At 72.6% G+C, this 108,496-nt stretch carries 114 protein-coding genes (1 of these 114 cut by a window edge); 69 read left to right on the top strand and 45 right to left on the bottom strand.

All coding sequences use genetic code 11. The features are described 5' to 3' along the window. Positions 1 to 670, top strand: partial view of an enoyl-CoA hydratase/isomerase family protein gene (locus QWZ14_RS20815; protein WP_290318781.1) — the 3' portion only. 350 nt of this gene lie to the left of the window's left edge; the window shows 670 of its 1,020 coding nt (coding positions 351–1,020); its start codon lies beyond the left edge, outside the window; the stop codon is at positions 668 to 670. A gap of 16 nt (positions 671 to 686) precedes the next feature. Here the strand turns inward: QWZ14_RS20815 and QWZ14_RS20810 are convergent, their stop codons facing one another. Further along, positions 687 to 1,592: a DMT family transporter gene (locus tag QWZ14_RS20810; RefSeq protein WP_290318780.1), complete on the bottom strand. Its 906-nt coding sequence runs from the start codon at positions 1,590 to 1,592 to the stop codon at positions 687 to 689. A 51-nt stretch (positions 1,593 to 1,643) separates the two neighbouring features. Between QWZ14_RS20810 and QWZ14_RS20805 the strand changes: the two genes are divergently transcribed. Further along, complete coding sequence (locus QWZ14_RS20805; protein ID WP_290318779.1) at positions 1,644 to 3,011, top strand: hypothetical protein; 1,368 nt, start codon at positions 1,644 to 1,646, stop codon at positions 3,009 to 3,011. On the opposite strand, the gene QWZ14_RS20800 is transcribed toward QWZ14_RS20805, so the two are convergent. From QWZ14_RS20800 to QWZ14_RS20790, 3 genes are read right to left on the bottom strand one after another with little or no spacing between them, the layout of a single operon-like run. Then, positions 2,974 to 3,957 carry a Bug family tripartite tricarboxylate transporter substrate binding protein gene (locus QWZ14_RS20800; RefSeq protein WP_290318778.1) on the bottom strand — a complete coding sequence of 328 codons (984 nt, stop codon included), beginning with the start codon at positions 3,955 to 3,957 and terminating at the stop codon, positions 2,974 to 2,976. The two genes, QWZ14_RS20805 and QWZ14_RS20800, sit on opposite strands and share 38 nt — an antisense overlap. After that, on the bottom strand, positions 3,957 to 4,952 hold the full coding sequence (locus tag QWZ14_RS20795) for a Bug family tripartite tricarboxylate transporter substrate binding protein (protein WP_290318777.1): 996 nt from the start codon (positions 4,950 to 4,952) through the stop codon (positions 3,957 to 3,959). Before QWZ14_RS20795 ends, QWZ14_RS20800 begins: the two co-directional genes overlap by 1 nt. 50 nt (positions 4,953 to 5,002) lie before the next feature. After that, positions 5,003 to 6,073: a DUF6817 domain-containing protein gene (locus QWZ14_RS20790; protein WP_290318776.1), complete on the bottom strand. Its 1,071-nt coding sequence runs from the start codon at positions 6,071 to 6,073 to the stop codon at positions 5,003 to 5,005. A gap of 66 nt (positions 6,074 to 6,139) precedes the next feature. Between QWZ14_RS20790 and QWZ14_RS20785 the strand changes: the two genes are divergently transcribed. Next, a complete protein-coding gene (locus tag QWZ14_RS20785; protein WP_290318775.1) occupies positions 6,140 to 7,681 on the top strand; it encodes an amidohydrolase family protein in 1,542 nt (513 codons plus the stop codon). On the opposite strand, the gene QWZ14_RS20780 is transcribed toward QWZ14_RS20785, so the two are convergent. Continuing rightward, positions 7,678 to 8,139: an L-2-amino-thiazoline-4-carboxylic acid hydrolase gene (locus tag QWZ14_RS20780; RefSeq protein WP_290318774.1), complete on the bottom strand. Its 462-nt coding sequence runs from the start codon at positions 8,137 to 8,139 to the stop codon at positions 7,678 to 7,680. The two genes, QWZ14_RS20785 and QWZ14_RS20780, sit on opposite strands and share 4 nt — an antisense overlap. Positions 8,140 to 8,195: 56 nt before the next feature. Here QWZ14_RS20780 and QWZ14_RS20775 point away from each other — a divergent pair, with 56 nt between their 5' ends. The 13 genes from QWZ14_RS20775 (at position 8,196) to QWZ14_RS20715 (ending at position 18,249) form a co-directional block, all read left to right on the top strand. Further along, on the top strand, positions 8,196 to 9,110 hold the full coding sequence (locus QWZ14_RS20775; protein ID WP_290318773.1) for a 3-hydroxyacyl-CoA dehydrogenase family protein: 915 nt from the start codon (positions 8,196 to 8,198) through the stop codon (positions 9,108 to 9,110). Continuing rightward, positions 9,019 to 10,167 (top strand): TauD/TfdA dioxygenase family protein, encoded by a 1,149-nt coding sequence (locus QWZ14_RS20770; RefSeq protein WP_290318772.1) that lies wholly within the window; start codon positions 9,019 to 9,021, stop codon positions 10,165 to 10,167. The genes QWZ14_RS20775 and QWZ14_RS20770 overlap by 92 nt, the downstream gene beginning before the upstream one ends. A gap of 87 nt (positions 10,168 to 10,254) precedes the next feature. Continuing rightward, on the top strand, positions 10,255 to 11,184 hold the full coding sequence (sppA, locus tag QWZ14_RS20765) for a signal peptide peptidase SppA (protein WP_290318771.1): 930 nt from the start codon (positions 10,255 to 10,257) through the stop codon (positions 11,182 to 11,184). Positions 11,185 to 11,214: 30 nt separating this feature from the next. After that, the gene (gene ihfB, locus QWZ14_RS20760; RefSeq protein ID WP_290318770.1) at positions 11,215 to 11,541 is read left to right on the top strand and encodes an integration host factor subunit beta; all 327 of its coding nucleotides are present in this window, start codon (positions 11,215 to 11,217) and stop codon (positions 11,539 to 11,541) included. Positions 11,542 to 11,548: 7 nt separating this feature from the next. Continuing rightward, positions 11,549 to 11,893 carry a LapA family protein gene (locus tag QWZ14_RS20755; protein WP_290318769.1) on the top strand — a complete coding sequence of 115 codons (345 nt, stop codon included), beginning with the start codon at positions 11,549 to 11,551 and terminating at the stop codon, positions 11,891 to 11,893. Between the two features lie 3 nt (positions 11,894 to 11,896). Continuing rightward, complete coding sequence (gene pyrF, locus QWZ14_RS20750) at positions 11,897 to 12,610, top strand: orotidine-5'-phosphate decarboxylase (protein ID WP_290318768.1); 714 nt, start codon at positions 11,897 to 11,899, stop codon at positions 12,608 to 12,610. Then, positions 12,607 to 13,251 (top strand): phosphoribosylanthranilate isomerase, encoded by a 645-nt coding sequence (locus QWZ14_RS20745; protein WP_290318767.1) that lies wholly within the window; start codon positions 12,607 to 12,609, stop codon positions 13,249 to 13,251. Before pyrF ends, QWZ14_RS20745 begins: the two co-directional genes overlap by 4 nt. A 72-nt stretch (positions 13,252 to 13,323) precedes the next feature. Continuing rightward, positions 13,324 to 14,565 carry a tryptophan synthase subunit beta gene (gene trpB, locus QWZ14_RS20740; RefSeq protein WP_290318766.1) on the top strand — a complete coding sequence of 414 codons (1,242 nt, stop codon included), beginning with the start codon at positions 13,324 to 13,326 and terminating at the stop codon, positions 14,563 to 14,565. Next, entirely contained in the window at positions 14,562 to 15,380 is an 819-nt protein-coding gene (gene trpA / locus QWZ14_RS20735) for a tryptophan synthase subunit alpha (protein ID WP_290318765.1), read from the top strand. Before trpB ends, trpA begins: the two co-directional genes overlap by 4 nt. 59 nt (positions 15,381 to 15,439) lie before the next feature. After that, positions 15,440 to 15,706 (top strand): type II toxin-antitoxin system ParD family antitoxin, encoded by a 267-nt coding sequence (locus QWZ14_RS20730; protein WP_290318764.1) that lies wholly within the window; start codon positions 15,440 to 15,442, stop codon positions 15,704 to 15,706. After that, a complete protein-coding gene (locus tag QWZ14_RS20725) occupies positions 15,703 to 16,020 on the top strand; it encodes a type II toxin-antitoxin system RelE/ParE family toxin (RefSeq protein ID WP_290318763.1) in 318 nt (105 codons plus the stop codon). The genes QWZ14_RS20730 and QWZ14_RS20725 overlap by 4 nt, the downstream gene beginning before the upstream one ends. A gap of 28 nt (positions 16,021 to 16,048) precedes the next feature. Then, a complete protein-coding gene (gene accD, locus QWZ14_RS20720) occupies positions 16,049 to 16,975 on the top strand; it encodes an acetyl-CoA carboxylase, carboxyltransferase subunit beta (RefSeq protein WP_290318762.1) in 927 nt (308 codons plus the stop codon). Next, positions 16,972 to 18,249 (top strand): bifunctional folylpolyglutamate synthase/dihydrofolate synthase, encoded by a 1,278-nt coding sequence (locus QWZ14_RS20715; protein ID WP_290318761.1) that lies wholly within the window; start codon positions 16,972 to 16,974, stop codon positions 18,247 to 18,249. Before accD ends, QWZ14_RS20715 begins: the two co-directional genes overlap by 4 nt. On the opposite strand, the gene QWZ14_RS20710 is transcribed toward QWZ14_RS20715, so the two are convergent. The 6 genes from QWZ14_RS20710 to hisB are packed head-to-tail and all read right to left on the bottom strand — an operon-like array spanning position 18,207 to position 22,184. Beyond that, positions 18,207 to 19,049: a substrate-binding domain-containing protein gene (locus QWZ14_RS20710; RefSeq protein WP_290318760.1), complete on the bottom strand. Its 843-nt coding sequence runs from the start codon at positions 19,047 to 19,049 to the stop codon at positions 18,207 to 18,209. The genes QWZ14_RS20715 and QWZ14_RS20710 overlap by 43 nt on opposite strands. Positions 19,050 to 19,080: 31 nt before the next feature. Beyond that, positions 19,081 to 19,866: a 1-(5-phosphoribosyl)-5-[(5-phosphoribosylamino)methylideneamino]imidazole-4-carboxamide isomerase gene (gene hisA, locus QWZ14_RS20705; protein ID WP_290318759.1), complete on the bottom strand. Its 786-nt coding sequence runs from the start codon at positions 19,864 to 19,866 to the stop codon at positions 19,081 to 19,083. After that, positions 19,866 to 20,471 carry a GNAT family N-acetyltransferase gene (locus QWZ14_RS20700; RefSeq protein WP_290318758.1) on the bottom strand — a complete coding sequence of 202 codons (606 nt, stop codon included), beginning with the start codon at positions 20,469 to 20,471 and terminating at the stop codon, positions 19,866 to 19,868. Before QWZ14_RS20700 ends, hisA begins: the two co-directional genes overlap by 1 nt. Further along, positions 20,468 to 21,121 carry an imidazole glycerol phosphate synthase subunit HisH gene (hisH, locus tag QWZ14_RS20695; protein ID WP_290318757.1) on the bottom strand — a complete coding sequence of 218 codons (654 nt, stop codon included), beginning with the start codon at positions 21,119 to 21,121 and terminating at the stop codon, positions 20,468 to 20,470. The genes QWZ14_RS20700 and hisH overlap by 4 nt, the downstream gene beginning before the upstream one ends. Next, positions 21,118 to 21,582: a DUF2628 domain-containing protein gene (locus tag QWZ14_RS20690; RefSeq protein ID WP_290318756.1), complete on the bottom strand. Its 465-nt coding sequence runs from the start codon at positions 21,580 to 21,582 to the stop codon at positions 21,118 to 21,120. Before QWZ14_RS20690 ends, hisH begins: the two co-directional genes overlap by 4 nt. Then, positions 21,582 to 22,184: an imidazoleglycerol-phosphate dehydratase HisB gene (gene hisB, locus QWZ14_RS20685; protein ID WP_290318755.1), complete on the bottom strand. Its 603-nt coding sequence runs from the start codon at positions 22,182 to 22,184 to the stop codon at positions 21,582 to 21,584. The genes QWZ14_RS20690 and hisB overlap by 1 nt, the downstream gene beginning before the upstream one ends. 183 nt (positions 22,185 to 22,367) lie before the next feature. Between hisB and hslV the strand changes: the two genes are divergently transcribed. The 4 genes from hslV (at position 22,368) to QWZ14_RS20665 (ending at position 28,746) form a co-directional block, all read left to right on the top strand. After that, positions 22,368 to 22,928 (top strand): ATP-dependent protease subunit HslV, encoded by a 561-nt coding sequence (hslV, locus tag QWZ14_RS20680; RefSeq protein ID WP_290318754.1) that lies wholly within the window; start codon positions 22,368 to 22,370, stop codon positions 22,926 to 22,928. 3 nt (positions 22,929 to 22,931) lie between these two features. Then, positions 22,932 to 24,257 carry an ATP-dependent protease ATPase subunit HslU gene (hslU, locus tag QWZ14_RS20675; RefSeq protein WP_290318753.1) on the top strand — a complete coding sequence of 442 codons (1,326 nt, stop codon included), beginning with the start codon at positions 22,932 to 22,934 and terminating at the stop codon, positions 24,255 to 24,257. Next, positions 24,258 to 26,000, top strand: a complete 1,743-nt coding sequence (locus QWZ14_RS20670) for an ABC transporter transmembrane domain-containing protein (RefSeq protein WP_290318752.1) — start codon at positions 24,258 to 24,260, stop codon at positions 25,998 to 26,000. A gap of 202 nt (positions 26,001 to 26,202) precedes the next feature. After that, complete coding sequence (locus tag QWZ14_RS20665) at positions 26,203 to 28,746, top strand: PAS domain S-box protein (RefSeq protein ID WP_290318751.1); 2,544 nt, start codon at positions 26,203 to 26,205, stop codon at positions 28,744 to 28,746. 71 nt (positions 28,747 to 28,817) lie between these two features. Here the strand turns inward: QWZ14_RS20665 and QWZ14_RS20660 are convergent, their stop codons facing one another. Next, positions 28,818 to 29,519 (bottom strand): alpha/beta fold hydrolase, encoded by a 702-nt coding sequence (locus QWZ14_RS20660; RefSeq protein WP_290318750.1) that lies wholly within the window; start codon positions 29,517 to 29,519, stop codon positions 28,818 to 28,820. A 103-nt stretch (positions 29,520 to 29,622) separates the two neighbouring features. Here QWZ14_RS20660 and QWZ14_RS20655 point away from each other — a divergent pair, with 103 nt between their 5' ends. Then, entirely contained in the window at positions 29,623 to 31,323 is a 1,701-nt protein-coding gene (locus QWZ14_RS20655; RefSeq protein WP_290318749.1) for an N-acyl-D-amino-acid deacylase family protein, read from the top strand. Positions 31,324 to 31,329: 6 nt separating this feature from the next. On the opposite strand, the gene QWZ14_RS20650 is transcribed toward QWZ14_RS20655, so the two are convergent. Continuing rightward, entirely contained in the window at positions 31,330 to 31,470 is a 141-nt protein-coding gene (locus tag QWZ14_RS20650; RefSeq protein WP_290318748.1) for a hypothetical protein, read from the bottom strand. A gap of 193 nt (positions 31,471 to 31,663) precedes the next feature. Then, positions 31,664 to 32,011: a hypothetical protein gene (locus QWZ14_RS20645; protein WP_290318747.1), complete on the bottom strand. Its 348-nt coding sequence runs from the start codon at positions 32,009 to 32,011 to the stop codon at positions 31,664 to 31,666. Positions 32,012 to 32,183: 172 nt separating this feature from the next. On the opposite strand from QWZ14_RS20645, the gene QWZ14_RS20640 reads away from it, so the two are divergent. After that, positions 32,184 to 32,411 (top strand): hypothetical protein, encoded by a 228-nt coding sequence (locus QWZ14_RS20640; RefSeq protein ID WP_290318746.1) that lies wholly within the window; start codon positions 32,184 to 32,186, stop codon positions 32,409 to 32,411. 121 nt (positions 32,412 to 32,532) lie between these two features. Further along, a complete protein-coding gene (locus QWZ14_RS20635) occupies positions 32,533 to 33,048 on the top strand; it encodes a DUF4142 domain-containing protein (protein WP_290318744.1) in 516 nt (171 codons plus the stop codon). Between the two features lie 42 nt (positions 33,049 to 33,090). Here QWZ14_RS20635 and QWZ14_RS20630 read toward each other — a convergent pair whose 3' ends face one another. The 3 genes from QWZ14_RS20630 to QWZ14_RS20620 are packed head-to-tail and all read right to left on the bottom strand — an operon-like array spanning position 33,091 to position 35,945. After that, entirely contained in the window at positions 33,091 to 34,341 is a 1,251-nt protein-coding gene (locus tag QWZ14_RS20630) for a cytochrome P450 (RefSeq protein ID WP_290318743.1), read from the bottom strand. Between the two features lie 31 nt (positions 34,342 to 34,372). Continuing rightward, the gene (locus QWZ14_RS20625) at positions 34,373 to 34,693 is read right to left on the bottom strand and encodes a 2Fe-2S iron-sulfur cluster-binding protein (protein WP_290318742.1); all 321 of its coding nucleotides are present in this window, start codon (positions 34,691 to 34,693) and stop codon (positions 34,373 to 34,375) included. Between the two features lie 19 nt (positions 34,694 to 34,712). Then, positions 34,713 to 35,945, bottom strand: coding sequence for an NAD(P)/FAD-dependent oxidoreductase (locus tag QWZ14_RS20620; RefSeq protein ID WP_290318741.1), 1,233 nt, complete (start codon positions 35,943 to 35,945; stop codon positions 34,713 to 34,715). A 226-nt stretch (positions 35,946 to 36,171) separates the two neighbouring features. Between QWZ14_RS20620 and QWZ14_RS20615 the strand changes: the two genes are divergently transcribed. After that, positions 36,172 to 36,504 (top strand): response regulator, encoded by a 333-nt coding sequence (locus tag QWZ14_RS20615; RefSeq protein ID WP_290318740.1) that lies wholly within the window; start codon positions 36,172 to 36,174, stop codon positions 36,502 to 36,504. 9 nt (positions 36,505 to 36,513) lie between these two features. Continuing rightward, positions 36,514 to 38,466: a PAS domain-containing protein gene (locus tag QWZ14_RS20610; protein ID WP_290318739.1), complete on the top strand. Its 1,953-nt coding sequence runs from the start codon at positions 36,514 to 36,516 to the stop codon at positions 38,464 to 38,466. A 12-nt stretch (positions 38,467 to 38,478) separates the two neighbouring features. Here the strand turns inward: QWZ14_RS20610 and QWZ14_RS20605 are convergent, their stop codons facing one another. From QWZ14_RS20605 to QWZ14_RS20570, 8 genes are read right to left on the bottom strand one after another with little or no spacing between them, the layout of a single operon-like run. After that, positions 38,479 to 39,483, bottom strand: a complete 1,005-nt coding sequence (locus tag QWZ14_RS20605; RefSeq protein WP_290318738.1) for an alpha/beta fold hydrolase — start codon at positions 39,481 to 39,483, stop codon at positions 38,479 to 38,481. Beyond that, a complete protein-coding gene (locus QWZ14_RS20600; RefSeq protein WP_290318737.1) occupies positions 39,480 to 40,367 on the bottom strand; it encodes a fatty acid desaturase in 888 nt (295 codons plus the stop codon). Before QWZ14_RS20600 ends, QWZ14_RS20605 begins: the two co-directional genes overlap by 4 nt. Before the next feature lies 1 nt (position 40,368). Then, a complete protein-coding gene (allE, locus tag QWZ14_RS20595; protein ID WP_290318736.1) occupies positions 40,369 to 41,148 on the bottom strand; it encodes a (S)-ureidoglycine aminohydrolase in 780 nt (259 codons plus the stop codon). A 1-nt stretch (position 41,149) separates the two neighbouring features. After that, positions 41,150 to 42,766, bottom strand: coding sequence for an amidase (locus tag QWZ14_RS20590; protein WP_290318735.1), 1,617 nt, complete (start codon positions 42,764 to 42,766; stop codon positions 41,150 to 41,152). 5 nt (positions 42,767 to 42,771) lie between these two features. Beyond that, complete coding sequence (locus QWZ14_RS20585; RefSeq protein WP_290318734.1) at positions 42,772 to 44,397, bottom strand: amidase; 1,626 nt, start codon at positions 44,395 to 44,397, stop codon at positions 42,772 to 42,774. Next, positions 44,394 to 45,797, bottom strand: coding sequence for an amidase (locus tag QWZ14_RS20580; protein ID WP_290318733.1), 1,404 nt, complete (start codon positions 45,795 to 45,797; stop codon positions 44,394 to 44,396). Before QWZ14_RS20580 ends, QWZ14_RS20585 begins: the two co-directional genes overlap by 4 nt. Then, a complete protein-coding gene (locus QWZ14_RS20575; RefSeq protein ID WP_290318732.1) occupies positions 45,794 to 45,988 on the bottom strand; it encodes a hypothetical protein in 195 nt (64 codons plus the stop codon). The genes QWZ14_RS20580 and QWZ14_RS20575 overlap by 4 nt, the downstream gene beginning before the upstream one ends. A gap of 15 nt (positions 45,989 to 46,003) precedes the next feature. Beyond that, positions 46,004 to 47,620 (bottom strand): ABC transporter substrate-binding protein, encoded by a 1,617-nt coding sequence (locus QWZ14_RS20570; protein ID WP_290318731.1) that lies wholly within the window; start codon positions 47,618 to 47,620, stop codon positions 46,004 to 46,006. Positions 47,621 to 47,822: 202 nt separating this feature from the next. Here QWZ14_RS20570 and QWZ14_RS20565 point away from each other — a divergent pair, with 202 nt between their 5' ends. Both QWZ14_RS20565 and QWZ14_RS20560 read left to right on the top strand, forming a co-directional pair. Next, positions 47,823 to 49,493 (top strand): L-lactate permease, encoded by a 1,671-nt coding sequence (locus QWZ14_RS20565; RefSeq protein WP_290318729.1) that lies wholly within the window; start codon positions 47,823 to 47,825, stop codon positions 49,491 to 49,493. A gap of 73 nt (positions 49,494 to 49,566) precedes the next feature. Beyond that, the gene (locus tag QWZ14_RS20560) at positions 49,567 to 50,541 is read left to right on the top strand and encodes a Bug family tripartite tricarboxylate transporter substrate binding protein (protein ID WP_290318728.1); all 975 of its coding nucleotides are present in this window, start codon (positions 49,567 to 49,569) and stop codon (positions 50,539 to 50,541) included. 9 nt (positions 50,542 to 50,550) lie between these two features. On the opposite strand, the gene QWZ14_RS20555 is transcribed toward QWZ14_RS20560, so the two are convergent. After that, complete coding sequence (locus QWZ14_RS20555; protein WP_290318727.1) at positions 50,551 to 51,360, bottom strand: peptidoglycan-binding protein; 810 nt, start codon at positions 51,358 to 51,360, stop codon at positions 50,551 to 50,553. A gap of 143 nt (positions 51,361 to 51,503) precedes the next feature. Here QWZ14_RS20555 and QWZ14_RS20550 point away from each other — a divergent pair, with 143 nt between their 5' ends. The 9 genes from QWZ14_RS20550 to QWZ14_RS20510 all read left to right on the top strand — a co-directional run bounded on the left by QWZ14_RS20550 (position 51,504) and on the right by QWZ14_RS20510 (position 60,819). Continuing rightward, positions 51,504 to 53,135 carry a GMC family oxidoreductase gene (locus tag QWZ14_RS20550; protein WP_290318726.1) on the top strand — a complete coding sequence of 544 codons (1,632 nt, stop codon included), beginning with the start codon at positions 51,504 to 51,506 and terminating at the stop codon, positions 53,133 to 53,135. Positions 53,136 to 53,421: 286 nt separating this feature from the next. Beyond that, positions 53,422 to 55,062 carry a long-chain fatty acid--CoA ligase gene (locus tag QWZ14_RS20545; RefSeq protein ID WP_290318725.1) on the top strand — a complete coding sequence of 547 codons (1,641 nt, stop codon included), beginning with the start codon at positions 53,422 to 53,424 and terminating at the stop codon, positions 55,060 to 55,062. Next, positions 55,062 to 55,451 (top strand): VOC family protein, encoded by a 390-nt coding sequence (locus QWZ14_RS20540; RefSeq protein WP_290318724.1) that lies wholly within the window; start codon positions 55,062 to 55,064, stop codon positions 55,449 to 55,451. The genes QWZ14_RS20545 and QWZ14_RS20540 overlap by 1 nt, the downstream gene beginning before the upstream one ends. A gap of 29 nt (positions 55,452 to 55,480) precedes the next feature. Beyond that, the gene (locus QWZ14_RS20535; RefSeq protein WP_290318723.1) at positions 55,481 to 57,097 is read left to right on the top strand and encodes an ABC transporter substrate-binding protein; all 1,617 of its coding nucleotides are present in this window, start codon (positions 55,481 to 55,483) and stop codon (positions 57,095 to 57,097) included. A 48-nt stretch (positions 57,098 to 57,145) separates the two neighbouring features. Beyond that, on the top strand, positions 57,146 to 57,571 hold the full coding sequence (locus QWZ14_RS20530; protein ID WP_290318722.1) for a hypothetical protein: 426 nt from the start codon (positions 57,146 to 57,148) through the stop codon (positions 57,569 to 57,571). Between the two features lie 227 nt (positions 57,572 to 57,798). Beyond that, on the top strand, positions 57,799 to 59,373 hold the full coding sequence (locus QWZ14_RS20525; RefSeq protein ID WP_290318721.1) for an ABC transporter substrate-binding protein: 1,575 nt from the start codon (positions 57,799 to 57,801) through the stop codon (positions 59,371 to 59,373). Positions 59,374 to 59,412: 39 nt separating this feature from the next. Next, complete coding sequence (locus QWZ14_RS20520; protein WP_290318720.1) at positions 59,413 to 59,748, top strand: NIPSNAP family protein; 336 nt, start codon at positions 59,413 to 59,415, stop codon at positions 59,746 to 59,748. After that, on the top strand, positions 59,745 to 60,089 hold the full coding sequence (locus QWZ14_RS20515) for a CidA/LrgA family protein (protein ID WP_290318719.1): 345 nt from the start codon (positions 59,745 to 59,747) through the stop codon (positions 60,087 to 60,089). Before QWZ14_RS20520 ends, QWZ14_RS20515 begins: the two co-directional genes overlap by 4 nt. Before the next feature lie 10 nt (positions 60,090 to 60,099). Further along, a complete protein-coding gene (locus QWZ14_RS20510) occupies positions 60,100 to 60,819 on the top strand; it encodes an LrgB family protein (protein WP_290318718.1) in 720 nt (239 codons plus the stop codon). Here QWZ14_RS20510 and QWZ14_RS20505 read toward each other — a convergent pair. Then, positions 60,816 to 60,977 carry a hypothetical protein gene (locus QWZ14_RS20505; RefSeq protein WP_290318717.1) on the bottom strand — a complete coding sequence of 54 codons (162 nt, stop codon included), beginning with the start codon at positions 60,975 to 60,977 and terminating at the stop codon, positions 60,816 to 60,818. The genes QWZ14_RS20510 and QWZ14_RS20505 overlap by 4 nt on opposite strands. Before the next feature lie 65 nt (positions 60,978 to 61,042). On the opposite strand from QWZ14_RS20505, the gene QWZ14_RS20500 reads away from it, so the two are divergent. The 3 genes from QWZ14_RS20500 (at position 61,043) to QWZ14_RS20490 (ending at position 63,243) form a co-directional block, all read left to right on the top strand. Continuing rightward, the gene (locus QWZ14_RS20500) at positions 61,043 to 61,507 is read left to right on the top strand and encodes a GcrA family cell cycle regulator (RefSeq protein WP_290318716.1); all 465 of its coding nucleotides are present in this window, start codon (positions 61,043 to 61,045) and stop codon (positions 61,505 to 61,507) included. 83 nt (positions 61,508 to 61,590) lie between these two features. Further along, positions 61,591 to 62,469, top strand: coding sequence for a DMT family transporter (locus QWZ14_RS20495; protein WP_290318715.1), 879 nt, complete (start codon positions 61,591 to 61,593; stop codon positions 62,467 to 62,469). 81 nt (positions 62,470 to 62,550) lie between these two features. Next, entirely contained in the window at positions 62,551 to 63,243 is a 693-nt protein-coding gene (locus QWZ14_RS20490; protein ID WP_290318791.1) for a class I SAM-dependent methyltransferase, read from the top strand. A gap of 1 nt (position 63,244) precedes the next feature. Here QWZ14_RS20490 and QWZ14_RS20485 read toward each other — a convergent pair whose 3' ends face one another. Both QWZ14_RS20485 and QWZ14_RS20480 read right to left on the bottom strand, forming a co-directional pair. Beyond that, the gene (locus QWZ14_RS20485) at positions 63,245 to 64,012 is read right to left on the bottom strand and encodes a transglycosylase SLT domain-containing protein (RefSeq protein ID WP_290318714.1); all 768 of its coding nucleotides are present in this window, start codon (positions 64,010 to 64,012) and stop codon (positions 63,245 to 63,247) included. 67 nt (positions 64,013 to 64,079) lie between these two features. Next, positions 64,080 to 65,417, bottom strand: a complete 1,338-nt coding sequence (locus QWZ14_RS20480; RefSeq protein WP_290318713.1) for an Nramp family divalent metal transporter — start codon at positions 65,415 to 65,417, stop codon at positions 64,080 to 64,082. 136 nt (positions 65,418 to 65,553) lie between these two features. On the opposite strand from QWZ14_RS20480, the gene QWZ14_RS20475 reads away from it, so the two are divergent. The 13 genes from QWZ14_RS20475 (at position 65,554) to QWZ14_RS20415 (ending at position 77,195) form a co-directional block, all read left to right on the top strand. After that, positions 65,554 to 65,880 (top strand): ArsR/SmtB family transcription factor, encoded by a 327-nt coding sequence (locus QWZ14_RS20475; RefSeq protein WP_290318712.1) that lies wholly within the window; start codon positions 65,554 to 65,556, stop codon positions 65,878 to 65,880. 217 nt (positions 65,881 to 66,097) lie between these two features. Then, positions 66,098 to 67,012: a cytochrome c oxidase subunit II gene (coxB, locus tag QWZ14_RS20470; protein WP_290318710.1), complete on the top strand. Its 915-nt coding sequence runs from the start codon at positions 66,098 to 66,100 to the stop codon at positions 67,010 to 67,012. 45 nt (positions 67,013 to 67,057) lie between these two features. Beyond that, positions 67,058 to 68,668 (top strand): cytochrome c oxidase subunit I, encoded by a 1,611-nt coding sequence (gene ctaD / locus QWZ14_RS20465; RefSeq protein ID WP_290318709.1) that lies wholly within the window; start codon positions 67,058 to 67,060, stop codon positions 68,666 to 68,668. 82 nt (positions 68,669 to 68,750) lie between these two features. Then, positions 68,751 to 69,677, top strand: coding sequence for a heme o synthase (locus tag QWZ14_RS20460; RefSeq protein ID WP_290318708.1), 927 nt, complete (start codon positions 68,751 to 68,753; stop codon positions 69,675 to 69,677). Then, the gene (locus QWZ14_RS20455) at positions 69,674 to 69,817 is read left to right on the top strand and encodes a hypothetical protein (protein ID WP_290318707.1); all 144 of its coding nucleotides are present in this window, start codon (positions 69,674 to 69,676) and stop codon (positions 69,815 to 69,817) included. The genes QWZ14_RS20460 and QWZ14_RS20455 overlap by 4 nt, the downstream gene beginning before the upstream one ends. A 40-nt stretch (positions 69,818 to 69,857) precedes the next feature. Then, positions 69,858 to 70,484: a cytochrome c oxidase assembly protein gene (locus QWZ14_RS20450; protein ID WP_290318706.1), complete on the top strand. Its 627-nt coding sequence runs from the start codon at positions 69,858 to 69,860 to the stop codon at positions 70,482 to 70,484. Positions 70,485 to 70,582: 98 nt separating this feature from the next. Continuing rightward, the gene (locus QWZ14_RS20445) at positions 70,583 to 71,440 is read left to right on the top strand and encodes a cytochrome c oxidase subunit 3 (protein WP_290318705.1); all 858 of its coding nucleotides are present in this window, start codon (positions 70,583 to 70,585) and stop codon (positions 71,438 to 71,440) included. Between the two features lie 38 nt (positions 71,441 to 71,478). Beyond that, complete coding sequence (locus QWZ14_RS20440) at positions 71,479 to 71,835, top strand: DUF983 domain-containing protein (RefSeq protein ID WP_290318704.1); 357 nt, start codon at positions 71,479 to 71,481, stop codon at positions 71,833 to 71,835. Further along, positions 71,832 to 72,518 carry an SURF1 family protein gene (locus QWZ14_RS20435; RefSeq protein WP_290318703.1) on the top strand — a complete coding sequence of 229 codons (687 nt, stop codon included), beginning with the start codon at positions 71,832 to 71,834 and terminating at the stop codon, positions 72,516 to 72,518. The genes QWZ14_RS20440 and QWZ14_RS20435 overlap by 4 nt, the downstream gene beginning before the upstream one ends. Further along, complete coding sequence (locus QWZ14_RS20430) at positions 72,515 to 73,993, top strand: carboxypeptidase M32 (RefSeq protein WP_290318702.1); 1,479 nt, start codon at positions 72,515 to 72,517, stop codon at positions 73,991 to 73,993. Before QWZ14_RS20435 ends, QWZ14_RS20430 begins: the two co-directional genes overlap by 4 nt. Before the next feature lie 15 nt (positions 73,994 to 74,008). Further along, positions 74,009 to 74,812 (top strand): hotdog family protein, encoded by an 804-nt coding sequence (locus QWZ14_RS20425; RefSeq protein WP_290318701.1) that lies wholly within the window; start codon positions 74,009 to 74,011, stop codon positions 74,810 to 74,812. Between the two features lie 107 nt (positions 74,813 to 74,919). Beyond that, complete coding sequence (locus QWZ14_RS20420) at positions 74,920 to 75,936, top strand: acyltransferase family protein (RefSeq protein ID WP_290318700.1); 1,017 nt, start codon at positions 74,920 to 74,922, stop codon at positions 75,934 to 75,936. Positions 75,937 to 76,022: 86 nt separating this feature from the next. Further along, a complete protein-coding gene (locus QWZ14_RS20415) occupies positions 76,023 to 77,195 on the top strand; it encodes a hypothetical protein (RefSeq protein ID WP_290318699.1) in 1,173 nt (390 codons plus the stop codon). 10 nt (positions 77,196 to 77,205) lie between these two features. Here QWZ14_RS20415 and QWZ14_RS20410 read toward each other — a convergent pair whose 3' ends face one another. From QWZ14_RS20410 to QWZ14_RS20390, 5 genes are all read right to left on the bottom strand, one after another. Beyond that, positions 77,206 to 77,955, bottom strand: a complete 750-nt coding sequence (locus QWZ14_RS20410; protein WP_290318698.1) for an SIR2 family NAD-dependent protein deacylase — start codon at positions 77,953 to 77,955, stop codon at positions 77,206 to 77,208. Positions 77,956 to 78,042: 87 nt separating this feature from the next. Then, positions 78,043 to 79,629, bottom strand: a complete 1,587-nt coding sequence (locus tag QWZ14_RS20405; RefSeq protein WP_290318697.1) for a GMC family oxidoreductase — start codon at positions 79,627 to 79,629, stop codon at positions 78,043 to 78,045. Between the two features lie 32 nt (positions 79,630 to 79,661). Further along, positions 79,662 to 80,255 (bottom strand): DUF938 domain-containing protein, encoded by a 594-nt coding sequence (locus QWZ14_RS20400; protein WP_290318696.1) that lies wholly within the window; start codon positions 80,253 to 80,255, stop codon positions 79,662 to 79,664. Then, a complete protein-coding gene (locus QWZ14_RS20395) occupies positions 80,252 to 80,608 on the bottom strand; it encodes a type II toxin-antitoxin system PemK/MazF family toxin (protein WP_290318695.1) in 357 nt (118 codons plus the stop codon). Before QWZ14_RS20395 ends, QWZ14_RS20400 begins: the two co-directional genes overlap by 4 nt. Next, on the bottom strand, positions 80,605 to 80,853 hold the full coding sequence (locus QWZ14_RS20390; protein ID WP_290318694.1) for a type II toxin-antitoxin system TacA family antitoxin: 249 nt from the start codon (positions 80,851 to 80,853) through the stop codon (positions 80,605 to 80,607). The genes QWZ14_RS20395 and QWZ14_RS20390 overlap by 4 nt, the downstream gene beginning before the upstream one ends. Positions 80,854 to 80,978: 125 nt before the next feature. Here QWZ14_RS20390 and thrC point away from each other — a divergent pair, with 125 nt between their 5' ends. The 16 genes from thrC to QWZ14_RS20310 all read left to right on the top strand — a co-directional run bounded on the left by thrC (position 80,979) and on the right by QWZ14_RS20310 (position 96,832). Continuing rightward, entirely contained in the window at positions 80,979 to 82,382 is a 1,404-nt protein-coding gene (gene thrC, locus QWZ14_RS20385) for a threonine synthase (RefSeq protein WP_290318693.1), read from the top strand. Between the two features lie 93 nt (positions 82,383 to 82,475). After that, entirely contained in the window at positions 82,476 to 83,747 is a 1,272-nt protein-coding gene (locus tag QWZ14_RS20380) for a M16 family metallopeptidase (RefSeq protein WP_377752495.1), read from the top strand. Next, a complete protein-coding gene (locus tag QWZ14_RS20375) occupies positions 83,744 to 85,072 on the top strand; it encodes a TldD/PmbA family protein (protein ID WP_290318691.1) in 1,329 nt (442 codons plus the stop codon). Before QWZ14_RS20380 ends, QWZ14_RS20375 begins: the two co-directional genes overlap by 4 nt. A 131-nt stretch (positions 85,073 to 85,203) precedes the next feature. Next, positions 85,204 to 86,079, top strand: coding sequence for a hypothetical protein (locus QWZ14_RS20370; RefSeq protein ID WP_290318690.1), 876 nt, complete (start codon positions 85,204 to 85,206; stop codon positions 86,077 to 86,079). A gap of 136 nt (positions 86,080 to 86,215) precedes the next feature. Beyond that, positions 86,216 to 87,214 (top strand): Tim44 domain-containing protein, encoded by a 999-nt coding sequence (locus QWZ14_RS20365; protein WP_290318689.1) that lies wholly within the window; start codon positions 86,216 to 86,218, stop codon positions 87,212 to 87,214. Between the two features lie 163 nt (positions 87,215 to 87,377). Continuing rightward, on the top strand, positions 87,378 to 87,542 hold the full coding sequence (locus QWZ14_RS20360; protein WP_290318688.1) for a hypothetical protein: 165 nt from the start codon (positions 87,378 to 87,380) through the stop codon (positions 87,540 to 87,542). A 235-nt stretch (positions 87,543 to 87,777) separates the two neighbouring features. Then, a complete protein-coding gene (locus QWZ14_RS20355) occupies positions 87,778 to 88,467 on the top strand; it encodes a lysophospholipid acyltransferase family protein (protein WP_290318687.1) in 690 nt (229 codons plus the stop codon). Next, positions 88,464 to 89,777, top strand: coding sequence for a 3-deoxy-D-manno-octulosonic acid transferase (locus tag QWZ14_RS20350; RefSeq protein ID WP_290318686.1), 1,314 nt, complete (start codon positions 88,464 to 88,466; stop codon positions 89,775 to 89,777). The genes QWZ14_RS20355 and QWZ14_RS20350 overlap by 4 nt, the downstream gene beginning before the upstream one ends. 92 nt (positions 89,778 to 89,869) lie before the next feature. Continuing rightward, positions 89,870 to 90,859: a tetraacyldisaccharide 4'-kinase gene (gene lpxK / locus QWZ14_RS20345; RefSeq protein WP_290318685.1), complete on the top strand. Its 990-nt coding sequence runs from the start codon at positions 89,870 to 89,872 to the stop codon at positions 90,857 to 90,859. Positions 90,860 to 90,863: 4 nt separating this feature from the next. Then, on the top strand, positions 90,864 to 91,793 hold the full coding sequence (locus QWZ14_RS20340; protein ID WP_290318684.1) for a lysophospholipid acyltransferase family protein: 930 nt from the start codon (positions 90,864 to 90,866) through the stop codon (positions 91,791 to 91,793). A gap of 59 nt (positions 91,794 to 91,852) precedes the next feature. Beyond that, positions 91,853 to 92,422, top strand: coding sequence for a TetR/AcrR family transcriptional regulator (locus QWZ14_RS20335; RefSeq protein ID WP_290318683.1), 570 nt, complete (start codon positions 91,853 to 91,855; stop codon positions 92,420 to 92,422). 2 nt (positions 92,423 to 92,424) lie between these two features. Then, on the top strand, positions 92,425 to 92,703 hold the full coding sequence (locus tag QWZ14_RS20330; RefSeq protein WP_290318682.1) for a hypothetical protein: 279 nt from the start codon (positions 92,425 to 92,427) through the stop codon (positions 92,701 to 92,703). Next, entirely contained in the window at positions 92,700 to 93,764 is a 1,065-nt protein-coding gene (locus tag QWZ14_RS20325; protein ID WP_290318681.1) for an efflux RND transporter periplasmic adaptor subunit, read from the top strand. The genes QWZ14_RS20330 and QWZ14_RS20325 overlap by 4 nt, the downstream gene beginning before the upstream one ends. Next, positions 93,761 to 95,020 carry an ABC transporter permease DevC gene (gene devC, locus QWZ14_RS20320; protein WP_290318680.1) on the top strand — a complete coding sequence of 420 codons (1,260 nt, stop codon included), beginning with the start codon at positions 93,761 to 93,763 and terminating at the stop codon, positions 95,018 to 95,020. The genes QWZ14_RS20325 and devC overlap by 4 nt, the downstream gene beginning before the upstream one ends. Beyond that, a complete protein-coding gene (locus QWZ14_RS20315) occupies positions 95,020 to 95,724 on the top strand; it encodes an ATP-binding cassette domain-containing protein (protein WP_290318679.1) in 705 nt (234 codons plus the stop codon). The genes devC and QWZ14_RS20315 overlap by 1 nt, the downstream gene beginning before the upstream one ends. An 85-nt stretch (positions 95,725 to 95,809) precedes the next feature. Beyond that, complete coding sequence (locus QWZ14_RS20310) at positions 95,810 to 96,832, top strand: amino acid ABC transporter substrate-binding protein (RefSeq protein ID WP_290318678.1); 1,023 nt, start codon at positions 95,810 to 95,812, stop codon at positions 96,830 to 96,832. A 6-nt stretch (positions 96,833 to 96,838) separates the two neighbouring features. Here QWZ14_RS20310 and ispG read toward each other — a convergent pair whose 3' ends face one another. From ispG to QWZ14_RS20295, 3 genes are all read right to left on the bottom strand, one after another. After that, the gene (gene ispG / locus QWZ14_RS20305) at positions 96,839 to 97,981 is read right to left on the bottom strand and encodes a flavodoxin-dependent (E)-4-hydroxy-3-methylbut-2-enyl-diphosphate synthase (protein ID WP_290318677.1); all 1,143 of its coding nucleotides are present in this window, start codon (positions 97,979 to 97,981) and stop codon (positions 96,839 to 96,841) included. Between the two features lie 150 nt (positions 97,982 to 98,131). Then, positions 98,132 to 99,220, bottom strand: a complete 1,089-nt coding sequence (locus tag QWZ14_RS20300) for an NAD(P)H-dependent flavin oxidoreductase (protein ID WP_408903730.1) — start codon at positions 99,218 to 99,220, stop codon at positions 98,132 to 98,134. Continuing rightward, complete coding sequence (locus tag QWZ14_RS20295; protein WP_290318676.1) at positions 99,207 to 100,430, bottom strand: aspartate kinase; 1,224 nt, start codon at positions 100,428 to 100,430, stop codon at positions 99,207 to 99,209. Before QWZ14_RS20295 ends, QWZ14_RS20300 begins: the two co-directional genes overlap by 14 nt. A 146-nt stretch (positions 100,431 to 100,576) precedes the next feature. Here QWZ14_RS20295 and ubiG point away from each other — a divergent pair, with 146 nt between their 5' ends. Continuing rightward, a complete protein-coding gene (ubiG, locus tag QWZ14_RS20290) occupies positions 100,577 to 101,308 on the top strand; it encodes a bifunctional 2-polyprenyl-6-hydroxyphenol methylase/3-demethylubiquinol 3-O-methyltransferase UbiG (RefSeq protein ID WP_290318675.1) in 732 nt (243 codons plus the stop codon). A 6-nt stretch (positions 101,309 to 101,314) separates the two neighbouring features. On the opposite strand, the gene QWZ14_RS20285 is transcribed toward ubiG, so the two are convergent. The 8 genes from QWZ14_RS20285 to rpsT all read right to left on the bottom strand — a co-directional run bounded on the left by QWZ14_RS20285 (position 101,315) and on the right by rpsT (position 108,298). Next, the gene (locus tag QWZ14_RS20285) at positions 101,315 to 101,791 is read right to left on the bottom strand and encodes a DUF1178 family protein (RefSeq protein ID WP_290318674.1); all 477 of its coding nucleotides are present in this window, start codon (positions 101,789 to 101,791) and stop codon (positions 101,315 to 101,317) included. Positions 101,792 to 101,882: 91 nt separating this feature from the next. After that, positions 101,883 to 102,140 carry a glutaredoxin 3 gene (gene grxC / locus QWZ14_RS20280; protein ID WP_290318673.1) on the bottom strand — a complete coding sequence of 86 codons (258 nt, stop codon included), beginning with the start codon at positions 102,138 to 102,140 and terminating at the stop codon, positions 101,883 to 101,885. 72 nt (positions 102,141 to 102,212) lie between these two features. Continuing rightward, positions 102,213 to 102,437, bottom strand: coding sequence for a hypothetical protein (locus QWZ14_RS20275; RefSeq protein WP_290318672.1), 225 nt, complete (start codon positions 102,435 to 102,437; stop codon positions 102,213 to 102,215). An 81-nt stretch (positions 102,438 to 102,518) separates the two neighbouring features. Further along, the gene (locus tag QWZ14_RS20270) at positions 102,519 to 103,334 is read right to left on the bottom strand and encodes a ComF family protein (RefSeq protein ID WP_290318671.1); all 816 of its coding nucleotides are present in this window, start codon (positions 103,332 to 103,334) and stop codon (positions 102,519 to 102,521) included. Further along, positions 103,331 to 104,932 (bottom strand): rhodanese-like domain-containing protein, encoded by a 1,602-nt coding sequence (locus QWZ14_RS20265; RefSeq protein WP_290318670.1) that lies wholly within the window; start codon positions 104,930 to 104,932, stop codon positions 103,331 to 103,333. The genes QWZ14_RS20270 and QWZ14_RS20265 overlap by 4 nt, the downstream gene beginning before the upstream one ends. Positions 104,933 to 105,004: 72 nt before the next feature. Continuing rightward, entirely contained in the window at positions 105,005 to 106,132 is a 1,128-nt protein-coding gene (gene dnaN, locus QWZ14_RS20260) for a DNA polymerase III subunit beta (RefSeq protein WP_290318669.1), read from the bottom strand. Between the two features lie 128 nt (positions 106,133 to 106,260). Beyond that, entirely contained in the window at positions 106,261 to 107,703 is a 1,443-nt protein-coding gene (gene dnaA, locus QWZ14_RS20255; RefSeq protein WP_408903728.1) for a chromosomal replication initiator protein DnaA, read from the bottom strand. A 328-nt stretch (positions 107,704 to 108,031) separates the two neighbouring features. Next, the gene (rpsT, locus tag QWZ14_RS20250; RefSeq protein WP_290318668.1) at positions 108,032 to 108,298 is read right to left on the bottom strand and encodes a 30S ribosomal protein S20; all 267 of its coding nucleotides are present in this window, start codon (positions 108,296 to 108,298) and stop codon (positions 108,032 to 108,034) included. Positions 108,299 to 108,496 lie beyond the last annotated feature (198 nt).

Genomic DNA, 108,496 nt, shown 5'->3' with positions numbered 1-108,496 from the left:
CGGCGGCATCGGCGTCTCGGTGCATGGCCGCCCGGTGGTGGTGACCGAGGCCGCGCTGCTGGCCATGCCGGAGACCGCCATCGCGCTCTTCCCCGATGTCGGCACCAGCTACATCCTGCCGAAGCTCCCGGGGGCGATGGGCAACTGGCTGGCGCTCACCGGCGCCCGGCTGCGCGGCGGCGATGCCGTCCATGCCGGCCTCGCCAGCCACTTCGTCCCCAAGGCCAGGCTGCCCGCCCTGCGCGAGGCGCTGCTGGCCGGCGATGCCGGGGTGGTCGACCGCTTCGCCGAGGCCCCGCCCGAGGCCGGCTTCGCCCCGCACCGCGCGGCGATCGACCGCTGCTTCGGCCAGGACAGCCTGCCCGCCATCCTGGCGGCGCTGGCCGCCGAGGGCACCGACTGGGCCGCCGAGCAGACCAGGATCCTGCGCCAGATGTCGCCGACCAGCCTCTGCGCCTCGCTCGAGCTGTTGCGGCGCGGCGCCGGCGCCAGCCTCGACGACTGCCTCGAGATGGAGCTCGCCCTCGGCCGCAGCGTGGTCAACCGCCACCCGGACTTCCGCGAGGGCGTCCGCAGCGTGCTGGTCGACAAGGGCAGCACCCCGACCTGGACCCCGGCGACGATCGAGGAGGTCGATCCCGCCGCGATCCGGGCGCTGTTCGAGGGCTGATGGGGGGCGGGGTGCGTCAGCGCCCCGCCAGCACCAGCACCACGCCGACCACCACCGTCAGCGCGCCGAGCACCTCGGCCCGGGTCGGCGATTCCTTCAGGTAGAAGCGGCTGAACAGCAGGGTCATCAGGATCTCGACCTGCCCCACCGCCCGCACCAGCGCCACCGGCGCCAGGGCGAAGGCGCTGAACCAGCAGGCCGAGCCGCAGGCCGAAAGCGCCCCCACCTGGGCGCTGGTCCGCCAGGTGGTGAAGACGGCGCGGAGCTGCATCGGCTCGCGCGCCAGCAGCCAGCCGCCCTGCATCAGGGTCTGCAGGACATTGGCCACCACCAGCGTCACCAGCGCCCGGAGGATGGGGTCGTCGCCTGGCAGCGACAGGTTCGCCGCCTTCACCAGCACGCTGGTCAGGGCGAAGAAGAAGCCCGCCGCCAGCCCGCAGACCGCCGCCGGCTGCACCGTCGCCCGGGCCAGCTCGCGGAAGGAGGCGGCGCGCCCGGCCAGCGACAGCCAGAGCACGCCGCAGACCCCGATGGCGATGCCGACCCAGGCCAGCGCCGAGATCCGCTCGCCGAGCAGCACCAGCGCCAGGATGGCGCCCTGCACCGCCTCGGTCTTGGCATAGGCGGTGCCGACGGCGAAGCCGCGGTGGCCGAAGGCCATGATCAGCAGGTTGGTGCCGAGGATCTGCCCGAGGCCCCCCGCTGCGCAGAGCGCGAGGAACTGCCAGTTCAGCGCCGGCAGCGCCCCGCCGGTCGCCAGCATGTAGCCGCCGAGCAGCGCCGCCCCCACCGGCACGCCATAGAGGTAGCGCACCACCGCCGCCGCATTCACCGAAAGCTGGCCGCGCAGCTTCTGCTGCATGGCGGTGCGCCAGCATTGGAACAGCGCGGCGGTCAGCGTCACCAGCACCCAAAGTTGCATCGAGCCCGCCCGCCACCTATGAGCCGCGAGCCTAGGCGGAGTGCCGAGACCGTGCCAATCCCGCTGGACCGCCGCCCTGGGGTGCTGCTGCTGCTGGGCCTGCTGCTGCCGCTGCTGGCCTCCGTCGCGCTCAACGGCCAGTTCCGCAGCGCCGGGGTGCAGAGCGGCGACAGCCAGACCTACCTGACCGCCGCCTACAACCTCGCCCGTCACGGCAACTTCAGCGACCGGCCGGACGGCGCCCCGGCACTCGGCCGCGAGCCCGGCTACCCGCTGCTGCTCGCCGCGCTGATGCGGGCGGGCACGCCGCTCGCCGCCTTCACCCCGGCCTGCCTCGCCCCGGCCGGCGGCTGCCCGGATGCCATCTTCCAGCCGGCCCGCTGGGCCAACCTGGGGCTGGCGCTCGCCGCGGCGCTGCTGCTGGGCGGCCTGGCCTGGCGGCTGACCGGCTCGGCGCCGGCCGCCGGCATCGCCTGCGGCTACGTCGCGCTGAACCAGCAGATGCTGAAGGGGCGGTGGGAGGTGATCTCCGACTACCTCGCGCTGTTCCTGCTGGCGCTGCTGCTGGTGGCGCTGCTGCACTGGCTGCGGCGGCCAGGGCCTGGCCGCGCGACCGCCGCCGGGCTGGCGGCGGCGGCGCTGGTGCTGACCAAGGCGATCTTCTGGCCGGCGCTGCTGCTGGCCGCGGTGGGCTGCGCGCTGCGCTGGCGCCGGCTGCCGCGCCATGCGGCGCTGCTGCTGCTGGCCGCGCTGCTGCCGGTGCTGGCCTGGATGCTGCGCAACGACCTCGTCGCCGGCCACTTCGCCCTGACCGACGCGCGCTCGGGCATCGCCCTCTCGACGCGGGAGGTCTTCCTGCACCTCGATGCGCGGGGGATCGCGGCCGGCTTCGTCTTCTGGACCCGCGGCATGGGCGACGGCCTCGCCCGGCTGCTCTTCGCGCCCGAGGTCTGGCAGACCTTCCAGTACGAATTCCCCGGCGGCTACTACGACCTCGGGCAGAACCGCTACTGGCCCTGGGTCGCCCGCCTCGCCGCCGAGCAGGGGCTGGACGCGGAGGCGGCGCGCGCCGCGGTGGATGCGGCGCTGCGCGCCTCCTTCCTCGCCCATCCGCTCGGCTGGCTGGCCAGCACCCCGCCGCTGATCTGGCGCGGGCTCTGGATCGACGAATTCGTGGTGCTCGGCTTCCCCGCGCTGGTCGCGGCCAGCCTATGGGCGTGGCGGCGCGGCCATGGGGCCTGGCTGCTGCTGCTGGCGCCGGGCTGGTACAACCTGCTGGCCTATCCGGCGGTCAGCCTCAACGTGCCGCGCTACCAGATCACCGCCGTGCCGGCCCTGGCGCTGGGCGCGGCCTGGGTGGCGGCCCGGCTGGCGGCACGCCTCAGCTCGCGTCGAGCTGCAGGCCTTCCTTCTGGATGACGCCGCGCCACTTGGCGATCTCGCCGGCGACGAAGCGGTCGAACTCGGCCGGCGTCACCTTGAAGGGCAGGCCGCCGAGCTCGTCGAAGCGCTTGCGGGTCTCGGCCAGCTCGAGGTAGGCGCCGACCTCGGCATTCAGCGCGGCGGTGATCCCGGCCGGCAGCCCGGCCGGGCCGAACAGGCCGAACCAGGTGTTCACCTCGTAGGCCGCCAGCTCCGGCAGGGTCTCGCGCATCGCCGGCACGTCGGGCAGCTGGGCGTTGCGCTCGGCCCCGGTCACCGCCAGCGCCCGCACCCTTCCGCCGCGGATGTGCTCGATCACCCCGGTGAGGTTGTCGACCATGAAGCCGATGTTGCCCGAGAGCAGCTCGGTCTGCGCCGGGGCGCTGCCGCGGAAGGGCACGTGGATCGCCTCCACCTGCAGCAGCTGCAGCATCCAGACCGGCGAGAGGTGGGTCGATTGCCCGACCCCGGTGGAGCCGAAGCTGATCTTCCCCGGGCTGCCCCGCAGCCAGGCGGCGAATTCCGCCATGGTCTTCACCGGCGTCGCCGCATTGACCACCAGCACGTTCGGCCCGCGGATGGTGCCGGCGATGTTGGTGAGCTGCGCCGGCGTATAGGGCAGGTTGCGGAACAGCGAATAGGCGATCGCCTGCGGCCCGATGTTGCCCTTGAACAGCGTCAGCCCGTCCGGCTTGGCGCGCACCACCTCCATGGTGCCGATGGTGCCCCCGGCGCCGGTGCGGTTCTCGACCACGACCGGGGTGCCCCAGCGGGCCTGCAGGTGCTGCGCCACCAGCCGCGCCATGATGTCGGTGGTGCCGCCGGCGGCGGCGCCGACCACGATCCGCACCTGGCTGCGCGGCTGCCAGGCCGGCTGGGCGCGCGCCGCGGCCGGCAGGACCAGCGGCAGGCCGAGCGCCGCGCGGCGGCCGAGGGCGGCCATCAGCTGAGGTCCATCTGCAGGCCTTCCTGGCGGATGACGCGGCCCCATTTCTCGCCCTCGGCGGCGACGAAGGCGGCGAATTCCGCGAGCGTCCCGTGCAGCGAGGTGCCGCCCATCTGGCGCCAGCGGGCCTTGACGTCGTCCGTCTCCTGCCAGGTCTTCATGGCGCTGTTGATGGATTGCGCGATCGGCCGCGGCGTCGTCGCCGGCAGGAAGACGCCGAACCAGGTGTTGACGTCGAACTGCCCCAGCTCCGGCAGCGTCTCCCGCGCCGCGGGCACGTCCGGGAGCTGCGGGTTGCGCTCGGCGCTGCTGACCGCCAGCGCCCGCACGCTGCCGTCGCGGACCTGCTGGATGCCGCTGGTCAGGTTGTCCCACATGTAGTCGATGTTGCCGGCGACCAGCTCCATCATCGCCGGGCCGGCGCCGCGGAAGGGCACGTGGATCGCCTCGGTCTTCGTCGCCTGGTTGAACCAGACGCCGGTGAGATGCGGCGACTGCCCGACGCCCGGCGAGCCGAAGCTGAGCTTGCCCGGATTGGCCTTCAGATACGCGACCAGCTCCGCCACCGTCTGCGCCGGGATGCCCTTGCGGACCACCAGCACGTTCGGCCCCCGCACCGTGCCGGCGACCGGCAGCAGCGCATCCTTGCCGTAGGGCAGGCTGCGGTAGAGCGACAGGCCGATCGCCTGCGGCCCGATGTTGCCGAGCAGCATGGTCAGGCCGTCCGGCGCCGCCCGCACCGCCTCGGCGGTGCCGATGACGCCGCCGGCGCCGGAGCGGTTGTCCACCACGCAATTCTGCCCGAAGTGGCTCTGCAGGAAGGGCGCCAGCAGCCGGGCGCTGATGTCCGCGGTGCCGCCGGGGGCGGCCGGGACGATGAGGCGCAGCGGCTGGTTCGGCCGCCAGTCGGCGCCCTGGGCCCGCAGGCCGGATGCGAGCGCTGGCGTGGCGAGCAGGCCGGCGAGGGCCGCCCGCCGCGTGATCCTGGACATGCAAGTTTCCCCGGGTGGTTTGCTTGCCCCGGAGCATGCCCCGGAACGGCTCAGCCGACCAGCCCGAGCCCGTTCAAGCCGCCGAGCAATTCCGGCCAGCGCCGCGCCTCGGCCGACTGCCGCAGGATGCGCGCCCAGGCGACCCAGCCGGACCAGGCGATGCGCTTGTCCCAGGCGGTGCCCCAATCCGTCAGCAGCGCCAGCCCCGCCTCGGCATGGGACCGCGCCGCCTCCCAGTCGCCGGCGGCCAGCGCCAGCTGGGCCAGCAGCAGCCGGGGCTCGGCGACATGCGGGTTGTGCGCGACCGCCGCCTCCAGCGCCCGCCGCGTCGGGTCCGGGCTGCCGATCGGCAGCGCCCGGGTCACCGCCTGCCAGTACAGCGCGGCGGCCGCCATCTCATCCGCCGGCTCCAGCACCGCTGTGCAGCGGGCAAAGACCGGCGGCACCGGCAGATCCCATTCCGGCGGCATGTCGCCGAGCGGCTTGGCGAGGCGGGAGAGCATCGACAGCGCGCTGGCGGTCGGCTTCAGCGGCCCGGGCCAGAGGGCGGCGGCCCAGTGCTCGGCCACCCGCCGCGGCTTCTGCGGCCCGGGGAAGCCGGTGAAGATCTCGTCCTGCCAGGAATGCCATTGCTCCGCGATATCGGCCAGGGTGGCGATGGCGAACACCGCCACGTCCTTCATGCTGAGCAGCACGTCGGGCTTGCCCTCGCGCTCCAGCGCCATGCCCTCCTCCGGCAGGTCGCCTTCCTCCAGCAGCCGCCGCATGAAGAGGCTGCGCGGCATGATGCAGAAGGTGTGGATCAGCCGCTCGGCCTCCTCCCCGACGGCCGCCGCCAGCTCCGCCCGGTTGCCCGAGGCGTCGAACAGCTTCAGGTCGACGTATTCGTTGGAATAGACGCTGTGGAAGAGGCCCAGCAGCCGGACCTCGCGCGGCTGGTCCCACAAGGCGAGGGTCCGGTAGACACCCAGCAGGTGGTCCTTGAAGGTGCCGGCCTTGTGCCAGTCCTCGCCGGCGGCGCGGGAGAAGAGCAGCTCCAGCAGCTTCGGCAGCCCGGGGTCGATGGCGGCCCAGTCGTCGGCCAGCAGGGGTTTCAGCAGGGGATGCACGTGTTCGGGCATGGCGGGGCCTTCCGGCAGGATGCCCGCAGCTTGTAGCCTGCCTGCACCCGCAGGAAAGACCCGGCCATGGCGACCTCGCTCATCCGCAGCCGCGCCATGATCACCAGGACCCTCTCCGCCACCGAATGGGAGGAGATCGCCGATGGCGCCCTCATCCAGGAGGACGGCATCATCACCGCGACCGGCACCTACGACGACCTGCACCGCCGCCACCCGACCCTGGCGGTGGTGGGCACCGGGCGGGAGGTGATGCTGCCCGGCTTCGTCAACGGCCACCACCATGTCGGGCTGACGCCCTTGCAGCTCGGCTCCCCCGACATGCCGCTGGAGCTGTGGTTCGTCACGCGGATGGTGGCCCGCACCCTGAACGTCTACCTCGACACGCTGTATTCGGCCTTCGAGATGATCGGCTCCGGCATCACCACCGTGCAGCACCTGCACGGCTGGTCCCCCGGCCGGCTGCCGGAGGTCGAGGCCCGCTCCGCCGAGCTGATCCGCGCCTATGAGGACATCGGCATGCGGGTCTCCTATTGCCTGGCGCTGCGCGACCAGAACCGGCTGGTCTATGGCGCCGACCAGGAGCTGGTGGCCAGCCTGCCGCCCGCGCTGCGCGGCCCGATGCAACGCTGGTTCGACCGCTTCCAGCTCAGCCTGGAGGACAACCTCGACCTGTTCCGCAACCTGCACCGCAGCCACGGCGCCAGGCGCCGGGTGAAGGTGCAGCTCGCCCCGGCCAACCTCCACTGGTGCTCGGATCGGGCGCTGACGGCGATGGCCGGGCTGTCGCGCGAATACGACGCGCCGATGCACATGCACCTGGTCGAGACCGCCTACCAGAAGGAATACGCCCGCCGGCGCGGCGGCGGCACCGCGGTGGAGTACCTCGACCGCTTCGGCCTGCTCGGCCCCAACCTGACCATCGGCCACGGCACCTGGCTGACCGCGCGCGACATCGACCGGCTGGCCGAGACCGGGAGCTGCGTCTGCCACAACTGCTCCTCCAACTTCCGCCTGCGCTCCGGCGTCGCCCCGCTGAACCGGCTGGAGGCGGCCGGCATCAACACCGCCATCGGCCTGGACGAGGCCGGGATCAACGACGACCGCGACATGCTGCAGGAGATGCGGCTGGTGCTGCGGGCGCATCGGGTCCCGGGGATGGACCCGGCCGCGGTGCCGCAGATGGCCCAGGTGCTGCGCATGGCGACCATCGGCGGCGCCCGCACCACCGCCTGGCGGGACAGCCTCGGCACGCTGGAGGTGGGCAAGGGCTGCGACCTCTCGCTGGTCGATTGGGACGGCATCGCCTATCCCTACCTCGACCCGCTGACCCCGCTGCTCGATGCCGTCATCCAGCGGGCGAAATCCAGCGCGGTGCGGACCGTGGCCTGCGACGGCGAGGTGATCTACCAGGACGGGCGCTTCACCCGCGTCGACCGCGACGGCGCCCTGAAGCAGCTGCACGACGAGCTCTCGCACGCCCTCTCGGACGACGAGGTCGAGCGCCGCAAGCTGTCCAAGGCGCTGCTGCCGCATGTGCAGCGCTTCTACGCCGACTACATCGACCCGGCCCGGCACGAGCCCTTCTACCGGCCGAGCTCCCGCGTCTAGTCCTCGACCCTGTAGCGGAAGTCGCAATGCGTGGCCCCGCCCATGAGGGTTTGGGTGCGGGTCAGCTTCAGCTTGTCCGAGTAGCCCTCGCAGAAGGCGCCGTCGCGGTTGCAGGAGAGCACGCCGCCGAGCTCGGCCAGCCCCATCTCCCGGTACATCTCGGAATACTTGCACCGCGTCACGTTGAAGCCGTAGCCCGTGGGGCTCTGCTCCACCACCTCGATCCGCAACGCATCGCCGCGGGTCCAGCGCTCCTGCTGGCTGATGAAATGGTCCAGCGTCGGTCCCTCCGGCGACTCCGCCGCCATCTCCGCCGCCGCCTGCTTCGCCAGCTTCACCACGGCCCGTGTCAGGATCGCCTTGGCCCGCTCGGCGCCGAGTTCGGCCGCCATCTCCTCGTAGATCCCCTTGGCGAAGGCCGCCTCGATGCGGCGCTGTTCCAGGATGCCGATGCTCATGCTTGCCCCCATGCCGTTGCGGCCGGACTATCGCCGCATCGGGGAGGAAAGCACATATGGAGATCCGCAGCGTCTGCGTCGCCGGGGGCGGGGTCATGGGCCTCGGCATCCTCCGCGGCTTTGCCAGCCGGGGCGTCGAGTGCTGGCTGCTCAGCCGCGACCCCGCCACGCCGAAGCCCGGCCTGCCCGAGGGCACCCGCCGCATCGGCGCAGCCGAGGGCCCGCCGCCCGACCTGCTGATCGAGAGCATCCCGGAGGATATGGCCCTCAAGCAGGAATTCCTCGCCGGTATCGAGGCGGCCTGGGGCGGGCGGACGCTGATCGCCTCCAATACCTCGGTGCTGCCGCTGCAGGTGCTGGCGGATGGGCTGCGCCATCCGGAAGCCTTCTGCGGCCTGCACTACATGATGCCGGCGGAAACCTTCGCCTTCGTCGAGCTCATCGCGGTCCGGCAATCGGCGCCGGCCATGCTGGACGCCATCGCCGCCCTGCTGGCCCGCTGCGGCCGCACCGCGCTGCGGCTGGCCAAGCCCATCCCCGGGGCGCTCATCAACCGGCTGCAGCACGCCATGGCGAACGAGGCCTACCAGATGGTCGCCGAGGGCGCGGTCGACGTGGCGACGGTCGACCTCGTCATCCGCCGGCTGCTCGGCCCGCGCATGGCGGTCACCGGGCTGATCGAGCAGAAGGACCTCTCGGGCCTCGGCACCCATGCCGCCTCCCAGGCCGGGCTGGTGCCGGCGCTGCACCACGAGGGACGCGCCGCCGACTGGATGCTGGACCTGCCGCGCCGCGGCGAGGCGGGCGCCGAGGCCGGGCTCGGCTTCTACGACTGGCGCGGGACGGACCCGGCCGCCTACCGCGCCTTCGCCGCGCAGTATGTCGGCAAATTCCTCGCCCTCCAGGCGGAAGCCGAGGCGGCCCGCGCCCTGGTCGCGCCGCGGCCGCGGCAGCATCCCGTCACGGATTGACCCTGCGGCGAACGGCTCGATAGGCTCGCCGCTCCCGGCGGAGACCAGCGCGCATGAGCAGCAGCTTCGAGTTCCAGTCTCCCTGCCGGGCGCGAGTTTCGGCGGCATCGTCCGCCACGCCGGCGATGCCGCCGGCTTCGTCGCCGCTGCCGAGGCCGCGCCGGCGACCCTGCCGCGGCTGCTGGCCGAGGCGCATGGCCTGCTGCTGGTCCCCGGCATGGGCGCCATGGCCGGGGATGCCGGGCTGCTGCTCCGGCTCAGCCGGATCTTCGGCCCGGAGGTCGAGAACTACCGGGAGACCGGGATGGCCGCGAACATGGTCCACCCGGAGGTGCCGGAGATCTTTGTCGTCTCCAACACGCCCCCCGCGCTGCGCCAGCCGCCCGCCCTGCCCGACCCGCCACTGACCGCCGAGGGCCGGCTGCCGGTGCAATTCCCGCATCGCCGCGGCTGGCACACCGATCAGAGCTACCGCCGGCCGCCGCCGGATGTCTCGCTCTTCCTCGGCGTGCTGCCGGCGCCGCAGGGCCAGGGCCAGACCCTCTTCGCCGACGGGACCGCCGCCTACGACGCCCTCCCGCCCGCGATGCAGGCGCGGATCGAGGGTCTCGATGGCCTGCACGTCTCCTCCGGCCACGGCCGCAAGCGGGATGCGGTGCTGGCCGGGGAGGTGCCGAAGGTGCTGGCGCCGCACCAGGCGCCGCAGCGCCAGCCGCTGGTGCGCCTCCACCCGGTCACCGGCCGCCGCGCCCTCTACCTCTGCGAATACGGCCAGATGGACTGGCTGGAAGGGCCCATCGCCGGCCTGGAGCCCGGCCCGCACGGCGCCGGCGGCGCGCTGCTGACGGAGCTCATGGCCCACCTGACCCAGCCGCGCTTCGTCTATGTGCATGAATGGACCGAGGGCGACCTGGTCATCTGGGACAACCGCTGCACGATCCATGCCGCCACCTGGTTCGATGCCGACCGGGTGCGGCGGATCATGTGGCGCACCACGGTCAGCGGCAACCCCGGGCCGGCCTATGCCGGCGAGGCGAAGAGCTGGATCGCCGCCTAGGCCCGGGCGGGGGCAGGGGCGGCGGAAGCATTTCTTGACCCCGCCCCCCGCGGCCCACACATATCTGGCTCATTCCCCGGAGCCACCATGGGTCTCGAGACCGACCTGCTGATCGACCGCCGCCGCCTGAAGCGCCGGCTGGCGCTGTGGCGCGGCTTCGCGGTGCTGCTGGTGGCCGGCGCCGCCATGCTCTGGCTGGCGCGGTCCAGCGAGATCCCCGGCCTCGGCGCCGGCCATGTGACCCGGCTGACCGTCGACGGCTTCATCTCCGACGACCGCAAGCTGCACGAGGCGATCGACAAGCTGGGCAAGGACGGCAGCGTCCGCGCCGTGCTGGTCGCGATCGACAGCCCCGGCGGCAGCGTCGGCGGCGGCGAGGCGCTGCACGCGGCGCTGACCCGGCTGCGGGCGACCAAGCCGGTGGTCGCGGTCATGCGCGGCACCGCCGCCTCGGCCGGCTACATGACCGCCGTCGCGGCGGAGCGCATCTTCGCCCGGGAATCGACCATCACCGGCTCGATCGGCGTCATCCTGCAGACCGTCGACCCCTCCGAGCTGCTCGCCCGGCTCGGCGTGCGGGGGGAGGCGCTGGTCTCCGGCCCGCTGAAGGACCAGCCCAACCCCTTCCACCCGCTCTCGCCCGAGGGCCGCGCGGCGCTGCAGGGGGTGATTGGCGACATGTACGCGCAATTCGTCGGCAAGGTCGTCGCCGGCCGCCGCCTGCCGGAGGCCGAGGTCCGCGCCCTGGCCGACGGCCGGGTCTTCACCGGCCGGCAGGCGCTGGCCGCCGGGCTGGTCGATGCCATCGGCGGCGAGCCCGAGGCCCGTGCCTGGCAGGCGGCGGAGAAGCAGGTGCCGGAATCCCTGCCGGTCCAGGACCTCGACATCCGCGGCACGGCGCAACGGCTGCTCGGCGCCAGCCTGGGTGCTTTCGTAAAAACCCTGATTTCAGAATGGGTTGGCGTTGACGGTTTCAACCTGCTCTGGCAACTTCCACCCCAGGCCTCGGTGCGGTAATCACGTCACCGATACCCGGGAAGGGCAGCGATGACCAAAAGCGAGCTGATCGCGCATCTGGCGGCGGAGAACCCGCACCTGCGCCAACCGGATATCGAGCTGATCGTGGCGACGGTCTTCGAGGAGATCACCGCCGCCCTGGCCCGCGGCGACCGGGTGGAGCTGCGCGGCTTCGGCGCCTTCTCCGCCAAGCAGCGGGATGCCCGCACCGGCCGCAACCCCCGCACCGGTGCCGCCGTTCCGGTGGAGGGCAAGGCCGTGCCCTATTTCAAGCCGGGCAAGGAGTTGCGGGAGAGGGTGAACGGCGGCGCGCCGCAGCCCAGCCCCCGCGGCACCCGCTCCCCGGCCAATGCATGAGGCGATGATGCTCCGCTGGATCCTGCTTGCCCCCCTGCTGATCCTGTTGATCCTGTTCGGCCTCTCGAACCGGCAGGAGGTCTACCTCTACCTCTGGCCCTTCGACCTGGCCTGGGCGGCGCCGCTCTCGGTGGCCATCCTGATCTTCGGGGCCTTCTTCTTCCTGCTCGGCGCCGGCGTCACCTGGGCGGCCGGGCTGGTGCACCGCGGCCGCGCCCGCAAGGCCGAGGATGCCGCCCGCGTCCTCTCGGCCGAGCTGGCGGAATACCGCGCCGCGGCGGCGAAGCAGATCGGCCCGGTGCCGCAGCCGGCCGGCACCAACCTGGCGCGGTTGCAGCGACCGGCGGCCTAGCGGGTGCTGCAACGCCCGACGACCGCGGCCGCCCGGATCATCCCCGCGCTCGATACCCCGGATGCCGACCGCGCCGCCGCCCTGGCGGCAGCGCTGGCGCCGCATTGCGGCCCGCTGAAGCTGGGGCTCGAGCTGTTCGCCGCCGAGGGTCCCGCGGCGATGCGGCGGATCGCGCCGCTGGCGCCGGTCTTCCTCGACCTCAAGCTGCATGACATCCCGAATACCGTGGCCGGCGCGGTGCGGTCGCTGCTGCCGCTGCGCCCGGCGATGCTGACCCTGCATGCCGGCGGCGGCACCGCCATGCTGGCCGCCGCCCGCGCCGCGGCCGAGGCGGCGGGGGCCGATCGCCCCATCCTGCTGGCGGTGACGGTGCTGACCAGCATGGATGCCGCCGCCCTGGCCGCGACCGGCGTCGCCGGCGACCCGGCCGGGCAGGTGCTGCGCCTCGCCGGTCTGGCGCTGGCCGCCGGGGCCGACGGCCTGGTCTGCTCGCCGCAGGAGGTCGCCGCCATCCGCGCCGAATTCGGCCCCGCGCCCTACCTGGTGGTGCCCGGCGTCCGCCCCGCCGGCAGCGCCGCCGGCGACCAGGCCCGCACCGCCACCCCGGCCGAGGCGGTGGCCGCCGGCGCCGACTGGATCGTGGTCGGCCGCCCCATCACCGGCGCGGCGGATCCGGTCGCGGCGCTGCGCGCCATCGCCGGCAGCCTGCCGCGATGACCCTGGTGAAGATCTGCGGCATCAACGACGCCGCCGGCTTCGACGCCGTGGCCGAGGCCGGGGCCGACATGGTCGGGCTGGTCTTCTACCCGCCCTCGCCGCGGGCGGTGACCGCGGCCGAGGCGGCGGCCCTCTCCGCCCGGGTCCAGGGCGGGCCGATGCGGGTCGGGCTCTTCGTCGACCCGACCGATGCCGAGCTGGAGGCGGTGCTGGCCGCCCTGCCGCTCGGGATGATCCAGCTCCATGGGGCGGAAAGCCCGGCCCGCTGCGCCGCCATCCGCGCCCGCTTCGGCCTGCCGGTGATGAAGGCGGTCGGGGTCGGGGACCCGCGCGACCTGGAGGGGCTCGCCTTCTACACGCCGACGGTCGACCGCTTCCTGCTGGATGCCAAGCCGCCGCCGGACAGCGACCTGCCCGGCGGCAACGCCACGGCCTTCGACTGGAGCCTGACCGCCGGCCGGACCATCCCGCGCCCCTGGCTGCTGGCCGGCGGGCTGACGCCGGAGACGGTGGCCGAGGCCATCCGCCAGTCCGGCGCGCCGGGGGTCGATGTCTCCTCCGGCGTCGAGCGGTCGCGGGGGGTGAAGGACCCGGCGCGGATCGCCGCCTTCGTCGCCGCCGTCCGAGGCGCCGAGGCCTAGCCGCCTTTCCCCTCCCGGCCGGCTGCTCTATGACGGCGGCCAGATCAGGGGAAAGCCCCCAGGGGAAAGCTCGTGAACAAGCCGCTGCCCAACTCCTTCCGTCAGGGCCCGGACAGTCGTGGCCGCTTCGGTCAATTCGGCGGCCGTTTCGTCGCCGAGACGCTGATGCCGCTGATCCTCGAGGTCGAGCAGGCCTATGACAGCGCCAAGGCGGACCCGGCCTTCGACGCCGAATGGCGCCGGCTGCTGAAGGACTACGTCGGCCGCCCCAGCCCGCTCTGGTACGCCGGGCGGCTGACCGAGCACCTGCGCGCGGAGGCCAAGGACCCCAACCTCGGCGCCAAGGTCTATTTCAAGCGCGACGAGCTGAACCACACCGGCGCCCACAAGATCAACGCCGTGCTCGGCCAGATCCTGCTGGCCCGGCGCATGGGCAAGACCCGCATCATCGCCGAGACCGGCGCCGGCCAGCACGGCGTGGCGACGGCGACCGCCTGCGCCCTGTTCAACCTGCCCTGCACCGTCTTCATGGGCGCGACCGACGTCGAGCGGCAGCAGCCCAACGTCTTCCGCATGAAGCTGCTCGGCGCCGAGGTGATCCCGGTGACCTCCGGCGCCGCGACGCTGAAGGATGCGATGAACGAGGCGCTGCGCTACTGGGTCGCCAATATCGAGGACACCTACTACTGCATCGGCACCGTCGCCGGCCCGCACCCCTATCCGGTGATGGTCCGCGACTTCCAGTCGGTGATCGGCGAGGAAGCCCGGGTGCAGATGCAGGAGGCCGAGGGCCGGCTGCCGGATGCGCTGGTCGCGGCGATCGGCGGCGGCTCCAATGCCATGGGCCTGTTCTACCCCTTCCTCGACGATCCCTCGGTGGCGATGTACGGCGTCGAGGCCGCCGGCCATGGCGTCGACACCGAGCAGCACGCGGCCTCCCTGACCAAGGGCCGCCCCGGCGTGCTGCACGGCAACCGCACCTACCTGCTGCAGGATGGCGACGGCCAGATCACCGAGGCGCATTCGATCAGCGCCGGCCTCGACTACCCCGGCGTCGGGCCCGAGCATTCCTGGCTGCATGAGCTGGGCCGGGTGCAATACGTCCATGCGACCGACGACGACGCGCTGGCCGCCTTCCAGCTCTGCTCGAAGCTCGAGGGCATCATCCCGGCGCTGGAGCCGGCGCATGCCCTGGCCCATGTCATCCGCCAGGCCCCGACCCTGCCGCGCGACAGCATCATCCTGATGAATCTCTGCGGCCGGGGCGACAAGGACATCTTCACCGTGGCCCGCCATCTGGGAGTCGAGATGTGAGCCGCATCGCTTCGAAGTTCGCGGCGCTGAAGGCGGCGGGCCGCGGCGCGCTGGTCACCTACCTGCAGGGCTACGACCCGGACGGCGCCACCTCGCTCGCCATCCTCCGCGGCCTGCCCGGGGCCGGCGCCGACCTGATCGAGGTCGGCGTCCCCTTCACCGACCCGATGGCCGATGGCCCCTCCATCCAGCGCGCGGCCCAGCGGGCGCTGAAGGCCGGCGCGTCGCTCCCCGGCGTGCTGGCCCTGGTGCGGGACTTCCGCCGCGACGACGACACCACGCCGATCATCCTGATGGGCTACTACAACCCCATCCTCGCCTTCGGCGTCGACAGCTTCTGCACCGAGGCGGCGGCCTCCGGCGTCGACGGCCTCATCGTCGTCGATGTCCCGCCGGAGGAGGCCGACGAGATCGAGCCCCAGGCCAAGGCCGCCGGCCTCGACCTGATCCGGCTGGTGGCGCCGACCACCGACGACGAACGCCTGCCCCGCGTGCTGGCCGCCACCAGCGGCTTCGTCTACTACGTCTCGATCACCGGCATCACCGGCACCCGCAGCGCCTCCGCCGCCTCGCTGGAAGCCGCCATCCCCCGCATCCGCCAGCACACCGGGCTGCCGATCGCCATCGGCTTCGGCATCCGCACCCCGATGCAGGCCGCCGAGGCGGCGAAGCTGGCCGATGGCGCCGTGGTCGGCACCGCCCTGGTCGATACCCTGGCCGCCAGCCTGAACGAGGACGGCACCGCCCGGTCGGAGACGGTGCGGCTGGTGCTGGACCAGGTGCGGGCGCTGGCCGAGGCGGTCCACGCGGGATAGGGCTGGATTCGGTGCGGCTGCCGTCCTATGTCAGGCTTTGACACTGAGGAGGGTGCCCGGTGCCGAATGTCAGCCTGACCCCCGAGCTGAACCGCTTCGCCGAGGGCTGCGTCGCGGCAGGCCGGTACAACAACGTCTCCGAGGTGGTCCGCGCCGCGCTGCGCCTGCTGCAGGAGCGGGAGGAGCAGCGGGCGGCCTTCACATCCATGCTGGACGAGGCGGAGGCCGATGTCGCCGCCGGCCGGGTCTATGAGCTGGACGAGGTCATGGCCGAGATGGACGAGGTGATCGCCGCTGCGGAGGCCGCCCAAGCCCGCAAGGCATGACCCGCCCGGCCCGCATCGCCGCGGCCGCCCGACGTGACCTGCGCTCCGCCCTGGCCTGGATCACCCGCGACAACCCGGCCGCCGCGCTCAGGCTGAGGGAGGCCGTGATCCGGGCCGCGGACCGCATCGGAGAGCATCCCGGCATCGGCGTCCCGCGTCCCGACATGCTGCCGCCCAGCCGCCGCCTGCTCGCCCTGCCCGGATGGCCCTATGTGATCGTCACCGCGGATGATATCGACCCGCCGATCATCCTCCGCATCCTGCACGGCGCGCACGACCTGCCGCCGCTGCTGCGCGACGCCGCCGAACCCTGACCCGCGCCACCAAGTCCCGGAGACCCGCATGAACTGGATCAGCGAATGGGCGCTGCCGAAGATCAAGACGCTCTTCGGCGCCCCGCGCGAGGTGCCGGAGAACCTCTGGCACACATGCCCGGCCTGCGAGCAGATGATCTTCCACCGCGACCTCGAGCGGAACCTGCACGTCTGCACCCATTGCGGCCACCACATGCGGGTCGGCGCCCGGCAGCGGCTGGACTACACGCTGGACGCCGGCTGGTCGCGGATCGAGCTGCCGAAGGCGCCGCAGGACCCGCTGCGCTTCCGTGACCAGCGCCGCTACGTCGACCGGCTGCGGGAGACCCAGACCCGGACGGCGCAGGAGGATGCGGTGGTGGTCGCCCACGGCATGATCGAGGGCAGCAAGGTCGTCGCCGCCGCCTTCGAATTCAGCTTCATGGGGGGGTCCATGGGCGCCGGGGTGGGGGAGGCGCTGGTCACCGCCGCCCGGCTCGCGGTGCTGCAGGACGCGCCGCTGATCGTCTTCACCGCCTCGGGCGGCGCCCGCATGCAGGAAGGCGCCATCAGCCTGATGCAGATGCCGCGCACCGTCATCGCCACGCGCATGGTGAAGGAGGCCGGCCTCCCCTATATCGTCGTGCTCTGCGACCCCACGACCGGCGGCGTCACCGCCAGCTTCGCCATGCTGGGCGACATCCAGATCGCCGAACCGGGTGCGCTGATCGGCTTCGCCGGCGCCCGGGTGATCGAGCAGACGGTGCGGGAGAAGCTGCCGGAAGGCTTCCAGCGGGCCGAGTACCTGCTGGAGCATGGCATCCTCGACATGGTGGTGAAGCGGCCCGAGATGCGGGCGACGCTCGCCCGGCTGATCGGCCTGCTGCGGGTGCCGGAGCGGCTGGCGGTGCCGGCCGAGGCCTTCGTCGCCCTGCCGGCCCCGGCCGAGGCGGACGACGCGCCCACCCCCGCATGAGCCGGTCCGAGGCGATCCTCGACCGCCTGCACGCGCTCCACCCCGTGCTGATCGACCTGAGCCTGGACCGCCTCCAGGTCCTGCTGGCGAAGCTCGGCCACCCGGAGCGCCGGCTGCCGCCGGTGATCCATGTCGCCGGCACCAACGGCAAGGGCTCCACCTGCGCCTTCCTCCGCGCCATCGCCGAGGCCGCCGGGCAGCGGGTGCATGTCTTCACCTCGCCGCACCTGGTCCGCTTCCACGAACGCATCCGCCTGGCCGGGACGCTGGTCGAGGAAGCGGTGCTGGCCGCGGCGCTGGCGGAGGTGGAGGCGGTGAACGACGCCGCCCCCATCACCGTCTTCGAGGTCATCGCCGCCGTCGCCTTCCTGCTGTTCGGCCGCACCCCGGCCGACCTCCTGGTGCTCGAGGTCGGGCTCGGCGGCCGGTTCGACGCGACCAACGTCATCCCCCCGCCGGTGGCCACCGCCATCACCAGCATCTCCATGGACCACATGGAATTCCTCGGCGACACCTTGGCGAAGATCGCCTTCGAGAAGGCCGGCATCATCAAGCCGGGGGTGCCCTGCGCCACCGGGGCGCAGGACCCCGCCGCCCTGGCCGTCGTGGCCGGATGCGCCGCCGCGGCGGGTGCTCCGCTGCTGGCGCGCGACCGGGACTGGAGCATCGCCCCGCGCCCGGGCGGCGGCCTCTGCTACGCCGATGCCGCCGGCGGGCTCGACCTGCCGCCGCCCGGGCTGCTCGGGCCGCACCAGGCCGACAACGCCGGCATCGCCGTCGCCGCGCTGCGCGCCTGGGGCCCGGCCTGGCTCAACGGGGCGGCCATCGCCGGGGGCATCGCCGCCGCCGAATGGCCCGGCCGGCTGCAACGCCTGCAGGGCCGGCTGGCGGCGCTGCTGCCGCCGGGCTGGGAGCTCTGGCTGGACGGCGGCCACAATGCCGGCGGCGGCGCGGCGCTCGCCGTCCAGGCCGCCGCCTGGGCCGGGCGGCCGCTGCACCTCGTCGTCGGCATGAAGGGCACCAAGGTGGTGGCCGATTTCCTGCGCCCGCTGCTGCCGCATGCCGCCAGCCTCTGGGCGGTGGCCGAGCCCGGGCAGCACCTGGCGACCCCGGTGGAGCGGATCGTCGCGGCCAGCGGCGGCCTCGCCCGGCCCGGCCCGACCGTCGCCGCGGCGCTGGCGGCGCTGCCGCGTGGCGGGGCGCCGGCCCGGGTGCTGGTCTGCGGCAGCCTCTACCTCGCCGGCGAGGTGCTCAAGGGCGACGCCGGCGACTGAGCGCCCATCGGCTCCACGCCGGTCTTGCGCAGCGCCTCCCGCGCCTCGGGCGAGGCGAGGAAGGCGATGAGCGCCCGCGCCGCCGCCGGCTGGGCCGCGTTCGCGGCGATGCCGGCGGAGAAGACGGTCACCTGCTGCACCTCGCGCGGGATCGGGCCGATGGTGTCGATGCCCTGGATCGGCAGCAGCTCGCTCATCTGCTGGAAGCCGATCTCGGCCTCGCCGCGCGCCACCACGCTGCCGACCCGCTCGCTGAGGATCTTGCGGCTCTTCGGCGCCAGCTCGGCCTCGAGGCCCATGCGGCGGTACATCTCGGCCTCGATGTAGACGCCGCTGGCGCTGGCAGAATAGGCGATCGACTTCGCCGCCAGCAGCGCCCGGCGGAAGCCTTCCATGGTGGAAATGTCGGGCCGCGGGGCGCCGCTGCGGACCGCCAGGCCGATCAGCGATTCGGCGATGTCGACCCGGCTGCCCGGCACCGCCTTGCCGCCGGCGATCAGCGCGTCCAGCCCGCCCGCCGCCAGCAGCAGCACGTCGGCCGGCTCGCCGCGGGCCAGCCGCTGCGGGATGGCGTCCGGCGCCTGGCCCATGGAGGCGCCCTGGGCGGTGATCAGCCGGTGGCCGGTGGCGCGTTCGAATTCCGGGCCGAGGATGCGGTAGGCGGCGGTCAGCCCGCCCGAGGTCAGCACATGGACATCGGCGGCGGCGGCCCCGCCCGGGGCCAGCCCCGGGGCCAGCCCCGACGCCAGCACCACCACCAGCCCGGCCACCGCCCGGCGCCCGATCGACAAAACCCGCATGACTCCATTCCCCCCGGTATGGTGGGGAAGGCTAGCCGACCGCCGGGCCCTCCGCCACCGCCCCGGCCGCCGGCCGGCCGGCGACCGCGCTGACCAGCGCCAGGGCCTTGGCCGGGTCGATCCGGCCGTCGTAGAGCGCCCGGCCGATGATCACGCCCTCGATCCCCTCGGAGGCCACCGCCGCCAGCGAGGCCAGGTCGTCCAGCGAGGCGACGCCGCCCGAGGCGATCACCGGCAGCCGCACCGCCCGCGCCAGGGCCAGGGTCTGCTCCAGGTTCACCCCGCCCAGCATGCCGTCGCGGTCGATGTCGGTGTAGATGATGGCCGCCGCCCCGGCATCCTCGAAGCGCAGCGCCAGCTCGGGCGCCGGCATGGTGCTGATGTCGGCCCAGCCCTCGGTCGCCACCATGCCGCCGCGGGCATCGATGCCGACCGCGACTTGGCCGGGGAAGGCCTTGCAGGCCTCGAGCGCGAAGGCCGGGTCCTTCAGCGCGGCCGAGCCGAGGATGACCCGCCGCACCCCGTGGTCGAGCCAGGATTCGACCGTCGCCATGCTGCGGATGCCGCCCCCCAGCTGCACCGGCACGCCGGGGGTGGCGGCCAGGATGCTCTGCACCGCCGCCGCATTGGCCGGCTTGCCGGCGAAGGCGCCGTCGAGGTCCACGACATGCAGCCAGGCGAAGCCGGCGGCGGCGAATTTCCGCGCCTGGGAGGCCGGTTCGGCCGAATAGACCGTCGCCTGGGCCATGTCGCCCCGCTTCAGCCGGACCACCTGCCCGCCCTTGAGATCGATCGCCGGATACAATGTGAGTGTCATCAGGATACCACTTGGCCCGAGACCATCTGGCCGGTACGGCGGCCGCGGCCAGGCTCGATCAATTTGTAGTAGTAGGCGCCGGCCACCGTCTGGCCGCGCACCCGGGCATAGGCCGGATGCTCGCCCCAACGGACATAGCCCAGCGTCTCGAAGAGCGCGATGGCGGTCGCCTGGGTTTCCCGCACGTCGAGATTGAGCACCCGGTGCCCGAGCGCCGCGGCGCGTTCCTCCACCCGCTGGATCATCAACCGGGCCAGCCCGTGCCCCCGGCCGTAGGGAGCGATGTAGGCATGGGTGAGCTGGGCGGCGAAGGCCTGCGCCTCGTTGTTGCGGTGCGGCCGCACCAGCTGGGCGCTGCCCACCACCATGCCGTCCAGCCGGGCGACGAAGAGCTCCCGCTCCGGCACCAGCATGACGCCGCGGAAGTGGCGCTCCAGCGCGGCGCGGCCCTGCGGCTCGACCCAGCCGAAGCCACCGCCCTCGATGATGGCGGCATCGGTCGCCTCGCAGAGCTCGGCGATGTCGTGGTCGTCGAGCTCGGCGACCCGCTCGACCGACAGGTGCGCGGGGATGACGTGCGGCAGTTCGGTGGCCGGGCCGCTCATGGCGCCCACCGCAGGAAATTGGCGAGGAGCCGGAGGCCCAGCGTGGCGCTCTTCTCGACGTGGAACTGGGTGCCGGCGACATTGCCGCGGGCGACGATGGCGACCACCGGCCCGCCGTAGTCGGTGGTCGCCGCCACCTCGGCCGGCGCGGCGCCGCGGAGCGCGTAGGAATGGACGAAATAGGCATGCTCGCCGGGGCGCAGCCCCTCCAGCAGCGGATGCGTGCCTGGGGCGAAATCGAGCGTGTTCCATCCCATCTGCGGTAGCGGCAGCGGCGCGCCGGCCGCATCGCGCGGGTCCATCGGCGCCATCTCCCCGGCGATCCAGCCGAGGCCGGGGGTGACGCCATGCTCCAGCCCGCGCTCGGCCAGGACCTGCATGCCGACGCAGATGCCGAGCAGCGGCACGCCGCGGCCGCGCACCCGGTCCTCCAGGGTTTCGATCATGCCGGGCAGCACCTGCAGGCCGCGCATGCAGGCGGCGAAGGCGCCCTGTCCCGGCAGGATGATGCGGTCGGCCGCGGCGACCTCGGCGGCCTCGCGGGTGACGGCGGCCTCGACCGGGACGCCGGCGATCTCCGCGGCGCGGCCGAGGGCGCGCAGGACCGAGGCGAGGTTGCCCGAGCCGGGATCGACGACCGCGACCCTCATGCCGCGCGCATCCGCACGGGGATGCCGGGCATCGGGCCGGGTGCCGGGGGCGCCGGCCGTGCGTCCAGCAGCCGGGCGTCCAGCACCCGGGCCAGGGCGCGGTCGACGTCGCGCTCGGCGACCACCTGCGTCGCGGCGAAGCGGCGCCGGGCCAGCGCGGCGCGGCGGAGGTCCTGGGCATGGAAGCCGAGCAGCAGCTGCCAGGTCAGCACCGCGACCGGGGCGGCCGCCGCCGGCAGCCCGGCCAGCGGCAGCCCCGCCGCCAGCGTCGCCGCGCCGGCCAGGTAGATCACCGCCGCCAGCCACAGCCGGTGCCACAGCAGCCAGGGCAGGCCGAACAGGAAGGCGGTCCAGGAGAAGCCCTCGGGCACCAGCACCGGCAGCCCGAGCCGGGCCTCGACACCGGCTGACCGCCCGCGGCCTGCGGCCTCGGGCGGGGTATGGACGGTCCAGACGCGCATCAGGCCTCCAACACCCCCTTGGTGGAGGGAATCGCATCGGGCGAGCGCGGGTCGGTCTCCACGGCCATCCGCAGCGACCGGGCCAGCGCCTTGAAGCAAGCCTCAGCGACATGGTGCGCGTTGGTGCCCGCCTTCAAGGTCATGTGCAGGGTAACGCCGGCGTTGAAGGCGAAGGCGCGGAAGAACTCCTCGAACAATTCGGTGTCCATCTCGCCGATCTTGTCGCGGGCGAAGGGCACCGACCAGGCGAGGAAGGGCCGGCCGGAGATATCGACCGCCGCCTCCGCCAGGGCCTCGTCCATCGGCAGCAGGGCCTGGCCGTAGCGGCGGATGCCGCGCTTGTCGCCCAGCGCCGCGCGCAGCGCCTGGCCGAGCACGATGCCGACATCCTCGGTGGTGTGGTGGAAGTCGATGTGCAGGTCGCCCCGGGCCGCGACCTCGAGGTCGAACAGCGCGTGCCGGCCGAGCGCGGTCAGCATGTGGTCGAGGAAGCCGATGCCGGTCGCGGCCTGCACCTGCCCGGTGCCGTCGAGCGACAGGCGGAGGGTGATGGCCGTCTCGGCCGTGGTGCGGGAGATCTCGGCGGTGCGGGGGGCGGACATGCGCCGGGGAATAGCGGATGCGGGACCGAGGGGGAATGGGGGCGTGCCGATCGGGGCGGCCATGGCCGGCTTTTCATGTTCGTGAAACGTTCTGGCCGGGGGCCGAAGGCCGCCTCCGCCATTCGGCCAGGAGCCGCCGCCGCTGCTTGCTTCGCGGCCCCGGCAGCGCCATCTGGCGCCATCATGACAACGCAACACGACCCCCTCGGCTGGCACGGCACCACCATCCTCTCGGTCCGCAAGGACGGCCTCGTCGCCATGGCCGGCGACGGGCAGGTCTCGCTCGGCCAGACGGTGGTGAAGGGCAATGCCCGCAAGGTCCGCCGGATCGCCAATGGCCGGGTCCTCGCCGGCTTCGCCGGGGCGACCGCCGATGCCTTCACCCTGCTCGAGCGGCTGGAGGCGAAGCTGGAACGCTTCCCCGACCAGCTCGAGCGCGCCTGCGTGGAACTCGCCAAGGACTGGCGCTCGGACCGCTACCTGCGCCGGCTGGAGGCGCTGCTCTCGGTCGCCGACGGCAAGCGCAGCCTGCTGCTGACCGGCCAGGGCGACGTGCTGGAGCCCGAGGATGCGGTCATCGGCATCGGCTCGGGCGGCAATTTCGCCCTCGCCGCCGCCCGCGCCCTGCTGCCGGTCGAGGGCCTGACCGCCGAGGACATCGTCCGCCGCGCCATGAAGATAGCGGGCGACATCTGCGTCTATACCAACGGCAACATCATCGTCGAAACCCTGGAAGCGGCCTGAGACATGACCACGGAAACCGTCAACCTCTCGCCGCGTGAGATCGTCTCCGAGCTCGACCGCTACATCATCGGCCAGAACGACGCCAAGCGCGCCGTCGCCATCGCGCTCCGCAACCGCTGGCGCCGCCAGCAGCTGCCCGAGGGCATCCGCGAGGAGGTGGTGCCGAAGAACATCCTGATGATCGGCCCGACCGGCTGCGGCAAGACCGAGATCGCCCGCCGCCTCGCCAGGCTGGCGAACGCGCCCTTCCTGAAGGTCGAGGCGACCAAGTTCACCGAGGTCGGCTACGTCGGCCGCGACGTCGACAGCATCATCCGCGACCTGGTCGAGGTGAGCATCACCCAGACCCGCGAGGCCTCCCGCAAGGGGGTCCAGGCCAAGGCCGAGCTCGCCGCCGAGGAGAAGCTGGTGACCGCGCTGGTCGGCGAGGGCGCCTCCGGCGAGACCCGGCTCAAGTTCCGCCGCATGCTGCGCGAGGGCCAGCTCGAGACCCGCGAGGTCGAGGTCCAGGTGACCGATGCCGGGGGTGGCATGCCGCTCGGCATGATGGACCTGCCGGGCGCCCAGGGCATGCAGATGCAGGGCATGCAGGACATGCTCGGCAAGATGTTCGGCGGCCGCACCAAGCCGCGCAAGATGACCGTCGGCGAGGCCCGCATCACCCTCGTCAAGGAGGAGGCCGACAAGCTGGTGGACCAGGAGGCGCTGACCCGCGCCGCCATCGCCAACGTCGAGAACAACGGCATCGTCTTCCTCGACGAGATCGACAAGGTCGCCCGCAGCAGCGAGGGCGGGGTCAAGGGCGGCGACGTCTCCCGCGAGGGGGTGCAGCGCGACCTGCTGCCGCTGATCGAGGGCACCACCGTCACCACCAAGCACGGGCCGGTGAAGACCGACCACATCCTCTTCATCGCCTCCGGCGCCTTCCACCTCTCGAAGCCCTCCGACCTGCTGCCCGAGCTGCAGGGCCGGCTGCCGATCCGCGTCGAGCTGACGGCGCTGACCCGCGACGACATGCGCCGCATCCTGACCGAGCCGGAGCACTCCCTCATCAAGCAGTACACCGCGCTGCTGGGGACCGAGGGGCTGACGCTCGACATCACCGCCGATGCGGTGGATGCGATCGCCGACCTCGCGACGGACATCAACGCCAAGGTCGAGAACATCGGCGCCCGGCGGCTGGCGACGGTGCTGGAGCGGCTGCTGGAGGAGATCTCCTTCACCGCCTCCGACCGCGGCGGCGAGAGCGTGGCGGTGGATGCCGGCTACGTCCGGGAGAAGGTGGCGCCGCTGGCCGGCAGCGCCGACCTCAGCCGCTACATCCTCTAGGTGGCGGCCAGCCGGAAGGTCGCCTCGCTCGGCCTGCTGCTGCCCTACCTGAAGCCCTACCGCGGGCGGGTGGCGCTGGCCGCGGTGGCGCTGGTCGCCGCCTCCGGCCTGGTGCTCGGCCTCGGCCAGGGGGTGCGGCATCTGGTCGACGAGGGCTTCGGCGGCGGCAGCGCCGCGGCGCTCGACCGCACCGCGCTGGCGATGTTCGGCCTGGTCGCGGCGCTGGCCGCGGCCACCTGCGGCCGCTTCTTCCTGATGGCCTGGCTGGGCGAGCGCGTCGCCGCCGACCTGCGGCGCGACGTCTTCGACCACCTGCTGACCCTCTCGCCGGCCTATTACGAGACCACCCGCACCGGCGACATCCTCTCCCGCCTCACCGCCGATGTCGCGCTGCTGCAGGCGCTGACCGGCTCCGCCATCTCCATGGGGCTGCGCAACATCCTCACCGGCGGCGGCGCCTTCGCCATGCTGCTGTTCACCAGCCCCAAATTGGCGGGCATCATTGCCGTGGTGGTGCCGCTGGTGGTGGTGCCGATGATCGCCTTCGGCCGGCGGGAGAAGCGCCTCTCGCGCACCGCGCAGGAACGCGTCGCCGACCTCAGCGACACCGCGGAGGAGACCATCAACGGCCTCCGCGCCGTGCAGGCCTTCACCCACGAGGCGGTGGACCGGGCGCGCTACAGCGTCCAGATCGAAAGCTCGGTCGCCGCCGCGCTGCGGCGGATCGGCACCAGGGCACTGCTGATCCTGGCGGTGATCCTGCTCGGCTTCGGCGCCGTCACCTTCAGCCTCTGGGTCGGCGGGCGGGACGTGATCGAGGGGCGGATGACCGGCGGCGAGCTCTCGGCCTTCGTGCTCTACGCCGTCATGCTGGCCACCTCCGGCGCCAGCCTCTCCGAGGTCTGGGGCGAGGTGCAGCGCGCCGCCGGCGCCGCCGAGCGGCTGCTGGAGCTGCTGGCCCAGCGCCCGGCCATCGCCGCCCCCGCCGCGCCGCTGGCCCTGCCCAGCCCGACCCGCGGCCGCATCGCCTTCGAGGCGGTCACCTTCCGCTACCCGACCCGGCCGGACCACCCCGCGCTCGATCGCTTCTCCCTGGTGGTGGAACCCGGCGAGACGGTGGCGCTGGTCGGGCCCTCGGGCGCCGGCAAGACCACCGTGCTGCAGCTGCTGCTGCGCTTCTACGACCCGCAGTCGGGCCGGGTGCGGCTCGACGGGGTGGACATCGCCCAGGTGGACCCGACCGCGCTGCGAAGGCGCCTCGGCCTGGTGCCGCAGGACCCCGTCATCTTCAGCGCCACCGCGCGGGAGAACATCCGCTTCGGCCGGCCGGATGCGACCGATGCCGAGATCGACGCCGCCGTCCGCGCCGCCGCGGCGGATTTCCTGGGCGCGCTGCCGCAGGGCCTCGACACCCATCTCGGCACCAAGGGGGTGATGCTCTCGGGCGGGCAGCGCCAGCGCGTCGCCATCGCCCGGGCCATCCTGCGCGACCCGGCGGTGCTGCTGCTGGACGAGGCGACCAGCGCGCTGGACGCGGAATCGGAGCAGGCGGTGCAGCATGCGCTGACGGTGCTGGCCCGCGACCGCACCACGCTGGTGGTGGCGCACCGGCTGGCGACGGTGCGGCGGGCCGACCGGATCATCGTGCTGGAGGCCGGGCGGATCGTGGCGACCGGGACGCATGAGGCGCTGGTCCGGGAAGGCGGCCTGTACGGGCGGCTGGCGGCGCTGCAATTCGGCTGAGGGAGGGCAGGTCACGCCGGCAGCCTGTCCGGCCCGCCTCCGGACCGTCCGCCCGGTTGCAACGATCGTCCCTGCTTCGCGTTTTCGGGTGGTCATTCCACAGCACTCCGTCACCTGATCGGCTGCCCTCCCGTGTCGCCACGGAGCCGGACGGCTGCCGCAGGAGGCTGCGCCAGCGTAGGGGGGGCGGCTCTTGGCCGACATGAACGAAACCGACCACGCGGAATTGCTGCGCCAGCAGACGGTCCTGGCCCGCTTCGGCGAATTCGCCATCAAGTCCGATGACCTGGACGGGATCCTGACCGAGGCCTGCAGCCTGATCGGGGGTGCCCTCGGCACCGACCTCGCCAAGGTCATGGAGCTGCGCGAGGACGGCGAGACCCTGTTCGTCCGCGCCGGCGTGGGCTGGAAGCCGGGCGTGGTCGGCGAAGCGACGGTCAAGGCCTCGGACCACACCTCGGAAGGCCATGCGCTGAAGACGGGCAGGCCGATGATCTCCCCCGACATCGCCGAGGAGAGGCGCTTCAGCTATCCGCCCTTCCTGACCGAGAACGGGGTCAAGGCGGTGGCCAATGTCCCGATCATCGGCAAGGAGGGAGAGCCTCCCTTCGGCATCCTGCAGATCGACAGCCGCGAGCCGCGCCGCTTCACCGATGCCGACACCGCCTTCCTCCGCACCTATGCCAACCTCATCTCGGCCGCGATGGACCGCCTGCGCGCGACCGAGGACCTCCGCGACCGCGAGGCGCGGCTGCGCCGGAGCGAGGAGCGGTTCCGCCGCGTCAGCGAGATCGAGACGGTCGGGGTGATCTTCTTCGACACCGAGGGCCGGATCACCGACGGCAACGCCGCCTTCCTGCGGATGTCCGGCTTCACCCGCGAGGACGTCGAGGCGCGCCGGCTGCGATGGGACAGGCTCACCCCGCCGGAGTGGATGGCGCAGACCCTGGCCTGCCTGGAGGAGCTGAAGGCGACCGGCCAGGGCACCCCCTTCGAGAAGGAATACTTCCGCAAGGACGGCTCGCGTTGGTGGGGGCTCTTTGCCGGGCGGATGCTGGACGACGGCACCGCGGTCGAGCTCGTGCTCGACATCACCACCCGCAAGGCGGCCGAGCAGGCGACCCGCGACAGCGAGGCGCGGCTGCGCTCCCTGGTGGAGGGCATCCCGCAGCTCGTCTTCCGCTCGCGCAGTTCGGGGGAGCGGATCTGGGGCAGCCCGCAGTGGCTCGACTATGCCGGGCAGTCGGAGACGGAGAGCGTCGGCCTGGGCTGGCTCGATGCCATCCACCCCGGCGACCGGGCGGCGACCCTGGCGGCCTGGGGCGCGGCGGAGGCGCGCGGCCTGTTCGCGGTCGAGCACCGCACCTTCCGTGCCGCCGACCGGAGCTGGCGCTGGTTCCAGAGCCGCGCCACGCCGGTGCGGGACGCCGGCGGCCGCATCCTCGAATGGTTCGGCACCTCGACCGACATCGACGACCAGGTGCGCGCCCGCGAGCTGCTGGCCCGTGGCCACGAGCAGCTGGAGGCGCAGGTCGCCGCGCGCACCGCCGAGCTGGAGGAGGCCCTGGCCACCCTGCAGACGGAGATGGCGCAGCGCGAGCGGGCCGAGGCGGCGCTCCGCCAGGCCCAGAAGATGGACGCGGTGGGCCAACTCACGGGCGGGATCGCGCATGACTTCAACAACATGCTCCAGGGCATCGGGGGCAGCCTCGACATGGTGCGGCGGCGGATCGCCGACGGCCGGATCGACGAGGTGCAGCGCTACCTCGATCCCGCGCGCCAGGCGGTGGAGCGGGCCGCCGGCCTGACCCGGCGGCTCCTCGCCTTCGCCCGGCGGCAGCGGCTGGACCCGAAGCCGCTGGACTCGGACGCGCTGGTGGCGGGGCTGGCGGATCTGATCCGGCGGACGGTGGGGCCCGCGGTCCGGCTGGAGCTGCACCTGCGCGACGGCAAGGCGCGGGTGCTCTGCGATCCCGGCGAACTCGAGAGCGCGCTGCTGAACCTCTGCATCAACGCCCGCGACGCCATGACGGAGGGCGGCAGGCTGGTCATCGACACCGCCGATGTCCGCCTGCAGGCCACGGAGGCCGGCGGGCCGGAGGACGCGGCGCCGGGCGACTACGTGGCGATCACGGTCACCGACACCGGCCGGGGCATGCCCGCGGGGGTGCTGGAACGGGCCTTCGAGCCCTTCTTCACCACCAAGCCCCTGGGCCAGGGGACGGGGCTCGGGCTGAGCCAGGTCTACGGCTTCGTGCGGCAGTCGGGCGGGGTCGTCCAGCTCGAGAGCACGCCGGGGAAGGGGACGTCGGTGCGGCTCTGCCTGCCGCAGCACCAGCAGCGGGGGCCCGTCGACAGCCCTGCCGCCGCCGAGGCGCCGAGGACGGCGGGGATCGACCAGACCGTCCTGCTGGTGGACGACGACGACACCGGGCGGCAGGCCTCGGCCGAGCGCCTGCGCGAGCTCGGCTACCGGGTGCTGGAGGCGGTGGACGGGCCCGCGGCCATGCATCTGCTGGAGGGCGGCGTGCGCGTCGACATGCTGGTTACCGACGTGGGCCTGCCGAACGGAATGAACGGGCGGCAGGTCGCCGAGGCGGTGCAGGAGCGGCGGCCCGGGATACCGCTGCTGTTCATCACCGGCTACGCGGGAACCGAGCTCCCGCCGGGCAGCGAGGTGATCGACAAGCCCTTCGCCCTCGATACCCTGGCGCGGCGGGTCCAGGCGGCCCTGGCGCGGCGCTGAGGCCCGGGGCACCGGCAGGCCCGCCTGCCGCGGCGCGGCGATGCCGATGGCGTCGATCGGGCGGCCGGCCGTCAGCCCGGGATGATCGCCGCCAGCTCGGCAGCCGCCGTCAGCATCGGGTAGTGGCCGGTGTCCAGCTCGTGCCAGCTCGCCCCCAGCGCCTCCCGCGCCCGCTGCTGATGCGCCAGCGGCGGGTTCTGGCTGCGGCGGCACCAGATGACCGCGGCGCGCCCCGGCTCCCGCCACGCGGGCATGGACCAGAAGCGCGGCAGATCCACCCTGGCCACCATGGTGGCGATCGGCTGCTGGGTGATCCGCGCCAGGGTCCAGGCGCGCAGTTCGGGGTCGAGGTCGGCAAACAGCCGCCCCTCCGCATCCGCCCTGGAGGGCCCGCTGGTCAGCGCGGTATTCACCGCCGTCGGCCGGTCGACGATATCCGGCAGCGCCTCCCCGTCCCGCAGCGCCAGCGCATCGGCGAAGACCACACGGGCGATGCGCTCGGGCGCCAGCTCGGCCAGCCGTGCCATGACCATCCCCCCGGTCGAGGTCCCGGCCACCACCACGCCGGCCAGGTCCTCATGGAACAGCAGCCCGGCCAGCTCCGCCGCTTGGCTCTCCGTGGTGATGCCCGGCCGGACCAGGGGCGCCCGCTCGCCGCAGCCGTCGAGGCTGGGGGCCAGCACCACATGCCCCGCCGCGCGCAGCCGGGCGGCGACGCGGGTCCAGATCCAGCCGCCCTGATAGGCGCCGTGGATCAGCAGGATATTGGCCATGTCCGTCCTCCCTTTTCCCGGCATCATGGACCGGGTGCAGAAAGGTTGACAGGGCCGGTCGCCCGACCAACCCTGCCGCCAAAGCCATCAGGGAAACGCACCGATGCCCAGCCTCGTGATCCGCAACGGCACCATCGTCGACGGCAGCGGCGGCACGCCCTTCAAGGGCGATATCGCGATCGAGGACGGCCGCATCACCCAGGTCGGGGTGGTGACGGCCCGCGGCGCGGAGGAGATCGATGCCAAGGGCATGATCGTCACCCCCGGCTTCGTCGACATCCACACCCACTACGATGCCCAGGCGACCTGGAGCAGCCATCTCGACAGCTCCTCGCTGAATGGCGTCACCACCGTGCTGATCGGCAATTGCGGCGTCGGCTTCGCCCCCTGCCGCCCCGGCGCCCGCGATGCGCTGGTCAAGCTGATGGAAGGCGTCGAGGACCTGCCCGAGGTGGTGCTCACCGAGGGCCTGCCCTGGAACTGGGAGAGCTTCCCGCAATTCCTCGACGTGCTCGGCGCCCGCCAATACGACATGGACATCGCCACGCAGGTCACCCACGCCCCGCTGCGGGTGCATGTGATGGGCGACCGCGCCGCCGCCTATGCCGAGGCGACGCCGGCCGAATGCGAGGAGATGGCGCGCCTGGCCGCCGAGGGCATCCGCGCCGGGGCGCTCGGCTTCTCCACCTCGCGCGCCATCGCCCACAAGACCCTGGCCGGGGTGCATACCCCGACGCTGGGCACCCCCGAGGCCGAGCTCGAGACCATCGGCCGCGCGGTGGGCGAGGCCGGGGCGAGCTGGCTGCAGGTCATCTCCGACTTCGACGAGCCGGAGGACGAATTCGCCCGCCTCCAGCGCATCGCCGCCGCCTCCGGCAAGCCGATGACCTTCAGCCTGTTGCAGCGGGAAAGCCGCCCCTGGCTCTGGCGCTTCCTGCTGGAGAAGGTGGAGGCGGCGAATGCCGCCGGCATCCCGATGACCGGCCAGGTGATGGGCCGGCCGGTCGGGCTGATGTTCGGCTTCGAGCTGTCGCAGCACCCCTTCGTCGCCCGCCCCGCCTGGAAGGAGGTGGCGCACCTGCCCTTCGCCGAGAAGATGGCGGCGATCCGTGCCCCCGGCTTCAAGGAGCGGATCCTGGCCGAGGACGTGCCCGACCCGGCGCTGCGCGCCCGGATGAACACCTGGTCCATGATCTTCAAGCTCGGCGATCCGCCGGACTACGAGCCGCCGGCCGAGACCAGCGTCGGCGCCGTCGCCGCCGCCACCGGCCGCGACCCGGCCGAGCTCTGCTGGGAATGGATGATGGAGCGGGACGGCCACGCCATCCTGAACCGCCCGATCATCAACTACGCCGACCACGACCTGGAGGCGGTGCGGGAGATGGTGGTGCATCCGCAGACCCTGCTGGGCCTCGGCGACGGCGGCGCGCATGTTGGCATCATCTGCGACAGCTCCTCGACCACCCACATGCTGTCCTACTGGACCCGGGACCGCACCCGCGGCGCCAGGCTGCCGCTGGAATTCGCGGTCAAGCGCCTGACGCGGGACAACGCGCTCGCGCTCGGCCTCGCCGACCGCGGCCTGATCGCCGAGGGCAAGAAGGCCGACCTCAACATCATCGACTACGACCGGCTGCAGATCCGCGTGCCGGAGATGCGCTATGACCTGCCGGCGGGCGGCAAGCGGCTGATCCAGGAGGCCGACGGCTACGTGGCCACCATCGTCGCCGGCGAGGTCGTCACCCGCGAGGGCAAGCCGACCGGGGCGCTGCCCGGCCGGCTGGTGCGCGGCGCCCAGGCCTGAGGCGGGTCAGGACACCAGGCGGCTGAGGGCGAATTCGAGGGCCAGGACCAGGCCGGTGACATAGGCGGCGGCCAGGGCGAAGCCGGCGGTGTCGCTCTGCGCGGCCATGGCGCGGGCCTTGGTCCGGTTCGGGGCGATGAAGGTCATGCGGCGATCTCCTTGGGGGAAGGGCGGTCCGCGGTAGGCGCGGCCGTTGGGCGGTAGATGGGCCCGGGGCGGCCCCGGCGCCAACGCACAAGATGAATAGTGCCCATCCATCCGATGGATGCATCCGGGCCGGAACGACGAAAGGGCGCCCGAAGGCGCCCTGCCGTGTCCGGGGCGGGACCCGCGGCGGGGATCAGCCGCGCGGCTGGGTCGCCCGCTGGCTGGCCAGGGCCGCGCCATAGGTCGGCGCCGGCACGTAGACCAGCTTCTGCTCATTGGCGCCGCCGACCAGCACGCCGATCAGGCCGGAGGACGCCTGCGCCGTGGTGCGGCCGGCATAGGCGAGGCTGCGGCTGCTGGCGTCGCCGGTCAGCCGGGCATAGCCGCCGCCGACCACGTTCTCGCTCGGCACCGGATACTCGACGCGGGGGCCGCCGTCGCCGCCGCCGCCGACAAGGCGGGGGCCGTTGTCCTGGGCAAAGGCCGGGGCGCCGGCGGCGCCGAGGGCGATCAGGGTAGCAAGGGCTGCAGTGCGGAACATCATCGTATCTCCATCGGGTGGCGGGGTCTGCCCCCGCCTTCGAGACGGAAGATGTGCCCGTACCCCGCCCCGGGCCAATGCGAAGCCCGGATGGCGGGTATCCACGGGATGGATGCATGGCCGGGCAACCACTCGGCTATGGCTGGGGCTCCCGATCCCCGAGGAGGACGCCATGCCACGCCCGCTGCCGCCGGAGACCACGCTCGAGGCCGCCGCCGCCCGCTATGGCGCCGCCTTCGGCGCGGATGCGCTGCCCTGCCTCTGCGGGGTCAGCGGCGACGCCGTGCCGACCGCGGTCGCCATGCTGACCCATGCCGTGGCCGCCCGGCGGCCGCTGCGCTACGCCGCCATCGCCGAGGCGACCGGCCTGCCGCCGCCGCCGCTGCATGGCGCGCTGTGAGCGTGAAGGCGCCGGCGGCAGGGCCATGCGAAGATTCGCCGCTTCGTTCGGCCCGCTGACTGAACCCCCGCCCGGCCGAACCCGTTTCCAGGTAAGTACACCTCAGGAACACGGAGCGACCATGCTGAACCGCCGCATCGCCCTGCTCGGCCTCGCCGCCGGCGCCGCCCTGACCCCCGTCGCCCTCGTCCCGGCCGCCTCGGCCCGCACCTTCTCCCCCAGCGAGCACACCGCCATGACCCTGATGGGCGGCACCCTGGCGAAGCAGACCAGCGAGCTCGCGCAGGAACGCGCCCGCCATGCCGCGGTGAAGCAATTCGCCACCTTCGAGATCGCCGAGCAGACCGCCATCGCCCAGGTGCTGACCGACCTGCCGAACCCGCCGCCGGCGCCGCTCGACGCCGACCATGCCGCGGTGCTCAAGACCCTGCAGGACACCCCGGCCGGCCCGGCCTTCGACCGGGCCTATGTCCAGGCCCAGATCCAGGGCCACGAGGAGCTGCTGATGGTCCAGCAGGGCTACCTCGACGACACCAACCGCCGGACCGATGGCCAGCACATCGCCGTCCTCGCCCGGGTCTCGATCCAGCAGCACCTCTCGATGCTGCGCGAGCTCCAGCGGCTGCTCGCCGCCTGATGGCCGGCGCGCCGCCGGCCCCGCCGGCGGCGTGCCCCCCCTTCAGCCGGGGATGCGGACCGGCAGGTCGGTGATCCCATGGACGAAGGCGGAGTAGACCCGCTGCGGCTTCCCCACCACCTCGATGGTGGGGAAGCGCTGCAGGATCTCCTCCCACAGGATCTTCAGCTGCATCTCGGCCAGCCGGTTGCCGACGCAGCGGTGGATGCCGAAGCCGAAGGAGAGGTGCTGGCGCGGCCGCTTGCGGTCGATGAGGAAGCGGTCGGGCTCCTCGATCGCCGCCGGGTCGCGGTTGCCCGAGATGTACCACATGACCACCTTCTCGCCGGCGCGGATGGTCCGGCCGCCGACCTCGAAATCCGCGGTCGCGGTGCGCCGCATGTGGGCGAGCGGCGTCTGGTAGCGGATGATCTCCGGCACCATGGTCTCGACCAGCGCCGGGTTGGCGCGCAGCTTGGCGTATTCCGCCGGGTTCTCGTTCAGGAACAGCACGCCGCCGCTGATCGAATTGCGCGTGGTGTCGTTGCCGCCGACGATCAGCAGCACCAGGTTGCCCATGAACTCCCGCGGGGTCATGTTCCGCGTCGCCGCGCCATGCGCCAGCATCGAGATCAGGTCGGGCCGCGGCGCCGCATTCACCCGCTCGTTCCACAGCCCGGTGAAGACGCCGAGCATCTCGGCCAGCGCCGCCTCGCGCTGGTCCTCGGTCTCGATCAGCCCGCCCGGCATCGGCAGCGCCGTGGCGCAGTCCGACCAGTGCGACAGCCGCCGCCGCTGCTCCTGCGGGAAGTCGAACAGCGTCGCCAGCATCGAGACCGTCAGCTCGATCGAGACCCGGTCCACCCAGTTGAAGGTCTCGTTGCGCGGCAGGCCCTCCAGGATCTCGATCGCCCGGGCCCGGATGATGCCCTCCATCTTGGCCAGGTTGTCGGGGGCCACGATGGGCTGCACCACCTTGCGCTGGTCGTCGTGCTGCGGCGGGTCCATGGCGATGAACATCGGCAGCCGCAGCGCCTTGTCGCGGTCGCGGATGGAGATGCCGCCATGCAGGCTGTCGCTGGACAGCACCTTGTGCGCCAGTTCGCACTGCATGATGTCCTTGTAGGTCGTGATGGACCAGTAGGGGCCGAACATGCTCTCGGGGCAGTGGTGCACCGGCGCCTCCGCCCGCAGCCGGGCGAAATAGGGCTGCCAGGCATCGTCCCGGAAGATCGCGGGGTTGCTCGGGTCGAGCCGGTCCAGCGGCGTGGTGGCGGCGATGCGGGCATGGTCCATATCGACGGGGGCATTCATGGCCTTCTCCTCCCTATGGGTCGGCGTTGTTCTAGTGCTGGGCCTCCGGCATGTGCACCACCAGCCCGTCCAGCGCCTCGGACATGGTGATCTGGCAGGCCAGCCGCGAATTCGGCTGCGCCGTGGCGGCGAAGCCCAGCATGCTCGCCTCCTGCTCGCCCGGCGTGCCGGTCTTGGCCAGCCATTCCTCCGGCACGAAGACATGGCAGGTGGCGCAGGCGCATTCGCCGCCGCAATCGGCGTCGATGCCGGGAATATTGTTCTCGATCGCCCCCTGCATCACCGACAGCCCGGCCTCCAGCTCGATGCCGTGCTCGCGGCCGTTATACTCGACATAGGTCACCCGCGGCATCCGTTCCCCCTTCGTTGGTTCAGGCGCAGAGGTCCTTCAGCGACTGCGCGGGATCGCGCAGCGCCGCGGGCGCCACCTGCATCTGCTTCGCCACCATGACGCGCCCGGCCATGAAATCCGCCGGCGCGTTCACCGCCTCCACCGCCAGCACCCGCTGCGCGGCGTCCAGGTGGAAGACCGCGAAGCTGGCGCTATCGGGGTCGCCGCGCAGCACCGCCTCGGCCGGGTCGAAGGCGAGGCCGGCCATCTGCAGCCGCAGCTCGTACTGGTCGGACCAGAACCACGGCACCTCCGGCAGCGGCGGCGGGCGGCCGCAGATGTCGGCCGCCGCCTGCTTCGCCTGCTCGATCGCATTGGGCACGGATTCCAGCCGCACCTCCCGGCCATAGAGCGGCAACGGCCGGCGGGTGCAGTCGCCGATGGCATAGATCAGCGGGTCGCTGGTCCTGGCCGCCAAGTCCACCGCCACCCCGCCGCCGGCATCGAGCCCCGCGGCCAGCGCCATCGCCTCGTTCGGCGCCGCGCCGACGCCGACCAGCACCGCGTCGCAGCCCAGCCGGCGGCCGTCCTGCAGCAGCAGGCCGGTGGCCAGCCCGTCCCGGCCCTCGATCGCCTCGACGCCGGCCCCGGTCAGGATCTCGACGCCGCGGGCGCGGTGCTGCGCGGCGAGGAAGCCGGACAGCGCCAGCCCGGCGACCCGCGCCAGCACCCGTGCCTCGCGCTCGATGACCACCGCCGCGCCGCCCAGCGCCCGGGCCGAGGCGGCGACCTCCAGCCCGATGTAGCCGGCCCCGATGATCGCCAGCCGGCGGCCGGGCCCGAGCACCCGGGCCAGCGCATCGGCATCCGCCGCGTGGCGCAGCGTCAGCACGTTGGCGAAGGCCTCGCCCGCCAGCCCGAGCCGGCGCGGCGCCGCGCCGGTCGCCAGGATCAGCCGGGCATAGGGCAGGGCGGTGCCGTCGCCGAGGCGGACCACTTGCGCCGCGCGGTCGATGGCGACGGCCGTGGTGCCGAGCCGGGTCTCGATGGCGTATTGGGCGTAGAAGCGGGCCGGGCGCAGCAGCAGGCTCTCGGCGGTGGCCTCGCCCTTCAGCCAGGCCTTGGACAGCGGCGGCCGCTGGTAGGGCAGGCCGGGTTCCTCGCCCAGCAGGGTGATGCCGCCCTTCCAGCCGTATTGCCGCAGGAAGGCCGCGGCGGCGCCGCCCGCGTGGCCGGCGCCGATGATGACGAGTCCTGGCTCGGCCGGATCCACCTGGGCATGGCCCTCCCGTTCGGTCGAGCATCCCACACAAGCCCGCGGGCGGCGTCAAGCGAAGCCGCCCGCGGGCCACGGCTCCCGCGGCCCGGGGGAGGGGTACCGTCACATAACCGTCAGGCGGTGCGGCCTTCGCGTTGCATCGCGTTAAGCCCCTAGGACGCGCCCGGCGAACCGGGACGCGAAATCGGGACCCGCCATGCATATGCGCCGGATATTGATCGTGGAGGACGACCCTCTGGTGGCGCTGGACCTCGAGGGCATCGTCCGCGCCTCCGGCGACGAGACCCAGGTGGCCGTGGCCAATACCCTGGTCGAGGCCCGCAACGCCCTGGCGGCCCTGGCCTTCGACGCCGCCTTCCTCGACATCGACATGGCGGATGGCAAGACCTTCGAGGTCGCCGCCCTGCTGCACGCGCGCGGCACGCCCTTCGCCTTCGTCTCGGGGTCCCGGCCCGAGGAGGTGCCGGCGCCGCTGCGGCATGTCCCCTTCGTACCGAAACCCTATCATCCCGAGGACATCGAACGTACCTTGCGCGTGCGCCTGTCGCGCTAGGTTGCAAGGATGTCCGGCCTGAAACTATCGCCCGCCGCCGATGCCGCCGCCGGCCCCGCCCTCCTCTGGGCGGCCTGCGACGCATCCCTTCCCCCCGCCTGGGACGAGGCACGCCGCCTCGCCGCCCTCGACACCTATGCCATCCTCGATACGCCGGCCGAACGTGCCTTCGACGACGTCGTGAAGCTGGTGGCCTCGCTCTGCGACGCGCCGGTCGCGGTGGTGAGCCTGGTCGGCGGCGACCGGCAGTTCTTCAAGGCCGAGGTCGGGCTCGGGGTCCGCGGCACGCCGGTCGACATGTCGATCTGCGCCCATGCCATCCTGCAGTCCGGGCTCTTCGTGGTGCCGGACACCAGGCTCGACCCGCGCTTCGTCAACAACCCGCTGGTCACCGGCGAGCCCTTCCTGCGCTTCTATGCCGGCGCCCCGCTGGAGACCCCGGACGGGGTGCCGCTCGGCACCCTCTGCGTGCTGGACTACCAGCCGCGCCCGGCCGGGCTGACCCCGGCGCAGGAATTCGCCCTGACCGTGCTGGCCCGGCAGGTGATGACCCAGCTCGAGCTGCGCCGCGCCCTGCTGCAGCGCGAGGCCAGCGAGCGGCGCTTCCGCCAGCTCGCCGATGCCATGCCGCAGATGGTCTGGTCCGCCCGGCCGGACGGCTTCCACGACTACTACAACGCCCGCTGGTACGCCCACACCGGCATGGCCCCGGGCTCCACCGACGGCGAGGGCTGGGACGAGATGTTCCACCCCGAGGACCGGGCCGAGGCCTGGGGGCGCTGGCGCCATTCGCTCGCCACCGGCGAGCCCTACGAGGTCGAGTACCGGCTGCGGCGGGCCGACGGCGCCTACCGCTGGACCCTGGGCCGCGCCATGCCCAGCCGCGACGACGCCGGCCGGATCGAGCGCTGGTTCGGCACCTGCACCGACATCGAGGACATCAAGCGCACCGAGGCCGCCCTGCGGCTGAGCGAGGAGCGGCTGCGCCTCGCCCTCAGCGCCGCCGAGATGGTCGGCACCTTCGTCTGGGACGTGGCGGCGGACCGCATCACCGCCGATGCCGGCTATGCCCGGCTGTTCTCGGTGGACCCCGCGCGGATGGCCGGCGGCGTGCCGCTCGGCGAGCTGCTGCCCGCCATCCACCCCGAGGACCTGCCGGCGGTGACGGCGGCGATCGCCGGCAGCGTCGAGAGCGGCGGCAGCTACGAGGCCGAGTACCGCCTGACCCAGGCCGACGGCAGCCTGCGCTGGGTGGTGGCGCGCGGCCGCTGCGAGCACGACGCCGAGGGCCGGCCGCAGCGCTTCCCCGGCGTGGTGGTCGACATCACCGAGCGGAAGCTGGCCGAGGAAGGCCAGGAGCTGCTGGCGCGCGAGCTGTCGCACCGGATCAAGAACATCTTCACCGTGGTCGGCGGCATGGTCTCGCTCTCGGCCATGGGCGCCTCGGGCGAGGTGCGCGGCTTCGCCGGCGTGCTGCGCAAGCGGCTGAACGCGCTGGCGGCGGCGCATGAATACGTCCGTCCGCACGGCCCGGACAACCGCCCGGCCGAGGTGGAGACCACGCTGCGCGGCCTGCTGGCGGCGCTGCTGGCGCCCTATGGCGCGGCCGAGGCGGGGCGGCTGCAGCTCGAGGGCGACGACGTGCCGATCGGGGTGAAGGCCGCCACCTCGCTGGCGCTGATCCTGCACGAGCTGGCGACCAATGCCGCCAAGTACGGCGCGCTCTCCTCCAGCGAGGGCCGCGTCGCCATCAACGGCACCCGGACCGGCGAGCGCTTCGCCCTGGTCTGGCAGGAACGCGGCGGCCCCGGGATCGAGGGCCCGCCGGAGCGCCGCGGCTTCGGCACCATCCTGGCCGAACGCGGCGCCATCACCCAGCTGGGCGGCAGCATCCACCACGACTGGGCGCCGGAAGGGCTGACCCTGCGGCTGGACGTGCCGCTGGGCCGCCTGGCGCACTGACCCCCGCCCGGTTCAGCTGTCGAGCAGCCGCCGCACCGCCGCCCCGATGAAGGCGGCATCCGGCGGGTTCGGCTGCGGGTTGCCGGCGCGGTGGCCCCAGATGCTGGGGATGGGCAGCAGCTCCGCGTCCCGCAGGTGCGGCAGCTCCGCCTCGTTGTCCGCCACCCGGAAGTAGAGGTCGGTCGCCGAGGGCAGCAGCAGCACCCGGGCGCGAATCGCCCCGAGCGCCCGGGCCAGGTCGCCGCCGTAGCGCGGGTCGTCGCCGATGTCCCCGGCGTCCCAGGTGCGGAGCTGCGCCAGCAGGTCGGCCGCCGCCCGCCGGGCAAAGCGCTCCTCCCAGTCGGTGCGGAGGAAGGTCTCGAGGTCGGGGGCGCCGAGCGCGGTCAGGTGCAGGTTGGCGCGGTAGAAATCCTGGCTCAGCGCCCAGCTCGCATAGACCCGGCCGAAGGCCCGCAGCGCCTTCAGGGGTTGGGCGGAGAACCGGCCGCGGCCGTCGTACTCCGGCGCCGCCTCCAGCACCGCCATCTGGCTCTGCAGAAAGACGCGGTTGTGCACGGCGGTGCGGGCGCTGCCGCAATTGACGACGATGCGCTCCACCGCCTCGGGGAAGGCCGCGGCCCAGTGGTAGGCCTGCTGCGCGCCCATGGACCAGCCATAGACGGCATGCAGCCGGGTGACGCCGAAGACCTCCGCCAGCAGCCGCCGCTGCGCCCGGACATTGTCCCAGGCGGTGACCAGCGCCGGCCAGTCCGCGCAGTTCGAGGGCGAGGTCGAGAGCCCGTTGCCGAACATGTCGGGGATGACGATGAACCAGCGCCCCGGGTCCAGCACCCCCTCCGGCCCGATCAGCCATTCGAGGTCCGGGTGCTGCGCGCCGTAGCTGGTCGGGTAGAGCACCACGTTGTCCCGCGCGGCATTCAGCGTGCCATGGGTCTTCCAGACCAGCTTCGCGCCCGGCAGCACGCCGCCCCGGTGCAGCGGCAGGTCGCCGAGCGCGAAGATGCCTTCGTCGGTCATGCCCGCATGCCCTTCAGGTGCCCGGCGTGCCAGCTTGCATAGCCGGGGTGCACATGCGCCAGCCGGTCGCGCAGCACCGCATGCGCCTCGCCCAGCCGGTGGAAGGGGATGAAGGGATAGAGGTGATGCTCGGCGTGGAAGGGCATGTTCCACATCAGCAGCCGCATCGCCCGTGTCGTCAGCATGGTGCGGGTATTGGTCAGCCCGTTGCGGTCCTCCGAGCAGCCGGTATGCTCGGTGAAGAGGTACAGCCGCAGCGCCGCCTGCCCGATAAGCTGCGGCAGCACCCAGAACAGCAGCAGCGCCCGCCCGCCGAAGACGAGGCCGACCAGCAGCAGGAGCGCCACCGTCACCGCCAGCTGCGCCCGCATGGAGCGCACGACGCGCGGTGCCGCCGCCGGATGGATGTAGGGATAGGCGGAGAAATCCCCCCGCAGCGCATCCCGCATGAAGCGGGCCCGCGAGGCCCAGTATCCCACCCCCAGCATCCGCTTGAGGTAGCCCTTGAAGTCCTGCGGGATCGGCGCCGCCAGCAGCTCCGGGTCCTTCGCCGGGTCCTGGGTATGGCGGTGATGCGCCAGGTGGAACTGCTGGTAGAAGTGCCAGTTGAACAGCGAGGGCAGCCCCGCCAGCCAGCCCACCACCGCGTTCAGCCGGCGATTGGCGAAGGCGGTCTGGTGCATGGTCTCGTGGAAGGGCGCGAAGAGCGCCGCCTGCACCAGGCCCAGCAGTACGACGGCCGGCACCAGCCAGATCCCCTCCGCCCAGGTCACCAGCGCCCCGCTGCCGAGCAGCAGCGCGAGGTGGATGCCGAGCTGCGCGAGACCCCGCCGGTCGGAGCGGCCGGCCAGGTGCATCATGGTCGAGGGAGCGGGTGCCTGCATGTCAGAAGGTGACCTCGCGGTTGACGTCCTTGTAGAGCAGGTAGGCGGCGCCGCCCCAGCCGGTGCAGTAGAACTGCTGCGGCACGAAGGGGCCCATCCAGGCGAAGTCGCCGGTCCAGAGCTCGTGCCAGTCGCGGTCCAGCAGCTGCAGCCCCTGGCCTTCCAGCATCAGCAGCCCATGCTCCATCACATGCGTCTCGACGCAGTGGAAATGGGTGCCGCGGTCGAAGCCCATGATGTTCATCTCGAAATCCATGGCCATGTCGAGATTGCCCAGCAGGTACTGCCGCCAGCGGCCGCTGTCGTCGACGCGGGTCACCGGCGTGTCCTCCCGCGTGCCGAAGCGGGGCAGGGGCGCATCGATCCCCGCGGCCGGGACATAGGGCCGGCTGATCCAGACCGCCTTGGCCAGCGCCGCGCCCGGGTTGCGCAGGCTGTAGCTGGCGCCGGCCGGGACATAGGCGAAGCCGCCCGCATCCAGCGAGGCGCTGGCATCGTCGGCGGCGACGTCCAGCGTGCCTTCCAGCACGTAGAGGAAATGCTCCAGCCCATCCATCCGCGGCGCGGTGGTGCCGCCGCCCGGTGCCGCCTCCAGCCGCCCCTGGGCGAAGCCGGCGCCCATCTTCGGTGTCGCCTGGTAGAAGACCGAGGCCTGGTGCAGCCAGGGCACGAAGCTCGGGAACATGCCGTCCGGCGGCAGGACGGCATAGTTGCGCGTGACCAGGCTGCGGTTGTGGCCGATGACACCGGGAGGCACCGGGGCCGAGATTGGGGCGGGCATATCAGGCTCCGAAGGTGAAGACGCTCGCCGGCTCCTCGGTGAAGCGGCGTGCCCTCCGCAGCCGGCCGGCCATCTGTTCCACATAGGGCGCGGCCGCGCAAAGCAGTTCGAACTGCCGGGCATTCAGGGTCAGCCCCGCCCGCCGGGCGATCAGCGCGATGGCGTCCCGCTCGGCCGGGGTGACCTCGGCCGGCGTCGGGTCCGGCACCGGGGGGAGGGGAGGCGCCGCGGCCCCCGCCACCAGCGCCGGCCGCCGCTCCCGCCAGGGCGTCGCCCGCTCATAGGCATCGGCCAGGCGCAGCACCACGGCATCGTCGAAGGGCCGTCCCGCCACCTGCATGGACAATGGCAGCCCCTCCGGCGTGAAGCCGATGCACTGGCTCATCGCCGGCCCGCCGCTGACGTTGAAGGGCGTGGTGAGCGAGCCCTTCTGCCAGAAGTGGATGGTCCGCCAGGCCTCGAGGCGCGGCGCCGGGCCGGGCGCCGCCGTCACCAGCGCGTCGTACTTCGCGTAGAGCGGCTCGAACTCCGCCAGCATCACCCGGCGTTCCCGCTGCGCCTGCATGTAGTCCTCGGCGCGGATCAGGATGGCGGCGAGCGAGCGGCCGAGGAAATCCTCCCCGAATTTCTCCGGGTTCTCCCGCAGCCCCTTCTCGTGCACGGCATAGAGCTCGGATTCCGCCGTCAGCACCTTCACCGCGTAGTAGTCGGCGGCGGGGCGGATGCGCACATCCTCCAGCACCGCGCCGAGGCCGCGCAGGACCTCCAGCGCCGCCTCCATCGCCGCGCGGGCCACGGCCGGCACCGGCACGTCCGTTTCGTACAGCTCCCGCAGGACGCCGATCCGCATGCCGCGGATATCGCCGGTCAGCGCCGCCTGGTAGGGCACCTTCGGCCGGTCGGCACTGGCCGGGTCGCCCGGGTCATGCCCCGCCAGGGCATCGAGCATGATGGCGCAGTCCTCGGCGGTCCAGGCCATCGGCCCGGCATGGTCGTAGCTGAAGGAATTGGTCCAGACCCCGCGGCGCGAGAGCAGCCCATAGGTCGGCTTCAGCCCGGCGATGCCGCAGAGCGCCGCCGGGTTGCGGATGGACCCGCCGGTATCCGAGCCCATCGCCCCCAGCACCAGCCCCGCCGCGACCGCCGCGCCCGAGCCGGAGGACGACCCCCCGGTGACATGCGCGGTGTTCCAGGGGTTGCGCGCCGGCGGCCAGGGCAGGTCGAAGCTCGGCCCGCCATGGGCGAATTCATGCGTCGCCAGCTTGCCCATCAGCACGCCGCCGGCCTCGTAGAGCTTGGCGACGGTGACCGCATCCTCGGCCGGCACGTGGCCCTCGGCGCTGCGCGAATGCCCCGTCGTCGGGATGCCCCTGGTGCCGAAGATGTCCTTCAGCCCGAAGGGGATGCCATGCAGCGGCCCGCGCGGGCCGGAGGCGGCGATCTCCGCCTCCGCCGCCCTGGCCTGCTGCATCGCCAGCTCCGGCGTCGGCCGGATGAAGGCGTTGAGCTGCGGCTCGAGGGCCTCGACCTTGCCGAGCAATTCCGTCGTCAGCTCGACCGGCGAGAGCTGCCGCGCGGCGATCCGGCGGGCGGCCTCGGCGATGGTCCAGTCCGTCATCGCCGTCACTCCGCCCGCAGATGGGTTGTATTGGCCGGCTCTGCCCCGAAGGGCAGGTCGCGCGGCAGGGCGGCCAGCATCGCATCCAGATGCGGCAGCGCCTCCGCCATCTGGGCGAACTGCGCCGCGTCCAGCCCGAGGGCCGCATGCCTGGCCAGCGCCGAGACCTCGGCGCCCCAACCCGCGGCGGGGGCCGGCGCCGCTTGGCTCACCGGATATTCCGGCGGGCCCTCGGCCGGCACCACCGGCCGCTTGCCGCGCCAGGGCGTCGCCGCCTCATAGGCCTGGCCGATCCGCAGCAGGGTCGCCTCGTCGAAGGGCCGCGTGGCGAATTGCAGCGACAGCGGCAGCCCGTTCGGGCCGAAGCCGTTGCAGAGCGAGAGGCAGGGCAGCTGCGCCACGTTCCACGGATTGGTCAGCGGCGGCGCGGCGAAATTCGCCTCCGCCCGCATCTCCGCCATGACCGGCGCCTCGCCCCAGGTGGTGGCGGTCAGCAGCGCATCCACGTCGCGCAGCGCGGCCCGCATTTCGTCGCACAGGAGCCGCTGGAAGCGCTGCGCCTGGACGTATTCGGGGCCGGTGATCATGGCGCCGGGGAAGATGCGGTAGCGGAAGACCTCGCCGTAATCCTGGGGCCGGCTGCGGAGCCAGTCCGCATGGATGGCGAAGCTCTCCGCCGCGCCGGTGACGCGCATGGTCGCCTGGTAGGCGGCCAGCGGATGCAGGGTCACCTCCCGCACCTCGGCGCCCAGGCCGCGCAGCACCGCGACGGCGGCGTCCATGGCGGCGATCACCGGGTCGCTGGCGCGGCGGTCCGTCTCGTACCAGTGCCGCACCAGGCCGATCTTCAGGCCCTTGATGCCGGCGTGCAGCGACGCGCCGTAATCCGGCACGGGCACATCGGCGCTGGCCGGGTCGCGCGGGTCGTGCCCGGCGATCGCCTGCAGCAACAGGGAACAGTCCTCGACCGTCCAGGCCAGCGGCCCGGCATTGTCGAGCGTGTAGCTCAGCGGCAGCACGCCGCGCTTGCTGACCCGGCCATAGGTCGGCTTCAGCCCCGCCGTGCCGCAGAAGGCCGCCGGCAGCCGGATCGACCCACCCGTGTCCGAGCCCATCGCCCCCGGCACCAGCCCCGCCGCCACCGCGACCCCCGAGCCGGAGGAGGAGCCGCCCGGAAACCGCGTCAGATCCCAGGGATTGCGCGCCGGCGGGAAGGGCAGGTCCCAGGACGGCCCGCCGGTGGCGAATTCATGCGTCGCCAGCTTGCCCAGCAGCACGCCGCCGGCGGCCTTCAGGCTGGCGGTGGTCGCCGCATCCTCCTCCGCGATGTTGCCCACGCAGCGCTGCGAATGCCCCGTCGTCGGCAGGCCCGCACTCGCAAAGATGTCCTTCAGCGCGAAGGGCACGCCATGCAGCGGGGAGCGGGGCCCGCCCGCCATGATCTCCGCCTCGGCGAGTTTGGCCGCCGCCATGGCCTCCTCCGCGGCGACGCGGACGAAGCTGCGCAGCACCCCGTCCATCGCCTCGATCCGGGCCAGATAGGCCGCGGTCAGCTCCACCGGCGACAGCCTGCGCGCGGCGATCCGCCGGCCGGCCTCGGCGATGCCGAGGAAGCAGAGTTCCTCGCTCATGCCCAGGCCTCCGGCGGTCGGCGCGTGTGCCACTCCGTCGCCTGCTCATAGGCCTGGCCGATCCGCAGCACCGTCGCCTCGTCGAAGTTGCGGCCGACGATCTGCAGGGACAGCGGCAGCCCATTCGCCGCGAAACCCGCCGGCAGGCAGAGCGCGGGATGCCCGGTCACGTTGAAGGCGGCGGTGATCGGCTGCGCCCGCCGCCAGGGCCCGTCGTCGGATTCCGCCGCCAGCGGCGCCGCCCCATGCGCGGGGGCGCAGAGGATGGCATCCACCTCCCCGAACAGCGCATCGACCTCCCGCATCAGGCTCAGCCGCAGCCGCTGCGCCTGGACATACTGCGGCCCGGTGACGAAGGCGCCGAGCATGATCCGCTCCCGCGTCGTCCGCCCATAGGCCTCCGGCCGCTGCCGCAGGTCCTGCTGGTGGATGGCGAAGGATTCCGCATGGATGATGGTCCAGACCGCCGCCTCGAAGCGCTTCAGCGAGGGCATCGCCACCTCGACGATCCCGGCGCCGAGCTTCGCCAGCACTTCCACCGCCGCGTCATTGGCGGCCAGCGCCTCGGCATCGACCCCCGCCTCGATGTTGTAGGCCCGGGCATAGCCGAGGCGCAGGCCGGCCACGCCATCGCGCAGTCCGGACATGTAGTCGCCGACCGGCACCGGCGCCGAGCCCGGGTCCTCCGGGTCGTGCCCGGCCAGCACCTGCATCGCCAGGGCGCAATCCTCGACCGTGCGGGTCAGCGGCCCGGTATGGTCCATGCCGAAGGAGAGCGGCACCACGCCCCGCCGGCTCAGCCGCCCATAGGTCGGCTTCAGCCCGACGCAGCCGGAGAAGGCCGCCGGCAGCCGGATGGAGCCGCCGGTATCCGAGCCCATCGCCAGCGCCATCATGCCCGAGGACACGCCCGCGCCCGAGCCGGAGGAGGAGCCGCCGGCGAAATGCAGCGGGTTCCACGGATTCTTGGCGCGGGGGAAGGGCAGGTCGTCGTCGCGCACGCCGCCGCGGGCGAATTCATGCGTCGCCAGCTTGCCGAGCAGCACCATGCCAGCCGCCTCCAGCCGCGCCGCCGCATCGCTGTCGGCGACCGGCGTGTTCCGCCCGATCAGCACGCGGGAATGCGCCGTCGTCGGCAGGCCGGCGACGTCGTAGATGTCCTTCAGCGCATAGGGGATGCCGTGCAGCGGGCCGCGGCTGCGGCCGGCCTTGATCTCCGCCTCGGCGGTGGCCGCGGCGGCCCGCGCCCGGTCGGCGGTCAGCAGGATGAAGGCGTTGAGCGCCGGCTCCAGCGCCGCGATCCGCGCCAGGGCCTGCTCGCAGAGCGCGACCGGCGAGAGCGTGCCATCGGCGATGCCGGCGGAGGCTTCCGCCAGGCTCGGAACCGGGGGCGCGCTCATCGAACCGGGCTCGCGGCCAGGTGCGGCGCCGCCGCCGGTTCATCGGCGTAGGGCGTCGGCTCGTCCAGCACCGCCACCAGCTTGCGGTACTGGTGATAGGCATCGAGCATGATGGCGTAGCGATCCTCCGGGATGCTGATCCCGGCGACGCGCAGCGCCGATTGGAAATCCAGTTCCATCTCGTCCGGCATGTCTCTTTTCCTCCCTCAAGCCAGGCTGATCGGCGTCAGGTCCTGCGACCAATTCCGTGCCTGCACGAAGCCGCGGACCTTCTTGCTCATGGCGCGGGGATTGAGGTCGTGCGCCACGAAGAGGAACAGCGCCTCATCCACCACCCGGGTGTGGATCTTCGCCAGGATGGCATCCTGCGCCGCCGGCTCCATCGCCTTGTAGGCCGCATCGAACATCGGCTCGAGCACGGGGTCGTCGAGATTGCCCCAGTTGCCCCCGGCCGGCGCCGCCATGTCGGCCTTCATGATGCGCATGAAGCCGCTGAACGGGTCGCCCGCGCCATAGGAGACGTTGATGGCGGTGACGCCGCGCGCCTGCGCCTTGGCCGCCCCCTCCCGCCGCATCACCAGCAGGGCGTTCCATTCCAGCACCTCGAAATCGACCTCGATCCCGATGTCCTTCAGGTTCTGCTGCACCACCTCGTTCATGGTCAGCGGCTGCATCTGCCCGGACCCGCCGGCCGAGATCGCCACCTTGGTCTTCAGCGGGCGGCCCGGCCCGAAGCCGGCCTCGGCCAGCAGGGCGCGGGCCTTGTCCGGGGCGAATTCCAGCTTGAAGCTGGGGGTGCCGTACCATTGGCTGTCCGGCGTGACGATGCCGGCGCCCTCCAGCATGGTCCCGCCCAGCATCGCCTTCATCCCCGACCGGTCGATCGCCAGGTTGGCCGCGCGGCGCACCCGCACGTCGCGCCAGGGCGAGCCTTCCAGCATGGAGAAATGCCAGGTCCAGTTGTGCGGATAGCGGTTGGTCACCGTGGTGAAACCCGCGGCCTGCAGGCTGGCCAGCGCATCCGGCGGCGGCGCCTCGATGAAATCCACCTGGCCGCTGCGCAGCGCGGCGACGCGGGTATTGGCATCCGGCAGCGGCAGCAGCAGCAGCCGGGCGCATTTCGGGATGCGCGCGGCCTCCCAGTGGTCGGGGTTGCGGACCAGCACCGCGCGCTCCCGGATGGCGAAGCTCTCGAGCTTCCAGGGCCCGGTGCCGACCGGCTTGTTCAGATAGGCGTCCCAGGACTTCCCCGCCGCCTCCCAGGCGCCGCGATGGGTGATGCCGACATAGACCGTGCCGAAGGGCGCGGTGCTGTCGGGGTAGATGGTGTCGATCCAGAAGCGGTTCTCGCCCTCGGCGCCCCAGTCGGCGATGGTCGGCATCCTGAGCGCGACGGCGGCATTGGCGCGGTTGTCGAACCAGGGCGCGGTGCGGCGGAAGGCGCGGTCGAAGCTGAAGGCGACGTCCTCGGCGACCAGCGCCTTGCCGTCGTGGAAGCGCACGCCCTGGCGCAGGGTGAACCACCAGCGCTTGGGGTTCGTCGGGTCGATCTCCCACTTGGTCGCCAGCCCCGGCTTCAGCGCGGAGGGCCGGTCGGCCTGGGTCAGGTCCCATTCGACCAGGAAGTTATAGAGCGTGATGCCCATGAAGCGCTGGCCCTCGCCGCCCTGGTCCGGGCAGCCGTTGGACAGCGGGATGGCGGCCAGCGTCATCCCGACGCGGAGCGTGCCACTGGCGGTCTGGGCCTGGGCCAGGTCCCAGGGGACCGCCGCGGCGGACAGGGCGCCCAGCAGGCCACGGCGGGTCAGGGTGGTCTCGGACATGCGCAAGCCTCCGGCATCTGGCCGTTTGCCCTGCGATCAGCGCCTTCTCCCGGAATTGCGGCATGCTGGCCCCGGGCCCGCGCCGCCGTCAACCCGCTCCGAAAGATGTACTCCTGGTAATCCCGTACGGTGAACGATTACCTCTGCCCGAATTTTGCGCTAGCCCCGCCCGGAGACTGAACATCCTGCATGGAAGCGCCGCATGACCTGGACCCAGGTATACGACCCCATGGGCAATATCGCCCTTTCGACCGTCTTCGCCGCCCTGCCCGTCGTCGTCATGCTGGTCGCGCTGGCCTTCTTCCGCATCGCCGCGCATTGGGCCGCCATCGCCGCGCTTGTGGTCGCCGTCATCTGCGCCAGCGTCGTCTTCGGCATGCCCGGCGGCATGGCGGTGCGGGCCGCCGGCCTCGGCGTCCTCTCCGGCCTCTTCCCGATCGGCTGGATCGTGCTGAACATCATCTTCCTCTATCGCCTGACGGTGGCCAACGGCAGCTTCACCACCCTGCAGCAGGCGATCGCCGGGGTGACGCCGGACCGCCGGCTGCAGCTGCTGCTGATCGCCTTCGCCTTCGGCGCCTTCTTCGAGGGCGCCGCCGGCTTCGGCACCCCGGTCGCGGTGACGGCGGCCATCCTGATGGGCCTCGGCTTCTCCCCGCTCGCCGCCTCGGGCCTGTCGCTGATCGCCAATACCGCGCCGGTGGCCTTCGGCGCGCTGGGCTCGCCGGTCATCGCGCTGTCGGCGGTCACCGGCATCGACCTCAACCTGCTCTCGGCGATGATCGGCCGGCAGCTGCCCTTCTTCAGCCTGATCGTGCCCTTCTGGCTGATCTGGGCCTTCGCCGGCTTCCGCGCGATGCGCGATGTCTGGCCCGCCATCCTGGTCACCGGCGTCAGCTTCGCCATCCCGCAGTTCCTGGTCAGCAATTACATCGGCCCCATGCTGGTCGACGTCATCTCCGCCCTGGTCTGCATGGCCTGCCTGGTCGGCTTCCTCCGGGTCTGGCAGCCGCGCGAGATCTGGACCAACGCCGGCCTCCGCAGCAAGGACCCGAGCGCCGGGCTGGTGCAGGCCAAGCCGGTGGTGGGCGGCGAGGCGATGGACCGCGCGACGCTGGTCCGCGCCTGGATGCCCTGGCTCATCCTGACGGTCTTCGTCTTCGCCTGGGGCCTGCCCAGCGTGCGCGCGGCGCTGAACGGCATCTTCACCACCAGCCTGCCGATCGACGGGCTGCACAACGCCATCATCAAGGCGCCGCCGGTGGTCGAGCGGCCGATCCCCGAGCCCGCCGTCTGGGCCTTCAACATCCTGTCGATGACCGGCACCGGCATCCTCTTCGCCGCCATCGTCTCCGGCCTGCTGATGAAGTTCTCGCCCTTCGCGCTCATCGCCGAGTACGGCCGGACCATCTGGAAGGTGCGGCTCAGCCTGGTGACCATCGGCGCCATGCTCGGCCTCGGCACGCTGACCCGCTACTCCGGGCTGGATGCGACCATGGGCCTCGCCTTCGCCTCGACCGGGTTCCTGTTCCCGCTGTTCGGCACCATGCTCGGCTGGCTCGGCGTGGCGCTGACGGGGTCCGACACCGCCTCCAACGTGCTGTTCGGCGGGCTGCAGAAGATCACGGCGCAGCAGCTCGGCCTCTCGCCGGTGCTGATGGCGGCGGCCAATTCCTCGGGCGGCGTCATGGGCAAGATGATCGACGCGCAGTCCATCGTCGTCGCCTCCACCGCGACCAACTGGTTCGGCCAGGAAGGCACCATCCTGCGCTTCGTCTTCTTCCACTCCGTCGCCCTGGCCATCCTGGTCGGGATGCTGGTGATGCTGCAGGCCTATGTCTGGCCCTTCACCGCCATGGTTGTCGCGGGCTGACGATACCGCGGGCGGGGCTTGCCCCCGCCCGCCGCAGCGGCCAGCTTCCGGGAAAATCCCGGAGGTCCCGCCCATGCCGACACGCCGCGCCGCCCTGACCCTCCCTTGGGCGCTCCCGCTGCTCGCCCCCACCCTGGCCGGGGCGCAGGAGGCCTACCCCAGCCGCGCCATCAGCGTCGTCTCCGGCTATGCCCCGGGCGGGGTCACCGACGTCACCTCCCGCGCCGTCGCCGAGCGCATGGGGCGCGAGCTGGCGGTGCCGATGGTGGTGGAGAACCGGGTCGGCGCCGCGACCGCCGTGGCCAATACCGCCGTCGCCCAGGCCCGGCCGGATGGCTACACCCTGCTGATGGGCACCTCGACGCTGGCCATCAACCCCGGCCTGCAGCCGAGCCTGACCCCGAAGGAGCCGCTGCGCGACCTTGCCCCGATCGGCATGGTCTTCCGCACCGCCTTCGTCCTGCACGTCCACCCGGACGTGCCCGCCCGCAGCACCGCCGAGCTGATCGCCTGGTGCAAGGCCAACCCCGGCAAGCTGAATTTCGGCAGCAGCGGCACCGGCGCGGTCAACCACCTGGCGCTGGCGCTCTTCGCCCAGGCGGCCGGGATCGAGGTGACCCACATCCCCTACCGCGGCGGCGCCCCGGCGCTGCTCGACCTCCGCGCCGGCCGCATCCAGGCGATGTTCCAGGCGGTGCTCGAGGCGCTGCCGACCCTGGCGGACAACGCCACGCGCGGCCTCGCCATCTCCTCGGCCGAGCGATCCGCGCTGCTGCCGGACATCCCCCCGGTGGCCGAGACCCTGCCCGGCTTCGACGTGGTCTTCTGGCAGGGGCTTTTTGCCCCGGCCGGCACGCCCGCGCCCGTCCTCGCCCGGGCCGGCGCGGCGCTGCGCGCGGCGACCGAGGATGCGGCGCTGCGCGCCCGCCTGGCCGAGCAGGGCGTGGTCCTCACCACCGGCGACGCCGCCATGCTCCACCGCACCCTGGCCGAGGAGACCGCGCGCTGGGGCAAGCTGATCCAGGAGGCCGGGATCCGGCCGGAGTAGCGGCCGGGATCAGGCGGCCGCCGCCGCCGGCGCCTCCAGCGCCGCCCAGGTGAGCCGCCCGACCACGCCATCGGCCGGAATGCCGCGGGCGGCCTGGAGGCTGGTCACCGCCAGCTCGGTGGCCGGGCCGAAATCGGCATCCACCGCGAGGCGGTAGCCGAGCTGGCGCAGCCGCCGCTGCAGCTCGGCCACCGCCGCGCCGGTCGAGCCGCGGTGCAGCACCGGCCGGGCCGCCTCCGGCTGCGCCCCGCCGAGCCGCACCCCCTCCAGCCGGGCCAGGACCAGCTTGGCCCGGGCGGTCAGGCCGCGCCGTTCCTCCAGCCCGACCAGGCCGCCGTTGACCCGCCGCGTCACCTCGACGACGTCGTCCGCGTCGCAGGCGGCGTTGATGCCGAGCCGGGTCCAGTATTCGCCGGCGATGCGCAGCGAGAGCTCGGGCTCGGCGGCCCGCTCCGGCCGGGCCAGCAGGTCCACCCCGAGCGCCTGGCCATAGGTGCGGTAGTTCGCCCGCCCGGTCAGCTGCAGCAGGCCGCGGCCCTTGAAGCGCGGCCCGTCGCCGGGGCTGGTATTGCCGAGATCGCCGCGGCCCTCGTAGGCGGCGCCGGAGGCGAATTCCTCGGTCGCGCGGAAGCCCGCCGATTCATGGCAGGCCTGGGCCAGGAAATGCGCGAGGCGCAGCCGGGTCCCGATCCCGTAGCCGGCCAGCACCGGCCGCAGCACCGGGCCGAGGGCGGCGACGATCCGGGCCTGCCGCTGCCCCGCCGCGCCGCCGAAGCGCGGGGCGATCTCCAGCAGGCATTGGGCGTCGATGGGCAACATGGCCGGCTCCCGCAACATGGTGCCGTACCGTAACATTAGGTATATGTTCCTGTAAACGGGAATCGCGCGCCCGCCCTTCGCCCCCACCCTTCGCCCCCGCCCTGGCGCATGCCAGACTTCGGCAAAATCACCGGAGGAAACCCATGCCCGACGGCGCCCAACAGGCCGCGGCCACGGCCAGCGTCCACACCACCGACGTGCTGGTGCTCGGCGCCGGCTCCGCCGGCTGCGTCATCGCCGCCCGGCTGTCGGAGGACAGCAGCACCCAGGTCGCCCTCATCGAGGCCGGGCCCGCCGCCTGGCGCGACCCCTGGATCCGCATCCCCGCCGGCTTCGCCCGGCTCTATGCCTCCGGCAGGTACGACTGGCGCTACCACACCGAGGCCGAGCCCGGCCTCGACGGGCGCAGCATCCACTGGCCGCGCGGCAAGGTGGTCGGCGGCTCGGGCGCGGTGAACGGGCTGGTCTTCCTGCGGGGGTCACCGCGCGACTACGACCGCTGGGCGCAGTCCGGCGCCCGCGGCTGGGCCTATGACGACGTGCTGCCCTATTTCAAGCGGATGGAGACCTGGTCGGGCGAGCCCTCGGAGGAGCGCGGCACCGACGGGCCGATCCATGCCTCCGAGGCCCGCCATTCCTCCCCCGGCGCCCAGGCCTTCGTCGCGGCGGCGCTGGCCATGGGCCAGCAACGGGTGAAGGACTTCAACGGCGCCTGGCACGAGGGCGCCGGGCCGATGCAGATGAACGTCAAGGGCGGCTTCCGCAGCCATTCCGGCGACATGTTCCTCAAGCCCGCGCGCGGCCGGGCGAACCTCCGCATCATGCCGGAGCGCACCATCCAGCGCCTGCTCTTCGACGGCAACCGCTGCACCGGCGCCCTGGTCCGCGGCCCGGCGGGCCTCGAGCGCTGGGAAGCCCGCCGCCAGGTGGTGCTTTCGGCCGGGGCCATCGGCACGCCGCAGATCCTGATGCTGTCCGGCATCGGCGACGGCGCGCAGCTGGCCGAGCACGGGATCGAGACCCGCCTCCACAGCCCCGGCGTCGGCCAGAACCTGCAGGATCATTTCCTCCAGCGCATGCGCTACCGGGTGAAGCCCTGCGGCACGGTGAATGAGCTGGTCCGCGGCCCCTTCGGCAAGCTGCGCATGGCCGCCCGCTACGCCTTCGACCGCCGCGGCCCGATGTCCATCGGCGCGGCGGAGGCCAACCTCTTCGCCCGCGTCCTGCCCGGCGCCGAGGAGCCGGACATGCAGTACCTGTTCGTCAATTTCACCGTCACCACCTACGAGGATGGCCCGGACCCCTGGCCCGGCTTCATGTTCAGCGCCTGCCAGTGCCGCCCCGACAGCCGCGGCACCATCTCCCTCCGCAGCGCCGACCCGGACGACAAGCCGGTGATCCGCGCCAATTACCTGGAGGCCGCGCACGACCAGCGGCTGATGGTCGAGGGCGTGAAATATGCCCGCCGCCTGGCGCAGCAGGGCCCGCTGGCGGCGCTGATCGAGGAAGAACTCACCCCCGGCCCGCAGGCCCATACGGACGAGGAGATCCTTGCCCATATCCGCCGCGACGGCGGCACCGTCTACCACCCCTGCGGCACCGCCCGGATGGGCGACGACGCCATGGCGCCGGTCGACCCGCGCCTGCGGCTGAAGGGGATCGAGGGGCTGATGGTGGCGGATGCCAGCGTCATGCCGCTGGTGCCCTCCTCCAACATCCAGCCGGCGGCGCTGATGATCGGCGAGCGGGCGGCGGCCTTCCTGCGGGCGGGGTGACGGCGACAGATAGGACGATATTCTTTACATCCGGCCCCCCCGGCTGCTATGCCTGCGGCATCGCGGCCGCAGGCGGGCGAGGCGGGCCGGGTCCCCGCCCTCAACCGCTCAATTCTAAAATTTCCGGCATTTTTATCAATGAAATCAGACGCGTAGGCCCCACCATTTGAGAGGAATTGAGCGGAATTGAGCCGAATTGAGTGGAATTGAGCCACCCCAGCGCGCCCTTGCCGCCACCCCCGCGCCCCCGCAAACTCCGGCCAACACCAACGGGGAGACAACCGAGATGCTGGGCCTGATGCAGGACCGACCGCTGCTAATCTCCAGCCTCCTGGATCACGCCGCCCGCAACCACGCCGGCTCCAGGATCGTCTCCGCCCGCCCCGACGGCAGCCTGGTGCGCCACAGCTGGCCCGAGATCGCCGCCCGCGCCGCCCAGCTCGCCCATGCCTTGGCGGCGCGCGGCGTGCAACGCGGCGAGCGCATCGCGACCCTCGCCTGGAACGAGCACCACCACCTGGAAGCCTACTACGGCATCTCCGCCATGGGCGCGGTGCTGCACACCGTGAATCCGCGCCTCTTCCCCGGCCAGATCGCCTTCATCCTGGCGGACGCCGAGGACACCCACCTGCTGGTCGACCCGACCCTGCTGGCCGGCGCCGCGGCCCTGGCGGACCAGCTGCCGCCCAGCCTCCGCGCCATCATCGTCATGGGCAGCGAGGCCGATATCCCCGCCGACTGCCCGCTGCGCGGCCGCTTCGAGCTGCTGGCCCAGGAAAGCCTCATCGCCGGCCAGCCCACGCAGTTCGACTGGCCGGAGCTGGACGAGCGCAGCGCCTCCTCGCTCTGCTACACCTCCGGCACCACCGGCGAGCCGAAGGGCGTGCTCTACAGCCACCGCAGCACCGTCATCCACGCCATCAGCACCTTGCAGAAGGACTGCTTCGCGATCGGCGCCGCCGATGTGGTGATGCCGGTCGTGCCGATGTTCCATGTGAATGCCTGGGGCATCCCCTACTCGGCCGCCGCCGCCGGGGCCTCGCTCGTCCTGCCCGGCGCGAAGCTCGACCCCGCCAGCCTCCACCGGCTGATCGAGGAGGAGGGCGTCACCTTCTCCGCCGGGGTGCCGACCATCTGGACCGCGCTGCTGAACTGGCTGCGGGCCGAGCCCGGCCGCCGCTTCGCCGCCCCGCCGCGGCTGGTGGTCGGCGGCACCGCCCTGCCGACCGCGATCAATGCCGGCTTCCTCAAGGAATACGGCGTCTCCATCCTGCATGCCTGGGGCATGACCGAGATCAGCCCGCTCGGCACCACCAATGCCCGCAAGCCGGAGAACGCGGGCTGGGACGAGGACCGCTTCCTCGATTACGCCCGCAAGCAGGGCCGCCCGCTGTTCGGGGTGGAACTCCGCATCCGCGACGGCGCCGGGGCGGAGATCCCCCACGACGGCACCGCCTTCGGCGAGCTGGAAGTCCGCGGCCCCTGGGCGGCCGCGGCCTATTTCAACCGCCCCGGCGATGCCGCCTTCACCGCGGACGGCTGGTTCCGCACCGGCGACGTCGTCACCATGGACGAGCTCGGCTGCATCGAGATCGTCGACCGCGCCAAGGATGTCATCAAATCGGGGGGCGAGTGGATCAGCTCCATCACCCTCGAGAACCTGATCATGGGCCACCCCGCGGTGCAGGAGGCGGCGGTCATCGCCATGGCCCATCCGAAGTGGGACGAGCGCCCCCTGCTGCTGGTCCAGCCGAAGCCCGGCATGGCGCCGACCGCCGAGGAGATCCTCGCCTACTACGAGGGCAAGGTGGCCAAGTGGTGGATCCCCGATGCGGTGGAGTTCGTCGAGAGCCTGCCGCATACCGCGACCGGCAAGCTGTGGAAGGCCGACCTCAAGACCCGCTACAAGGGCCGCGTCGCCGGCTGATGTTCCGCTTCGACCACATCCACCTCCGCGCCGCCGACCCCGGCGCGATGGCGGCGTTCTTCACCCGGCTGTTCGGCGCCGAGGCGACGCCGGAGGGCCGGCCCGGCCGCCATATCCTGCGCCTCGACGGCCAGCTGCTGCTGATCGCCCCGTCCAACCCGGATTTCCCGGCCGCGCCCGGCCCGGCCTTCCCGCATCTCGGCCTCGAGCACATCGGCCTCGGCGTCGAGGACCTGGACGCCGCCTGCGCCGCGCTGCGGGCCAAGGGGGCGGAGATCACGGTCGGGCCGATGCAGGCCGGGCCCGGCTTCCGCCTCGCCTTCGTGCGGGGCCCGGAGGGGGTGATGGTCGAATTGCTCGAACGAAGGCCGCAGCACGATCCTTGCTAGGCCCGGCCGCCTAACCAGGGAGCCTCGCCTTGCACCTTCGCACCGGAACCACCTTCAGACGCCTGGCCCTCGCCGCCAGCCTGATCGTCCCACTCACCGCCCAAGCCCAGGCCCCCAAGGTCCTGCGCGTCGCGATGACCGCCTCGGACGTGCCGACCACCACCGGCATGCCGAACAACGGCTCCGAGGGCATGCGCTTCCTCGGCTTCCCCGTCTTCGAGCCGCTGGTGAACTGGGACCTCTCGCGCGCCGACCGGCCGGCGGATATCATGCCCGGCCTCGCCACCGCCTGGACCCAGGACCCGGCCGACGGCAGGAAATGGCGCTTCGACCTGCGCCAAGGGGTGAAATTCCACGACGGCTCGGACTTCGGCGCCGATAGCGTCATCTGGAACTTCGACCGCTTCTACAAGAACGACAGTCCGCAATTCGATGCCGCCGGCGCCGCGCTGGCCCGCGGCCGGGTCTCGATCCTGACCGGGTATCGGAAGATCGACGCCCATACCGTCGAGCTCGAGACCGCCCGGCCGATCTCCTACCTGCCCTACCTGCTGACCTGGATCCTCTTCACCTCGCCGCAGTCCTGGGAGAGCAACGGCCGGGACTGGTCCAAGGTGGCGACCGCCGGCGCCGCCGGCACCGGGCCCTTCCGCATCACCCGCTTCGTGCCGCGGCAATCCGCCGAGATCTCGCGCAATGACAACTACTGGGACCCGAACCGCCGCGCCAAGCTCGACCGCATCCTGCTGCTGCCGATGCCGGAGGCGAATACGCGGCTTGCCGCCCTGCGCTCCGGCCAGGTGGACTGGATCGAGGTGCCGCCGCCGGACGGGCTGCCGAGCCTGCGCGCCGGCGGCTTCCAGGTGGTGACCAACAGCTATCCGCATGTCTGGCCCTGGGTCTTCGCCGCCGGCCGCGCCTCCAGCCCGACCTCCGACGTCCGGGTGCGCCAGGCGCTGAACTACTGCTTCGACCGCGACGGCATGGTCACGCTGCTGAACGGCACGGCGGAGCCCTCGGTCGGCTTCTACAAGCCGAACGACCCGCTGTTCGGCAGCCCGCAGAACCGCTACCGGCTGGATGCGGCCAAGGGCCGCGCCCTGCTGGCCGAGGCCGGCTATGCCGCGCAGCGGCCGCTGAAGCTGACCATCGGCATCTCCACCAGCGGCTCCGGCCAGATGCTGCCGCTGCCGATGAACGAGTACCTCCAGCAATCGCTGAAGGAGAATTGCGGCGTCGACATCGCCTTCCAGGTGGTCGAGTGGAACACCCTGCTGGCCGGGCTCCGGGCCACGCCGGATGCGCCGCAATGGCTCGGCGCCGATGCGCTGAACATCAGCCTGGTTTCCTCCGATGCCTCGCAGATGGCGCGCTGGTTCCTCTCCTCCAATGCGACGCCGGTCGGCTCCAACGCCGGGCATTGGCGGGACGCGGCCTTCGATGCCGCCTTCGCCGCGGTCGAGACCAGCACCGACCCGACGGCCATCGCCGCGGCGCTGACACGGGCGCATGAGCGGCTGGTCGATGGCGCGCCCTGGCTCTACATCGTGCACGACCTCAATCCCCGCGCGATGACCCGGCGGGTGCGCGGCTTCGTCTCGGCGCAGTCCTGGTACCAGGACCTGACGCGGGTCGATCTGCAATAGGGCAGGGGCACGCCTTCACCATGATCGGCGTGGCATGATGCGCCGATCATGGTCCGGCCGGCCGCTCCGATGACCGCGGCATTGCTGCCGGGGCTGCTGTATTTCCTGGCGGTATTCGCCGTGGCCTTCGCCATGGGGGTTGCCCGGGTGCTGGTCGTGGCACCCCGCATCGGGCCGACGGCCGCGGTCCTGCTGGAAGTGCCCATGATCCTCGTGGTGAGCTGGGCCGTCGCCCGCCGGATCCTGCGCCATCGTGTCCTCACGCTCCCGCAGCGCGCCACGATGGGCGCGACCGCCTTCGCCCTGACGATGGCCAGCGAAATAGCGCTGGCCGGGGTGCTGCGCGGCCAAGGCGTCATGGACTGGGCGGCGGCCACGGCCACCCCGCTGGGGTTAGTCGGGCTGGCCGGGCAGGTCGCTTTCGCCGCGCTGCCGATGGTCCTGGGGCGGAGGGCGACCCCGCCGACAGCCTGACACACGGCTGTCCTGCCCGCCGATGAAGCCCCGAGGCTGCGATGGGCCACGCCCTGAGCCGCTGCTGCGGCCGCAGGCAGCCTTGCGCAAGCTTTGTGCAGGCAATCCCCGCCACTGCATCGGCAAGGGGACGTGCCAGCTTGCACGCTGCTTGCATCGCGGCGGCGCCACCGAGACAGGGGACGGACACGCCGATGAACCGCACCGGATTATTCAGGGGCCTCGCCATGGCCGCCCTGCTGGCCCTGGCGCCACCCGCCCTGGCGCAGCAGAAAACGCTCCGCATCGCCATGACCGCGGCCGACGTGCCGACCACCACGGGCATGCCGAACAACGGCTTCGAGGGCATGCGCTTCCTCGGCTACCCCAGCTTCGAGGGGCTGGTGCTCTGGGACCTCAGCCGCGCCGACCAGCCGGCGGCGCTTCGCCCGGGCCTGGCGGAAAGCTGGTCGCAGGACCCGGCCGATCCGAAGACCTGGATCTTCCGGCTGCGCGAAGGCGTCAAATTCCACGACGGCACGCCCTTCAGCGCCGACAGCGTGATCTGGAACCTCGACCGCTTCTTCAAGACCGACAGCCCGCAGTTCGAGCCGGCCGGCAGCGGCATCACCCGCTCGCGCATCCCGATCATGGCGAGCTACCGCAAGATCGACGACCGGACGGTGGCGATGACCACCACCCGCGTCGCCAGCTACTTCCCCTACATGGCGGTCTATATCCTGTTCATCAGCCCGAACAGCTTCGAGCAGGGCGGCCGCGACTGGTCCAGGGTGGCGATGCTCCCCCCCGCCGGCACCGGGCCGTTCCGCCTCTCGCGCTTCACCGCGCGGGTCTCGGCCGAGCTCACGAAGAACGAGGGCTACTGGGACCCGGCGCGGGTGCCGAAGCTCGACCGCGTGCTGCTGCTGCCGATCCCGGAGGCGAACAGCCGGCTCGCCGCGCTGCGCTCGGGCCAGGTGGACTGGATCGAGGTGCCGCCGCCGGATGCCATCCCCTCGCTGCGCCAGGCGAACTTCAACGTGGTGACCAACAGCTACCCGCATGTCTGGCCCTGGTTCTTCCAGATGGGCGGCGCCGCCACGCCCTTCCGCGACCCCCGGGTGCGGCAGGCGCTGAACTACTGCGTCGACCGCGCCGGGCTGGTGCAATTGCTGAACGGCACGGCGGAGCCCTCGGTCGGCTGGCTGAAGCCCTCCGACCCGCATTTCGGCAGTCCGCAGAACCGCTACGGCTTCGACCCCGCGAAGGGGAAGGCGCTGCTGGCCGAGGCCGGCTTCACCGCGCAGCGCCCGCTGTCCTTCAAGGTGCTGATCTCGGCCAGCGGCTCCGGCCAGATGCTGCCGCTGCCGATGAACGAGTACATGCAGCAGAACCTGAAGGAGGCCTGCGGCGTCAACGTCGCCTTCGAGGTGACGGAGTGGAACACCCTGCTGACCGCGATGCGCAGCGGGCCGGATGCCGGCATCCTGAACGGCGCGGCCTCGGTGAACCCCTCCTCGCCCTCCTCCGATCCGGCGGTGGCGGCGCGCTACTTCCTGCAGGCCTTCGTGCCGCCCAACGGCTTCAACTGGGGCCAGTGGAACGACCCGGAATTCGAGGCCGCCTTCGGCGCGCTCGAGAACGCGACGACGCCGGCCGCCTACGACGCCGCCTATGCCCGCGCGCATGAGCGGCTGGTGGACAACCCGCCCTGGCTCTTCATCGTGCACGACCTCAATCCGCGCGCCATGTCGTGCCGGGTGCGCGGCTTCGTCTCGGCGCAGTCCTGGTTCCAGGACCTGGTGACGGTGGACCTGCAGTAGCCGCTCATGGATCATGGCGGCGGAGAGGGAGCCGCCGCCATGATCGTCGACCTGCGCATCTACACCACCCTGCCGAACCGGATGGCCGAGTTCGTCGCGCTCTACGAGGAGCAGGGCTGGCCGCTGCAGCTGAAGCACCTCGGCCACTGCGTCGGCTGGTACACCACGTTGGAGGGCGCGCTGAACACCGTGGTCCACATGTGGGGCTATGCCGACCAGGGCGACCGCGAGCGGCGCCGCGCCGCCATGGCCGCCGACCCCGCCTGGGCCGCCTACCTCAAGGCCGCGGCGCAGCAGGGGGCGCTGGTGAAGATGCAGAACCGCATCATCCGCCCGACCGGCTTCTTCGAGGCCTACCGGGCCGGCACGGCATGATCGGCGCGCTCGCCGCCCTGCTCGCCTGCCAGCTGGCCGGCGAGGTCGTGGCGCGGGCGCTGCACCTGCCGGTGCCGGGCCCGGTGATCGGCATGGTGCTGCTGTTCCTGGCGCTGCTGCTGCGCGGGCGGGAGGCGCCGCCGGCGCTGGATGCGACGGCGGATGGGCTGCTCGGCAGCCTCGGGCTGCTCTTCGTGCCGGCCGGGGTCGGGGTGGTGCTCTACCTGCCGCTGCTGGCGCGGGACTGGGCGCCGCTGTCGCTGGCGGTGGTGGTCGGCACCCTCTCGGCCATCGCCTTCACCGGGCGGCTGGCGCAATGGCTGCTGCGGCGGCTCGGATGAGCGACCCGCGATGAGCGAACTGGGCGAGATCTGGGTCTATTTGGCGCGGGAGCCGCTGGCGGCGCTGACCGCGACCCTGCTCGCCTGGCTCGGCGCGCTGCGGCTGCAGCGGGCCTGCGGGCGGCATGCGCTGGCCAATCCGGTGCTGTTCGCGGTGGCGCTGCTGGCGGCCGGGCTGCTGCTGACGGGCATCGACTACCGCAGCTACTTCGAGGGTGCGCAATTCGTGCATTTCCTGCTCGGCCCGGCGACCGTGGCGCTGGCGGTGCCGCTCTACCGGCAATGGGCGGTGGTGCGGCGGGCGGCGGGGGTGGCGGCGGTCTCGGTCATCGCCGGCGGGGTCTTCGCGGCCGGGGTCGGCGTCGCCATCGCCCTGGCGCTGCGGGCGGCGCCGGAGGTGGTCGCCTCGCTGGCGCCGCGCTCGGTCACCACCCCGGTCGCCATGGGCATCGCCGAGCGGATCGGCGGGCTGCCGTCGCTGACCGCGGCGCTGGTGATCTGCAGCGGCATCACCGGGGCGGCGCTCGGGCCGCTGGTGCTGGACTGGGCGCGGGTGCGGGACATGCGGGCGCGGGGGCTGGCGATCGGCACCGCGGCGCATGGCATCGGCACCGCCCGGGCGCTGTCGGTCAGCGCCGCGGCGGGGGCCTTCAGCGGGCTGGCGATGGGGCTGAACGCCCTGGCCACGGCGCTGCTGCTGCCGCTGCTCTGGCGGCTGGCCTTCGGCTAGCCGGCCGCCCGCTCGATTCGCATTCGTTTCGACATGTCGTGACGCTCCGCGAGGGTTAATTTGCATGCCGGGGCTTGCCAAAATTCGCCAATCCGATGCATGTGCAGGCTTGTCCACAGCTTTTTGGTGAACTCGACGCGCCAGAACTTGTGGTCCACCCACGCGATATCCTACCGTATCTAGTAGGCGCTACATCTGGTGGGCCGTTGATCGGGAGAACCACATGGACTGGACGGCAGAGGCTATCGACCAGCTCCGTGCGTTTTGGGCAGAGGGTCATTCGACGGCCGAGATCGGCCGCCGCATGGGCATCTCGAAGAACGCCGTTGTCGGCAAGGCGCACCGGCTGAACCTCGACGCGAGGCCCAGTCCCATCCGCCGCGATGCCGAGGCCGCCAGCCGGCCCGCCCAGGTCCAGCCGCGCCGCACCCCCGCCGCCCCGGGCACGCCGCGCGAGGCCGCCGCCACCATCCGCCGGCCGGAGAAGCCGGCCGGCCAGCCCGCCACCGCCGTGGTCCGCGCCTTCCCCCGCGCCTCCCTGCGGAATTGCTGCTGGCCGCTGGGCGAGCCGGGCACCGCGGACTTCCGCTTCTGCGTGGCCGAGGCGCTGGGCGGCAAGCCCTATTGCCAGGAGCATGCGGCGGTCGCCTACGTGAAGGCCCGCGACCGGCGCGAAGACGCCGCCTGACCGCAGCGGCGCTCACCACCATGGGTTGCCCCCGGCCGGCGCCGGGGCGATCCTGTCGGGATGGTTAGATTGCTCGCCAGCCGATGAAGGGTTGGCTCGCCGGCGTCGCGCTGCAGGTGGCGGCGCTCGCGGTCTTCGTCTGCATGGACACGCTGCTGAAGCTGCTCACGGCCTACTACGCCGTGCCGCAGCTCATGTGGGCGCGCTTCGTCTTCAGCCTGCTGGCCGTGGCCCTGCTGTTCCGGCTGACCATGGGGCGGCTGCCCTGGCGGTCCCGGGCGCCCTGGCTGCAGGCCTGGCGCAGCCTGATGCTGGCCGGCGCCAACCTGATGTTCTCCACCGCCCTGCCGCACCTGCCGCTGACCGATGCGACGGCGATCGGCTTCGCCTCGCCGCTGTTCACCGTGGCCCTGGCCGCGACTTGGCTGCGGGAGCGGGTGGGCTGGCGGCGCTGGCTGGGGGTCTGCGTCGGTCTGGCCGGGGTGCTGGTGGCGATCCGGCCGCCCTTCCTGACCGGCGGGGCGCCGATGCACTGGGCGGTGCTGCTGCCGCTCGGCACCGCGGCGATGTTCGCGGTCTACCAGATCCTGACCCGCAAGCTGGCGGCGATCGACGACCCGCGCACCACCATCCTGCACACCGGCTTCGCCGGGGCGGTGGTGACGACGCTGGTGCAGCCCCTGGTCTGGACCTGGCCGGGGACGCTGGACTGGGGGCTGCTGGTGCTGCTCGGCCTGCTGGGCGCGCTGGGGCACGGGCTGCTGGTGCTGGCCTATGCGCGGGCGCCGGTCAGCCTGCTCGCGCCGCTGTCCTATACCCAGCTGGTCTGGGCAACCCTGGCGGGCGTGCTGGTCTTCGGCGACTGGCCGGATGGCTGGACCCTGGCCGGCGCGGCGGTCATCGCCACCGGCGGAATTCTGGTTGCGCTGCCGGAAAAGGCGCGCGGATCACCGGCCTCCTAGGCAACCGGAGGAGGTCGCCCACGCTTGCGTCCTCGGCAGCATTGGTCTAGCGCAGGGCCTACGCCGGAGGAGAGCCGCGTCATTTCCCACGCAAGGCTGCAGCAGCCCCCAAGCAAGCAGGTCGATCGGCTGGCGCATCCACGGGCTGCGCTGGATGTGGAGTCCGTGCGCGATGCCTATCGCCGCTGGGCCGGTGTCTATGACGGCGTCTTCGGCGGCGTCTCCGGCGCCGGGCGCAAGCGTGCGGTCGCGATGGCGAACAAGCTGCCCGGCACCCGCGTGCTGGAAGTCGGCGTCGGCACCGGCCTCGCCCTGCCGCTGTACCATCCGCAGAAGCGCGTGGTCGGCATCGACCTGTCGCGCGACATGTTGAGGCACGCCCGCGAGCGGGTGGAGAGCCGCGGCCTGCGCAACGTCGTCGGCCTGGTCGAGATGGACGCCGAGGCCATGGCCTTCGAGGACGATAGCTTCGACATCGCGGTGGCGATGTTCACCGCGACGGTGGTGCCCGATGCCAGGCGGCTCTACCGCGAGATGCGCCGGGTGGTGCGGCCGGGCGGCGAGCTGCTTTTCGTCAATCACTTCGCCGCCGAGGGCGGCCTGCGCTGGTGGGCCGAGCGCACGCTGGCGCCGCTGTCCCGCGTGCTCGGCTGGCATCCGGATTTCGCCCTGACGGATCTGCTCGATGATCCGCGGCAGGCGGTCGAGATCACCGAATGCCCGCCCTTCGGCCTGTTCACTTTGGTGCGGGTGCCGAACCTGGCCCTGGCCTAGGCTAGGGCGAAGCCCGGCCGGGCCGGCGGCAGCCGAGCCGCGGCTGGGCCCCGCCGCCGCCGCGGCGGATGAGCAGCACCGGCCGCAGCCCCGCCGCGCAGAGCCCGGCGAGCGCCCCGCCCGAACCGGCACCGGCCGGCAGCGTCAGGGCGACCGGCCCGGGCCCGCCCGCCGCCCAGGCCGTTCCCAGCCGCGCCAGCACCACCCGCCGGTGATAGGCGCCGCCACGCTCCGCCTCCGCCGAGTGGTACTGCGCGATGGCCTCGGCCCAATTGCCCGTGCGGGCGCGCAATTCCTTCAGGAAGCGGATGGCGTAGCGGATGTTGGCGGCCGGGTTGAAGCCCTCGGCCGGGCTGGCGAAGGCATCCGGGTGGTGCAGCAGGTTCACCTGCATGCAGCCGACGTCGACCGAGCGGCGGCCGCTGGCGAGGAAGCCCTCCACCCGGGCGATGGCGGCCTCCCGGCTGGGCTCGGCCTGGCCTTCGCCCCCGGCGTTCCAGCTCCAGGGCCAGGGCTCGATCCGGCCGCTGCGGCCCTCGGCCCGGCCGGTCTCGACCAGGGCGATGGCCAGCAGCAGGCCGGGTGGCAGGCCGGAGGCGGGCTCCGCCGCCGCGATGGCGCGGCGGCAGGCGCCCCAGGCGGCATCCCGGGCCGGGTCTGCGGCCGGCTGCGCCGCCGCGGGGGCGGCCAGCAGCAGCGCCGCCAGGGCGCCGATGGCCCGCCAGGGGAGGGCCGCCCGGGACGTCGCCGCCCCCTGGCGCGGGATCAAGCCGGGTTCCGCCATGCCAGGGGTGTAGCGGCCCGGCCGCGGCGGGGCTGCATCACGTCTCCGCCGCCTAGCCCGTCAGCAGCCCCCAGAACAGCTTCAGGTTCAGCACCACGATCAGCACCGTGCTGGCCCAGCCCAGCACCAGCTGCCAGCCCGGGGCGGTATGCTCGCCCAGCCGCCCGCGGTCGGAGGCAAAGAGCATCAGCGGCACCACGGCGAAGGGCAGCTGCAGGCAGAGCACCACCTGCGACAGGATCAGCAGCTGGGCGGTGCCGCTGGTGCCGTAGTACCAGGTGACGATCACCGCCGGGACGATGGCGACCAGCCGGGTGACCAGCCGGCGCAGCACCGGCGGCAGCCGGAGGCCGAGGAAGCCCTCCATCACCACCTGCCCGGCGAGCGTCGCCGTCACCGTCGCGTTCAGGCCGCAGGCCAGCAGCGCCACGGCGAAGAGGGTGGCGGCGGCGGCGGTGCCGACCATGGGGGTGAGGAGCTCGTAGGCCTCCTGGATCTCCGCCACCTCGGTGCGGCCGCCGGCATGGAAGACGGCGGCGGCGGTGATGAGGATGGCGGAGTTGATGAACAGCGCCAGGGTCAGCGCCAGGCTGCTGTCGATGGTGGCGAAGCGGATCGCCTCCCGCTTGGCCGGGGCGCCGGGGCCATAGGCGCGGGACTGCACCACGGCGGTGTGCAGGTAGAGGTTATGCGGCATGACCGTGGCGCCGAGGATGCCGATGGCGATGTAGAGCTGGGTCTCGTCGGTCAGGATGGAGGGGTTCGGGATGTAGCCGTTCAGCACCGCCGCCCAGTCCGGCTGGGCCCAGGCGAGCTGCACCGCGAAGCAGCCGAAGACCAGGAAGATCAGCCCGGCGACCAGGGCCTCGAGCCAGCGCACCCCGCGGTGCTGCAGCCAGAGGATCAGCAGCGCATCGGCCGCGGTCAGCAGCACCCCGATGATGAGCGGGATGCCGAAGAGCAATTGCAGGGCGATGGCGGTGCCGATCAGCTCGGCCAGGTCGGTGGCGCAGATCGCCACCTCGGCCAGGGCCCAGAGCACGAGGTTGACCGGGCGGGGGAAGCGGTCGCGGCAGAGCTGGGCCAGGTCGCGGCCCGAGGCGATGCCGATCCGGGTGCAGAGCGCCTGCAGCAGCATGGCCATAAGCGAGGAGACCAGGGCGACGCTGAGCAGCGTGTAGCCGAAGGCCGATCCGCCCGCGAGGGCGGTCGCCCAGTTGCCGGGGTCCATGTAGCCGACCGCGATGAGGTAGCCCGGGCCGATGAAGGCCGAGAGCCGGCGCAGCCAGCCGCCGGCATTCGGGATCCGGACGCTGCCGTGCATCTCGGCCAGGCTGAGATCGCTGGGGTTGGGGGCGGATGCCGGCGCCGGATCCCGGCGGCTCAGCATCGGGGCGTCCGGGAAGGGACGGGTGAACAGGTCTTCAACTGTTCAGAGGTTCCTTGTTTTTCAGTGGGTTATACTGGTATCGAGTTGCGCCCGGGAGGCTTTCCTGTCAAGGGCATCGGGCTGAAGGCGAGGGTGCATGCGCGGACGGATCCGGATCGGCGACGACCAGGTGGTTGAATTGGCGGAAATGTTCCGCCTGATGAGCGACCCGACGCGGCTGAAGATCATCCTGGCCTGCCTCGATGCCGCCGCGGCGGTCGGGGAAATGGCGGAACGGCTGGGGATCTCGGCCTCCCTGGTCTCGCACCACCTGCGGCTGCTGCGGGCGGCCCGGCTGCTCCAGGCCGACCGCCGCGGCCGACAGGTCTTCTACGCGGTGCAGGACGAGCACGTCCGGTCCATGCTGTCCGACATGGTCGACCACGTGGCCGAGGTGGATGCCGAGGCCGAGGCCGCCGGCTGAGCCCGACCACCGCCGGGCGGATTTTCAGACCCGGACTTGCGTATCCCGGGGTTGGGCTCACTTGTGCGGTGTGGTGCAGCGCGACTATGGTCCGGCCGCGCCTCCGGACCCCCGGCATCCGGGGAGGGGGCGCGTCATTCGGCCAGTCGGGGCGGCCATACGGGCCGGCGGGACAGGCATCAGGCGGCGCGCGCATGGCGCGCGGACGGGGCACGGGATGCGGCGTTTGATCGGGCGTTCACTCAAGATTTCAGCTCCGGTGCTGACCGGGCTGCTCGGCATGGCGGCGCTGTGCCTGGCCTTCTGGGCCGGGCCGGCGGCGGCGGAAGACGTGGTCGGCGCGCCGCATGCCTGGGGCATGGGCCTGCAGGAGGCCTTCGGGCCGGTGAAGGAGGCGATCCACGACTTCAACAACCTGGTGTTGTGGATCATCATCATCATCTCCGTCTTCGTGACGGCGCTGCTGGCCTATTGCGTCTGGCGCTACCGCGAATCGGCCAATCCGACGCCGTCGCGCACCAGCCACCACACCATGCTGGAAGTGGCCTGGACGGTGCTGCCGGTGCTGATCCTGCTGATCATCGCCATCCCCTCCTTCCGCCTCATCTACTATGAGGACCGGGCCCGGGACGCGGACATCACCATCAACGTCCAGGGCCGGCAGTGGTACTGGCACTATGCCTATCCCGACAGCGGCGAGCTGGCCTTCGACAGCCGGCCGATCCCGACCGAGGACCTCAAGCCGGGCGACCTGCGGAACCTGACCGTGGACGAGCCTCTGGTCATTCCGGTGGGCGCCAATGTCCGTGTGCTGACCACCGGCCAGGACGTGATCCACAGCTTCTTCGTCCCCTCGCTCGGCGTGCAGAAGTACACCATCCCCGGCCGGACGCTGGAGACCTGGTTCCGCGCCGACCACGAGGGCACCTTCTACGGCCAGTGCAACCAGATCTGCGGGACCAACCATTGGTTCATGCCGATCGTGGTGAAGGCCATCCCGCAGGCCCAGTTCCAGGCCTGGTTGGACGAGGCCAAGAAGAAATACGCCACGAACGAGACCGCCCCTCCGGCGGCGATCGCCGCCCAGCCGGCGGCCGTGGCCACCACGCAGCTTGCCGAGGCCGGCCGGTAATCCCGGCGGCATCGGTTGACACACCATAACGAGGCGGACGGACCCATGGCGACCGCGGACCACAGTCACTCCCACGCAGCAGGCCACGACGACCACCACGACCATACGCCAGGGTTCGTCGGGCGCTGGCTGTTCAGCACCAACCACAAGGACATCGGCACCCTCTACCTGATCTTCTCGGTCATCGCCGCGCTGGTCGGGGTCGGGCTGTCGGTGCTGATGCGGCTGGAGCTGCAGCAGCCGGGCATGCAGATCTTCGCCGACGGCCAGGGCTGGAACACGGTGGTCAGCGCCCATGGCCTGATCATGGTCTTCTTCGTGGTCATGCCGGCCATGATCGGCGGCTTCGGCAACTGGTTCGTGCCGCTGATGATCGGCGCGCCGGACATGGCCTTCCCGCGCATGAACAACATCAGCTTCTGGCTGCTGGTGCCGGCCTTCCTGCTGCTGGGCGCCTCGATGTTCGTCGGCCAGGGCGCCGGCGCGGGCTGGACCATCTACACCCCGCTGTCGGACAGCCAGTACCACCCGGGTCCTTCGATGGACATGGCGCTGTTCTCGCTCCACCTCGCGGGTGCCAGCTCGATCATGGGCGCGGCCAACTTCATCACGACCATCTTCAACATGCGGGCGCCGGGCATGACCCTGCACAAGATGCCGCTGTTCGTCTGGTCGATGCTGGTCACCGCCTTCCTGCTGCTGCTGGCCGTGCCGGTGCTGGCGGGCGCGATCACCATGCTGATCACCGACCGCAACTTCGGCACCGCCTTCTTCAACCCGGCCGGCGGCGGCGACCCGGTGCTGTTCCAGCACCTGTTCTGGTTCTTCGGCCACCCCGAAGTCTACATCATGATTTTGCCGGGCTTCGGCATCATCAGCCACATCATCTCGACCTTCAGCCGCAAGCCGGTCTTCGGCTACCTCGGCATGGCCTATGCCATGGTCGCCATCGGCGTGGTCGGCTTCATCGTCTGGGCCCACCACATGTTCACGTCCGGAATCGACGTGGACACCCGGGCCTACTTCATGGCCGCGACCATGGTCATCGCGGTGCCCACGGGGATCAAGATCTTCAGCTGGATCGCCACCATGTGGGGCGGCTCCATCAGCCTGAAGACGCCGATGCTCTGGGCGATCGGCTTCATCTTCCTGTTCACGCTCGGCGGCGTGACCGGCGTGAAGCTGGCCAATGCCGGCGTCGACGTGATCCTGCACAACACCTACTACGTGGTGGCGCACTTCCACTACGTGCTGTCGCTGGGCGCGGTCTTCTCGATCTTCGGCGGCTTCTACTACTGGATCGGCAAGATGAGCGGCCGGCAGTACCCGGAGTTCTGGGGCAAGGTCCACTTCTGGATGCTCTTCGCCGGCGCCAACCTGACCTTCTTCCCGCAGCACTTCCTGGGCGCCCAGGGCATGCCGCGCCGCTACCCGGACTACCCCGACGCTTTTGCCGGCTGGAACTTCCTGTCCTCGATGGGCTCGTACCTGTCGGCCGGCTCGATGCTCGTCTTCCTCTACGTCTGCTACCGCACCTTCACCTCGAAGGAGCACCTGGCCGACAACTACTGGGGCGAGGGGGCGACCACCCTCGAGTGGCAGGTCAGCAGCCCGCCGCCGTTCCACACCTTCGAGGAACTGCCGCGGATCCGCTGATCCCGGCCTTCTCGAGGAATATCCGCAGCGCCACACCCGGGAGGGTGTGGCGTTTTGCGTTGCCAGGGCCTACATCGCGGGCATGAGCGACGTCACCGCTGCTGCCCCCCTGCGACAGGATCTCTCCGAGGTCTCCGACTGGGTCACCCTCCTCAAGCCGCGGGTGATCTCGCTGGTGGTCCTCACCGGGGTGGTGGGGCTGCTGGTGGCCCCGGGGCACCTGCACCCGACCCTGGCCATCGCCGCGGTGCTTTGCATCGCGCTCGGCGCCGGCGCCGCGGGGGCCATCAACATGTGGTACGACCGCGACATCGACGCGGTGATGCGGCGGACCGAGCGGCGGCCGATCCCGGCCGGGCGGATCGAACCGGGCGCGGCGCTGGCCTATGGCGTCGGCCTGGCGCTGGCCTCGGTCGCCATCATGGGGCTTGCCACCAACTGGGTCGCGGCCGGGGTGCTGGCGCTGTCGATCGGCTTCTACGTCTTCGTCTACACCATGTGGCTGAAGCGGCGGACCTCGCAGAACATCGTCATCGGCGGCGCCGCCGGGGCCTTCCCGCCGGTGATCGGCTGGGCCGCCGTGACCGGCGACGTGACGCTGATGCCGGTGCTGATGTTCGCCATCATCTTCTTCTGGACCCCGCCGCATTTCTGGGCGCTCAGCCTCTGGGCCCATGCCGACTACGAGAAGGTCGGGGTGCCGATGCTGCCGGTCACCCACGGCGCCAGGGAAACGCGGAAGCAGGTGCTGGTCTATACCATCGCCCTGGTGCCGCTGACCCTGCTGCCCTGGGTCTTCGGCTTCGCCGGCTGGGTCTACGCCGCCGCGGCGCTGCTGCTGGGGGCCGAGTTCCTGCGCCAGTCGGTCGCGGTCTACCGCGACCTCCAGGACGCCGCCGGCCGCAGCCTGAGTAACGACGTCCCGGCCAAGAAGGCCTTCCGCTACTCGCTGCTCTACCTGGCGCTGCTGTTCATTGCGCTGGCCGCCGACAAGGCGGTGCTCGGATGATCCCGGTGGCGATGACGCCGGAGCAGCGGGCTGACCTCGACCGGCGGCGGCGGCAGAAGAACTGGGCGGTGCTCGGGGTGCTGATCGCGCTGGTCGTGCTGTTCTTCTTCATCAGCACCGCCCGCGTCCTGCGCGGCTGATGCTTGCGGCGGCGCCGCCGGGCGCCATCTGAGGTCGATCATGCAGCAGCACCCTCCCGCGCTCCGCCGCCGCAACCGCCGCCTGGGCCTCATGGTCGGCGGCTTCGTCGCCGGCATGGTCGGCCTCGCCTTCGCCTCGGTGCCGCTCTACGACATGTTCTGCCGGGCGACCGGCTACAATGGCACGGTGCAGACCGGCGGGCCGGCGGCGCCGGGCGCCGGGCAGCAGGTGCTGACCATCCGCTTCAACGCCAATACCCAGCCCAACCTGCCCTGGCGCTTCCGGCCGGAGGCGCCGTCCCTGTCGCTCCGGGTCGGCGAGGAGGGCATGGGCTTCTACAGCGCCGAGAACCTCTCCGGCACGCCGGTCACCGGCATCGCCACCTACAACGTGACGCCCGAGGTGGTGGGCAAGTATTTCCACAAGACCGCCTGCTTCTGCTTCGACGAGCAGACCCTGGCGGCCGGCCAGAAGGCCGACATGCCGCTGAGCTTCTGGGTCGACCCGAAGATCGGCGAGGACCCCAATACCCGGGGCATCCGCACCATCACCATCAGCTACACCTTCTTCCGCAGCCTCGACGACGCGGCCCGTTCGGGCGCCCTGGCCAATGCCGGCGAGCATGTCGGCCGCGGCGCCGCCACGCCGCCGACCGCGACGCCGTAAGCGGGCTTGATAAAGGTGGGGTTTTGGGGATTGATGCGGCCCAACCGGCGGGGCCCGTCCCGGACCCCGGCCTCGGCGGCACGACACCAGGACGCGCAATGGCCAGCTCTTCCGATATGACGGCGACTGCGGAAGCCGCACCGCTCCACAAGCACCCCTACCACCTGGTGGATCCGTCCCCCTGGCCGATCGTCGCCAGCTTCTCGGCGGGCGCCCTGGTGCTCGGCATCATCCTGCTGGCGCACTACAACATCCACTGGATGCTCTATGCCGGCATCGTCGGCGTGCTGGCGACCGCCTTCATGTGGTGGCGCGACATCGTCCGCGAGTCGCGGACCCCGGGCATGCACACCCCGGTGGTGCGGATCGGCCTGCGGTACGGGATGATGCTGTTCATCGCCTCCGAGGTGATGTTCTTCGTGGCCTTCTTCTGGGCCTACTTCCACTTCGCGCTCTACCCCGAGCATGTCTCCGGCTCGGTCGCCGCCACCGCGGTCTGGCCGCCCAAGGGCGTGCTGACCTTCGACCCCTTCGGCCTGCCCTTCCTGAACACCATGATCCTGCTGCTCTCGGGCTGCACGGTGACCTGGGCGCATCACGGGCTGCTGCACGGCGACCGCAAGGCGATGATCGGCGGCCTTGCCCTGACCGTCGCGCTCGGCATGTTCTTCACCACCCTGCAGGCGGTGGAATACGCCGAGGCGCCCTTCGCCTTCACCGGCGGCGTCTATCCCTCGGTCTTCTTCCTGGCGACCGGCTTCCACGGCTTCCACGTCATCATCGGCACCATCTTCCTGGCGGTCTGCCTGGTGCGGGCCATCAAGGGGCACTTCACCCCGCAGCGCCACTTCGGCTTCGAGGCGGCGGCCTGGTACTGGCACTTCGTCGACGTGGTGTGGCTGTTCCTCTTCATCTGCATCTACTTCCTCGGCGCCGGCGACATCGCGGAGCACTGATCCCTTGATCTCCCAGGGTCCGACGACCAGGGGGCCGCATGGCCCCGGGGCCTGACCTGGCCCCCTTCTGGCGGGTCGCCCTGCTGGGCCGCTGTCCGCGTTGCGGCAGCGGCCCATTGTTTTCCGGGCTGCTGGCGATGCGGGAAAGCTGCCCGGGCTGCGGCCTCGACCTCCGCCCCTTCGAGGCCGGGGACGGGCCGGCGGTGGCCGGCATCTTCCTGGTGGGGGCCGTCACCGTCGTCGCCGCGCTCATCGTCGACGTCAGATACGCCCCGCCGCTCTGGGTCCATGCGCTGGTCTGGCCGGGGGTGATCCTCGTCCTGGCCATCCTGGTCATGCGGGGCGCCAAGGCGGCGCTGGCCGGGCTGCAGTACCGCCAGCGGGGCGGCGCATGAGGCGGCGGATCTGGCTGCCGGTGCTGGCCAGCCTGCCGGTGCTGGCGGCGCTGCTCTGGCTCGGCACCTGGCAGGTGCAGCGGCTGCACTGGAAGACCGACATGCTGGACCGCATCGCCGCGGCCGAGGCCGGGCCGCCGCTGCCGCTGGCCGGCAGCGCCGCGCCCTACACCAAGGTGGTGGCGACCGGCCGGCTCGACCATGCGCGCGAGGCCCTGCTGGGGGTGGAGGTGCGCGGCACCGCGCTCGGCGGGCATCTGGTGACGCCGCTGCTGCGCGACGGCGCGCCGCCGCTGCTGGTCGACCGCGGCTGGGTGCCGCTCACCCGCGACCGCGGCCTCGACCGTCCCGAGGGCGAGGTCGCCATCACCGGCTACATCCGCGCCGCCGATACCCGCGACTGGAACAGCCCGAAGGACGACACCGCCGGGCGGCGCTTCTACGTCTTCGACCCGGCGGCGATCGGCGCCGCGCTCGGCCTGCCGCCGCCGGCCCCCTTCGGGCTGGTGGCGCTGGCGCCGCCCGGGGCGCCGGCCGGGCTGCTGCCGGCGGCGGCGGCGAGCCTGCCGCGGCCGGACAACCCGCACCTCGGCTATGCCATCACCTGGTACGGGCTGGCGGCGGCGCTGGTCGGGGTGCTGATCGCCTTCCTCCTCCGCCGCGACCGGGAGCCTGCCGCATGAGCGACGCCTATGCCCGCCTGAAAACGCGCTTCGCCCGCATCGCCACCCTCGGCGAAGCCGGCGCCATGCTGCACTGGGATGCCAGCGCGATGATGCCGCCGGGGGGCGGCGCGGCCCGCGGCGAGCAGCTCGCGGTGCTGGCGGGGCTGGGGCATGAGCTGCTGACCGCGCCGGCCGTCGCCGAGGATCTCGCCGCGGCGGCCGCGACAGGCGACTGGGACCAGGCCAACCTCAGGCTGATGCGCCGCGCCCACCTGCGGGCGACCGCGCTGCCGACCTCGCTGGTCGAGGCGACGGCGCGGGCCAATGCCGCCTGCGAGAAGGTCTGGCGCCAGGCCAAGGCCGCGGCGGATTTCGCCATGGTCCGGCCGGCGCTGGAGGAAGTGGTGGCGCTGCAGCGGGAGGCGGCGCAGGCGCTCTCCGGCGTGCTCGGCCTCGCGCCCTATGACTCGTTGATGGATGGCTACCAGCCCGGCATCGGCGCCGCCGACGTGGAGCCAGTGTTTGCTGCCTATGAGGCCTTCCTCGCCGAGGCGCTGCCACGGGCCGAGGCGATCCAGGCCGCGCGCGGCGCGCCGCTCCCGCTGCCCGGGCCCTTCCCGGTCGCGGTGCAGCAGGCGCTCTGCCGGTCGCTGTCCGAGCGTGTCGGCCTCGACTACGGCCATGCCCGGCTGGACGAGAGCCTGCACCCCTTCTGCGGCGGCACCCCGACCGACGTGCGGATCACCACCTTCTATGCCGAGGCCGATGTCGGCAAGGCGCTGCTCGGCGTGCTGCACGAAACCGGCCACGCGTTGTACGAGCGCGGCCTGCCCGGGGCCTGGGCGCGCCAGCCGGTGGGCGAGGCCGCCGGCATGGCGGCGCATGAATCCCAGAGCCTGATCGTCGAGATGCAGGCCTGCCGGTCCGATGCCTTCCTCGGCTTCCTCGGCGGCGAGCTGCACCGCGCCTTCGGCGGCGATCCGGCACCGTATGAGACGGCCAACCTCGCCCGGCTGTGGCGGCGGGTCGGCCGCAGCTTCATCCGGGTGGATGCGGACGAGCTGACCTATCCCGCGCATGTCATCCTGCGCTTCCGGCTGGAACGGGCGCTGATCGGCGGCGAGCTGTCCGTCGCCGACCTGCCGGGCGCCTGGGCCGAGGGCTTCCGCCGGCTGCTCGGCATCGCCCCGCCGAATGACGCGGAGGGCTGCCTACAGGACATCCACTGGCACGACGGCGCCTTCGGCTACTTCCCCAGCTACACCCTCGGCGCCATGGCGGCGGCGCAGCTGATGAAGGCGGCCAGGGCGGCGGTGCCGGGGCTGGAGGCGGCCATGGGCCAGGGCGACATGGCGCCGCTGACCGGCTGGCTGGCGCGGCATGTCCATGCCCAGGGCTCCCGCCTCGGCTTCCAGGACCTGCTGCGGCAGGCGACCGGCAAGCCGCTCGACCCCGCCGATTTCATGGACCACCTGCGCCACCGCTACCTGTAGCCGGGACGGCGAGGCATGATCCCGGAAACGGGGGAGATGCCGATGGCCTACCAGGTGAGCGCCTACAACCTCTCGGCCACGTCCGAGAACAAGATCCACGACGACACGGTGGCGAAGCGCTTCGGCTTCACCGGCGCGCTGGTCCCGGGCGTGGAGGTCTATGCCTATGCCTGCCACGCCGCCGTCGCGCGCTGGGGCCGGGACTGGCTGGAGCGCGGGGCGGCCGAGTGCCGCTTCCAGTCGCCGGTCTACGACGGCGACCTCGTCACGGTGGAGGAGACCGTGGCGGCCGAGGGCATCGGCCTGCTGGTGCGGCGCGAGGCGGCGACCTGCGCCACCGGCCGCGCCTGGATGCCGGAGGAGGACCCGCCGGCGATGGGCGAGACCCGCTGGCAGGCGCCGCCCAGCCAGCGCCCGCCCGCGAGCGAGGACAGCCTGGCGCCCGGGCTCTGGCTCGGCACCCATCCCTTCGAGGTCACGCCGGCCCGCGCGGCCGAGTACCTCGCCGCGGTGCGCGAGACCGACCCGCTCTATGCCGCCGCCGGGCTGGTCCATCCGGGGCTGCTGCTGCGGCAGTGCAACCAGGCGCTGGTGCAGAATGTGGTGCTGGGCCCCTGGATCCATGTCGGCTCGGCGGTGCGCAACCTGGCGGCGGCGCGGGTCGGCGATGTGCTGACGACCCGGGCGCGGGTCACCGCCAACGCCGAGCGGAAGGGGCACAAGATCGTCGAGCTGGACGCCTGGGTGCTGCGCGGCGACGGGGTGCCGCTGGCGCGGGTGGCGCATACCGCGATCTGGCGGCCGCGCCAGGCGGCCTGAATCCTGGGGCAGGGCACTGCTCACAACATCCGGCGCGGCGGCCCGGCCGGCCGATAGCCCCTCGCCGGGCGGGGGATCCTATGCCATCCGGCCGGGATGGCGGCTGCATGACCCGGAACCACGCCCTGGATAGCCTGCGCGGCCTGGCCGCGCTGGCGGTGGCCCTCGGGCACTGCATCCTGGCGGTGACCGGGCTGGCGACCTGGGGCGCCACGGTCTTCGACTTCCCGCAGCTGCCGGCCGCGGCCATCCTGGCCCGGCTGGGCTATGTCGCTTTCCCCAGCGATGCCGCGGTGATCGTCTTCTTCGTGCTCAGCGGCCATGTGCTGTGGCAGGCCTGCGGGCGGCACCCGGGCGGGCTGCTGGGCGGCATGCCGGACTGGACCCTGGCCCGGCTGTACCGGCTGCTGCCGGTCGCCATGGCCTGCGCCATCCCGCTCGGGCTGCTCCATGACGCAAGCGCAGCGCGGCTGGTCGGCAACATGCTGCTGCTCAGCTACGACCTGAACGGCCCCGCCTGGTCGCTGCAGGTCGAGGTGGTGGCGAGCCTGCTGCTGTTTCCGCTGCACCGGCTGCTGCGCGGCCGGACGGCGGGCCTGCTGCTGGCGCTGGGGCTGACCGTGGCGCTGCTGCCCTGGCTGCGGCAGGTGCCGGTGTTGGTCTACCTGCCGATGTTCCTGGCGGGGGCGCTGATCGGCGCGGTGCCGGCGCGGTGGTGGCGCGGCTGGGTGCTGGCGCTGGGCCTGCCGGCGCTGCTGCTCGGCAGCCTGGTGCTGGGCCATGGCACGCTCTCCCGCGGGGCGGAGCTGGTCGGCGCGGTGGCGGTGGTGGGCACGCTGGGCCAGTGGCAGCCGCGCTGGCTGCTGCATCCGGCGCTGCGCTTCCTCGGGCGCATCAGCTATCCCTTCTACCTCTCCCATGCGCTGGGGCTGGCGCTGGCGGCGCCGCTGGTCGCCGCCGCGGGGCTGGCCGGTACCTTCGGGCCGATAGCGCTCTACGCGGTGCTGTCACTGGCCATCACCATCCCGGTCGCCTGGGCGCTGCACCACGCGGTGGAGGCGCCGCTGATGCGGGCGAGGCCGCGGCTGCGGCCCCTGGGCATGGCGCCGGCCCCGGCAGAGTGAGCCACAAGCGGCAGCGGTCAGAAGGTGGTCACACTTCCGTGAGATGAGCGGGCATCCTGCATCGCTCACCGAAACGGATCATCGCCGTGCCGCCGCTCAACCGGTTCCGCCTCCTCACCCTGCATGCCGCCCTGTTCGGCCTGTCGACCGCCATGGCCGGCGGCTTCGCCGGGGCCTACCTGCTGAAGCTGGGCTTCAGCCTGCCGGTGGCGCTGGCCGCCTACGGCGTGCTGCTCGTACTCCGCTTCGGCCTGCGCGGCCTTGCGATCACCATCGTCCGGCGGGTCGGCATGGCCGGGGCGTTGCGGCTCGGCGTGCTGATCGGGGCGGTGGAATTCCTGCCCCTGCTCATGGCCGGCAGCCTGGCCGGGCTGCTGGCCTGGATCCTGCTCGTCTCGCTGGCCGAGGCCATCTACTGGCCCGCCTTCCATGCCACCACGGTGACCACGGTCGCCGGGGACGACAACCTCGGCCGGCAGGTGGCGGAGCGGACCATGGTCGGGGCGGTGGTGGCGGTGGCCGGGCCGCTGGCGGGCGGGCTGCTGCTGGCCGGGCTCGGCGAGGCGGCGGGCTTCGGCATCGCCGCCCTGGTCGGGCTGCTCTCGATCCTGCCGGTGGCGCGGCTCGGGCGGATCGAGGCCGGGCCGGTGCCGCGCCTCGGCGAGGTGCTGCGGGGCATGGACCGCCGGGGGGTGGCGACCTTCGCCGCCGATGGCTGGATCGCCTCCGGCCTCGGCTTCGTCTGGCCGATGGTGATGTTCGCCGCCATGGGCTCCAGCTATCAGGCCTTCGGCCTGGCCAATGCGGCGGCCGGGCTGGTCGGCGCCGCGGTCAGCCCCTGGTGCGGCCGGGCGATCGACCGTGGCCAGCGCGACGCCACCCTGGCCCTGGTCTGCGCCGCCCTGGCGGTGAGCTTCGCGCTGCGCGCCGCCGCGGCCTGGTCGCCGCTGGCGGCGGCGCTGGCCAACGTGACCGGCGCGGCGATCTGCGGGCTGTACGGGCCGGTGCTCTACAGCGCGGTCTATGCCCGGGCGCGGCGGTCGGGCGCGCCCTACCGCTTCCACCTCGCGGCCGAGGCCGGCTGGGACTGCGGCGCCGCCGGCGGCTTGTTCGTGGCGGCGGCGGTGGCGGCGCTGGTGCCGGTGCCGGCGCTGGCGGTGCTGCCGGCCTCGCTCGGCATCGGCGCGCTCTATCTCTGCCTGCGCGCGCCGCGCCCGGCCCGGCCGGATGTCCTGGCCGAGGGCATCCGGCCGGCCTGAGGCGGGGCGCTCAGTTGCTGCCGACGGCGCCGCCCAGCATCTCGCCGATGCCGCGGTGGATGACGAGGTCGGCGATCTCGTCCAGCCCGGTCTCCTGGTTGTTGACGATGGCGAGGCGGGCGCCGTTCCGCTTGGCCAGTTCGGGAAAGCCCGCCGCCGGATAGACGACGAGGGAGGAGCCCAGCACCAGGCAGAGGTCGGCGGCCAGCACCTCCTGCCGGGCGCGCAGCATCGGCGCTTCCGGCATGGCCTGGCCGAAGCTGATGGTGGCGGTCTTCACCAGCCCGCCGCAGGCGGCGCAATCCGGCACGTCGCCGTCGCGGGCGAAGGCGGCCTGCAACTCCTCGATCGCGTAGCGCTCGCCGCAGTCGAGGCAGGCGCCGTAGGTGGTGTTGCCGTGCAGCTCGATGACCTTGCCCTCCGGAATGCCGGAGGCCTGGTGCAGCCCGTCGATGTTCTGGGTGATGACGGCGGCGGCCTTGCCTTCGCGCACCAGCCGCGCCACCGCGCGGTGGCCGCGGTTGGGCTCGGCGGCGCGCATGACGGGGTCGGAGGCGAAGCGGCGGCGCCAGGCCTCGCGGCGCATGGCGGCGGAGGCGCAGAAGTCCTGGAACATGATCGGCTTCATCTGGTCCCAGACGCCGCCGGGGCTGCGGAAGTCGGGGATACCGGATTCGGTGCTGATGCCGGCGCCGGTGAAGACCACGACGCGCCGGGCGGCGTCGAGGAGGGCGCGGAGGGCGGTGATATCCGGGTCCATGGAGGTCTCCGAAGGCAAGGTCGGGGGAAGGTATTCCCCCGAGCCCCCATCTATTTTTGGGAGTTAAGGCAAGGCCATGGCAGGGTCCTAGGCGTCCTCGCGGATCATCGCCGCGCCCTTTTCCCCGATCATGATCGTCGGCGCATTGGTGTTCCCCGTGGTCAGCGTCGGCATGACCGAGGCATCGATCACCCGCAGCCCGCCGATCCCCCGCACCCGCAGCCGGCTGTCCACCACGCTGGCTGGGTCCTCGCCCATGCGGCAGGTGCCGACGGGGTGGTAGATGGTGGTGCCCTCGGCGCGCATGAAGGCCAGCAGCGCCTCGTCGTCCTGCACCTCCGGCCCGGGCATGAGCTCGAAGGCGCTGTGCTTCGCGATGGCCGGGGCGGCGAAGATGGCGCGGGCCAGGCGGAGGCCGGCGCGCATCACCTGCTGGTCGGAGAACTGGGCGAGGTAATTGGGGCGGATCGCCGGCTTCTCGAAGGGATCGGCGGATCTGGCGAGGATGGTGCCGCGGCTGTCCGGGCGGGTCGGGCAGATGGCGCAGGTCATGCCCGCCTCCTTCTCCAGCACGCCGAAGACGTTGCGTTCGTAGGTCGCCGGGGTGAACAGCAGTTGCAGGTCGGGGCTGGCGAGGCCCTCGCGCGAGCGGCAGAAGACCTGGGCGGTGGTGACGCCGAAGGTCAGCGCGCCGCGGCCCTGCACGGCATAGCGGATCGCCTCCCCGGCCAGCCGTAGCCCGCGGGCGAGCTGGTTGGTGGAGATGGCGTCCTTCACCCGGTGCTGGACGCGGGCGACGTAGTGGTCCTGCAGGTTGTGGCCGACCTGGGGCGTGTCCTGCACCACCTCCACGCCGATGGATTGCAGGTGCGCGGCCGGGCCGATGCCGGAGACCTGCAGCAGGTGCGGCGAGTTGACGGCGCCGCCGGAGAGGATGACCTCCTTCGTGGCGCGCACCTCGTGCTCGACGCCGTCGCGGCGGAAGCGGGCGCCGACGCAGCGGCGGCCCTCGAAGATCAGCCGCGTTGCCGGGGCGTTGGTTTCGACCGTGAGGTTGGCGCGGCCTTTTGCGGCTTTCAGGAAGGTTCGGGCGGTGGAGGCGCGGAAGCGGCCCTGCCGGGTCATCTGCGAATAGCCGACGCCTTCCTGTTCCCGGCCGTTGAGGTCCTTCCGGAAGGGATGGCCGGCCTGTTGCGCCGCCTCGACGAAGCGGTGGGTCAGCGGCAGGATGGTGCGGTAGTCCTCCACCTTGAGCACGCCGCCCTTGCCGCGCACGGCGGCATCGCCCGGGCCGTAGTCCTCGGACTGGCGGAAGTAGGGCAGGACGTCGTCATAGCTCCAGCCGCGGCAGCCCATCTGCGCCCAGCCGTCGAAATCGGCCGGGTTGCCGCGGACATAGAGCATGCCGTTGATGGAGGAGGAGCCGCCGAGCACCCGGCCGCGCGGCCAGCGGATGGCGCGGTCGCCGCTGCCTGTCTCGGGCTCGGTCAGGTAGTTCCAGTTGACCCGCGGGTTGTAGATCAGCTTCAGCATCCCGGCGGGGATGTGGATCCAGGGATACCAGTCCGACGGCCCGGCCTCGAGCAGGGTGACGCGGGCACCGGTCTCACTCAGCCGGCTGGCGACGACGCAGCCGGCCGAGCCGGCGCCGATGACGAGGTAGTCGGTGTCCATGGCGTTCTCCCCTTGGCGGGGAGGGTGGCGCATCAGGGCATGCGGCGGAAGACCAGGGCCAGGTTGTCGGCCGGCATGGGCGTGATGGCGGGCGGGCCGAAGCCCTGCGCGGCGGCGGCCTCGGCGACGGCCTCCAGGTCGCGGATGCCCCAGGCGAGGTCGCGGGCGCGAAGGTCGGCGTCGAAGGCGATGTTGCCGGGGCCGGTATGGGCGCCGCCGCGCCGGTAGGGGCCGTAGAGGATCAGCGGCCCGCCGGGCGGCAGGCAGTGGGCGGCGCCCCGCAGCAGGCCGAGGGTCGCGGCCCAGGGGGCGATATGGATCATGTTGATGCAGAGGATGGCATCGGCCGCTGGCCAATTGTCACCGGTGGCGTCGAGGGCCAGGGCAGGGCGGATGTTCGGCTGGCCTGTGGCCCAGGCATCGATGCTGGCGCGGGCCTCGGGGCTGGGGTCGCTCGGCTGGAAGGTCAGCGCCGGGAGGGCGGTGGCGAAGTGGAGGACGTGTTCGCCGGTGCCGCTGGCGACTTCCAACACCAGGCCGGTGGCGGGGAGGTGGTCGCGGAGGATGGCGAGGATGGGGTCGCGGTTGCGCGATGCGGCGGGGGCGAAGCGGCGGGGGTCGGTCATGCGAGGCCCAGGGCGATGGCGATGCGGTCGCGGATCGCGGCGAGCTCGGGCGGCGTGATCCGGTACCCGGTGCGGCGAACCCGCAGCTTCGAGGTGGTGGTCACATGCGCTGCCAGGGCGAAGCAGGGCTTGGTGCAGCCATTCGAAGCCGAGGGTTCGATCCGGACGGAAAGGTCGGGCGCGCCGAGGTTGGCATCCTCGGCGAGGGGGATCAGCAGCAGATTGGGATAATCGGCATCGAACAGCCCGTCCTCCTCGACCACGATGGCCGGGCGGCGCTTGTTGGGCTCCTTCGGCAAGGCATCCCGCCAATCCGCGAGCACGATGTCGCCGGCGGCGAAGCGGCCGTTCATGGCTTATCGATGATGCTCGTCGGCGTGCCCCAATCCTCGAAGAATTCCTGCGCTTCCTTGTTGCTGGCGACATAGGCCGCGACGGCCTTGGTCTGCTCGCGGATGCGCTCCTTGCGGACCCGCTTCGCCTCGGCGGTGGCGATCTCCCGCACATAGGTCGCCAGGCCGATGCCGCGGGCACGCGCCGCGGTTTCCAGCATGGCCTGGATGTCGTCGTCGAGCCGGATGGAGACGGGGGTGCCCATGGTGAAGGCCTTGGCTGCTGCGCCGAATGTAGTTGGTCGGTGTAGTGGGTGCAAGAACTACAGAATCGCCGTACGCACACCGCCGATTTCCGCCTTCCCCGGCGGAATGCTACCCTGCCGCCCGCATGCGCTACCTCAGCACCCGCGGCCAGGCCGCCCCCCGTGACTTCGAAGCTGTCCTCCTCGCCGGCCTGGCGGAGGATGGCGGGCTGTTCCTGCCGGAGAGCTGGCCCAGCCTGTCCCCCGCCGAATGGCGCGGGCTGCGCGGCCTGCCCTATGCCGAGCTCGCGGCCCGGCTGATGCACCGCTTCACCGGCGACACGCTGCCCTTCGAGACGCTGCGGGAGATGACCGGCGCCGCCTATGCCGGCTTCGGCCACCCCGCCGTGGCGCCGCTGGTGCAGCTCGATACCCGCACCTTCGCGCTGGAGCTGTTCCACGGGCCGACGCTGGCCTTCAAGGACATGGCGATGCAGCTGCTCGGGCGGCTGTTCGACCATGCGCTGGCCAGGCGGGGGTCGCGGATCACCATCGTCGGCGCCACCAGCGGCGACACCGGCTCGGCCGCCATCGAGGCCTGCCGCGACCGCCAGGCCATCGACATGGTCATCCTCCACCCGGAGGGGCGGACCTCGGAGGTGCAGCGGCGGCAGATGACCACGGTGCTGGCGCCGAACGTCGCCAACCTCGCCATCCAGGGCAGCTTCGACGACTGCCAGGACCTGGTGAAGGCGATGTTCGCCGACGTGCCCTTCCGCCAGGAGATGGGCCTCGGCGCCGTCAATTCGATCAACTGGGCCCGCGTCGCGGCGCAGATCCCCTACTACGCCTATGCGGCGCTGGCGCTCGGCGCGCCGGAGAGGCCGGTGGCGTTTTCCGTGCCGACCGGCAATTTCGGCAACGTGCTGGCCGCCTGGGCGGTGAAGCAGATGGGCCTGCCGGTCGAGCGGCTGATCATCGGCGCCAACCGCAACAACATCCTGGCGCGCTTCCTGGCGGCGAACGACATGTCGATCCGCGGGGTCGAGCCGAGCCTGTCGCCGAGCATGGACATCCAGGTCAGCTCCAACTTCGAGCGGCTGCTCTTCGAGCTGCTGGGCCGCGACGGGGCGGCGACGGCCGGGGTGATGCAGCGCTTCCGGGCCGAGGGGCGGATGCCGGTGCCCGATGCCGCCTGGCGCGCGGCGACCGCGCTGTTCCGCGGCTTCACCCTGGACGATCCGGGGACCCTGGCCGAGATCCGCCACCTCTGGGCCTCGGCCGGCTACCTCGCGGACCCGCATACCGCCATCGGCACCGCCGCGGCCCGGGCGCATGCGCCGGAGGATTTGGGCATCCCGGTGGTGGTCGCGGCCACCGCCCACCCGGCCAAATTCCCCGATGCGGTGGAGCAGGCGACCGGCCTCCGGCCGCCGCTGCCGCCGCGGCTGGCCGACCTGTACGAGCGCGAGGAGCGCTATGCGGTGGTGCCGGGGACGCTGGCGGAGGTCGAGGCCTTCGTCCGCGCCCATGCCCGGCGCAACGGCTGAGCCGGGCACTGCATCCGCGGGCGATGCGGAACCGGGCAGGATCGCCTACATAGGGGACAAGCACATCCCATGAGCCCTGTCAGGAACACCGCCTTGTCCGCATCCGATGCCGTCCGCGTCACCCGCCTGCCCAATGGCCTCGTCGTCGTCTCGGAGACCATGCCCCGGGTCGAGACCGTCTCCTTCGGCGCCTATGTCTCGGCCGGGACCCGGAACGAGACCGCGGCCGAGAACGGGGTCTCCCACTTCCTCGAGCACATGGCCTTCAAGGGCACCGAGAAGCGGGACGCCGCGGCCATCGCCCGCGAGATGGAGAATGTCGGCGGCCATCTCAACGCCTACACGGCGCGGGAGCAGACCGCCTACTACTGCAAGGTGCTGAAGGAGGATCTCGGCCTGGCCGCCGACATCATCGGCGACATCCTGACCCATTCCACCTTCATCCCCGACGAGCTGGAGCGCGAGCGCGGCGTCATCCTGCAGGAGATCGGCCAGGCCAACGACACCCCGGACGACATCGTCTTCGACCACTTCCAGTCCACCGCCTACCCGGACCAGCCGATGGGCCGGCCGACGCTGGGCACCGAGGACGTCATCAAGGGGATGAAGCGCTCGGCGCTGACCGACTACATGCAGCACCACTACGGGCCGGAGCGCATGGTGGTCGCCGCCGCCGGGGCGCTGGAGCACGAGGCGCTGCTCGAGCTGGTGCAGACCCATTTCCGCGACCTGCCGCAGGTGGCGCCGCCGCCGCCCGAGGCCTCCCGATACGTCGGCGGCGAGTTCCGCGAGGAGCGCGACCTCGACCAGGTGCATATCGTGCTCGGCTTCCCCTCCACCGGCTACAAGGAGCGGCTGCACTACCCGACCCTGCTGCTGAGCACGCTGCTCGGCGGCGGCATGTCCTCGCGGCTGTTCCAGGAGATCCGGGAGAAGCGCGGGCTGGTCTATTCGATCTATTCCTTCGCCCATCCCTTCAACGACGGCGGGGTCTTCGCCGTCTATGCCGGGACCGGGGAGAAGGAGGTGGAGGAGCTGATGCCCGTCACCCTCGACGAGCTGCGCAAGGTGCAGACCACGGTGACCCAGGACGAGCTGGACCGCGCCAAGGCGCAGCTCCGCGCCTCCCTGCTGATGAGCCTGGAATCGACCGGCAGCCGCACCGAGCAGCTGGCCCGGCAGATCCAGGTGCATGGCCGGGTCATCCCGGTCGAGGAGACCAAGCGGAAGATCGCCGCCGTCACCATCGAGGAAGTGCAGGAAGCCGCCGTCGAGGCCTTCCGCGGCACCCCGACCCTGGCGGCGCTGGGCCCGGCCAGCAAGGTGCCGACCCTCGCCGAGATCGCCGCGAGGCTGGCGGCATGAGCCACGCGTCCACCCTCCAGGATCTGGTCGCCGCCGCCCGCCGCGCCGGGGCCGATGCGGCGGATGCGCTGCTGGTCTCCTCCGCCTCGCTCTCGGTGCAGCGGCGGCTCGGCAAGATCGAGCAGCTCGAACGCGCCGAGGGCTTCGACCTCGGGCTGCGGGTCTTCGTCGGCCGCCGCCAGGCGATCGTCGCTTCCACCGATGCCTCTCCCAAGGGTTTCGCGGCGCTGGCGGAACGCGCCGTCGCCATGGCCCGGGTGGTGCCGGAGGACCCGCATGCCGGCCTGCCGGATGCGCCGGACGGGCTGACCTCCTCCGCGCTGGAGCTCGAGGACCCCTACGAGCCGGGCGCCGAGGAGCTGATCGCCCGCACCGCGCTGGCCGAGGAGGCGGCGCTGGCCGTCGCCGGGGTGACCAATTCCGAGGGCGCCGATGCCGGCTTCACCCGCTACACGGTGGCGCTGGCGGCGAGCAACGGCTTCGCCGGCGAATACGCCCGCACCAGCCATTCCATCTCGGCCACCGCGCTCGCGGGGCAGGGGACGGGGATGGAGCGGGACTACGACTATTCCAGCACCGTCTTCCTCGCCGACCTCGACGATGCCGCCATGATCGGGCGGCGGGCCGGGGAGAAGGCGGTGGCGCGGCTGAACCCCTCGCGGCCGAAGACCGCGCGGATCCCGGTGGTCTACGACCCCCGCGTCGCCACCTCGCTGCTCGGGCACCTCACCGGGGCGATCAACGGCGCGGCGGTGGCGCGCGGCACCAGCTTCCTGCGGGACAAGCTCGGGCAGCGGGTGATGGCGGCGGGGCTTTCCGTCATTGACGACCCGACCCGGCGGCGCGGCCTCCGCAGCCGGCCCTTCGACGGGGAGGGGATGCAGGGCATCCGCCGCGCGATCGTCGAGGACGGCGTCCTCACCACCTGGATCCTCGACTGGCGCAGCGCCCGGCAGCTCGGCATGGCCTCCACCGGCCATGCCAGCCGCGGCACCGGCGGCCCGCCCGGCCCGGCGGCGACCAACCTCTGGCTGGCCCCTGGCACGATGACGCCGGCGGCGCTGATGGCCGACATCCGGGAAGGGCTCTACGTGACCGAGCTGATCGGCATGGGGGTGAACGGCGTCACCGGCGACTACAGCCGCGGCGCCGCCGGCTTCATGATCCGCGACGGCGCCCTGGCCGAGCCGGTGAGCGAGGTCACCATCGCCGGCAACGTCATGGAGATGCTGCTGCACATGACCCCGGCCGACGACCTGGTCTTCCGCCGCGGCACCGACAGCCCGACGGTGCGGGTCGAGGGCCTGACCATGGCGGGCGGCTGACCCGCCGGGCGGCCTTGCCCGGCCGCCGCCTGCCGCGCGGCGGGAGCGAAGCGTGATCGCGCTGCCATGACGCAAAGGATCGGCTGCCGCATTGACTCCCGTATGGCCGGGGGCCAGGGCGGGAGATGGCGATGCGTGACCCTTGGCAGGCCTGGCCGCGACCGGATCCCGCCCGCTGTCGGCTGCCCGCCGCGCCGCCGGACCGCCGGGGCCTGCTGCGGGGCCTGATCGCCGCCCTGGCCGCCGCCCCCTGCGCCTCCCCCGGCGCCTTCGCCGCCGAGGAGCGGCCCGGCACCGAGATCCGGCCCGAGCACTTCGACCGCGGGCCGGTGCCGGCCACCTTCACCCTGCCCTTGGCCCAGCCCTTGGCCATGCCCGGCCGGCCGGTCGCCGCCGTCGCCCTGCTGCACGACAGCCTGGGGCCGGATGCCCGGGCCGAGCCCTATGCCCGGCAGCTGCTCGGCGCCGGCATCGCCGTGCTGGAGCTGCTCTGCGCCGGGCCGGAGGCGGCGGTGCTGGCCGCCGCCGTCGCGGCCCTGGCCGCGGACCCGCGGGTGGACCCGGTGCGGCTCGGCCTGCTGGGCTTCGGCCGGGGGGCGGCCGGCGCCATCGCCGGGGAGGTGCCGGTCGCCGCCCGCGCCCTGCTCTACCCCGGCTGCCGCGGCCTGGCCGAGGCGGCGCGGCGCCCGCCCGCCGGGGGCTGGGGCGGCCATCCGGTACTGGTGCTGCATGGCGGGGCGGACCGGGCCAACCCGCCGGCGCTCTGCGTCGCCGCCGCCGCCGCGCTGGCCGAGGCCGGGGCGGCGGTGCGGCGGGTGGAATACGACGGCGCCAGCTACGCCTGGGACTATCCGGTCCATGGCAGCGAGCGCCGGCAGCTGCTGCAGCCGCCGGAGCCGGCAGGCGGCCTTCCGGCGGGCCGGGTCGAGTCCCGGCCCTGGCCGGAGCTGGCCGCCCTGTCCGCCACCCAGGTCGCCAGCTTCTTCGCCCGGGCCCTGGCACCGTGACCCCCGCCACCCCAGCTTGAGCCCGGCAGGCCGGGCCGCGGAACGAAAAGCTGCGGCGATGCGGCCGGGCCCCGTCGCAATTGCCGCCGGGCTTCCCTATATTGCCGTCAATTCATGAATCGGAGACACCCAAGTCATGCGTCGCCCCTTCCTCCTGCTCGCCGCCGTCGCCATGGCGCTGGCCCCGATGCTCGCGGACGCGCGGCCGGGCGGCGGTTCCTCCAGCGGCAGCCGCGGCAGCCGCACCTATAGCGCGCCGCCCGCCACCAATACCGCGCCGAGCGCCGCCCGCCCGATGGAGCGGACGATGGATACCCAGCGTTCGGCCACGCCGGGCGGCCAGCAGGCGGCCCGGGCCGGCAGCGGCCAGCCCAATCCCTCCGGCAGCTTCCTCACCCGCTCCCCCTTCATGGCGGGCATGATGGGCGGCCTGATCGGCGTCGGCCTCGGCGGGCTGCTCTTCGGCAACGGCCTGTTCGGCGGCTTCAGCGGCTTCGCCTCGATCCTCGGCCTGCTGCTGCAGATCGGCCTGATCGTGCTGATCGTCCGCTTCGCCATCGGCTGGTTCCGCCGGCGCCAGGAAGCGCAGCAGCCGGCGATGGCCGGCATGCCCCACGGGATGCCCGGTGGCATGGCGCGCGATGCCATGAACCAGGGCCCGATGCAGCGGGAAGCGATGGAGACCGGCCGTGGCCCGCTGGGCGGCGGCGGCGGTGCCCCGAGCAGCGCCATCCAGGTGACGCCGGCCGATTTCACCGCCTTCGAGCACACGCTGAAGGTGGTGAACGAGGCCTGGTCGCGGCAGGACGAGAGCGGCATGCGCTCGGTCGCCACGCCGGAGATGATGCGCTACTTCGGCGACGACCTGGCCGACCTGGCCAAGCGCGGCCTGCGCAACGAGACCAGCGAGGTGAAGCTGGAGCAGGGCGACCTGGCCGAGGCCTGGCGCGAGGGCAGCCGCGACTACGCGACGGTGGCGATGCGCTTCTCGCAGATCGACGTCACCCGCCGGCTCAGCGACGGCGTGGTGGTCGAGGGCGACCCCTCCCGCCGGGTCGAGGCGACCGAGCTCTGGACCTTCGTCCGGGTGCAGGGCGGCCCCTGGATGCTCTCGGCGATCCAGCAGACCCGCTGACCCACCGTCCCATTTTGGTCACAATCGCGCCGGCATCCTCGGAAGAGGGTGCCGGCGCTGTCGTAATTGTGGCGCCTCGGGGCCAGATCATGGCATGAAGATGGCAGACCTGCCGTTTTCGACCCAATTGCCTGGAGGGCCATCGATGATCGCGCTTTGCTTCATGGCCGTTCTCGCAGCGCTGGCCGGCCTCGCCACCGTCGGCCTGGCCCTCGGGCCGCTGAGCGCCGCGGCCTCCACCGCCCTGCTCGCCGCCCCCGCCTTCGGCGCGGTTTCGCTCGCCAGCGGCCTTGCCGCCGCGGTCGTCGCCATGCGGCGCTACGGCTGAAGCCCCGGCCGGCGGCCGCGAGGCCCCCGGCCCTGCGGCCCGGCTGCGGCCGCCGCGCCCTGGACGCGCCAATTCCCCGGTGCTAGCGCTGCACGAGGGCGGACAGCGGCCCTGAGCCGATCGGGGCAGCCTGCGTGAGCCATCCCTTCCAGCGTGACCGGCCCGGGCGGCGCCACCGACCCTGGTTGCGCGGGACGTCCTGTGCTACCCGCCCTGCGCCCGTGCGATACCCATCATGTTCCGCCGTCTGATCCGGCATCCCGCCAGCCAGGCGGCCATTTCCCGGCTGCTGGGGCTCTATCTGGCGCTGGTCTTCCGCACCACCCGCTGGACCCTGCTCGGCCAGGAGCACCTCCAGGCGGCGCTGGGAGCCGGGGCGGGGCGACCCATCCTGGCCGCCTTCTGGCACGAGCGCCTGCCGATGATGCCGATGCTCTGGCTGCGCGCGCGCGCGGCGGAGCCGCGGCTGGCCGGGGTGCAGGCGCATGTGCTGGTCTCCCGCCACCGCGACGGGCGCTTCATCGGCGAGGTGGTGCGCCGCTTCCGGCTGGTGATGGTGCATGCCTCCACCTCGCGCGGCGGCGCCGTCGGCATGCGGGTGCTGCTGCGGGTGCTCGGGCGGGGGGACATGGTGGTCATCACCCCTGACGGCCCCCGCGGCCCGCGCCGCCGGGCGGCGCCGGGCGTGGCGCAGCTCGCGGCGCTGGCCGGCGTGCCGGTGCTGCCCTGCGCCGCCCGGACCAGCCGGCTGCGGGTGCTGCCGAGCTGGGACCGCATGCTGCTGCCGCTGCCCTTCGCCCGCGGGGTGCTGGTGCTCGGCCCGCCGGTCGCGGTGGACCGCGCCGCGCCGCTCGATTCCCTGCCGGCCATCGAGGCGGCGCTGACCGCCGCCTGCGAGGCCGCCGACGCCTGGGTCGCCGCGTGACCGTCGCCGCCTGGGTCTGGGGCGGGCTGGCCCGCCTCGCCGCGCCGGCGCTGCCCTTCTACCTCCGCCGCCGGCTGGCGCGCGGCAAGGAACTCGCCGGCCGGCTGGAGGAGCGCCGCGGCGGCGGCGTGGCCCGGCCGCCCGGGCGCCTGCTCTGGCTGCACGCGGCCAGCGTCGGGGAGACGCTGTCGATCCTGCCGGTGCTGGAGGCGCTGGCCGCCCGGGCGCCCGGGGTGACGGTGCTGCTGACCACCGGCACGGTCACCGGCCTCGAGACGCTGGACCGCCGGCTGCCGCCCGGGCGCCGCGGCCGGGTGCTGCACCGCTTCGTGCCGCTCGACGTGCCGGGCTGGGCGGCGCGCTTCCTCGATGGCTGGCGGCCGGATGCCGCCGGCTTCGTCGATTCCGAGCTCTGGCCCAACCTGGTCTTCGCGGCACGGGCCCGCGGCATCCCGCTGGCGCTGGTGAACGGGCGGCTGTCGGAGCGCTCGGCCCGGCGCTGGCGCTGGGCGCCCGGCCTGGCGCGGAAGCTGATGGGCGCCTTCGCCCTGGTGCTGGCGCAGTCGCCGGGGGATGCCGCCCGCTTCGCCGCGCTCGGCGCCGGCGAGGTGCATGCCTGGGGCAACCTGAAGGAGGCGGCGGCGCCGCTGCCGGCCGACCCGGCGGCGCTGGCAGCGCTGCGGACGGCGATCGGCGACCGCCCGGTGCTGCTGGCGGCCAGCACCCACCCCGGCGAGGAGGCGATCGTGCTGGCGGCGCACCGCCTGCTGCTGGCCGAATTCCCCCGGCTGCTGACCCTGCTGGTGCCGCGCCACCCCGAGCGCGGCCGGGCGGTGGCGGCGCTGGCCGAGGGGCTCGCCGTGGCCCGGCGCGGCGCCGGCGAGCTGCCGGGGCCGGCGACCGCGGTCTATGTGATGGACACGCTGGGGGAGCTGGGCCTGGCCTACCGGCTGGGCTCGGTCGCGCTGGTCGGCGGCTCCCTGGTGCCGCACGGCGGGCAGAACCCGCTGGAGCCGGCGCGGCTGGGCTGCCCGATCCTGCTGGGGCCCTGGACGGGCAATTTCGCCGATCCGGTGGCGCGGCTGCTGCAGGCCGGCGGCGCGGTGCGGCTGGCCGGCGCCGAAGCGGGGGCGCTGGCGGCGGCGGCGCAGGCCGTGCTATGCAACCGGGACTATCGCCGAACCCTGGCACAAGCCGCCGCCGCCGCCATCTCCCCGGCGGCCGGCCTGCCGGGAGAGGTGGCCGAGGCGCTCCTGCGGCTGATGCCTGACACCGGGGCCGGAACCGGGCGGGCCGAGACCGCCCTGTGACGGGGACGCGCGGACTGCGCCGTTCCGGGACCCGTGGTGGGTCCCGGTGCCTGGGACGAGGACCGGTCTGATCCTGATGCGAAAACACGCTCATGCGCGCCCCTGAATTCTGGGGGGGCGATGGCTCCGGGCTGATGCCCCTGCTGCTCTCCCCGCTCGCCGCCCTCTATGGCGCGGCGACCGCCCGGCGGATGGCGCGGGCGGGCTGGCAGGCGCCGGTGCCGGTGATCTGCTGCGGCAACGCGACCGCGGGCGGCGCCGGCAAGACCACGGTCGCGCTCGACCTCGGCCGGCGGCTGGCGAACCGGGGCGTCGCGGTGCATTTCCTGCTGCGCGGCTACGGCGGGCGGCTGAAGGGTCCGGCCCGGGTCGACCCCGTGCTGCACGACAGCCAGGCGGTGGGCGACGAGGCGCTGCTGCTGGCGGCCGAGCGCCCGGCCTGGATCTCGGCCGATCGCGGCCTCGGCGCCCAGGCGGCGGTGGCGGCGGGGGCGCAGACCATCCTGATGGACGACGGGCTGCAGAACCCGACGCTCGAGAAGGACCTCTCGCTGCTGATCATCGACGGCAGCTTCGGCTTCGGCAACAACCGCATCATCCCGGCGGGGCCCCTGCGCGAGCCGGTGGCGGTGGCGGCGGCGCGCTGCCGGGCGGCGGTGATCATCGGCGAGGACGAGACCAACGCGGCGGCGCTGCTGCCGCCGCGCATGCGCATCCTGCGGGCGCACCTGCGGCCGGGGCCGGAGGCCGAGATGCTGGCCGGACAGCCGGTGCACGCCTTCTGCGGCATCGCCAACCCGAAGAAATTCTTCGCCACCCTGGCCGAGGCCGGGGCGGTGGTGGCCGGGCGCTCCGCCTTCGCCGACCACTACCCCTTCGATGCCGGGGACATGCGCGAGATCCTGGCCGAGGCGGAATCGCTGCGCGCCATCCCGGTGACCACCCGCAAGGATTTCGTCCGCATCCCCCCCGCCTTCCGCAGCCGGGTCACGGTGGTGACGGTGCGCCTCGAGTGGGAGGACACCGCGGCGATCGAGGCGCTGCTGGACCCGCTGGCGCAGCGGGTGCCGATCCCCGCCTGACCCCATGAAACGAGTCCTGTTCCAGGCCGAATACGCCGCGGCGCGGCTGCTGTTCGTCCTCGCCCGCTGGCTGGGACCGCGGCGCGCCTCCGACTTCGGCGGCTGGCTGGCGCGGTCGCTGGGGCCGCTGCTGCCGGTCTCGGGCGTGGCGCGGCGCAACCTGGCGCGGGCCCTGCCGCGGCTGCCGGTGGCCGAGCGCGCGGCGGTGCTGCGGGGGATGTGGGACAACCTCGGCCGCACCGTGGCGGAGATGCCGCATATCGCGGCGCTGCGCTGGGAGGTCGTCGGGGCCGAGCACCTGGCGCCGATCGCCGCCCGCGGCGGGCCGGCCATCATGGTCTCCGGCCACCTGGCGAATTGGGAGGTGCTGCCGCCGGCGCTGGCCGCGCTCGGCATCCGCATGGGCAGCGTCTACCGGGCGGCGGACAACCGGGCGGTGGATGCGCTGGTGAACGGCTGCCGCGCCGCCGCCATCGCCGGGGAGCCGCTGCCGCTGTTCCCCAAGGGCTCGGCCGGGGCGCGGGCGGCGCTGCGCTTCCTCGCCCAGGGCGGCGTGCTGGGCATGCTGGCCGACCAGAAGCTGAACGACGGCATCGCGGTGCCGCTGCTGGGGCTGCCGGCCATGACCGCCCCGGCGCCGGCGCAGCTGGCGCTGCGCTTCGGCTGCCCGGTGATCCCCGGGCGGATCGAGCGCCTGGGCCCCTGCCGCTTCCGCATGGTGGTCGAGCCGCCGCTGCCGCTGCCGGGCGGCGACAAGCAGGCGGCGATCCGGGCGCTGACCCTGGCGATCAACGACCGGCTCTCGGCCTGGATCACCGCGCGGCCGGCGGAATGGCTCTGGCTGCACCGCCGCTGGCCGCCGCCGGGGGCCCTGCCCGCCGCGGCGCCGCTGCCCGGCCTGGCGGCGGACGGCGAGCCGGTCGAGGGCCGGTAACGCAACTGTACCGGCTGGACGGTTGACGAACCGTCCAGCCGGTATAGTAGAGTGGCGGAATGATGGATGGCAGCACGCTCCCCGCGACCGACGCCCGCACCCGCATCCTCGATGCCGCCGAGGCGCTGGTCCGCGCCAAGGGGGTCGCCGGGCTGACGCTCGAGGCGGCGGCGAAGCTGGCCGGCGTCTCGAAGGGCGGGCTGCTGTACCACTTCGCCTCGAAGGAGGCGCTGCTGACCGGCCTGCTCGGCCGCATGGCCGAATTCGTGACCGCCGATTTCGCCGCCGGCGTCGCCGACCAGCCGGAGGGCCCCGGCCGGGTGGCGCGGGCGATGCTGAACTGGGGCTTCGGCCTGGCGCCCGAGGCGCGCAACGAGCGCTGCGACCGCGCCGCCGCGGTCTTCCTGGCGGTCTTCCACCACGACCCGGCGCTGCTCGACCCGATGCGGGCGGTGGTGGCGAGAATGCGCGAGGCGGTGATGGCGGACGGGCTGCCGCCCGGCCATGGCGGCGCCATCATGGCGGCCGGGGACGGGCTGTTCATGGCCCGGATCTTCGGCATGTACACGCCGACCCCCGAGGAGACGCGGGAGATGCATGCCGCGCTCTCGCGCCTGCTGGAGGCCTGACCATGCGCCTGCCAACCGCCCTCTTCGGCGCCTTCCTCACCATGAGCCTGGCCGGCGCGGCGGTGGCCGGCAGCCAGTTCCACCCCTCCATGCCCGGGATATTCGGCTTGCTCAGCGAGTTCCTGCACTGCGGCGAGGCGCCGGACGGCGCGATGCTCGCCTTCGACGTGCTGGACGAGGCCGAATTCCTGGAGCTGCTCGAAGGCACCGTGCCGGAGGCCGGAGACGGCATCCCGCCGCGGCCCGGGGACGGTGCCGGGCCGAAGGCGCCGGCGCGGTGAAACCGGTCGGCTGGGCCCTGGTCGGCCTGGCGCTGGCGGGGGGCCTGGGCGCCCTGGCCTGGGAGCGGTCCCGCGGCCGGCCGGCCGGGCCGGTGGCCGCCGCGGCGGCGGATGATGCCCCAGGGGTCGGTGCCCCAGGGGTCGGTGCCCCCGGGGTCGGTGCCTTGGGGCGGGTGGAGCCGGCCGGGCGCATCCGCACCCTGAACCAGCCCGGCGGGCTGTCCGTCAGCCGGCTGGACCGGCTGCTGGTGGCCGAGGGCGACCGGGTCGCGGCCGGGCAGGTGGTCGCCGAGTTCGGCGACGCCGCGCAGAAGGATGCCGCCATCGCCCAGGCCGAGGCCTCGCTCGCGCAGTCCCGCGCCGCGCTGGCGCGGATCCGCGCCGCAGGCCGGCCGGAGGAGGTCGAGGCGCAGCGGGCGCGGATCGAGGCCCTGCGCTTCGCCGAGGCCAGCCTGCGGCGGGACGCCGAGCGGGCCGAGGCGCTGGTGCCCTCGGGCGCCGGCGGCAAGGCGACGGCGGAGCGGGCGCGCTTCGCCGCGGCGCGGGCGGCGGCCGAGCGGGCCGAGGCCGCCGCCACCCTGCAGCGCCTGCTGGTGCCGCGGCCGGAGGACCTGGCGGTGGCCGAGGCGGAGCTCGCCATGGCCGAGGCCGGGGTGGCCAAGGCGCGGGCGGATGCGCGGCTGGCCCGGGTGATGGCGCCGATCGCCGGGACCATCCTCAAGGTCCATGCCCGGCCGGGCGACCAGGTCGGCAGCGAGGGGCTGCTGGAGATGGCGGACCTCGACCGGCTGGACGTGGTGGCCGATGTCTACGAGACCGACCTGCCGCGGCTGCGGCCGGGGGCCGTCGCCGAGGTGACGGTGCCGGGCGATCCGCGGCGCTACGCCGCGACGGTGCGGGAGATCGGCTGGCTGGTGCGGCGCACCACCCAGGCCGGGACCGACCCGGTGGCGGCGGTCGATGCCCGCACCGTGGAGGTGCGGCTGGCGCTGTCCGACGAAGGCCGGGCGGCGCTGGAGCGGCGCACCAACATGCAGGTCCAGGTGGCGATCCGGCCATGAACGCCATCCCCGGCCCGCCGCTGCTGCCCTGGGCGCCGGAGCTGAGCGGCGACGCCGTGCCCCCCGCCGCGCCGCCGCCGCGCCGGTCCCCCCTCGCCGGGCTGTACCTGCCGCTGCGGCTGGCCTGGCGGCAGCTGCGGGCGGAACGCGCCCGGCTGCTCTCGGCCATCGCCGGGGTGATGTTCGCCTGCGTGCTGGTCTTCATGCAGCTCGGCTTCCGCAGCGCCTTGTTCGACAGCGCGACGGCGCTGCCGCGGGCGATGCAGGGGGAGCTCTTCCTGCTGCACCCGCAGACCCAGGCGCTGTTCCGGCCGGAGCCGATGCCCCGTGTCCGGGCCTACCAGACCCTGGCCCTCGAGGCGGTGGCGCAGGCGGTGCCGATCTACCTGGCGCAGAGCAGCTGGCGGAACCCGGTCGATGGCAGCAAGCGCGCCCTGCAGCTCGTGGGCTTCGACACCGAGGCCGGGGCGGTCGCCTTCCCGGGGCTGGCAGGGCTGGTCGATGCGCTGAAGCGGCCGGATACCATGGCCTTCGACGACCGCTCCCGCCCGGAATTCGGCCCGATCGCCCGGATGCTGGCCGAGCACGGCCCCTTCATCGGCCAGGTCGGCAACCGCCGGGTGGAGGTGATCGGCACGGTCAGCCTCGGCGCCAGCTTCGGCGCCGACGGCAACGGCGTGGTCAGCGAGACCAACTTCCGCCGGCTGGTGAAGGAGCGGGCGGCGAGCAATACCGACCTGGTCGCGCTGCGGCTGCGGGACGGCGCCGACATCGGCGCGGCGCAGGCCCGGCTGGCGCGGCTGCTGCCGGGCGACGTGGTGGTGCTGACCCATGCCGAGCTGGTCGCCTGGGAGCGCAACTACTGGGAGACGGCGACGCCGATCGGCTTCATCTTCGCCTTCGGCAGCCTGATGGGGCTGATCGTCGGCATGGTGATCGTCTACCAGATCCTGTTCAGCGACATCGCCAGCCACCTGTCGGAATACGCCACGCTGAAGGCCATGGGCTATGCCAACGGCTACCTGCGGCGGGCGGTGATGGGGGCGGCGCTGATCCTGGCGGTGCTGGGCTTCATCCCCGGCCTCCTCGCCTCGATCGGGCTGTACCGGGTGGTGGAGGACGCGACCTTCCTGCCGATCGCCATGGATGCGACGCGGGGCGCCATCGTCTTCGGGCTGATCTTCGGCATGTGCGCCATCGCCGGGCTGCTGGCGATGCGGAAGCTGCGCGACGCCAATCCGGCGGACATGTTCTGATGGGCGCGCCGGTCGAGATCCGCGGCCTGTCCTATGCCTATGGCAGCGGTGATCTGGCGCGGCCGGTGCTGCGCGAGGTCGGCCTCGCCGTCGGCCCCGGCGAGATCGTGCTGCTGACCGGCCCCTCGGGCAGCGGCAAGACCACGCTGCTGACCCTGATCGGCGCGCTCAGGGCGATGCAGGCGGGCAGCTGCCGGGTGCTGGGCCAGGAGCTGGCCGGGGCAAAGGAGGCGCAGCGGGTGCTGCTGCGGCGGCGGATCGGCTTCATCTTCCAGCAGCACAACCTGCTGGGCTTCCTGACCGCGCGGCAGAACGTGGCCATGGCGCTGGAGCTGGACCCCGGCACGGACGAGGCCGGGCGGCTGGCCCGGGCGGGGCGGATGCTGGAGGCGGTCGGGCTCGGCGACAGGACGGAGTCGAAGCCGGCGCAGCTCTCGGGCGGCCAGCGGCAGCGGGTGGCCGTCGCCCGGGCGCTGGCCGGCGACCCCGGGCTGATCCTGGCGGACGAGCCGACCGCGGCGCTCGACCGCCAATCGGGCGGCGAGGTGGTGCGGCTGCTGCGCGAGCTGGCCAAGCAGCGCGGCGTGCCGATCCTGCTGGTGACGCATGACCCCCGCATCCTCGATATCGCCGACCGCATCGTGGCGATGGAGGATGGGCGCATCCTGCCTACGGAAAAGGCAGAACCGGCGCCGGCGGCCTGAATCGGCCCGGTCTTTTCGTTGACAGAGCGAAGCGGCAGCGGCGACCATCCTGGCGGGACATTCTCGACAGGGTAGGCAAGGAATCATGCTGGGACGAGGCTTCGCTGCCGCGGCGGCGCTCGCATGCGCGCTGTTCGCCACATCACCGGCCCTGAGCCAGCAGACGCTGCAGGCGGTCAGGGCGCGCGGCCAATTGGTCTGCGGCATCGGCACCGGCGTCGCCGGCTTCGGCCTGCCGGACAGCCGGGGCGTCTGGCAGGGCATGGACGTGGACCTTTGCCGCGGCCTCGCCGTCGCCATCTTCAACGACGCGAGCAAGGTGCGCTTCGCGCCGTTGTCGTCCTCGACCCGCTTCACCGCGCTCGGCGCCGGGGAGGTGGACGTGCTGTTCCGCACCAGCACCCAGACCATGCTGCGCGACGTCTCGCTCGGCCTGCGGCACGTGACGACCTACTTCTTCGACGGTCACGGCTTCATCGTGCGGACCGGCACCGTGCAGAAGGTCTCGGAGATGCGCGGCGCCACCATCTGCCTGGTGCAGGGCACGACCAACGAGCAGGTGACGGCGGACTACTTCCGCAGCATCAACACCCCCTTCAGCCCGGTGCTGTTCGAACGGACCGACCAGGCGACCGCGGCGCTGCAGGCCGGGCGCTGCGACAGCTTCGGCACCGATGCCTCGCAGCTCGCCGGCGTGCGCTCCACCATGGCGAACCCGGCCGACTGGACCATCCTGCCGGAGCGCTTCAGCAAGGAGCCCTACGGCGCCTACATCCGCCGCGACGACCAGCAGTGGTTCGACGTGGTGCGCTGGTACACCACCGCCCTGATCGAGGCCGAGGAGCAGGGGTTGACCCAGCAGAACGTCGAGGAGCAGCGCCGCACCAGCCCCAGCCCGAATACCCGCCGGCTGCTGGGCGTGACGCCCGAGCTGGGCGAGGCGCTGAAGCTCGACCGCGCCTGGGCCTACAACGTGGTCAGGGCGGTGGGCAATTACGGCGAGATCTACGACCGCTCCTTCGGCCCCGAGACCAGCATCGGCCTGCCGCGCGGGCCGAACCGGCTCTGGACCGACGGCGGGCTGATCTACGCCCTGCCGATGCGCTGACGCCCTTCAGGCGTCGACGGTGAGGGCGTCCCGGGCGGCCTTCTCGGCCGCCTCGGTGGCCTGGATCTCGCCGACCTTCTTCTCCACCAGGGAGACCACGTGGTCGACCATGGCGGCCTCGTCGATGGTGTGGTCGGTCTTGCCGGCGGCATAGATCATATGCCGGCCGGCGCCGCCGCCGGTCAGGCCGATGTCGGTCATGAGCGCCTCGCCCGGGCCGTTGACCACGCAGCCGATGATGGAGAGGGTCACCGGCGTCTCGATATGCGCCAGCCGGTCCTCCAGCGTCGCCACCGTGCGGATGACGTCGAAGCCCTGCCGGGCGCAGGAGGGGCAGGAGATGATCTTGACCCCGCGGTGGCGGATGCCAAGCGACTTCAGGATCTCCCAGCCGACGTGCACCTCCTCCTCCGGCTCGGCGGAGAGCGAGACGCGCATGGTGTCGCCGATGCCGGCCCAGAGCAGCGAGCCCAGGCCGACCGCCGACTTCACCGTGCCGGTGCGCTTGCCCCCCGCCTCGGTGATGCCGATGTGCAGCGGGTGGTCGCAGACCTCGGCGAGCTGCTGGTAGGCGGCGGCGGCGAGGAAGACGTCGGAGGCCTTCACGCTGATCTTGAACTCGGTGAAGTCGTTCTGCAGCAGGTGGTCGGCGTGCCAGAGCGCGCTCTCGACCAGCGCCTCCGGGTTCGGCTCGCCGTACTTCTCCAGCAGGTGCTTCTCGAGGCTGCCGGCGTTGACGCCGATGCGGATGGAGCAGCCGTAGTCGCGAGCCGCCTTGACCACTTCCTTGACGCGTTCCGCGCTGCCGATATTGCCCGGGTTGATCCGCAGGCAGGCGGCGCCGGCCTTGGCCGCCTCGATGGCGCGGCGGTAGTGGAAGTGGATGTCGGCGACGATCGGGACATTCACCTCGCGCACGATCTCGGCCAGCGCCGCCGTGCTCTCGGGCGTCGGGCAGGAGACGCGGACGATGTCGACGCCGGCGACCTCCGACTTGCGGATCTGGGCGATGGTCGCCGCCGCATCCTCGGTCGGGGTGTTGGTCATGGTCTGGACCGTGATCGGCGCGTCGCCGCCGACGAGGACCTTGCCCACCCGGATCTGGCGCGACTTGCGCCGGGTGATCATCTGGTAGGGGCGATAGCTCATGCGCTGGTTTCCCCAAGGGGTCGTGGCGATTGAATATGGCAGTGCGGGCGGCTTTGCCAAAGCGGCCGCGCGCACGTCCCGTCTATTGCGCCACCGGCCGGGGCGGCAGCGAGCCCGATCGCGGCACGGCGAGCGGGTTTCATCGAAGTGTCACGCCGCCCGGCGGACCAGGGCAGCGGCGGCCTGGCCGATGAGTTCGGCGATGATCTCGGCGGCGGGGGCCTCCCGGTCCACCATGCCGACGGACTGGCCGGCCATGAGGCTGCCGTTCTCCACATCGCCGTCGATCACCGCGCGGCGGAGGGCACCGGCCCAGAAATGCTCGATGTCGAGCTGCGCCGCCTCCTTGGTCAGTTCGCCCGACTGGAATTTCGCCAGCACCTCGGCCTGGTGCGCCATGAAGCGCTTGGTCCCGGCATTGACCAGCGCCCGCACCGGGATGACCGGGAAGCGCTCGTCGATCTGCTGGGTCGGCACCGCGTCCCGGGCATTGCCGCGCAGGAAGGCGCGCTTGAACAGCGGATGGGCGATGCTTTCCGTCGCGCAGACGAAGCGGGTGCCGAGCTGGACGCCGGCCGCCCCCATCTGGAGGAAGGACAGGATCGCCTCGCCCCGGCCGATGCCGCCGGCGACGAAGACCGGCACCTGCTCGGCCATGGCCGGCAGGATCTCCTGCGCCAGCACGTTCAGCGAGACCGGGCCGATATGCCCGCCGGCCTCGGAGCCCTCGATCACCAGCGCATCGGCGCCGGAGCGCACCAGCTTCTTGGCCAGCGCCAGCGCCGGGGCGAAGCAGACCACCTTGGCGCCGCCGTCCTTGGCCTTCTTGATGATGGCGCCGGAGGGGATGCCGCCGGCGAAGACGATGTGCCCGACCTTGGCCTCGAGGCAGGTATCCACCAGCTGCTCCAGCCGGGGGTGCATGGTGATGAGGTTCACGCCGAAGGGCCGCTGGGTCAGCGCCTGGGTGCCGGCGATCTCCTGCGCCAGCCGCTCCGGCTCCATCGCGCCGCAGGCGATGACGCCGAAGGCCCCGGCGTTGGACAGGGCGGCGACCAGGTTGCGCTCACTCACCCAGCTCATCGCCCCGCCCATCAGGGCGTAGCGGGCGCCGAAGAAGGCGGCGCCGCGGGCCATCAGCCGGTCGAGCTCGGCCATGCCGTCGGCCGGCACGGTGGGGGAGGTCGTGGGGGGGGGGGTCGTGGGGAGGATGCTGTCCATCGTCTCAGCCCGGGCCATCGAGGCCATAGGCGGTGTGCAGGGCGCGCACCGCGAGTTCGGTGTAGTCGGCGCCGACCAGGACGCTGACCTTGATCTCGCTGGTCGAGATGACCTGGATGTTGATGCCCTTGTCGGCCAGCGCCTGGAACATGGTGTTGGCGACGCCCGCATGGCTCCGCATGCCGACGCCGACGACGCTGATCTTGGCGACGTTGGGGTCGGCGACGATGCCCTCGAAGCCGATCTCCGGCCGCGCCTTCTCCAGCACGTCCTGGGCCCGGGCGAGGTCGGCCTTGCCCACAGTGAAGGTCATGTCGGTGCCGGCGTCGGCGCCGATGTTCTGGACGATCATGTCCACGTTCACGTTGGCCTTGGCCAGCAGGCCGAAGACATTGGCGGCGACGCCCGGCCGGTCCGGCACCCGCCGCAGGGTGACCTTCGCATCGTCCCGGGAATAGGCGATGCCACTGACGATGGGCTGTTCCACGATCTCGTCCTCATCCACCACCAGGGACCCTGGCTTGTCCTCGAAGCTCGACAGCACCTGCACCCGGACGCGCTGCTTCATCGCCAGCTCGACCGAACGGGTCTGCAATACCTTGGCACCGACCGAGGCCAGTTCCAGCATCTCCTCGTAGCTGATGCGGTCCAGCTTGCGGGCGCGGGGCACGATCCGCGGGTCGGTCGTGTAGATGCCGTCGACGTCGGTGTAGATGTCGCAGCGGTCCGCCTTCACCGCCGCGGCGATGGCGACCGCCGAGAGGTCCGAGCCGCCGCGGCCCAGCGTCGTCACCCGGCCCCGCGTCGGGTCGATGCCCTGGAAGCCGGCGACGATCGGCACCTGGCCCTGCTGCATGCGCTCGATCAGCGTGGCGCCCTCGATGCTCTCGACCCGGGCCTTGCCATGGGCGCTGTCGGTGCGGATCGGCACCTGCCAGCCCTGCCAGGACCGGGCATCGACGCCGAGCGCCTGCAGCGCGATGGCCAGCAGCCCGCTGGTCACCTGCTCCCCGGTGGCGACCACCGCGTCGTATTCCCGCGCGTCGTGCAGCGGGGAGAGCTCCTGGCACCACTTGACCAGCTGGTTGGTGACCCCGGACATGGCGGAGACCACCACGGCCACCTCGTGGCCGGCCTCCACCTCCCGCTGCACGCGGAGGGCGACGTTGCGGATACGGTCGAGATCGGCGACGGAGGTGCCGCCGAACTTCATCACGATGCGGGCCATGGCGGGCGTTCGGTCCGGAAAAAGAGGCCGCGGCAGCGGTGGCACAGCTTGCCGCCGCGGGAAGGGCGGCACAGATACCCATGTGGCTCCCCTGCTGCAACATTTGCCCGGGCGCGGCCGCGGAATAGCGGAAAGGATGGCGGCGCATGCCGGCGACAGGAACGGCCATCGACGCCGAGATCGCCAAATTCGACGGCCTGGCGGCGCGGTGGTGGGACCCTAAGGGGCCGATGGCGCCGCTGCACGCGATGAACCCGGCGCGCTGCGGCTGGATCGTCGCCCGGCTGGCCCGGCTGCACGGCCGGGACCCGGCCGGGCCGGCGCCGCTGGCCGGGCTGCGGGTGCTGGACGTCGGCTGCGGCGCCGGGCTGGCGAGCGAGGCCCTGGCCCGGGCCGGGGCGCAGGTGACCGGGCTGGATGCGGCGGCGACCGCCCTGGCGGTGGCGCGGGCGCATGCCGCGGCCGCGGGCCTTGCCATCCTGTACCGCCAGGGCATGCCGGAAGGGCTGCTGGCCGAGGGCGGGCCGCGCTTCGACGCGGTGGTGGCGCTGGAGGTGATCGAGCATGTCGCCGACCGCGAGGCCTTCTGCCGCCACCTGGCCGCGCTGATGGCGCCGGGCGGGGCGGTCTTCGTCTCGACCCTGAACCGCACCTCGCGGTCCTTTGTCATGGCCAAGATCGGCGCCGAGTACCTGCTGCGGCTGCTGCCGGTCGGCACCCATGACTGGCGGATGTTCGTCCGCCCGGCCGAGCTCGGCGCCGAGCTGCGGGCGGCGGGGCTGCGGGTGAGCGACATCACCGGCCTGATCCGCGACGCCCGGGGCGGCTGGAGCACTGGCCGGGACGTCGGGGTCAACTACCTGGTCATGGCGCGCTAAAGGGGCTTAGTCCGCCCGGGGCACCCAGGGGATGCGGGCGACCTCGATGCCCTCGTCGCGCAGCGCCTCGGCGTCGGCGGGGCTGGCCTCGCCGTAGATGCCGACCCGGTCGCTCTCGCCGCGGTGGATCCGGCGCGCCTCCTCGGCGAATTCCTTGCCGACGTAGTCGCAACTTTTTTCCACCTCGGCCCGGACCTTCTGCAGCAGGGCGACGAGCTGGGCCGGGACGGGGCCGGCCGCGGCGACCTGGGAGGGGGGGGCCTCGGCGGCGGCCGGCGCGGGCGCCGGGGCCGGCAGCGCGGCCGGCTTGCCGCGGCCCTTCTTCGGGATGGCCGGGGCCATCAGCTGCTTCACCACCTCGGTCGAGCCGCAGGCCGGGCACTCGACGAAGCCGGCCTTGGCCTGGGTGGCGAAGGCCGCGCTGTCCTTGAACCAGCCGTCGAACTCATGGCCCGCGCCGCAGCGCAGATCGTAGTGGATCATCCCAAGCCTTTCCGGTCCTGCGATCCGTTCCGCATAGCGTATGAATTCCGGGCGCGTCGAGTGCCGGGCGGGTGGCGCCGCCCGTCCCGGGTCAGGCGGCGAGCAGGGGGTCCAGCTTGCCGCCGCGGTCGAGCGCCGTCAGGTCGTCGGAGCCGCCGATGGCCTGACCGTCGATGAAGATCTGCGGGACCGTGGTCCGGCCGCCGGAGCGGGCGATGGCCTCCTTGCGGGCCGCGGAGCCGCTGGGGGCATCGATCTCCTCGAAGGCCACGCCCTTCCTGCCGAGCAGCGCCTTGGCGCGCTCGCAATAGGGACAGAAGAGGATGGTGTAGATTTCGACTTTGGGCATGGCGCCGATTTTGGCCGCCGGCGGGCCTGGTTCAAGGGCTGTATCGAACCCTTTCCGGATCGGCGCCGCGCCTCAGCGGCCGGGCAGCACGGCGATCCCGACCAGCGAGACCAGGGCGAAGATCAGGCCGAGGGCGGCGAGGAAGGCGGGGACGTCGCCCTGGTCGAGGACCGCCGCCGGCATCCGGCGCGCCGCCTGCGGGCTGGGCGGAATGGCGAAGGGGGAGCCCGCCATCCTCTCCTGCGGGTCGACCTCGGGCAGGTCCTGCGGCGCGGCGGGGGTCGGGCGGGTCGGCATGGGCGGGCGTCTCCGGCCAGGGGGGCCCGGGGCAGTCTCGCCGCGGATGCTGAAGGAAGGCTGAGGATCGCCCGGGGCCGCTCAGCCCGGCGGGCGGGACCTGGCCTGGGCTTCCAGCCGCGGGTCCGGCACCCGGGCGGCGGCCAGCACGTCCACCGCATCGGCGCCGGCGGCCAGCAGCAGCCGGGCGCAGGCCTCGGTGGTGGCGCCGGAGGTCAGGACGTCGTCCACCAGCAGCACGCGGCGGCCGGCGATGCGGGCGGCGCCGCGGCGCGAGAGGGTGAAGGCACCGGCCAGCGCCGCGGCGCGGTCGGCGGCGCCGAGCTCGCCGAGCGGCGGCGTCGGCTTCCGCCGGCGCAGCAGGTCCGGCAGGTGCGGCCTGCCCGCCATCCGGGCCAGCCGGGACGAGAGCAGCGCCGCCTGGTTGTAGCGGCGGGACAGCAGCCGGCGCCAGTGCAGCGGCACCGGCGCGACCACCTCCGCCCGGGCCAGCAGCGCGGCGCCGGCCCGGGCCATGTGGCGGGCCAGCGGCCCGGCCAGCTCGGTGCGGTCGCCGTGCTTGAAGGGCAGGATCAGCCGCTGCGCGCCGGCGTCGTAGCGCAGCGCCGCCCGGGCCGCGGCGAAGGCCGGCGGGGCGGCGTGGCAGGCCGGGCAGAGCGGCCCGACGGGGGAGGGCCGGCCCGCCCCGGCATGCGGGAAGGGCACGCCGCAGCAGGCGCAGAGCGGCGCGGTGACGAAGGAGAGCGTGCGGAAGCAGGCGGCGCAGAGCGCCCCCTGGTGGTCCACCTCGGCCTCGCAGGTCAGGCAGTGCGGCGGCAGCACCGCATCCAGCAGCCCGGTGCCGAGGCGGGCCATCCAGGGGCCGAGCTTCGGCAGGATCCGGGCCGCGGCGGTCATCGGGTGCCGAAGCGGGCGTCGCCGTCGCGCGCCACCTCATGCACCAGGTCGATCTCCCAGGAGAGGTATTCGCGCATCGCCGCCTCGACCCCGTCGTTGCGATCATAGGGGCGAAGGTAGGCATCGATGCAATCGGCATCGGCCGGGGTGCGGCGGTCCCTGGCCAGGGGCAGGCCGGCGGCCTTCCAGGCGGCGAGCCCGCCGGCGAGCAGCATCACCGGTGCCGCGGCCAGCGCCTGCAGCTCGGGCACCGCGAGGCGGGCGATCGCCTCGTCCGGGCCGGCGACCACCACGCGGCGCGCCCCGGCCAGCCGCGGGGCGAGGCCGGCGAGGCGGCTGCGGACGCCCCAGAGGGCGCCGGGGATATGCCCCTCGCGGAAGTCGGTGGAGCGGGAGAGCTGCACCACCTGGGCGCTGCCCTCGGCCAGCAGGGCGGAGAGCTCGGCCGGGGCGACGGTGGCGGGGCGGAGGGCGGCGGCCTCGGGGCAGGCGGGGGCGGGGTGGCCCTGCTCCAGCGGGCCCTCCAGGCCGTCCTCCAGCACGAAGACCTCCCACTGGCCGAGCTGGCGCAGCCAGCCGCCGGTCATCCGGGCGCGGACGCCGGTGTCGTCGACCAGCACGAGGCGGGCGCCGCGGACCGCGACCCAGTTGTCGGTCCCCTGCACGAGCTGCCCGCCGGGGGCGCTGCGGCTGCCGGGCAGGTGGCCGGCGGCGTATTCGGCCGGGTCCCGCACGTCCAGCACATGGGTGGTGCGGGCGGGATCGGCGAGCAGGGCGTCGAGCCCGGCGCGGTCGATGCGCCGCACCCCCCAGGCCTCGGCGAAGGCGCTGGCGCGGGCCAGCGCGGTGGGCAGCGTCCCCGGCACGCCGCGGGGATAGCTGGCGGTCTTGCCGTTCTCGCAGGAGAAGCCGGCCAGCTCCCAGCCCATGGTGCCGTTGCGCAGCGCCACGACCTTGTTCGGGATGCCGGCGGAGCGGAGGCTCTCGGCGCCCATGATGGAGCGGGTGCGGCCGGCGCAGTTCACCACGATGGTGGTCGCCGGGTCGGGGGCGATCTCGCCGATGCGGTAGACCAGCTCGCCGCCGGGGACGTCGATGGCGCCGGGGATGGACATGCGGTGGAACTCGTCCATCGGCCGGCTGTCGAGGATGACCATGTCCTGGCCCCCCTCCATCATCGCCTTGAGCTCGGCGGGGTCGACCGAGGGGGTGTGGTAGTGGTGCTCGACCCATTCCCCGAAGGCCTTGGAGGGGACGTTCATGCCGGAGAACAGGACATAGCCGGCGGCGGCCCAGGCCGGGGTGCCGCCGTCGAGCACCGCGACATCGGTGCAGCCGATGCCGGCGAGGAGGCCGGCCAGATGCTCGGCCAGGGGGCGCCCGGTCGGGCCCTGCTCGCCGCCGTCGACGCAGACCACGCGGGTGGCGGGGCGGGGGAGCAGCAGGCGGGCGCGGAGCTCGGCGCGGGAGAGGCCGCAGGGATTGGCCCAGAACAGGTGCGACCTGCCGAACTCGCCGTCTTCCCGGGCGTCGAGGATGGCGAGTTCCTGGCCGTCGTTGATCCAGGCCTTGAGGGTGGCGGGGGTGATCCGGCGCATGGGGGCGTCCCTTGGTGTGCGCGGGAGCCTAGCAGGGCCGCCGGAAAGCGGGAGGGGGCGCGGCGGGGCGCCTCAGACCCGCATCGGCATCAGCACGTAGAGCGCCTCGGGCTTGGCCGCGTCGGTCACCACCGTCGGGGCGCTGCCGTCGGCGAAGCGGAATTCCACGGTCTCGCCGATCTGGTCGGTGATGTCGTTGAGGTAGCGGGCCTGGAAGCCGATCTCGAGCGGCGAGTTCTCGTACTGCACCCCCTCGCCCTCCAGCTCCTCCTGCGCCTGGCCCTGCTCGGCCGAGGAGGCGGAGAGCAGCAGGTGGTTGCGCTCGAGGCTGAGCTTGACCGGGCGCGAGCGCTCCGAGCTGATCGCCGCCACCCGGGCCACGGCCTCGGCGAATTCCTTCTTGTTCACCCGCAGGATCTTGTCGTTGCCGCGCGGGATGACCCGGTCGTATTCCGGGAAGGTGCCGTCGATCAGCTTGCTGGTGAGCTGCACCGCGCCGATGTCGAAGCGGATCTTGGTGTCGGACAGGCGGATGGCGATCTCGTCCTGGGTCTCCTCGGCCAGCTTGCGCAGCTCGTTGACCGTCTTGCGCGGGATGATGACGCCGGGCATCCCGGCGGCGCCCTCCGGCAGCGGCTCCTCGACCCGGGCCAGGCGGTGGCCGTCCGTCGCCACGGCGCGCAGCACCGGCGTGCCCTCGCTCTCGGTCGCATGCAGGTAGATGCCGTTGAGGTAGTAGCGCGTCTCCTCGGTGGAGATGGCGAAGCGGGTGCGGTCCACCAGCTCGCGCAGCTGCCCGGCCGGCAGGCTGAACTGGTGCGGCAGCTTGCCCTCGGTCATGGAGGGGAAGTCCTCCACCGGCAGCACCGAGAGGTCGGTGTTGAAGCGCCCGGCGCGCAGCTTCAGCGCGGCATCGCCGCCGGCGTGGTCGAGCTCGACCTTGGCGCCCTCGGGCAGCTTGCGGACGATCTCGTACAGGGTCGCGGCCGGCGCGGTGGTGCGGCCGGGCCGGCTGATCTGCACCCCCGGCACCTCCTCGACCACCGCGATCTCCATGTCGGTCGCGGTCAGCTTCAGCACGCCGTCCTGGGCCGAGAGCAGCACGTTAGCCAGGATGGGGATGGTGTTGCGGCGCTCGACCACGCTTTGGACGTGCGCCAGCGCCTTGATCAGGATCGCCCGTTCGACCGTGAACTTCATCTGACCCAGGCTCCCCCGACATTCGCAACCGGCACCGCCGCCCACGCCTGCGCGGGACCGTCGGCCGCCAATCTAACAGTGTTGATTCACAAGGGTAAGATGGGCTTTTCAACCCTGGCTCAAGCCCCTCAGGTCTCCAGCATCTTCCGCAGCAGGGTCACGTCCTCGGCGAAGCCGGCATCGGCGGCCATCAGCTCCGCCACGCGGGAGACGGCATGCATGACCGTGGTGTGGTCGCGGTTGCCGAAGCGGCGGCCGATCTCGGGCAGGCTGCGCTGGGTCAGCTGCTTCGCCAGGTACATCGCCACCTGCCGCGGCCGGGCGACGTTCCGGGCCCGCCGGGCGCTGCTCATGTCGGTCAGGCGGATGTTGTAGTGGTCGGCCACCTTGCGCTGGATCTCCTCGATCGAGACCCGCTTCTCATGCGCCCGCAGCACGTCGTGCAGCACCTCGTGGGCGCCGTCGATGGTGATGGGCCGGCCGAACAGGTTGGCATGCGCGACCAGCCGGTTCAGCGCGCCTTCGAGCTCGCGGACATTGGCGGTGATCTTGTTGGCCAGCAGCTCCAGCACCTTGGGCGGCACCAGCACCTGCGCCGCGGCGGCCTTGGCCTGCAGGATCGACAGCCGCAGCTCGTAGGTGGTCGCGTGGATGTCGGCGACCATGCCGCAGCCGAGGCGCGTGCGCAGCCGGTCCTCGATGCCCGCGAGGTCCGAGGGCGACTTGTCCGAGGAGACGATGATCTGCTTGCCCTGGTCGACCAGCGCATTGAAGGTGTGGAAGAATTCCTCCTGCGTGTTGTCCTTGCCGATCAGGAACTGCAGGTCGTCGATCATCAGCACGTCGACCGCGCGGAGCGTCTCCTTGAACTCCATGGTGTTCTGCGAGCGCAGCGCCGCGATGAAGCGGTACATGAACTTCTCGGCCGACATGTAGGCGACCGTCCGCTGCGGGTCGTGCGCCCGGATCGCCCAGGCGGTCGCATGCATCAGGTGGGTCTTGCCCAGGCCGACGCCGCCGTAGAGGAACAGCGGGTTGAAGCCGGGGGAGGCCGGCTTCTCCGAAACGCGCCGTGCGCAGGCATGGGCGAACTCGTTCGGCTTGCCGACGACGAAGGTATCGAAGGTGAAGCGGGCCTCGAGCGGCACCACCCAGTCGGAGCGCGACTCGGGGGTGGAGCGCGGCTCGAGCCGCGGGGCCAGCGGCTCCGCCAGCCCGGCCGGCTGGCCCGCGGCCTCGGCCTGCGGGCGTTCCTCGACCCCGGCCAGGGCGGGCTCCGCCACCGGCGTCGCCGAGACGCGGATATCGATGCGGCGCACGCTCGGCTCCTCGGCGTGCCAGAGCACGCGCAGCCGGTCGCCGTAGTGGCTGTTCACCCAATCCCGCAGGAAGCGCGTCGGCAGCAGGATGACGGCATCCTCGCCCTCGATCCCGGCCAGGGTCATCTGCCGCAGCCAGGTGCGGTACTCGACCTCACCCACTTCTTCGCGCAGGCGGCCGCGGATGCGGGCCCAGCCGGCGGCCATATGTCCGGACGATTGGGGGGGCAAGCGGCCGGCCTCCTGTTCCATCCCTGCACACGCCAGCGCATGCCAGCCACCGCCACGCCCGGGACAGCGTCCCGGGGGTGGTGTCAGGCCTGACGGCGCTTTGGGAGATCTAGCTGCCCGTCAATCCGACAGGCGGGACGTTACCGCATCCTGAAAGTCCGGGTAAATAGTAACTTTCCGAACCATCGACACGGGACAGTAGCAGTCCAATAAAATCAGCAAGCAACGATGAATCGCTCAACATATGCTGCCGGACTTGGCAGTCACTATGAATAAGGATTTCTCAATATTGCGTCGCGGCAGTCAAACGGGCCCCGGCTGTCAAGAAATGACAGCAAAGGCCCGGTCATCAGGCCCCGATCGACTTCACACGGGCGGAAAGCCGCGACAGCTTGCGGGCCACGGTATTGGCGTGGAACACGCCCTTGGTGGCGGCCCGCTGCAGCTCGGGCTGCGCCGCCTTCAGCGCTTCCTGCGCCTGCGGCTTGTCACCGGTGGCGATGGCGTTTTCCACCTTGCGCAGGAAGGTCCGCACCCGGGACCGCCGCGCGCGGTTGCGGATCGTGCGCTTCTCATTCTGACGGATGCGCTTGCGGGCGGAAGCCGTGTTCGCCATGGCGGGTTATCTTCAACTCTGCACAAGGGTGATGGGGTGACGCAGGCCGACGTGCCACGGGCCCGGAGCCTGCGTAAGGAACGGGCTTCTACCGTCCGCCCCCCCGCCGCGTCAAGCGAGCGATCCATGAGTCGGGGAGGGGCGGGGGGCGGCCGGGGTCTAGGGTCTGTGACCGGACTGTCTGGCTAACCGGTCTGG

Origin of the sequence: Paeniroseomonas aquatica (genome assembly GCF_030409335.1) — a bacterium.
Classification (GTDB): Bacteria; Pseudomonadota; Alphaproteobacteria; order Acetobacterales; family Acetobacteraceae; genus Belnapia; species Belnapia aquatica.
This window is presented reverse-complemented; position numbering and strand designations above follow the sequence as displayed.

Excerpts from the sequence above, each read along its gene's own strand:
- sppA (WP_290318771.1), top strand. The coding sequence starts at position 10,255 with ATGGGTCTCGAGACCGACCTGCTGATCGACCGCCGCCGCCTGAAGCGC.
- QWZ14_RS20655 (WP_290318749.1), top strand. The coding sequence starts at position 29,623 with ATGCCCAGCCTCGTGATCCGCAACGGCACCATCGTCGACGGCAGCGGC.
- QWZ14_RS20545 (WP_290318725.1), top strand. The coding sequence starts at position 53,422 with ATGCTGGGCCTGATGCAGGACCGACCGCTGCTAATCTCCAGCCTCCTG.
- QWZ14_RS20285 (WP_290318674.1), bottom strand. The coding sequence starts at position 101,791 with ATGATCCACTACGATCTGCGCTGCGGCGCGGGCCATGAGTTCGACGGC.
- QWZ14_RS20310 (WP_290318678.1), top strand. The coding sequence starts at position 95,810 with ATGCTGGGACGAGGCTTCGCTGCCGCGGCGGCGCTCGCATGCGCGCTG.
- QWZ14_RS20400 (WP_290318696.1), bottom strand. The coding sequence starts at position 80,255 with ATGACCGACCCCCGCCGCTTCGCCCCCGCCGCATCGCGCAACCGCGAC.
- QWZ14_RS20745 (WP_290318767.1), top strand. The coding sequence starts at position 12,607 with ATGACCCTGGTGAAGATCTGCGGCATCAACGACGCCGCCGGCTTCGAC.
- QWZ14_RS20630 (WP_290318743.1), bottom strand. The coding sequence starts at position 34,341 with ATGAATGCCCCCGTCGATATGGACCATGCCCGCATCGCCGCCACCACG.
- QWZ14_RS20610 (WP_290318739.1), top strand. The coding sequence starts at position 36,514 with ATGTCCGGCCTGAAACTATCGCCCGCCGCCGATGCCGCCGCCGGCCCC.
- hisB (WP_290318755.1), bottom strand. The coding sequence starts at position 22,184 with ATGTCCGCCCCCCGCACCGCCGAGATCTCCCGCACCACGGCCGAGACG.
- QWZ14_RS20770 (WP_290318772.1), top strand. The coding sequence starts at position 9,019 with ATGTCGGCAAATTCCTCGCCCTCCAGGCGGAAGCCGAGGCGGCCCGCG.
- QWZ14_RS20780 (WP_290318774.1), bottom strand. The coding sequence starts at position 8,139 with ATGAGCATCGGCATCCTGGAACAGCGCCGCATCGAGGCGGCCTTCGCC.
- QWZ14_RS20690 (WP_290318756.1), bottom strand. The coding sequence starts at position 21,582 with ATGCGCGTCTGGACCGTCCATACCCCGCCCGAGGCCGCAGGCCGCGGG.
- devC (WP_290318680.1), top strand. The coding sequence starts at position 93,761 with ATGAACGCCATCCCCGGCCCGCCGCTGCTGCCCTGGGCGCCGGAGCTG.
- QWZ14_RS20810 (WP_290318780.1), bottom strand. The coding sequence starts at position 1,592 with ATGCAACTTTGGGTGCTGGTGACGCTGACCGCCGCGCTGTTCCAATGC.
- QWZ14_RS20565 (WP_290318729.1), top strand. The coding sequence starts at position 47,823 with ATGACCTGGACCCAGGTATACGACCCCATGGGCAATATCGCCCTTTCG.
- QWZ14_RS20575 (WP_290318732.1), bottom strand. The coding sequence starts at position 45,988 with ATGCCGGACGAGATGGAACTGGATTTCCAATCGGCGCTGCGCGTCGCC.
- QWZ14_RS20500 (WP_290318716.1), top strand. The coding sequence starts at position 61,043 with ATGGACTGGACGGCAGAGGCTATCGACCAGCTCCGTGCGTTTTGGGCA.
- QWZ14_RS20425 (WP_290318701.1), top strand. The coding sequence starts at position 74,009 with ATGATCCCGGAAACGGGGGAGATGCCGATGGCCTACCAGGTGAGCGCC.
- QWZ14_RS20300 (WP_408903730.1), bottom strand. The coding sequence starts at position 99,220 with ATGGCCCGGGCTGAGACGATGGACAGCATCCTCCCCACGACCCCCCCC.
- grxC (WP_290318673.1), bottom strand. The coding sequence starts at position 102,140 with ATGCCCAAAGTCGAAATCTACACCATCCTCTTCTGTCCCTATTGCGAG.
- QWZ14_RS20775 (WP_290318773.1), top strand. The coding sequence starts at position 8,196 with ATGGAGATCCGCAGCGTCTGCGTCGCCGGGGGCGGGGTCATGGGCCTC.
- thrC (WP_290318693.1), top strand. The coding sequence starts at position 80,979 with ATGCGCTACCTCAGCACCCGCGGCCAGGCCGCCCCCCGTGACTTCGAA.
- QWZ14_RS20650 (WP_290318748.1), bottom strand. The coding sequence starts at position 31,470 with ATGACCTTCATCGCCCCGAACCGGACCAAGGCCCGCGCCATGGCCGCG.
- QWZ14_RS20375 (WP_290318691.1), top strand. The coding sequence starts at position 83,744 with ATGAGCCACGCGTCCACCCTCCAGGATCTGGTCGCCGCCGCCCGCCGC.
- QWZ14_RS20635 (WP_290318744.1), top strand. The coding sequence starts at position 32,533 with ATGCTGAACCGCCGCATCGCCCTGCTCGGCCTCGCCGCCGGCGCCGCC.
- QWZ14_RS20605 (WP_290318738.1), bottom strand. The coding sequence starts at position 39,483 with ATGACCGACGAAGGCATCTTCGCGCTCGGCGACCTGCCGCTGCACCGG.
- QWZ14_RS20510 (WP_290318718.1), top strand. The coding sequence starts at position 60,100 with ATGAGCGAACTGGGCGAGATCTGGGTCTATTTGGCGCGGGAGCCGCTG.
- QWZ14_RS20520 (WP_290318720.1), top strand. The coding sequence starts at position 59,413 with ATGATCGTCGACCTGCGCATCTACACCACCCTGCCGAACCGGATGGCC.
- QWZ14_RS20440 (WP_290318704.1), top strand. The coding sequence starts at position 71,479 with ATGGCCCCGGGGCCTGACCTGGCCCCCTTCTGGCGGGTCGCCCTGCTG.
- dnaN (WP_290318669.1), bottom strand. The coding sequence starts at position 106,132 with ATGAAGTTCACGGTCGAACGGGCGATCCTGATCAAGGCGCTGGCGCAC.
- QWZ14_RS20395 (WP_290318695.1), bottom strand. The coding sequence starts at position 80,608 with ATGAACGGCCGCTTCGCCGCCGGCGACATCGTGCTCGCGGATTGGCGG.
- QWZ14_RS20640 (WP_290318746.1), top strand. The coding sequence starts at position 32,184 with ATGCCACGCCCGCTGCCGCCGGAGACCACGCTCGAGGCCGCCGCCGCC.
- ctaD (WP_290318709.1), top strand. The coding sequence starts at position 67,058 with ATGGCGACCGCGGACCACAGTCACTCCCACGCAGCAGGCCACGACGAC.
- hisA (WP_290318759.1), bottom strand. The coding sequence starts at position 19,866 with ATGACACTCACATTGTATCCGGCGATCGATCTCAAGGGCGGGCAGGTG.
- QWZ14_RS20340 (WP_290318684.1), top strand. The coding sequence starts at position 90,864 with ATGAAACGAGTCCTGTTCCAGGCCGAATACGCCGCGGCGCGGCTGCTG.
- QWZ14_RS20625 (WP_290318742.1), bottom strand. The coding sequence starts at position 34,693 with ATGCCGCGGGTGACCTATGTCGAGTATAACGGCCGCGAGCACGGCATC.
- QWZ14_RS20390 (WP_290318694.1), bottom strand. The coding sequence starts at position 80,853 with ATGGGCACCCCCGTCTCCATCCGGCTCGACGACGACATCCAGGCCATG.
- QWZ14_RS20495 (WP_290318715.1), top strand. The coding sequence starts at position 61,591 with ATGAAGGGTTGGCTCGCCGGCGTCGCGCTGCAGGTGGCGGCGCTCGCG.
- QWZ14_RS20550 (WP_290318726.1), top strand. The coding sequence starts at position 51,504 with ATGCCCGACGGCGCCCAACAGGCCGCGGCCACGGCCAGCGTCCACACC.
- QWZ14_RS20430 (WP_290318702.1), top strand. The coding sequence starts at position 72,515 with ATGAGCGACGCCTATGCCCGCCTGAAAACGCGCTTCGCCCGCATCGCC.
- QWZ14_RS20560 (WP_290318728.1), top strand. The coding sequence starts at position 49,567 with ATGCCGACACGCCGCGCCGCCCTGACCCTCCCTTGGGCGCTCCCGCTG.
- QWZ14_RS20555 (WP_290318727.1), bottom strand. The coding sequence starts at position 51,360 with ATGTTGCCCATCGACGCCCAATGCCTGCTGGAGATCGCCCCGCGCTTC.
- accD (WP_290318762.1), top strand. The coding sequence starts at position 16,049 with ATGAACTGGATCAGCGAATGGGCGCTGCCGAAGATCAAGACGCTCTTC.
- QWZ14_RS20330 (WP_290318682.1), top strand. The coding sequence starts at position 92,425 with ATGCGCCTGCCAACCGCCCTCTTCGGCGCCTTCCTCACCATGAGCCTG.
- QWZ14_RS20585 (WP_290318734.1), bottom strand. The coding sequence starts at position 44,397 with ATGAGCGAGGAACTCTGCTTCCTCGGCATCGCCGAGGCCGGCCGGCGG.
- QWZ14_RS20315 (WP_290318679.1), top strand. The coding sequence starts at position 95,020 with ATGGGCGCGCCGGTCGAGATCCGCGGCCTGTCCTATGCCTATGGCAGC.
- QWZ14_RS20700 (WP_290318758.1), bottom strand. The coding sequence starts at position 20,471 with ATGAGCGGCCCGGCCACCGAACTGCCGCACGTCATCCCCGCGCACCTG.
- QWZ14_RS20600 (WP_290318737.1), bottom strand. The coding sequence starts at position 40,367 with ATGCAGGCACCCGCTCCCTCGACCATGATGCACCTGGCCGGCCGCTCC.
- QWZ14_RS20660 (WP_290318750.1), bottom strand. The coding sequence starts at position 29,519 with ATGGCCAATATCCTGCTGATCCACGGCGCCTATCAGGGCGGCTGGATC.
- QWZ14_RS20460 (WP_290318708.1), top strand. The coding sequence starts at position 68,751 with ATGAGCGACGTCACCGCTGCTGCCCCCCTGCGACAGGATCTCTCCGAG.
- QWZ14_RS20525 (WP_290318721.1), top strand. The coding sequence starts at position 57,799 with ATGGCCGCCCTGCTGGCCCTGGCGCCACCCGCCCTGGCGCAGCAGAAA.
- QWZ14_RS20480 (WP_290318713.1), bottom strand. The coding sequence starts at position 65,417 with ATGCTGAGCCGCCGGGATCCGGCGCCGGCATCCGCCCCCAACCCCAGC.
- allE (WP_290318736.1), bottom strand. The coding sequence starts at position 41,148 with ATGCCCGCCCCAATCTCGGCCCCGGTGCCTCCCGGTGTCATCGGCCAC.
- QWZ14_RS20365 (WP_290318689.1), top strand. The coding sequence starts at position 86,216 with ATGCGTCGCCCCTTCCTCCTGCTCGCCGCCGTCGCCATGGCGCTGGCC.
- QWZ14_RS20790 (WP_290318776.1), bottom strand. The coding sequence starts at position 6,073 with ATGCCCGAACACGTGCATCCCCTGCTGAAACCCCTGCTGGCCGACGAC.
- QWZ14_RS20370 (WP_290318690.1), top strand. The coding sequence starts at position 85,204 with ATGCGTGACCCTTGGCAGGCCTGGCCGCGACCGGATCCCGCCCGCTGT.
- rpsT (WP_290318668.1), bottom strand. The coding sequence starts at position 108,298 with ATGGCGAACACGGCTTCCGCCCGCAAGCGCATCCGTCAGAATGAGAAG.
- QWZ14_RS20355 (WP_290318687.1), top strand. The coding sequence starts at position 87,778 with ATGTTCCGCCGTCTGATCCGGCATCCCGCCAGCCAGGCGGCCATTTCC.
- ubiG (WP_290318675.1), top strand. The coding sequence starts at position 100,577 with ATGCCGGCGACAGGAACGGCCATCGACGCCGAGATCGCCAAATTCGAC.
- QWZ14_RS20420 (WP_290318700.1), top strand. The coding sequence starts at position 74,920 with ATGACCCGGAACCACGCCCTGGATAGCCTGCGCGGCCTGGCCGCGCTG.
- QWZ14_RS20360 (WP_290318688.1), top strand. The coding sequence starts at position 87,378 with ATGGCCGTTCTCGCAGCGCTGGCCGGCCTCGCCACCGTCGGCCTGGCC.
- QWZ14_RS20275 (WP_290318672.1), bottom strand. The coding sequence starts at position 102,437 with ATGCCGACCCGCCCGACCCCCGCCGCGCCGCAGGACCTGCCCGAGGTC.
- QWZ14_RS20665 (WP_290318751.1), top strand. The coding sequence starts at position 26,203 with ATGAACGAAACCGACCACGCGGAATTGCTGCGCCAGCAGACGGTCCTG.
- QWZ14_RS20265 (WP_290318670.1), bottom strand. The coding sequence starts at position 104,932 with ATGCGCCGGATCACCCCCGCCACCCTCAAGGCCTGGATCAACGACGGC.
- QWZ14_RS20295 (WP_290318676.1), bottom strand. The coding sequence starts at position 100,430 with ATGGCCCGCATCGTGATGAAGTTCGGCGGCACCTCCGTCGCCGATCTC.
- QWZ14_RS20590 (WP_290318735.1), bottom strand. The coding sequence starts at position 42,766 with ATGACGGACTGGACCATCGCCGAGGCCGCCCGCCGGATCGCCGCGCGG.
- QWZ14_RS20800 (WP_290318778.1), bottom strand. The coding sequence starts at position 3,957 with ATGGCCGCCCTCGGCCGCCGCGCGGCGCTCGGCCTGCCGCTGGTCCTG.
- QWZ14_RS20755 (WP_290318769.1), top strand. The coding sequence starts at position 11,549 with ATGCTCCGCTGGATCCTGCTTGCCCCCCTGCTGATCCTGTTGATCCTG.
- QWZ14_RS20785 (WP_290318775.1), top strand. The coding sequence starts at position 6,140 with ATGGCGACCTCGCTCATCCGCAGCCGCGCCATGATCACCAGGACCCTC.
- QWZ14_RS20540 (WP_290318724.1), top strand. The coding sequence starts at position 55,062 with ATGTTCCGCTTCGACCACATCCACCTCCGCGCCGCCGACCCCGGCGCG.
- QWZ14_RS20710 (WP_290318760.1), bottom strand. The coding sequence starts at position 19,049 with ATGCGGGTTTTGTCGATCGGGCGCCGGGCGGTGGCCGGGCTGGTGGTG.
- QWZ14_RS20270 (WP_290318671.1), bottom strand. The coding sequence starts at position 103,334 with ATGACCGCCGCGGCCCGGATCCTGCCGAAGCTCGGCCCCTGGATGGCC.
- ihfB (WP_290318770.1), top strand. The coding sequence starts at position 11,215 with ATGACCAAAAGCGAGCTGATCGCGCATCTGGCGGCGGAGAACCCGCAC.
- QWZ14_RS20475 (WP_290318712.1), top strand. The coding sequence starts at position 65,554 with ATGCGCGGACGGATCCGGATCGGCGACGACCAGGTGGTTGAATTGGCG.
- QWZ14_RS20435 (WP_290318703.1), top strand. The coding sequence starts at position 71,832 with ATGAGGCGGCGGATCTGGCTGCCGGTGCTGGCCAGCCTGCCGGTGCTG.
- hslV (WP_290318754.1), top strand. The coding sequence starts at position 22,368 with ATGACAACGCAACACGACCCCCTCGGCTGGCACGGCACCACCATCCTC.
- QWZ14_RS20530 (WP_290318722.1), top strand. The coding sequence starts at position 57,146 with ATGGTCCGGCCGGCCGCTCCGATGACCGCGGCATTGCTGCCGGGGCTG.
- QWZ14_RS20570 (WP_290318731.1), bottom strand. The coding sequence starts at position 47,620 with ATGTCCGAGACCACCCTGACCCGCCGTGGCCTGCTGGGCGCCCTGTCC.
- QWZ14_RS20445 (WP_290318705.1), top strand. The coding sequence starts at position 70,583 with ATGGCCAGCTCTTCCGATATGACGGCGACTGCGGAAGCCGCACCGCTC.
- dnaA (WP_408903728.1), bottom strand. The coding sequence starts at position 107,703 with ATGGAACAGGAGGCCGGCCGCTTGCCCCCCCAATCGTCCGGACATATG.
- QWZ14_RS20715 (WP_290318761.1), top strand. The coding sequence starts at position 16,972 with ATGAGCCGGTCCGAGGCGATCCTCGACCGCCTGCACGCGCTCCACCCC.
- lpxK (WP_290318685.1), top strand. The coding sequence starts at position 89,870 with ATGCGCGCCCCTGAATTCTGGGGGGGCGATGGCTCCGGGCTGATGCCC.
- QWZ14_RS20515 (WP_290318719.1), top strand. The coding sequence starts at position 59,745 with ATGATCGGCGCGCTCGCCGCCCTGCTCGCCTGCCAGCTGGCCGGCGAG.
- QWZ14_RS20795 (WP_290318777.1), bottom strand. The coding sequence starts at position 4,952 with ATGTCCAGGATCACGCGGCGGGCGGCCCTCGCCGGCCTGCTCGCCACG.
- QWZ14_RS20410 (WP_290318698.1), bottom strand. The coding sequence starts at position 77,955 with ATGGACCCGGATATCACCGCCCTCCGCGCCCTCCTCGACGCCGCCCGG.
- QWZ14_RS20335 (WP_290318683.1), top strand. The coding sequence starts at position 91,853 with ATGATGGATGGCAGCACGCTCCCCGCGACCGACGCCCGCACCCGCATC.
- QWZ14_RS20645 (WP_290318747.1), bottom strand. The coding sequence starts at position 32,011 with ATGTTCCGCACTGCAGCCCTTGCTACCCTGATCGCCCTCGGCGCCGCC.
- hisH (WP_290318757.1), bottom strand. The coding sequence starts at position 21,121 with ATGAGGGTCGCGGTCGTCGATCCCGGCTCGGGCAACCTCGCCTCGGTC.
- QWZ14_RS20580 (WP_290318733.1), bottom strand. The coding sequence starts at position 45,797 with ATGAGCGCGCCCCCGGTTCCGAGCCTGGCGGAAGCCTCCGCCGGCATC.
- QWZ14_RS20405 (WP_290318697.1), bottom strand. The coding sequence starts at position 79,629 with ATGGACACCGACTACCTCGTCATCGGCGCCGGCTCGGCCGGCTGCGTC.
- QWZ14_RS20450 (WP_290318706.1), top strand. The coding sequence starts at position 69,858 with ATGCAGCAGCACCCTCCCGCGCTCCGCCGCCGCAACCGCCGCCTGGGC.
- coxB (WP_290318710.1), top strand. The coding sequence starts at position 66,098 with ATGCGGCGTTTGATCGGGCGTTCACTCAAGATTTCAGCTCCGGTGCTG.
- QWZ14_RS20725 (WP_290318763.1), top strand. The coding sequence starts at position 15,703 with ATGACCCGCCCGGCCCGCATCGCCGCGGCCGCCCGACGTGACCTGCGC.
- ispG (WP_290318677.1), bottom strand. The coding sequence starts at position 97,981 with ATGAGCTATCGCCCCTACCAGATGATCACCCGGCGCAAGTCGCGCCAG.
- hslU (WP_290318753.1), top strand. The coding sequence starts at position 22,932 with ATGACCACGGAAACCGTCAACCTCTCGCCGCGTGAGATCGTCTCCGAG.
- QWZ14_RS20455 (WP_290318707.1), top strand. The coding sequence starts at position 69,674 with ATGATCCCGGTGGCGATGACGCCGGAGCAGCGGGCTGACCTCGACCGG.